This window comes from Burkholderia sp. PU8-34 (genome assembly GCF_053427725.1).
The window spans coordinates 111,861-227,203 of the sequence record NZ_JBSAXC010000005.1 but is presented as its reverse complement, the minus strand read 5'-3'; the positions used below and the strand labels follow the sequence as shown (position 1 = coordinate 227,203).

Annotated in this window: 98 protein-coding genes and 3 pseudogenes (2 of these 101 cut by a window edge); 30 read left to right on the top strand and 71 right to left on the bottom strand. The window is 64.2% G+C overall.

Annotated elements, in window-relative coordinates; genetic code table 11:
- From rpoH to cydX, 5 genes are all read left to right on the top strand, one after another.
- Positions 1-105, top strand: partial view of an RNA polymerase sigma factor RpoH gene (gene rpoH, locus ACV22Z_RS15045; RefSeq protein ID WP_448077089.1) — the 3' end only. It extends 831 nt beyond the left edge of the window; 105 of the gene's 936 nt are visible here — the last part of the coding sequence; its start codon lies off the left edge, out of view; it ends in the stop codon at positions 103-105.
- A gap of 300 nt (positions 106-405) precedes the next feature.
- Positions 406-678, top strand: coding sequence for a cytochrome oxidase putative small subunit CydP (cydP, locus tag ACV22Z_RS15040; RefSeq protein ID WP_448077088.1), 273 nt, complete (start codon positions 406-408; stop codon positions 676-678).
- A complete protein-coding gene (locus ACV22Z_RS15035) occupies positions 668-2,245 on the top strand; it encodes a cytochrome ubiquinol oxidase subunit I (RefSeq protein ID WP_448077087.1) in 1,578 nt (525 codons plus the stop codon). The genes cydP and ACV22Z_RS15035 overlap by 11 nt, the downstream gene beginning before the upstream one ends.
- Positions 2,246-2,282: 37 nt before the next feature.
- Positions 2,283-3,419 (top strand): cytochrome d ubiquinol oxidase subunit II, encoded by a 1,137-nt coding sequence (gene cydB / locus ACV22Z_RS15030; protein WP_448077086.1) that lies wholly within the window; start codon positions 2,283-2,285, stop codon positions 3,417-3,419.
- Positions 3,420-3,473: 54 nt separating this feature from the next.
- Positions 3,474-3,590, top strand: a complete 117-nt coding sequence (gene cydX / locus ACV22Z_RS15025) for a cytochrome bd-I oxidase subunit CydX (RefSeq protein ID WP_448077085.1) — start codon at positions 3,474-3,476, stop codon at positions 3,588-3,590.
- Between the two features lie 153 nt (positions 3,591-3,743).
- Here the strand turns inward: cydX and nagE are convergent, their stop codons facing one another.
- From nagE to nagA, 4 genes are all read right to left on the bottom strand, one after another.
- A complete protein-coding gene (gene nagE / locus ACV22Z_RS15020; protein ID WP_448077084.1) occupies positions 3,744-5,525 on the bottom strand; it encodes an N-acetylglucosamine-specific PTS transporter subunit IIBC in 1,782 nt (593 codons plus the stop codon).
- 108 nt (positions 5,526-5,633) lie between these two features.
- On the bottom strand, positions 5,634-8,231 hold the full coding sequence (gene ptsP / locus ACV22Z_RS15015) for a phosphoenolpyruvate--protein phosphotransferase (RefSeq protein WP_448077083.1): 2,598 nt from the start codon (positions 8,229-8,231) through the stop codon (positions 5,634-5,636).
- 16 nt (positions 8,232-8,247) lie between these two features.
- Positions 8,248-9,273, bottom strand: coding sequence for an SIS domain-containing protein (locus ACV22Z_RS15010; RefSeq protein WP_448077290.1), 1,026 nt, complete (start codon positions 9,271-9,273; stop codon positions 8,248-8,250).
- Positions 9,266-10,369, bottom strand: a complete 1,104-nt coding sequence (gene nagA / locus ACV22Z_RS15005) for an N-acetylglucosamine-6-phosphate deacetylase (protein ID WP_448077082.1) — start codon at positions 10,367-10,369, stop codon at positions 9,266-9,268. The genes ACV22Z_RS15010 and nagA overlap by 8 nt, the downstream gene beginning before the upstream one ends.
- Before the next feature lie 743 nt (positions 10,370-11,112).
- Between nagA and ACV22Z_RS15000 the strand changes: the two genes are divergently transcribed.
- Genes ACV22Z_RS15000 through ACV22Z_RS14990 form a run of 3 tightly spaced genes read left to right on the top strand, consistent with a single transcriptional unit; the run spans position 11,113 to position 13,672 of the window.
- Complete coding sequence (locus ACV22Z_RS15000; protein ID WP_448077081.1) at positions 11,113-11,319, top strand: hypothetical protein; 207 nt, start codon at positions 11,113-11,115, stop codon at positions 11,317-11,319.
- A complete protein-coding gene (gene hpnI / locus ACV22Z_RS14995) occupies positions 11,316-12,584 on the top strand; it encodes a bacteriohopanetetrol glucosamine biosynthesis glycosyltransferase HpnI (RefSeq protein WP_448077080.1) in 1,269 nt (422 codons plus the stop codon). Before ACV22Z_RS15000 ends, hpnI begins: the two co-directional genes overlap by 4 nt.
- Positions 12,584-13,672: a lysylphosphatidylglycerol synthase domain-containing protein gene (locus ACV22Z_RS14990; RefSeq protein ID WP_448077079.1), complete on the top strand. Its 1,089-nt coding sequence runs from the start codon at positions 12,584-12,586 to the stop codon at positions 13,670-13,672. Before hpnI ends, ACV22Z_RS14990 begins: the two co-directional genes overlap by 1 nt.
- A gap of 234 nt (positions 13,673-13,906) precedes the next feature.
- On the opposite strand, the gene ACV22Z_RS14985 is transcribed toward ACV22Z_RS14990, so the two are convergent.
- From ACV22Z_RS14985 to ACV22Z_RS14960, 6 genes are all read right to left on the bottom strand, one after another.
- On the bottom strand, positions 13,907-17,155 hold the full coding sequence (locus ACV22Z_RS14985; RefSeq protein ID WP_448077078.1) for an error-prone DNA polymerase: 3,249 nt from the start codon (positions 17,153-17,155) through the stop codon (positions 13,907-13,909).
- 6 nt (positions 17,156-17,161) lie between these two features.
- Positions 17,162-18,658: a Y-family DNA polymerase gene (locus ACV22Z_RS14980; RefSeq protein ID WP_448077077.1), complete on the bottom strand. Its 1,497-nt coding sequence runs from the start codon at positions 18,656-18,658 to the stop codon at positions 17,162-17,164.
- On the bottom strand, positions 18,591-19,298 hold the full coding sequence (imuA, locus tag ACV22Z_RS14975; RefSeq protein ID WP_448077076.1) for a translesion DNA synthesis-associated protein ImuA: 708 nt from the start codon (positions 19,296-19,298) through the stop codon (positions 18,591-18,593). Before imuA ends, ACV22Z_RS14980 begins: the two co-directional genes overlap by 68 nt.
- Positions 19,299-19,603: 305 nt before the next feature.
- A complete protein-coding gene (locus tag ACV22Z_RS14970) occupies positions 19,604-20,398 on the bottom strand; it encodes an ABC transporter ATP-binding protein (protein ID WP_448077075.1) in 795 nt (264 codons plus the stop codon).
- 1 nt (position 20,399) lies between these two features.
- Positions 20,400-21,296: an ABC transporter permease gene (locus ACV22Z_RS14965; RefSeq protein ID WP_448077074.1), complete on the bottom strand. Its 897-nt coding sequence runs from the start codon at positions 21,294-21,296 to the stop codon at positions 20,400-20,402.
- Between the two features lie 136 nt (positions 21,297-21,432).
- Complete coding sequence (locus tag ACV22Z_RS14960) at positions 21,433-22,398, bottom strand: ABC transporter substrate-binding protein (protein WP_448077073.1); 966 nt, start codon at positions 22,396-22,398, stop codon at positions 21,433-21,435.
- Between the two features lie 278 nt (positions 22,399-22,676).
- On the opposite strand from ACV22Z_RS14960, the gene ACV22Z_RS14955 reads away from it, so the two are divergent.
- A complete protein-coding gene (locus ACV22Z_RS14955) occupies positions 22,677-22,979 on the top strand; it encodes a VF_A0006 family four-cysteine protein (protein WP_448077072.1) in 303 nt (100 codons plus the stop codon).
- Between the two features lie 126 nt (positions 22,980-23,105).
- Here ACV22Z_RS14955 and ACV22Z_RS14950 read toward each other — a convergent pair whose 3' ends face one another.
- The gene (locus ACV22Z_RS14950) at positions 23,106-23,921 is read right to left on the bottom strand and encodes a MetQ/NlpA family ABC transporter substrate-binding protein (RefSeq protein ID WP_448077071.1); all 816 of its coding nucleotides are present in this window, start codon (positions 23,919-23,921) and stop codon (positions 23,106-23,108) included.
- 287 nt (positions 23,922-24,208) lie between these two features.
- On the opposite strand from ACV22Z_RS14950, the gene ACV22Z_RS14945 reads away from it, so the two are divergent.
- Positions 24,209-24,499 carry a YciI family protein gene (locus tag ACV22Z_RS14945; RefSeq protein WP_448077070.1) on the top strand — a complete coding sequence of 97 codons (291 nt, stop codon included), beginning with the start codon at positions 24,209-24,211 and terminating at the stop codon, positions 24,497-24,499.
- Positions 24,500-24,764: 265 nt separating this feature from the next.
- Here ACV22Z_RS14945 and ACV22Z_RS14940 read toward each other — a convergent pair whose 3' ends face one another.
- From ACV22Z_RS14940 to ACV22Z_RS14920, 5 genes are read right to left on the bottom strand one after another with little or no spacing between them, the layout of a single operon-like run.
- Positions 24,765-25,382: an SCO family protein gene (locus tag ACV22Z_RS14940; protein ID WP_448077069.1), complete on the bottom strand. Its 618-nt coding sequence runs from the start codon at positions 25,380-25,382 to the stop codon at positions 24,765-24,767.
- A gap of 30 nt (positions 25,383-25,412) precedes the next feature.
- Positions 25,413-26,315, bottom strand: a complete 903-nt coding sequence (gene cyoE, locus ACV22Z_RS14935) for a heme o synthase (protein ID WP_448077068.1) — start codon at positions 26,313-26,315, stop codon at positions 25,413-25,415.
- Between the two features lie 8 nt (positions 26,316-26,323).
- Positions 26,324-27,436, bottom strand: a complete 1,113-nt coding sequence (locus tag ACV22Z_RS14930; RefSeq protein ID WP_448077067.1) for a COX15/CtaA family protein — start codon at positions 27,434-27,436, stop codon at positions 26,324-26,326.
- 22 nt (positions 27,437-27,458) lie between these two features.
- Positions 27,459-28,085, bottom strand: coding sequence for an SCO family protein (locus ACV22Z_RS14925; RefSeq protein WP_448077066.1), 627 nt, complete (start codon positions 28,083-28,085; stop codon positions 27,459-27,461).
- A gap of 60 nt (positions 28,086-28,145) precedes the next feature.
- Complete coding sequence (locus ACV22Z_RS14920; protein WP_448077065.1) at positions 28,146-28,856, bottom strand: SURF1 family protein; 711 nt, start codon at positions 28,854-28,856, stop codon at positions 28,146-28,148.
- A gap of 84 nt (positions 28,857-28,940) precedes the next feature.
- Here ACV22Z_RS14920 and ACV22Z_RS14915 point away from each other — a divergent pair, with 84 nt between their 5' ends.
- Positions 28,941-29,150: a twin transmembrane helix small protein gene (locus ACV22Z_RS14915; protein WP_448077064.1), complete on the top strand. Its 210-nt coding sequence runs from the start codon at positions 28,941-28,943 to the stop codon at positions 29,148-29,150.
- A 192-nt stretch (positions 29,151-29,342) separates the two neighbouring features.
- Here the strand turns inward: ACV22Z_RS14915 and ACV22Z_RS14910 are convergent, their stop codons facing one another.
- The 8 genes from ACV22Z_RS14910 to ACV22Z_RS14875 all read right to left on the bottom strand — a co-directional run bounded on the left by ACV22Z_RS14910 (position 29,343) and on the right by ACV22Z_RS14875 (position 36,387).
- Entirely contained in the window at positions 29,343-30,200 is an 858-nt protein-coding gene (locus tag ACV22Z_RS14910; RefSeq protein WP_448077063.1) for a cytochrome c oxidase subunit 3, read from the bottom strand.
- A gap of 150 nt (positions 30,201-30,350) precedes the next feature.
- Positions 30,351-30,551, bottom strand: coding sequence for a DUF2970 domain-containing protein (locus ACV22Z_RS14905; RefSeq protein WP_371141675.1), 201 nt, complete (start codon positions 30,549-30,551; stop codon positions 30,351-30,353).
- A 16-nt stretch (positions 30,552-30,567) separates the two neighbouring features.
- A complete protein-coding gene (locus ACV22Z_RS14900) occupies positions 30,568-31,170 on the bottom strand; it encodes a cytochrome c oxidase assembly protein (RefSeq protein WP_448077062.1) in 603 nt (200 codons plus the stop codon).
- A gap of 23 nt (positions 31,171-31,193) precedes the next feature.
- Positions 31,194-31,334: a cytochrome oxidase small assembly protein gene (locus ACV22Z_RS14895; protein WP_448077061.1), complete on the bottom strand. Its 141-nt coding sequence runs from the start codon at positions 31,332-31,334 to the stop codon at positions 31,194-31,196.
- Between the two features lie 74 nt (positions 31,335-31,408).
- Complete coding sequence (gene ctaD, locus ACV22Z_RS14890) at positions 31,409-33,016, bottom strand: cytochrome c oxidase subunit I (protein ID WP_448077060.1); 1,608 nt, start codon at positions 33,014-33,016, stop codon at positions 31,409-31,411.
- 43 nt (positions 33,017-33,059) lie between these two features.
- A complete protein-coding gene (gene coxB, locus ACV22Z_RS14885; RefSeq protein WP_448077059.1) occupies positions 33,060-34,652 on the bottom strand; it encodes a cytochrome c oxidase subunit II in 1,593 nt (530 codons plus the stop codon).
- 49 nt (positions 34,653-34,701) lie between these two features.
- Positions 34,702-35,226: a DUF2244 domain-containing protein gene (locus ACV22Z_RS14880; protein ID WP_448077058.1), complete on the bottom strand. Its 525-nt coding sequence runs from the start codon at positions 35,224-35,226 to the stop codon at positions 34,702-34,704.
- Between the two features lie 195 nt (positions 35,227-35,421).
- Entirely contained in the window at positions 35,422-36,387 is a 966-nt protein-coding gene (locus tag ACV22Z_RS14875) for a methyltransferase domain-containing protein (RefSeq protein ID WP_448077057.1), read from the bottom strand.
- A gap of 81 nt (positions 36,388-36,468) precedes the next feature.
- Between ACV22Z_RS14875 and ACV22Z_RS14870 the strand changes: the two genes are divergently transcribed.
- Both ACV22Z_RS14870 and trmL read left to right on the top strand, forming a co-directional pair.
- Positions 36,469-37,251, top strand: coding sequence for a ComF family protein (locus ACV22Z_RS14870; RefSeq protein ID WP_448077056.1), 783 nt, complete (start codon positions 36,469-36,471; stop codon positions 37,249-37,251).
- Between the two features lie 140 nt (positions 37,252-37,391).
- Positions 37,392-37,862: a tRNA (uridine(34)/cytosine(34)/5-carboxymethylaminomethyluridine(34)-2'-O)-methyltransferase TrmL gene (trmL, locus tag ACV22Z_RS14865; protein ID WP_448077055.1), complete on the top strand. Its 471-nt coding sequence runs from the start codon at positions 37,392-37,394 to the stop codon at positions 37,860-37,862.
- A gap of 29 nt (positions 37,863-37,891) precedes the next feature.
- Here trmL and ACV22Z_RS14860 read toward each other — a convergent pair whose 3' ends face one another.
- From ACV22Z_RS14860 to ACV22Z_RS14840, 5 genes are all read right to left on the bottom strand, one after another.
- Complete coding sequence (locus ACV22Z_RS14860; protein WP_448077054.1) at positions 37,892-38,416, bottom strand: O-acetyl-ADP-ribose deacetylase; 525 nt, start codon at positions 38,414-38,416, stop codon at positions 37,892-37,894.
- Positions 38,417-38,499: 83 nt separating this feature from the next.
- Complete coding sequence (locus ACV22Z_RS14855) at positions 38,500-39,498, bottom strand: NAD(P)H-dependent glycerol-3-phosphate dehydrogenase (protein WP_448077053.1); 999 nt, start codon at positions 39,496-39,498, stop codon at positions 38,500-38,502.
- Positions 39,499-39,524: 26 nt separating this feature from the next.
- A complete protein-coding gene (gene secB, locus ACV22Z_RS14850) occupies positions 39,525-40,007 on the bottom strand; it encodes a protein-export chaperone SecB (RefSeq protein WP_448077052.1) in 483 nt (160 codons plus the stop codon).
- A gap of 100 nt (positions 40,008-40,107) precedes the next feature.
- The gene (gene grxC, locus ACV22Z_RS14845) at positions 40,108-40,368 is read right to left on the bottom strand and encodes a glutaredoxin 3 (protein ID WP_448077051.1); all 261 of its coding nucleotides are present in this window, start codon (positions 40,366-40,368) and stop codon (positions 40,108-40,110) included.
- On the bottom strand, positions 40,365-40,787 hold the full coding sequence (locus ACV22Z_RS14840) for a rhodanese-like domain-containing protein (RefSeq protein ID WP_448077050.1): 423 nt from the start codon (positions 40,785-40,787) through the stop codon (positions 40,365-40,367). The genes grxC and ACV22Z_RS14840 overlap by 4 nt, the downstream gene beginning before the upstream one ends.
- A gap of 118 nt (positions 40,788-40,905) precedes the next feature.
- Between ACV22Z_RS14840 and gpmA the strand changes: the two genes are divergently transcribed.
- The 3 genes from gpmA to ACV22Z_RS14825 all read left to right on the top strand — a co-directional run bounded on the left by gpmA (position 40,906) and on the right by ACV22Z_RS14825 (position 44,257).
- Positions 40,906-41,652, top strand: a complete 747-nt coding sequence (gene gpmA, locus ACV22Z_RS14835) for a 2,3-diphosphoglycerate-dependent phosphoglycerate mutase (protein WP_448077049.1) — start codon at positions 40,906-40,908, stop codon at positions 41,650-41,652.
- A gap of 174 nt (positions 41,653-41,826) precedes the next feature.
- A complete protein-coding gene (locus ACV22Z_RS14830) occupies positions 41,827-43,374 on the top strand; it encodes a S41 family peptidase (RefSeq protein ID WP_448077048.1) in 1,548 nt (515 codons plus the stop codon).
- Between the two features lie 130 nt (positions 43,375-43,504).
- Positions 43,505-44,257, top strand: coding sequence for a HesA/MoeB/ThiF family protein (locus tag ACV22Z_RS14825; RefSeq protein ID WP_448077047.1), 753 nt, complete (start codon positions 43,505-43,507; stop codon positions 44,255-44,257).
- Positions 44,258-44,327: 70 nt separating this feature from the next.
- On the opposite strand, the gene ptsP (ACV22Z_RS14820) is transcribed toward ACV22Z_RS14825, so the two are convergent.
- The 7 genes from ptsP (ACV22Z_RS14820) to ACV22Z_RS14790 form a co-directional block, all read right to left on the bottom strand.
- A complete protein-coding gene (ptsP, locus tag ACV22Z_RS14820; RefSeq protein ID WP_448077046.1) occupies positions 44,328-46,097 on the bottom strand; it encodes a phosphoenolpyruvate--protein phosphotransferase in 1,770 nt (589 codons plus the stop codon).
- A 202-nt stretch (positions 46,098-46,299) separates the two neighbouring features.
- Positions 46,300-46,569: an HPr family phosphocarrier protein gene (locus ACV22Z_RS14815; protein ID WP_448077045.1), complete on the bottom strand. Its 270-nt coding sequence runs from the start codon at positions 46,567-46,569 to the stop codon at positions 46,300-46,302.
- 71 nt (positions 46,570-46,640) lie between these two features.
- Complete coding sequence (locus ACV22Z_RS14810) at positions 46,641-47,111, bottom strand: PTS sugar transporter subunit IIA (protein WP_448077044.1); 471 nt, start codon at positions 47,109-47,111, stop codon at positions 46,641-46,643.
- 284 nt (positions 47,112-47,395) lie between these two features.
- Positions 47,396-48,352: a glutathione synthase gene (gene gshB / locus ACV22Z_RS14805; protein WP_448077043.1), complete on the bottom strand. Its 957-nt coding sequence runs from the start codon at positions 48,350-48,352 to the stop codon at positions 47,396-47,398.
- Positions 48,353-48,389: 37 nt separating this feature from the next.
- Positions 48,390-49,679 (bottom strand): glutamate--cysteine ligase, encoded by a 1,290-nt coding sequence (gene gshA, locus ACV22Z_RS14800; protein ID WP_448077042.1) that lies wholly within the window; start codon positions 49,677-49,679, stop codon positions 48,390-48,392.
- 242 nt (positions 49,680-49,921) lie between these two features.
- Positions 49,922-51,442 carry an ammonium transporter gene (locus ACV22Z_RS14795; protein WP_448077041.1) on the bottom strand — a complete coding sequence of 507 codons (1,521 nt, stop codon included), beginning with the start codon at positions 51,440-51,442 and terminating at the stop codon, positions 49,922-49,924.
- Between the two features lie 30 nt (positions 51,443-51,472).
- Positions 51,473-51,811 (bottom strand): P-II family nitrogen regulator, encoded by a 339-nt coding sequence (locus ACV22Z_RS14790; protein ID WP_006398175.1) that lies wholly within the window; start codon positions 51,809-51,811, stop codon positions 51,473-51,475.
- 352 nt (positions 51,812-52,163) lie between these two features.
- Here ACV22Z_RS14790 and ACV22Z_RS14785 point away from each other — a divergent pair, with 352 nt between their 5' ends.
- From ACV22Z_RS14785 to ACV22Z_RS14760, 6 genes and pseudogenes are all read left to right on the top strand, one after another.
- A complete protein-coding gene (locus ACV22Z_RS14785; protein ID WP_448077040.1) occupies positions 52,164-52,409 on the top strand; it encodes an accessory factor UbiK family protein in 246 nt (81 codons plus the stop codon).
- 242 nt (positions 52,410-52,651) lie between these two features.
- Positions 52,652-53,731, top strand: a pseudogene (locus tag ACV22Z_RS14780) (YifB family Mg chelatase-like AAA ATPase); the annotation flags it as partial.
- 88 nt (positions 53,732-53,819) lie between these two features.
- Positions 53,820-56,156, top strand: a complete 2,337-nt coding sequence (locus tag ACV22Z_RS14775) for a hypothetical protein (protein ID WP_448077039.1) — start codon at positions 53,820-53,822, stop codon at positions 56,154-56,156.
- Complete coding sequence (locus ACV22Z_RS14770) at positions 56,149-58,254, top strand: hypothetical protein (RefSeq protein ID WP_448077038.1); 2,106 nt, start codon at positions 56,149-56,151, stop codon at positions 58,252-58,254. The genes ACV22Z_RS14775 and ACV22Z_RS14770 overlap by 8 nt, the downstream gene beginning before the upstream one ends.
- A gap of 35 nt (positions 58,255-58,289) precedes the next feature.
- Positions 58,290-58,850 (top strand): hypothetical protein, encoded by a 561-nt coding sequence (locus ACV22Z_RS14765; protein WP_448077037.1) that lies wholly within the window; start codon positions 58,290-58,292, stop codon positions 58,848-58,850.
- A 253-nt stretch (positions 58,851-59,103) separates the two neighbouring features.
- On the top strand, positions 59,104-60,330 hold the full coding sequence (locus ACV22Z_RS14760; protein ID WP_448077036.1) for a tyrosine-type recombinase/integrase: 1,227 nt from the start codon (positions 59,104-59,106) through the stop codon (positions 60,328-60,330).
- 84 nt (positions 60,331-60,414) lie between these two features.
- Here the strand turns inward: ACV22Z_RS14760 and ACV22Z_RS14755 are convergent, their stop codons facing one another.
- The 12 genes and pseudogenes from ACV22Z_RS14755 to ACV22Z_RS14700 form a co-directional block, all read right to left on the bottom strand.
- Positions 60,415-62,730 (bottom strand): hypothetical protein, encoded by a 2,316-nt coding sequence (locus ACV22Z_RS14755; RefSeq protein WP_448077035.1) that lies wholly within the window; start codon positions 62,728-62,730, stop codon positions 60,415-60,417.
- 5 nt (positions 62,731-62,735) lie between these two features.
- Positions 62,736-64,028, bottom strand: a complete 1,293-nt coding sequence (locus ACV22Z_RS14750; protein ID WP_448077034.1) for a hypothetical protein — start codon at positions 64,026-64,028, stop codon at positions 62,736-62,738.
- A 269-nt stretch (positions 64,029-64,297) separates the two neighbouring features.
- The gene (locus tag ACV22Z_RS14745; protein WP_448077033.1) at positions 64,298-64,828 is read right to left on the bottom strand and encodes a hypothetical protein; all 531 of its coding nucleotides are present in this window, start codon (positions 64,826-64,828) and stop codon (positions 64,298-64,300) included.
- A 187-nt stretch (positions 64,829-65,015) separates the two neighbouring features.
- Positions 65,016-68,135: a type I restriction endonuclease subunit R gene (locus tag ACV22Z_RS14740; protein ID WP_448077032.1), complete on the bottom strand. Its 3,120-nt coding sequence runs from the start codon at positions 68,133-68,135 to the stop codon at positions 65,016-65,018.
- Positions 68,136-68,190: 55 nt separating this feature from the next.
- Positions 68,191-69,123 (bottom strand): DUF5655 domain-containing protein, encoded by a 933-nt coding sequence (locus ACV22Z_RS14735; RefSeq protein WP_448077031.1) that lies wholly within the window; start codon positions 69,121-69,123, stop codon positions 68,191-68,193.
- Complete coding sequence (locus ACV22Z_RS14730) at positions 69,120-70,484, bottom strand: restriction endonuclease subunit S (RefSeq protein WP_448077030.1); 1,365 nt, start codon at positions 70,482-70,484, stop codon at positions 69,120-69,122. Before ACV22Z_RS14730 ends, ACV22Z_RS14735 begins: the two co-directional genes overlap by 4 nt.
- Entirely contained in the window at positions 70,481-72,319 is a 1,839-nt protein-coding gene (locus ACV22Z_RS14725; RefSeq protein ID WP_448077029.1) for a type I restriction-modification system subunit M, read from the bottom strand. Before ACV22Z_RS14725 ends, ACV22Z_RS14730 begins: the two co-directional genes overlap by 4 nt.
- A 625-nt stretch (positions 72,320-72,944) precedes the next feature.
- Positions 72,945-75,071: an AAA family ATPase gene (locus ACV22Z_RS14720; protein WP_448077028.1), complete on the bottom strand. Its 2,127-nt coding sequence runs from the start codon at positions 75,069-75,071 to the stop codon at positions 72,945-72,947.
- A complete protein-coding gene (locus ACV22Z_RS14715; RefSeq protein WP_448077027.1) occupies positions 75,068-75,790 on the bottom strand; it encodes a hypothetical protein in 723 nt (240 codons plus the stop codon). The genes ACV22Z_RS14720 and ACV22Z_RS14715 overlap by 4 nt, the downstream gene beginning before the upstream one ends.
- Positions 75,787-77,769 (bottom strand): SIR2 family protein, encoded by a 1,983-nt coding sequence (locus tag ACV22Z_RS14710; RefSeq protein WP_448077026.1) that lies wholly within the window; start codon positions 77,767-77,769, stop codon positions 75,787-75,789. Before ACV22Z_RS14710 ends, ACV22Z_RS14715 begins: the two co-directional genes overlap by 4 nt.
- 101 nt (positions 77,770-77,870) lie before the next feature.
- Positions 77,871-81,137: an NERD domain-containing protein gene (locus ACV22Z_RS14705; protein ID WP_448077025.1), complete on the bottom strand. Its 3,267-nt coding sequence runs from the start codon at positions 81,135-81,137 to the stop codon at positions 77,871-77,873.
- 178 nt (positions 81,138-81,315) lie between these two features.
- Positions 81,316-81,528 (bottom strand): annotated as a pseudogene (locus ACV22Z_RS14700) (type I restriction enzyme endonuclease domain-containing protein); the annotation flags it as partial.
- A 140-nt stretch (positions 81,529-81,668) separates the two neighbouring features.
- On the opposite strand from ACV22Z_RS14700, the gene ACV22Z_RS14695 reads away from it, so the two are divergent.
- Positions 81,669-81,932 carry a hypothetical protein gene (locus ACV22Z_RS14695; RefSeq protein WP_448077024.1) on the top strand — a complete coding sequence of 88 codons (264 nt, stop codon included), beginning with the start codon at positions 81,669-81,671 and terminating at the stop codon, positions 81,930-81,932.
- A gap of 422 nt (positions 81,933-82,354) precedes the next feature.
- On the opposite strand, the gene ACV22Z_RS14690 is transcribed toward ACV22Z_RS14695, so the two are convergent.
- The 4 genes from ACV22Z_RS14690 to ACV22Z_RS14675 all read right to left on the bottom strand — a co-directional run bounded on the left by ACV22Z_RS14690 (position 82,355) and on the right by ACV22Z_RS14675 (position 85,443).
- Positions 82,355-82,909: an RNA 2'-phosphotransferase gene (locus ACV22Z_RS14690; protein WP_448077023.1), complete on the bottom strand. Its 555-nt coding sequence runs from the start codon at positions 82,907-82,909 to the stop codon at positions 82,355-82,357.
- 539 nt (positions 82,910-83,448) lie between these two features.
- Entirely contained in the window at positions 83,449-83,682 is a 234-nt protein-coding gene (locus ACV22Z_RS14685) for a BPSL0761 family protein (RefSeq protein WP_448077289.1), read from the bottom strand.
- Positions 83,683-84,365: 683 nt separating this feature from the next.
- The gene (locus ACV22Z_RS14680) at positions 84,366-84,854 is read right to left on the bottom strand and encodes an HAD domain-containing protein (protein ID WP_448077288.1); all 489 of its coding nucleotides are present in this window, start codon (positions 84,852-84,854) and stop codon (positions 84,366-84,368) included.
- Positions 84,855-84,858: 4 nt separating this feature from the next.
- A complete protein-coding gene (locus ACV22Z_RS14675; RefSeq protein WP_448077297.1) occupies positions 84,859-85,443 on the bottom strand; it encodes a hypothetical protein in 585 nt (194 codons plus the stop codon).
- Positions 85,444-85,639: 196 nt separating this feature from the next.
- On the opposite strand from ACV22Z_RS14675, the gene ACV22Z_RS14670 reads away from it, so the two are divergent.
- Entirely contained in the window at positions 85,640-86,176 is a 537-nt protein-coding gene (locus ACV22Z_RS14670; RefSeq protein ID WP_448077022.1) for a helix-turn-helix domain-containing protein, read from the top strand.
- 453 nt (positions 86,177-86,629) lie between these two features.
- Positions 86,630-87,229, top strand: a pseudogene (locus tag ACV22Z_RS14665) (ATP-binding protein); the annotation flags it as partial.
- A 322-nt stretch (positions 87,230-87,551) separates the two neighbouring features.
- Here ACV22Z_RS14665 and ACV22Z_RS14660 read toward each other — a convergent pair.
- Positions 87,552-88,124, bottom strand: coding sequence for a hypothetical protein (locus ACV22Z_RS14660; RefSeq protein ID WP_448077021.1), 573 nt, complete (start codon positions 88,122-88,124; stop codon positions 87,552-87,554).
- Positions 88,125-88,287: 163 nt separating this feature from the next.
- On the opposite strand from ACV22Z_RS14660, the gene ACV22Z_RS14655 reads away from it, so the two are divergent.
- Positions 88,288-88,824, top strand: a complete 537-nt coding sequence (locus ACV22Z_RS14655) for a TlpA disulfide reductase family protein (RefSeq protein ID WP_448077020.1) — start codon at positions 88,288-88,290, stop codon at positions 88,822-88,824.
- 114 nt (positions 88,825-88,938) lie between these two features.
- Here ACV22Z_RS14655 and ACV22Z_RS14650 read toward each other — a convergent pair whose 3' ends face one another.
- The 9 genes from ACV22Z_RS14650 to ACV22Z_RS14610 all read right to left on the bottom strand — a co-directional run bounded on the left by ACV22Z_RS14650 (position 88,939) and on the right by ACV22Z_RS14610 (position 102,290).
- Positions 88,939-90,291 carry a sigma-54-dependent transcriptional regulator gene (locus ACV22Z_RS14650; protein WP_448077287.1) on the bottom strand — a complete coding sequence of 451 codons (1,353 nt, stop codon included), beginning with the start codon at positions 90,289-90,291 and terminating at the stop codon, positions 88,939-88,941.
- Between the two features lie 112 nt (positions 90,292-90,403).
- Positions 90,404-92,548 (bottom strand): sensor histidine kinase, encoded by a 2,145-nt coding sequence (locus ACV22Z_RS14645; protein WP_448077019.1) that lies wholly within the window; start codon positions 92,546-92,548, stop codon positions 90,404-90,406.
- A 4-nt stretch (positions 92,549-92,552) separates the two neighbouring features.
- A complete protein-coding gene (locus ACV22Z_RS14640; protein WP_448077018.1) occupies positions 92,553-93,842 on the bottom strand; it encodes a dicarboxylate/amino acid:cation symporter in 1,290 nt (429 codons plus the stop codon).
- 359 nt (positions 93,843-94,201) lie between these two features.
- Entirely contained in the window at positions 94,202-95,929 is a 1,728-nt protein-coding gene (locus ACV22Z_RS14635) for a cation acetate symporter (RefSeq protein ID WP_448077017.1), read from the bottom strand.
- A gap of 11 nt (positions 95,930-95,940) precedes the next feature.
- On the bottom strand, positions 95,941-96,246 hold the full coding sequence (locus tag ACV22Z_RS14630; RefSeq protein ID WP_448077016.1) for a DUF485 domain-containing protein: 306 nt from the start codon (positions 96,244-96,246) through the stop codon (positions 95,941-95,943).
- A 283-nt stretch (positions 96,247-96,529) separates the two neighbouring features.
- A complete protein-coding gene (locus ACV22Z_RS14625) occupies positions 96,530-97,738 on the bottom strand; it encodes a CaiB/BaiF CoA transferase family protein (RefSeq protein WP_448077015.1) in 1,209 nt (402 codons plus the stop codon).
- Positions 97,739-97,760: 22 nt separating this feature from the next.
- On the bottom strand, positions 97,761-98,915 hold the full coding sequence (locus tag ACV22Z_RS14620) for an acyl-CoA dehydrogenase family protein (protein WP_448077014.1): 1,155 nt from the start codon (positions 98,913-98,915) through the stop codon (positions 97,761-97,763).
- Positions 98,916-98,924: 9 nt separating this feature from the next.
- Positions 98,925-100,133 (bottom strand): acyl-CoA dehydrogenase family protein, encoded by a 1,209-nt coding sequence (locus tag ACV22Z_RS14615; RefSeq protein WP_448077013.1) that lies wholly within the window; start codon positions 100,131-100,133, stop codon positions 98,925-98,927.
- Between the two features lie 30 nt (positions 100,134-100,163).
- Positions 100,164-102,290, bottom strand: coding sequence for a 3-hydroxyacyl-CoA dehydrogenase NAD-binding domain-containing protein (locus ACV22Z_RS14610; RefSeq protein ID WP_448077012.1), 2,127 nt, complete (start codon positions 102,288-102,290; stop codon positions 100,164-100,166).
- A gap of 176 nt (positions 102,291-102,466) precedes the next feature.
- On the opposite strand from ACV22Z_RS14610, the gene ACV22Z_RS14605 reads away from it, so the two are divergent.
- Together ACV22Z_RS14605 and ggt are read left to right on the top strand one after the other, a co-directional pair.
- Positions 102,467-103,429 carry a LysR family transcriptional regulator gene (locus ACV22Z_RS14605; protein WP_448077011.1) on the top strand — a complete coding sequence of 321 codons (963 nt, stop codon included), beginning with the start codon at positions 102,467-102,469 and terminating at the stop codon, positions 103,427-103,429.
- 203 nt (positions 103,430-103,632) lie between these two features.
- Complete coding sequence (ggt, locus tag ACV22Z_RS14600) at positions 103,633-105,513, top strand: gamma-glutamyltransferase (protein ID WP_448077010.1); 1,881 nt, start codon at positions 103,633-103,635, stop codon at positions 105,511-105,513.
- An 18-nt stretch (positions 105,514-105,531) separates the two neighbouring features.
- Here ggt and ACV22Z_RS14595 read toward each other — a convergent pair whose 3' ends face one another.
- From ACV22Z_RS14595 to tauA, 3 genes are all read right to left on the bottom strand, one after another.
- Positions 105,532-106,524 carry an ABC transporter permease subunit gene (locus tag ACV22Z_RS14595; RefSeq protein WP_448077009.1) on the bottom strand — a complete coding sequence of 331 codons (993 nt, stop codon included), beginning with the start codon at positions 106,522-106,524 and terminating at the stop codon, positions 105,532-105,534.
- A gap of 70 nt (positions 106,525-106,594) precedes the next feature.
- Positions 106,595-107,392: a taurine ABC transporter ATP-binding protein gene (locus ACV22Z_RS14590; protein WP_448077008.1), complete on the bottom strand. Its 798-nt coding sequence runs from the start codon at positions 107,390-107,392 to the stop codon at positions 106,595-106,597.
- Positions 107,393-107,421: 29 nt separating this feature from the next.
- Positions 107,422-108,447 (bottom strand): taurine ABC transporter substrate-binding protein, encoded by a 1,026-nt coding sequence (tauA, locus tag ACV22Z_RS14585; RefSeq protein WP_448077007.1) that lies wholly within the window; start codon positions 108,445-108,447, stop codon positions 107,422-107,424.
- Between the two features lie 558 nt (positions 108,448-109,005).
- On the opposite strand from tauA, the gene ACV22Z_RS14580 reads away from it, so the two are divergent.
- Positions 109,006-109,626 (top strand): hypothetical protein, encoded by a 621-nt coding sequence (locus tag ACV22Z_RS14580; RefSeq protein WP_448077006.1) that lies wholly within the window; start codon positions 109,006-109,008, stop codon positions 109,624-109,626.
- A gap of 59 nt (positions 109,627-109,685) precedes the next feature.
- Here the strand turns inward: ACV22Z_RS14580 and lipA are convergent, their stop codons facing one another.
- The 3 genes from lipA to ACV22Z_RS14565 all read right to left on the bottom strand — a co-directional run bounded on the left by lipA (position 109,686) and on the right by ACV22Z_RS14565 (position 111,836).
- Positions 109,686-110,678: a lipoyl synthase gene (lipA, locus tag ACV22Z_RS14575; RefSeq protein WP_448077005.1), complete on the bottom strand. Its 993-nt coding sequence runs from the start codon at positions 110,676-110,678 to the stop codon at positions 109,686-109,688.
- Positions 110,671-111,429 carry a lipoyl(octanoyl) transferase LipB gene (lipB, locus tag ACV22Z_RS14570; protein WP_448077004.1) on the bottom strand — a complete coding sequence of 253 codons (759 nt, stop codon included), beginning with the start codon at positions 111,427-111,429 and terminating at the stop codon, positions 110,671-110,673. The genes lipA and lipB overlap by 8 nt, the downstream gene beginning before the upstream one ends.
- Positions 111,430-111,509: 80 nt before the next feature.
- Positions 111,510-111,836, bottom strand: a complete 327-nt coding sequence (locus tag ACV22Z_RS14565; protein ID WP_448077003.1) for a DUF2917 domain-containing protein — start codon at positions 111,834-111,836, stop codon at positions 111,510-111,512.
- A gap of 102 nt (positions 111,837-111,938) precedes the next feature.
- Here ACV22Z_RS14565 and ACV22Z_RS14560 point away from each other — a divergent pair, with 102 nt between their 5' ends.
- Entirely contained in the window at positions 111,939-112,883 is a 945-nt protein-coding gene (locus ACV22Z_RS14560) for a transcriptional regulator GcvA (protein ID WP_448077002.1), read from the top strand.
- 31 nt (positions 112,884-112,914) lie between these two features.
- On the opposite strand, the gene ACV22Z_RS14555 is transcribed toward ACV22Z_RS14560, so the two are convergent.
- The 3 genes in view from ACV22Z_RS14555 to ACV22Z_RS14545 are tightly spaced (at most 49 nt apart) and all read right to left on the bottom strand, a layout consistent with a single transcriptional unit that may run on beyond the window.
- The gene (locus ACV22Z_RS14555; RefSeq protein WP_010090550.1) at positions 112,915-113,223 is read right to left on the bottom strand and encodes an HP0495 family protein; all 309 of its coding nucleotides are present in this window, start codon (positions 113,221-113,223) and stop codon (positions 112,915-112,917) included.
- Positions 113,223-114,149: a D-amino acid aminotransferase gene (locus ACV22Z_RS14550; RefSeq protein ID WP_448077001.1), complete on the bottom strand. Its 927-nt coding sequence runs from the start codon at positions 114,147-114,149 to the stop codon at positions 113,223-113,225. The genes ACV22Z_RS14555 and ACV22Z_RS14550 overlap by 1 nt, the downstream gene beginning before the upstream one ends.
- Positions 114,150-114,198: 49 nt before the next feature.
- Positions 114,199-115,343, bottom strand: partial view of a D-alanyl-D-alanine carboxypeptidase family protein gene (locus tag ACV22Z_RS14545; protein ID WP_448077000.1) — the 3' portion only. It continues 172 nt past the right edge of the window; only the last 1,145 of its 1,317 coding nucleotides appear in the window; its start codon lies beyond the right edge, outside the window; the stop codon is at positions 114,199-114,201.

Below are 115,343 nucleotides of genomic sequence, written 5' to 3'. Positions count from 1 at the left end.
CTACACGACCTCGCCGCGGAGTTCGGCGTATCGGCGGAACGCATCCGCCAGATCGAAGCGAGCGCAATGAAGAAAATGCGCACGGCACTGGCCGAATACGCGTAAATCAGCCGATTTAGAGTATCGCCCCCAAAACCGCTGCCCAACCGGCAGCGGTTTTTTTTCGTCGATTAATTGACTTGTTTCATCGGGTATTCGACGTTCAATGACCGTTCCCGGCAATTATTGATCCAGCTCAAATTCCGATGCAACGTTCGCGACGGAGTGCCGCAGCGCAGCACTCGGCACGGAAAAGCCGGCATTTTAAAATTGGCATGTCCGGCGCAACAGGATTAAAACCGCTTAACGGCCGTCATAAATCCAACGTAAAGTCGCCCCCAACCCGCGTTAAATCGAATCAGGATTATGGCCTTGACCTCGATCAATAAAGCGGCCGCACGCCCGGCCAGTGCGCACGGCTGGCGCGGCCGCATCGCCGCATGGGCACGCGGCCCGACACTCGCCCGCGACATCGCCATCGTGCTGGTCATCAAGCTGATCCTGCTGATGGCGCTCAAATACGCATTCTTCAATCATCCGCAGGCCGAGCACATGTCGCTGCCGCCTGCCGCCGTCGCCGAGAAGCTGCTCTCGGTCCCGGCGCCCGCTTCTACCCAGGGAGACCAACATGATAAGTAGCGAAGTCGTCGATCTGTCACGGCTGCAGTTCGGCATTACAGCGCTCTACCACTTCCTGTTCGTGCCGCTGACGCTCGGGCTGTCGTGGCTGCTCGTGATCATGGAAGCCGTGTACGTGATGACCGGCAAGCAGGTCTACAAGGACATGACCCAGTTCTGGGGCAAGCTGTTCGGCATCAACTTTGCGATGGGCGTGACGACCGGCATTACGCTCGAATTCCAGTTCGGCACGAACTGGTCGTACTACTCGCACTACGTCGGCGACATCTTCGGCGTGCCGCTCGCCGTCGAAGGGCTGATGGCGTTCTTCCTCGAATCGACGTTCGTCGGCCTGTTCTTCTTCGGCTGGAACCGCCTGTCGAAGGTCAAGCACCTGATGGTCACGTTCCTCGTCGCGCTCGGCTCGAACCTGTCCGCACTGTGGATCCTCGTCGCGAACGGCTGGATGAACAACCCGGTCGGCGCCGAGTTCAACTACCAGACGATGCGCATGGAGATGACGAGCCTGTTCGACGTGCTGTTCAACCCGGTCGCGCAGGTGAAGTTCGTGCACACCGTGTCGGCCGGCTACGTGTCGGCTGCGATGTTCGTGCTCGGCGTGTCGTCGTGGTACCTGCTGAAGAAGCGCGACACCGACTTCGCGCTGCGCTCGTTCGCGGTCGCGGCCGGTTTCGGCCTCGCGGCAACGCTCTGCGTGATCGTGCTCGGCGACGAATCGGGCTATACGACCGGCGAAGTGCAGAAGATGAAGCTCGCGGCAATCGAATCCGAATGGGAAACGCAGGCGGCGCCCGCGTCGTTCACGCTGATCGGCCTGCCGAACCAGAAGGAGCAGCGTACCGACTATGCAATCAAGATTCCGTATGCGCTCGGCCTGATCGCGACGCGCTCGATCGACGAGCCGGTGATCGGCCTGCGCGAGCTCGCGAAGCACAGCGAGGAGCACATCCAGAGCGGCATGATCGCGTACGGCGCGCTGCAGAAGATCAAGGAAGGCGACACGAGCGACGCGACGCGCGCGCTGTTCGACCAGCACAAGCAGTATCTCGGCTACGGGCTGATGCTCAAGCAGTTCACGCCGAACGTGACCGACGCAACGCCCGAGCAGATCAAGGAAGCCGCGAAGAAGACCATCCCGCCTGTGGCGCCGGTGTTTTTCTCGTTCCGGATCATGGTGTTCCTCGGTTTCCTGTTCGTCGCGACCTTCGTCGCCGCGTTCTGGTTCTGCGCGCGTCGCGAACTGCTGCAGGACAACCGCCGCTGGTTCCTCCGCTACGCGGTGTGGGCGATCCCGCTGCCGTGGATCGCCATCGAATTCGGCTGGGTCGTCGCCGAACTCGGCCGCCAGCCGTGGACGATCGCCGGCGTGCTGCCGACGCACCTGTCCGCGTCGAGCCTGACGCCGACCGACCTGTACCTGAGCCTCGCCGGTTTCATCGTGTTCTACACGGCGCTCTTCATCCTCGAGATCACGCTGATGTTCAAGTACGCCCGCCTCGGCCCGTCGTCGCTGCACACCGGCCGCTATCACCACGAGCTGGTCGCCGCCGAGCGCGCGTCCGCATGACGGCACACGCGTACCCGACACCGAACAAGGAATCGTTATGGACTATGGAACTCTCAAGCTGATCTGGTGGCTGCTCGTCGGCGTGCTGCTGATCGGCTTCGCCGTCACCGACGGCTTCGACATGGGCGCGACCGCGCTGCTGCCGTTCCTCGGCAAGACCGACGACGAGCGCCGCATCATCGTCAACACCGTCGGCGCGACCTGGGAAGGCAACCAGGTGTGGCTGATCACCGCCGGCGGCGCGATGTTCGCCGCGTGGCCGCTCGTCTACGCGGCGTCGTTCTCCGGCTTCTACTTCGCGATGCTGCTCGTGCTGTTCGCGCTGTTCTTCCGGCCGGTCGGCTTCGACTACCGCAGCAAGCGGCTAGATCCGCGCTGGCGCGCGGGCTGGGACTGGGGCCTCTTCATCGGCGGCTTCGTGCCGGCGCTCGTGTTCGGCGTCGCGTTCGGCAACCTGCTGCAGGGCGTGCCGTTCCAGTTCGACACTGACCTGCGCGTCACCTATCACGGCAGCTTCTGGGCACTGCTGAACCCGTTCGCGCTGCTGTGCGGCCTCGTCAGCCTGACGATGCTCGTCGCGCACGGCGCCGCGTTCATCAAGATGAAGACGGACGGCGTGATCGCGCGCCGCGCGTCGGTCGCACTGCGCGTGTCGGCGTTCCTCGCCGTCGTGCTGTTCGTGCTCGCCGGCGTGCTGATCGCGTCGTACATCGGCGGCTTCCACATCACGCGCGCCGCGCCGACCGACACGGTCGCGAACCCGCTGCTGAAGGACGTCGCCGCCGGCTCGGGCCTGTGGCTCGCGAACTACGGCGAATATCCGTGGATGATCGCGGCGCCTGTCGTCGGCATCGCGGGCGGCGTGCTCGCGCTGCTGCTCGCCGGCTCGCGCCTCGAGAAGACCGCGTTCTTCTGCACGGGCCTGATGATCGTCGGCGTGATCCTGACCGCGGGCTTCTCGATGTTCCCGTTCATCATGCCGTCGTCGCTCGACCCGCGCAGCAGCCTGACCGTGTGGGATTCGACGTCGAGTCACAAGACGCTGCAGGTGATGCTGTTCGCCGTGATCGTGTTCATGCCGATCATCCTGCTCTATACGAGCTGGGTGTACCGCGTGATGCGCGGCAAGGTCACGCGCGAGGCGCTCGAAGAGAACACGCACTCGATGTACTGAACCCGGCCGGGGCGCACACACGCCCTCGCCCCCCGTTTCGCAAGGAGTCGGATCATGTGGTATTTCAGCTGGATTCTCGGTATCGGCGTCGCGCTCGCGTTCGGCATCATCAACGTGATGTGGCTCGAGGCGCGGCAGCGCAAGCAGGAAGCGCCGGTGCGCGCGAACTGACACTGCCCGCTGCGGGCGCCGCCAGACGGCCCGCGCAGTGCGAACCCATGAAAGCAACACGGCGCCCGAGGGCGCCGTGTTGCTTTGTCGGGCGCGGCAGCGATCGGCGATCGCTGCCCGTTCGTGGCGTGCTGCCGCGCGAACTCAGGCCGCTCAGGCCGGTTGAGCAGCCGTGCCGCCACCCGTCGCCGGCAGGCGCGCATTGAGCTGTTGCGCGTAGCGCGCGGCCGCGCTGCCGCAGACGATGTGGAACGTGTCGGCGCCGACCCACGCGATATCGAGCGACTCGAGACGCTGGCGATCGACCGCCGACGGATCGAGCACGACGACGCGCAGGCGCGTGGTCGCCACCGCGTCGAGCGACGCAACGTTCGTCGCGCCGCCGAACACCGCGAGCCAGCGTGCCGGATCCGGATCGAGCGGGCCGGCCGCACCGGCCGTCGCGCCCGCGCCCGTGGCCGCCGGTGCGGCAGCGGCAGCCGGTGCGGTCGCGGCGGCAGCCGCGCCGCTGCCGATCGCCGTGCGCATTTCGTCGGCGATGATGTCCGCCTCCGGCCCGATGATCACCTGAACGCTGTTGCCGCCGCGCTTGAGCACACCGCGCGCGCCGGCCGCCTTCAGGTCCGCTTCCGACACCTTGCCCGGATCGACGACGGTCAGGCGCAGGCGCGTCGTGCAGGCGTCGACGACCGTCAGGTTGCCGGCACCGCCGAGCGCGGCGATGTAGCGCTGCGCGCGCGGCGCGGAGGCCGCTGCAGCCGCCGCGCCCGGCGCGATATAGCCGCCCGCCTCAAACGACTCGGCTGCCGCTTCGGCCGTCGCCGGCTCGCGACCCGGCGTCGCCATGTCGAACTTGCGGATGAAGAAGCGGAACAGCCCGTAGTACGCAACGCCGTACGCGATGCCGAGCGGAATCGCGACCCAGCCCTTCGTCGACAGCCCGTAGTTCAGCACGTAGTCGATCGCGCCCGCCGAAAACGTGAAGCCGAGCTTCACGTCGAGCAGCTGGCAGATCGCCAGCGACAGCCCCGTCAGCACCGCGTGGATCACGTACAGCACCGGCGCGAGGAACATGAAGCTGAATTCGATCGGCTCGGTCACGCCGGTCAGGAACGACGTGAGCGCCATCGAGAACAGCAGGCCGCCGACCACCGCGCGGCGCTCCTTCGGCGCCTCGTGCAGCATTGCGAGGCACGCGGCCGGCAGGCCGAACATCATGATCGGGAAAAAGCCGGCCATGAAGGTGCCCGCGGTCGGGTCGCCCGCGAAGAAGCGGTGCAGGTCGCCATGCACGATGTCGCCGCCGGCGGCCGGCGCGAAGTTGCCGAACACGAACCACGCGAGCGAGTTGATGATGTGGTGCAGGCCCGTGACGAGCAGCAGCCGGTTCAGGAAGCCGAACACGAACGCACCGATCGCGCCCGCGGTCGTCAGCCACTGGCCGGCCGCGTCGATCGCGTGCTGCACCGGCTGCCACACGTAGCCGAACACGATGCCGAGCACGACGCACGCGAGCCCCGTGATGATCGGCACGAAGCGCTTGCCGCCGAAGAACGCGAGGTAGTCGGGCAGCTTGATGTCCTTGTAGCGGTTGTACAGCAGCCCCGCGACCACGCCCGCGATGATCCCGGACAGCACGCCCATGTTCAGCTTCGGATCGATGTCCTTCATGATCGCGGTTTCGATCAGATAGCCGATCGCACCCGCGAGCGCCGCGACGCCGTTGTTGTCCTTCGCGAAACCGACCGCCACGCCGATCGCGAACAAGAGCGGCAGGTTGTCGAAGATCGCGCCGCCCGCGTCGGCGATCATCTTGATGTTGAACACGTCCGGCTGGCCGAGACGCAGCAGGATTCCGGCGACCGGCAGCACCGCGATGGGCAGCATGAGCGCGCGGCCCAGGCTTTGTATCTTCAGAAACGGATTCCCGTCCATTCAGTCCTCCAATCCTTGTCTCTACGTTGAACTTCTTCGTTGACCTGATTGCTTGCGCATCGAATCTGCCTTCATGCCGAAACGGCACGCGAGTGCTGCCGACGACGCTCAGTCGAGCGGCCAGACCTCGCGGCTTGCTGCCCTTACCGCCTGCGCCGAATCGAGCGCGAGCAGGTCCTGCGCGCGCTGGCGGCACACCTGGTAATCGAGTCGGCGCACGCGCGCCTTGATGCCCGGCACCGACACCGGATCGACCGACAGCTCGGTCACGCCGAGGCCGACGAGGATCGGCACCGCGAGCGGATCGCCGCCGAGCGCGCCGCACACGCCGACCCACTTGCCGTGCCGTTCGGCACCGCGCACCGCGATGTCGATCAGGCGCAGCACGGCCGGATGCAGGCCGTCGGCCTGCGCGGCCAGATCGGCCTGGCACCGGTCCATCGCGAGCGTGTACTGGGTCAGGTCGTTGGTGCCGATCGACAGGAAATCCGCGTGCTGCGCGAGCTGATCGGCGAGCAGCGCCGCCGACGGCACCTCGATCATCACGCCGACCTCGATTGGCTCGGTGCGGCCCATCGCGCGCGCGAATTCGTCGAGGCGCTTCCTCAGCCGCACGAGCTCGCCCGCATCGGTGACCATCGGCAGCAGGATGCGCACCGCGCCGAACGGTTTCACCGCGAGCAGGCCCTGCAGCTGGTCGTCGAGCAGGTCGGGACGCACCTGCGCGAGACGGATCCCGCGCAGGCCGAGCGCCGGGTTCGGCTCGGGCGGCAGCGTCAGGTAGTCGACCTCCTTGTCCGCGCCGACGTCGAGCGTGCGAATGATCGCGGTGCGGCCCTGCAGCGCGTCGACGATCGACTGGTAGCTGTCGCGATGCTCGGCCGTCGTCGGTGCCGTCTGGCGATGGATGAACATCAGCTCGGTGCGCAGCAGGCCCACCGCGTCCGCGCCGTTGTCGACCGCGGTGTTCGCGTCGTCGAGCGTCGCGATGTTCGCGGCGACCTCGATCGCGCGGCCGTCGGACGTTGCCGCGGCTTCGCCCGCGGTGCGGCGGTTCGCCTCGCGCACGCCGGCGAGACGCTGGCGCTCGTGGCGCGCGCGCTCGACGTCGAGCGCGGTCGGCGCGTGCTCGAGGCGGCCCCCGCTCGCGTCGACGACGACCTGCGTGCCGTCCGGAATCGCGTACAGCGCATCGCCGACCGCGACGAGCGCCGGAATGCCGAGCTGGCGCGCGATGATCGCCGCGTGCGACGTCGCGCCGCCGCGCGCCATCACGAGTGCCGTCACGCGTTCACGGTCGAGCGACGCGAGATCCGACGGCGTGAATTCCTCGGCAGCGAGCACAGCCTCGTCGGGCAGCGTGCGCGCCGCGCTCGTTGCATGACCGAGCGTGCGCAGCACGCGCTTCTCGATGTCGCGCAAGTCTGCCGCGCGCTCGGCGAGCAGCGCGTCGTCGAGCTTCGACAGCGTGTCGATCTGCGCGCGGATCGTCGCGCGCCATGCGAAGCCCGCGCTCTTGCCGAGACTGATCAGGTCGCGCGCCGCGTCGATCAGCGTCGGATCCTCGAGCAGCACGCGGTGCACCGCGAAGATCCCCGCTTCACCGACCGCGCCGCGCGCCGATGCGTTGCGCACCGTGGCGTCCAGTTCCGCATCGACCGTCTTGAGCGCCTGGTCGAGCATCCGGCTTTCCGCCGCGGGCGTGCCGCTCGCCTGCTCGGGCGGCGTAATGTCCGTGTCGTCGAGACGCACGAGCGTGCCGACCGCAATGCCGGGCGCCGCGCACACGCCTGCCAGCATATTCGGCTCGAGCGGTGCGCCGTCGAGCGACATGCCGGCGCCGCGCGCAACGGCCTGCGGCGCGGGCGAGATCGTGCGCGCCGGCTTTTCGTCGACCTCGCCGTGCGCTTCGCGCAGCAGCTCGTGCTCGACCGCGTCGACGGCCAGCTGCGCGTGTGCGCCGCGGCCGACCAGTTCGACCGTCGCCCCAACGCCCGCGCCGAGACCGAGCAGCCCGACGACGCTCGCGATCGACGCGTGGCGGCCGTCGAAATGCACGTCGACGCTGGCGTCGAAGCCCCGCGCCGCTTCGCGCGCCCGCGCGGCCGGCCGCGCATGCAGGCCGCCCGGCTGCGTCAGCTGAATCGCGCGGCGCACTTCGGTCATTGCGGCGGCGCCGGTCGCAGCCGCCTGCACGGCCGCCCCGCCCTTGCCGCGCAGCGTGAGGAGCGGCGTCTCGCCTGCGCTCGCGTAGCCCTGCGCGCGATCGATCACCTCGAACGCATCGGAGTTCGCGATCGCGATCACCGACACGAGCGAATGCGCGCTACGTGCGACCGCATCCTGGTCGAACTCGATCAGCAAGTCGCCCGCGTCGACGCGCGCACCGGTGTCGACCCGCGCGGTGAACCCCTGCCCGTTCAGCTCGACGGTATCGATGCCGATGTGCAGCAGCACTTCCACGCCCTGCGGCGTGGTGATCGTCACCGCGTGACCGGTGCGCGCGAGATGCGACACGACACCCGCGCACGGCGCGACGAGCTTGCCGACGAGCGGGTCGATGCCGATGCCGTCGCCGAACATCGCGCCGGAGAACACCGGATCGGGCACGTCGGCCAGCGGAACGATCGGCCCCGTCAGCGGGGCCAGCAGAACGATCTGATCGTGGGTGGGGCTCTTCAACTGGGACTCCTCGGCGCGTCTCATCGGCGTTCTCGGCTCATCAATGCGTTTCGGTGACTTTGTTCAGGTGGCGCGGCGTGTCGGGATTGCGGCCGCGCGCGACGGCGAGATCCGCCGCCATCACGTAGAACGAAAGAATGGCGGCGATCGGGTCGAGCGCCGAATGGGCGGTTTGCGCGAGCGGCAGCACCGTGCCCGATATGTCGGGCGTGCCGGGCGTGCCGGCAGGCGCGGCGAGCAGCACCGCGGCGCCGCGCGCGCGCATGTCGCTCGCGAGCTGCAGCAGGCCGGCCTGCTCGGGCCCCGGCGGCGCGAACACGAGCAGCGGGTAGTCGCGGTCGATCAGCTCCATCGGGCCGTGACGGACTTCGGCGCTCGAGAACGCCTCGGCCTGGATGCCGGATGTTTCCTTCAGCTTCAGCGCGGCTTCCTGCGCGATCGCGAGGCCGAGGCCGCGGCCGATCACGATCATCCGCTCGACATCGGCGAGCGCCGCGACGGCGGGCGACCAGTCGAGCGCACCCGCCTGCGCGAGCACGTCGGGCAGCCCGCGCAGCGCGCTCACGAGCTCGGCGTCGCGCTGCCAGAATGCGACGATCTGCGCGGACAGCGACAGCATCGCGATGTAACTCTTCGTTGCCGCGACCGACAGCTCGGGGCCGGCCAGGAGCGGCAGCTGGTGCTCGCACGCGTCGGCGAGCGGCGACGGCAGCACGTTGACGGCTGCGACGGTGCGCGCGCCGGCTTCGCGCAGCGCGGCCATCGTGTTGACGAGATCGGGGCTCTTGCCGGACTGCGAGAACGCGATCGCGAGCTGGTCCTGCACCTTCAGCGGCGCCTGTTGCAGCGTCGCGACCGACATCGGCAGCGACGCGACCGGCACGCCGAGGCGGCTCATCGTCAGGCTTGCGAAATAACTGGCGGCGTGGTCCGAGCTGCCGCGCGCGACCGTCAGCGCGACGGCCGGCGGATGATCCATCAGCTGGCCGGCGAGCGCTTCGACGCGCGAGGTGTCGGCGAGCTGCGCGGCGACGACCCGGGCGGCTTCGCGCGCTTCGTTAAGCATATTCGACAATCGATTCTCCTTCGACGTAGGTCGCGGTGAGGTTCAGGTCGCGATCGAACACGACGAGGTCGGCCCATGCGCCGCACGCGACGCGGCCACGATCTGCGATGCCGAGGTAGTCGGCCGCGTAGCGCGACATCCGGTTCGATACGTCGGCGATCGGCAGGCCAAGCGACACGAGGTTGCGCAGCGCCTGATCCATCGTCAGCGTGCTGCCGGCGAGCGTGCCGTCGGCGAGACGCACGCCGCCGAGGCACTTCGTCACGTGCTGGCTGCCGAGCCGGTATTCGCCGTCGGGCATGCCGGTCGCCGACGTGCTGTCGGTCACGACGTACAGGCGCGGGATCGCGCGCAGCGCCGCGCGAATCGCGCCCGGATGCACGTGCAGCAGGTCGGGGATGATCTCCGCGTATTCCGCATGCGCGAGCGCCGCGCCCACAAGGCCCGGGTTGCGGTGATGCAGCGGCGACATCGCGTTGAACAGGTGCGTGAACCCGCACGCGCCGTGCTTCAGCGCGGCGACCGCGTCGTCGTAGGTCGCGAGCGAGTGGCCAAGCTGCACGCGCACGCCGCGCGCGGCCATCTCGCCGATGATCTCGATGTGGCCGGCGATTTCCGGCGCGAGCGTGACGACGCGGATCGGCGCGATCGACAGGTACTTCAACACTTCGTCGAGCACCGCCGACACGGCCGCGTCCGGCTGCGCGCCGAGCTTGCCGGGGTTGATGTACGGGCCTTCGAGGTGCACGCCGAGCACACGCGCGCCGCCCGGCGTGCGGGTGCGCGCGACGCTGCCGAGGTTGCCGACGACCTTCATCAGCTCGTCGCGCGGCGCAGTCATCGTCGTCGCGAGCAGGCTCGTCGTGCCGTACTGCGCGTGCGTGCGGGCGATCGTCTCGATCGCGTCGCCGCCTTCCATCACGTCGGCTCCGCCGCCGCCATGCACGTGCAGGTCGATGAAGCCGGGCAGGATGTACGGCGCATCGTTCTTCGCGGGATCGGCAGGGGCGCCGGTAAGCTCGGTGATGCGGCCGTTCTCGCAATCGAGCGAGCCGTGGATCCAGCCGTCGGGGGTGAGGATGTTGCCAGTCAGCATGACGTTCTCTTGATGATCTGGTGACGCGGCCATCCGCGTCGTGATTTGCCAATCTGCCGGTTGCGCCGGTTGCCGCACGCAGCGGCAGTCTCGCGCGTCAGCGTTTCAGTACGGCGACGAAGTCGTAGTAGGCGTCGCGGGGATCAGGCACCAGTTCGGACCAACCGATTTCCATGAGCCCCCGGGGAGTCGAGCGACGGACGCGGGCCATCGAATGTGGAGGCATTATATAACCACAATAGTACCAGTCAACGAACTGGTATTAGCCTCGCGAGAATCGCTGGAAGCCTTGTCCGGCAAGCGTTTTAGTTGCCACAAAGCCTTTGTTTACAATGCACTCCCGGATAGGGATTTACCCGGATCGGTATGCAAAGGGCCAGTTCCAGCGCGCCGGCCGCCGGGTTGCCGCGCCTGGAAATGAGACCGGAATAGAACCAATCGGCAAAGTGGTATGGTTCGCTCGCGTCAGCGAATGCGCACGGAATGAAATGAATTGAAATCGAGACGACGCCGCGCACGGCACTTTCCGAAGATCGCTTTATTGTTCGTCAGCACATCATCGCTACAATCGTCTCGTCCGTTCCGGATTCGGCCCTGCGCCTCTGAGCGGCCTCGGGCGGCAAACGGTATCGATTTCGTCCGACGGCCAGCGGCGCATGCGGGTCGTCCGCAGGTCGTCCTTTACGCGCGGCTCGACCGGCACCGGTTCGACCGCGCGTGTCCGTGACACACGCTGGACACGCATGTCAGACGAAAATCGCCCGTTCGTGCCGGTTCCCATGATGAAGGAGTGCATGTTCGACAACGCCGCATTCATCGGCCTCAAGCCGTGCGCCGCGGGCATCGCGGGTGATCCCGTCAGGCTCGCCGCCGGAACCCGCGGCACCTCCGCCCCCGGTCTGCCGGACCGGGCGACGCTCACGATCTCACCGATGAACGAGGCACGATGAACGGATCGCCCGCGCGATTGCAAGGCGGCGGCGGCGTTCGCGCGATCGGCGCGGCGCTGGTGGCGGGGACGCTCGCGTTTGCGGCGGCCGAGTTCATGAGGAAAACGTTCGGCGCCGGCGTTCCGCTTGCGCCGCTCGCGGATCTGTTTGAGCTCGCCGCGCTGCTCGGCATCGTCTACACGCTGATCGCCGCATGCCTCGTCGGCCGCTTTTTCACGCGCAAGCCCGTCGTGCCCGGCCGCTTTCCCGCCATCACGATCGTCAAGCCGCTGCATGGCGACGAATGGCATCTCGAAGCGCATCTCGCGAGCTTCTTCGAGCACGACTATCCAGGCCCGGTCCAGTACCTGTTCGGCGTGCACGACGCGAAGGACGTCGCGTTGAACGCGGTCGACGCGCTGCGGACGCGCTATCCGGACGCGCACGTGACGATCGTCGCGGACGCGCGCCTGTATGGCCCGAACCGGAAGATCGGCAACCTCGTCAACATGCTCGAACAGGCGGAGCACGACGTGCTGTGCTTTGCGGACAGCGACGTGCAGATCGGCCCCGACACGTTGCGCCAGCTCGTCGGCGCGCTGCAGCAGCCGGGCGTCGGCCTCGTCACCTGCGTGTACCGCGGGATGTGCGCACCGGGATTCTGGCCGCGCGCGGCCGCGGCATCGACGAACTACCTGTTCCTGCCGGGCGTCGTCACGGGCCTCGCGGCCGGCCTCGCACGCCCCTGCTTCGGGCAGACGATCGCGATCACGCGCGCGACGCTCGACGAGGTCGGCGGTCTCGCGCAGTTCGCGCATCATCTGGCCGAGGATCATGCGCTCGGCGAGGCGGTTCGCGCCACTGGCGCGAGCGTCGCGATTCCCCCGACGCTCGTCGGGCACGCATGCGTCGAGACGACGTTCCGCGAGCTGTTCATTCATGAGCTGCGCTGGAGCCGGACGATCCGGGCAGCCGACCGGCTCGGGCACCTCGGCTCCGCGCTGATGCATCCGGTACCGTTCGCGCTGCTCGCGGCGATCGTGTCCGGCGGCACGCCGCACACATGGGCGCTCGCCGGTACGGCGCTGGCGGCGCGCTTCGCGCTCAAGTGGCGGACCGACCGGGCGATCGGGCAGCCGTTCGCTGACTGGGCCGTGCTGCCGGTGTCCGATCTCGTTCAGTTCGCGGTGTTCGTCGCGAGCTTCTTCTCGTCGCACGTGATCTGGCGCGGCACGCGCTTTCGCGTCGACCGGCATGGACGGCTGTCCAAGGCTGGCGAGTCGTGATGCGCCGGGAAATCAGTCGCGGCACGGACGCCGACGATGCGCGCGCGCGACGCGGCGGCACGTGGGCCCGGCATTCGGGGCGGGCGGCGGCACTCGTCGGGCTGGCGCTCGCCGGATGGCTGATCTGGCGCGCGCATCCGCTGGACGTCCTGCACCGGTTGCAGACCGCGGGCGCCGGGCTGGCGCTCGCGGCACTGGCCCACATCGTTCCGATGCTCGCGAACGCGTGGGACTGGCGGATGCTGATGCGCGGCAGGCGGCGGCCGTCCTTCGCGGCCATGCTGAAGCTCGTGTGGATCCGCGAATCGATCAACGGGTTGCTGCCGGTCGCCCGGATCGGCGGGGAGATCGCGTCGTTCGGGCTGCTCCGGCGCATGGGCGTGCGGCCGGCGGCGGCGGTGGCGAGCCTCGTCGTCGACATGCAGCTCACGCTGATCAGCCAGCTGGTATTCGCGCTCGCCGCGATCGGCTACGTGCTGTGGAACGTGCCGTCCGGCGTCGCGCACGCGGCCGCGCATCTCGCGCTCGGCGTGGCGGCGCTGGTACCGGTGCTGCTGCTGTTCGCGCTGGTCCAGCACGTCCGGCCCTTCGAGCGCACGATGCGCGCGATCAACCACGTGACGAGCGGCAAGGTCTATGCGCTCGTCGGCGAATCGGCGCGCATCGACCAGACGATCCGGCTGCTCTGGCGCAAGACGGATGTCGTCATGTCCTATCTCACGATCTGGCAAACGCTGCAGTTCGCGGGATACGCGCTCGAGATCTGGATCGCGCTCCACTTTCTCGGCGCGAATCCGACCGTCTTGCAGGCGCTCGTGATCGAGGCGCTGATCCAGCTCGTCAGCAGCGTTGCGTTCCTGATGCCGGGTGGCCTCGGCGTACAGGAAGGCGGATTCGTGCTGATCGGCGGCCTGATCGGGTTCGATCCGCCGACCTGTCTCGCGCTGGCAGCCTCGCGACGCGTGCGCGATCTGCTGTTCTACGTTCCGGGGCTGCTGGCCTGGCAGTTTGCCGCCGCCTCCGGAGATCGTCGCGGTTCCGCGAACCAGGCGTCGCCGCAAGCCTGCGGGCCGGACGAACCGCGCTAGAAGGGTCTGTTTACATACGGGACACGCATGCGAATGCGCGAAATCGCTCGTCCTCCAAGGGGACTTCCTGCGGCGCGTAGGGCAAGGAGCGAGGAGCACCGTTTGGCAGCGCCAAACAAGCGACGAGCGACGCCGCCATACGGGCGATTTCGGGCACTCCCCTGGAATGAAATTTAAGTTTGGGGTTGCGACGAGAACGGGCCTGGCCCGACGGCACGCGCGCCCGGACGCGCGTCAATGGAACTCGCGGCTCGACGTGCGCAGCCCGCCGAGCAACGGCGTCAGATCCTCGAAATGCTGCGCGACGAGGTGCCTCACGTCGCTCTCGACCTGCCAGACGCCCGACGCCGCGAGCAGCCGCGAATCGAGCGTCTCGCGGCGCTGCCGCGCGAGCAGTTCGGGCCGGACGATCACGTTCACGCAGCCCGTTTCGTCCTCGAGCGTCATGAACATCACGCCTTTCGCGGTGCCCGGCATCTGCCGCGCGATCACGAGCCCGCACGCGCGCGCGAGCCGGCCGTTGCGGCGCTCGCGCAGCTCGGCCGCGGACGACAGCCGCTGCGCGCGCAGCACCGGCCGCAGCAGCGCGACGGGGTGACGGTTCAGCGTGAGGCCTGTCGTGCTGTAGTCGGCGAGGATGTCGTCGGCTTCCGACGGCGCGCCTAGCGCCGGCCGTTCGGGTTCGTCGATCGGCGCAGCGGCGAGCAGGTCGCGCTCCGGCGCCGCGGCGACGGCCTGCCACAGCGCATCGCGGCGATGGCCGGCGAGCGTCGCGAGCGCGTTCGCGGCGGCGAGCGCTTCGAGGTCGCGGCGTTCGAGCTGCGCGCGGCGCGCGAGCGCGTCGACGTTCTCGAACGGCCCCGCCGCGCGCGCCGCTTCGATTCGCCGCGCGGCCGCCTCGCCGAGACCGAGCACGAGCGACAGGCCGAGCCGCACCGCGGGCCGGCCGTGCGGCGGCACCTCGCCGGGCAGCGCTTCGAGTGCGGCCTCCCAGCCGCTTTGCGTCGCGTCGATCGGCAGCACCGTCACGCCGTGGCGCTTCGCGTCCTGCACGAGCTGCGCGGGCGCGTAGAAGCCCATCGGCTGGCTGTTCAGCAGCGCGGCGAGAAAAATCGCGGGTTCGTGGCATTTGAGCCAGCTGCTCGCGTAGACGAGATGCGCGAAGCTCGCCGCGTGGCTTTCCGGAAAGCCGTATTCGCCGAAGCCCTTGATCTGCTCGAAGATCTGCTCGGCGAATTCCGGCGGATAGTCGCGTTCGCGCATGCCGTCGACGATCTTGCGGTGATATTTCTCGAGATTGCCCTTGCGCTTCCACGCGGCCATCGCGCGGCGCAGCTCGTCGGCCTCGCCGGGCGTGAAGCCCGCCGCGATGATCGCGATCTGCATCACCTGCTCCTGGAAGATCGGCACGCCGCAGGTGCGCGCGAGCGCGGGCTTGAGATCATCTTTCGGATAGACGATGGGTTCGATCCCCTGCCGCCGCTTCAGGTACGGATGCACCGCGCCGCCCTGGATCGGCCCCGGCCGCACGATCGCGACCTCGATCACGAGGTCGTAATACTCGCGCGGCTTCAGGCGCGGCAGCATCGACATCTGCGCGCGCGATTCGATCTGGAACACGCCGACCGTGTCGGCGCGGCAGATCATGTCGTAGGTGTCGCTGTCGTCCTGCGGGATGTCGTCCATGCCGAACGGCCTGTTGTCCGGCTTGCCATCGGGCTCATCGGGCTTGCCACCGGGCTTGCCGTCCCGCTTCGGCGGCCCGCGCCACGCGGTGACCATGTCGAACGCGCGATGCAGCGCCGACAGCATCCCGAGCGCGAGCACGTCGACCTTCATCAGCCCGAGCGCTTCGAGATCGTCCTTGTCCCACTGGATCACGCGCCGCCCGTCCATCGCCGCGTTCTCGACCGGCACGAGCCGCGTGAGCTTGCCGCGGCTGATCACGAAACCGCCCGAGTGTTGCGACAGATGGCGCGGAAAGCCGAGCAGCCGCGCGGCGAGTTCGGCCCACGCGCGAATCAGCGGCGTGTCGGGGTCGAGATCGACCGATGCGAACTGGTTCAGCAGATCGCGGCTGCCGTCGAACCAGCGATGCCCTTTCGCGACGCGCTCGATCAGCATCGGATCGACGCCGAGCGCCTTGCCGGTCTCGCGCAATGCGCCGCGCGGGCGGTAGGTCGATACGGCCGCGGCGAGCGCCGCGCGGTCGTGCCCGTATTTCCTGTACAGGTACTGGATGACTTCCTCGCGCCGCTGGTGCTCGAAGTCGACGTCGATATCGGGCGGCTCGCCGCGCTCGCGGCTGATGAAGCGCTCGAACAGCATCGTGCTGCGCTCGGGGTCCACTTCGGTGACACCGAGGCAGTAGCAGACGACCGAATTCGCGGCCGAGCCTCGCCCCTGGCACAGGATGTCCTGGCTGCGCGCGTAGGTGACGACGTCGTAGACCGTCAGGAAGAACGGCTCGTATTCCAGCTCCTCGATCAGCTCGAGTTCGTGCCGGATCAGTTTCTGCACCTTCTCCGGCACACCGTGCGGATAGCGCCGGTGCGCGCCCGTCCAGGTCTCCTGCTGCAGATAGCTGGCCGGCGTATGCCCGTCCGGCACGAGTTCGAGCGGATATTCGTAATGCAGCTCGCCGAGCGAAAAGTCGCACGCATCGAGAATCGCGCAGGTCTGCGCGATCTCGTCCGGCGAAAACAGCGTCGCGATCCGCTGCCGCCCGCGCAGATGCTGCTCCGCGTTCGGCGCGAGCGCGTACCCGCATTCGGCGATCGACATCCGGTGCCGGATCGCCGTCATCGCATCCTGCAGCGGCTTGCATGAACGCGCGTGCATCGTCACATCGCCGAGCGCGACGACGCGCATCCCGCGACGCGCACCGGCCGCGCGGATGTCCTCGCGCTGCGCGCCATCGAACGCGCGCTGCAACTGAACGAGCCCGAGCCGCGCACGCTCGCCGAACGTCGCGCGGAACCACGCGACCTGCGCATCGAGCACGTCCGCACGCACCGGATACACGGGCACGAGGATGGCGAAGCAGTCGGGCACGCCGCGCAGATGCGCGAATTCCGCGGGCGGCATCGACAGCATCTGGGGCGTCAACCGGTAAGTGCCCTTCGGCGCCGCCATCCGCCGCCACGAAATGAGCTCGGACAGGTTGCCGTAGCCTTCGCGGTTCTGCGCGAGCAGCACGAGGCCGAACGCGCCGGGGCCCGGGTCGTGTCCGGGCGCGACGTCGTCCGGCGTCACGTCGAAGTACGAGCCGATGATCAGCGGCAGCTTTGCCGCCTGGGCCGCGACATGCATCCGCGGCGCGCCCGCGAGCGAGCATTCGTCGGTGATCGCGATGCCTCGGTAGCCGAGTTCCGCCGCACGCTCGACGAGTTCCTCGGCATGCGACGCGCCATGCAGGAACGAGAAGTTCGACCGGCAGAACAACTCCGCGTAGTCGGGCAGGAACCTGAATTCCGCATTCATCGCCGCTCACCCGAACAGGCCGTGCAGGAACCAGCGCGGGCCGGTGGCGTTGCGGCTGCCCGGACGCTCCTGAAAGATCCAGTAGCACGCGCCGGCGTCGTCCTGCGCGACGAAGTAGTCGCGCGCGACATGCTGGCCGTCGAACCACCCCGCCTCGATCCGCTCTGCCGACGACATCATCCTGAGCGGCGTGTGAAACACCGGCCGGTTCTCGCGCATCAGCAGCGGCTGCGGCTCGGCCAGCAGCCACGCGGGACGCGGCGGCGCAGTGGCCACACCAGCGGCCGAACCGGCGGCCGCCCTGCCCACCTGAGCATCGAGCGGCACCCAGCGGTTCGCCGCCTCCGGCCGATAGTCGGCAACGGGCGCCGCGCGCAGCACGTTGTCCGCGCCGAGCCGCGCGACCAGCAGCTCATAAAGCCGCGCGCGCGCCTCCCGCGTGCCGCCCGGCTCGGGAAACAGGTCGTCGGCGGGCGGTGCGACCGACTCGACGCGCGTGGCCGTCAGGCGCACCCCGATCACCGCGGCGGGCAAATCGACGCGTGCCAGCCGCTCGCCGAGCAGCCGCATGAAGTGCGCTTCGTCGCGCGCCGGCTCGGCGAACGCGAGCTCGAGCGACGTCGGCGGCACCGCCTGGCGGCCGCGCTCGTGCTCGAGGCCGAACGTCATCGCGGCAAGCGACAGCTGCCGCGCGGCCAGCCAGCCGCACAGCTGCACGACGAGCCGCCGCGCGACGAACAGCACGGCCTCCGCGTATTCGACGCGCTCCGGCAATTCGAGCCGCGTATCGAACACGGGCGGCACGGGCATCCACGCGAGCGGCTCCACCGCATCGCCGTATGCGCGGTCGAGCGCGGCCAGCAGCGCGGGGCCGCAGCGGCGCTGCAGCCCCGCACGCGGCAGGCGGCGCAGATCGGCCAGCGTGCGGCAGCCGAGCCCGTCGAACCAGCCCGCGTACGGGCGCGCGTCCGGCAGCAGTTCGCACGGCAGCGCATCGAGCGCGCGCACGAGCGACGCCTGGCGCGCGACGCGCCGGCGCGTGCGCGCACGGGCCGGCGCGCGCGCGAGCAACCACGCGCCGCGCCCGGTCGGCGCGGCGGCAAGACGCGCCGCGTAGCCGAGCGCCGCGAGCGTCGCACGCACCTGGCGGCACAGCGACGGCAAGCCGCCGAACAGGCGCAGGCTCGGACCGACGTCGACGACGAGCGTCGCTTCGTCGTCGAGCGCGACGCACGGCGAAAAACGCAGCAGCGCAAGCGCGACCGCGCGCAGCGCGTCGGCTTCGCGCGCCGGGTCGCGTTCGACGAGCTGCGTGTCGGGCGCGAGCGTCAGCACACCGCCGCGCTTCATGCCCGCGCGCACGCCCTGCCTGCGCGCGGCCGCGTCGGCGATCAGCACGACACCCTGCTCGAGCACCGCGCAGCCGGCGGCGCCGTCAGCCGGCGGCGGCGCGCACACGTCGAGCGGCAGACGCGGCAGATGAATGCCGAGCAAGACGCGCATAGCGGCTCTCCACGATGGGCGACGGCAGATCGAGCACGAGCAGCTCGCTGCGCGCCGGGCCACGGCGCTTGACGATCTCGACCGCCACACCGCCCGGCGCCGGGTGCAGCGCGAGGCGCAGTACCGCGGGCGACGGCTGCCGCGCGGCCGACAGCGGACGCAGCATCACGAACAGCGTGTCGCCCGCGCGCGCGGCGGCGAGATGCAGGCGCCGCAGCGCGTCGGGCCGTGCGTCCTGCCAGAGCAGCAACGCGCCGCAGCAGCCCGTCTTGAGCGCCTGCTCGGCCGCCCACAGCGCGTCCGCGCGGCTGCCGGCGCGCAGCCACAGCAGCGCGTCGGCCGGCACGCCGAGACTCGCGAGCGCGCTCGCGTGCGGCGCCTGCGGCGGCGCGACGAGCGCGAGCGGCCGCTTGCCGCCGACGGTGCGCGCAAGCGCGGGCGCGAGCAGCCGCATTTCGCCGCAGCCCGGCTGCGCGGCCAGCAGTTCGACGAGCCCGCCGACCGGCCAGCCGCCGCCCGGCAGCTCGGCCGACAGCGTCGCGAAACCGGTATCGATCGTGCGCGGCCCGCCGCGCGCCAGCTGCGAGCCGCGCCAGAGCGTCGGATGCAGGGATTCAGGGGAAATAGAGGATGCGAGCATGACGCCACCCACAACTGTATGGATATACAGTATATGGCAATGCGCTCACGCCGCACAGCGCCGGGGCGAAACCGGCTTTCCGTCAGAACAAATACGTCGAGAAAATCGGGGCGCCCGTCATCGCGCGACGCCCCCGGTCAAACTCGACGCGGCACAGTCGTATCGCCAGGCGCGCCGCGTGAACGCCGCGATATCCGTCCGGCCCGATGCGTCCATCATGCGCCACACCGAGCCGGCCGAACCCGCCGGACGAATCGGCCCGACCGGCCGATGCAACGCGTCGCATCGCGCCGGTCCGGCCCGCTTCAGCCGAGCAGCAACGCGTCGTCGTCGAGCTGCTCGTGCCGCACCTTCTCGAACATCTGCAGCAGGTCCGGCACGTCGAGCCCGCGGCGCGCGTCGCCCGACACGTCGAGCACGACCTGCCCCTGGTGCAGCATCACCGTGCGGTCGCCGTAGTCGAGCGCCTGCCGCATGCTGTGCGTGACCATCATCGTCGTCAGCCGGCTCTCGGCAACGATGCGCGCGGTCAGCTCGAGCACGAACGCGGCCGTCTTCGGGTCGAGTGCGGCCGTGTGCTCGTCGAGCAGCAGGATCCGCGACGGCCGCAGCGACGCCATCAGCAGGCTCACCGCCTGCCGCTGCCCGCCGGACAGCAGCCCGATCCGGTCGGTCAGCCGGTTCTCGAGGCCGAGGTTCAAGAGCCGCAGCTTGTCGCGGAACAGCTCGCGCGACGGACGGTCGAGCGCGGCCCGGAAGCCGCGCCGCACGCCGCGCGCCGTCGCGAGCGCCATGTTCTCCTCGATCGTCAGCGCCTCGCAGGTGCCCGCCATCGGGTCCTGGAACACGCGCGCGACGAGATGCGCGCGGTCCCACGCCGGCTGGCGCGTGACGTCGGCGCCGTCGATCGTGATACGGCCCGCATCGACCGCCTGGTCGCCGCTGATCGCATTGAGGAAGGTGGACTTGCCCGCGCCGTTCGAGCCGATCACCGCGACGAACTGGCCGTCGGGGATGTCGAGCGACAGGCCGCGCAGCGCGCGCGTCTCGATCGGCGTGCCGGGGTTGAACGTGAGCTTCAGGTCTTGTGCGGACAACATGTCATGCTCCTCCGTTCTTGCGCGCGAACAGCTTCTTGCGCGTTGCCGGCAGCACCAGTGCGATCGTGACGAGCGCGGCCGTCACGAGGTTCAGGTCCTGCGCCTTCAGGCCGATGAATTCGCTGTTCAGCGCGAGCGCGATGAAGAAGCGGTAGACGATCGCGCCGAGCACGACGGCGAGCGTCGTCAGCACGAGCCGGCGCGCGGGCAGCAGCGTCTCGCCGATGATCACCGCAGCGAGCCCGATCACGATCGTGCCGATCCCCATCGAGATGTCGGCGCCGCCCTGCGTCTGCGCGAACAGGGCCCCCGCGAGCGCGACGAGCGCGTTCGACAGCGCCATCCCGGCGAGCGTCGCGCGGCCGGTCGCGACGCCCTGCGCGCGCGCCATCCGCGGGTTCGCGCCGGTCGCGCGCATCGCGAGGCCGAGCTGCGACGAGAAGAACCAGTCGAGGCCGAGCTTCGCGATCACGACGACGACGGCGAGCAGCGCCGGGCGCAGCACGTAGTCGGGCAGCCAGTCGGGCTGCAGCACGGTGAAGAGTGTCGGCTCGGTGATGAGCGGCACGTTCGGCCGGCCCATGATCCGCAGGTTCACCGAATAGAGCGCGATCATCATCAGGATGCTGGCGAGCAGGTCCATGATCTTCAGGCGCACGTTGAGCCAGCCCGTGACGAAGCCGGCCGCCGCGCCCGCGACGATCGCGAGGCCGGTCGCGGCGAACGGATCGAAGCCCGCCGAGATCAGCGTCGCGGCCACCGCGCCGCCGAGCGGGAAGCTGCCGTCGACGGTCAGGTCGGGAAAGTTGAGGATGCGAAACGAGATCAGCACCCCGAGCGCGACGAGGCTGAAGATCAGGCCGATCTCCAGTGCGCCCAGTAACGAGAACAAAGACATGGTGGGGAATCCTGTTGCTTCCCGGCCGGACGGATGCGGCCGGGCAAAGCGAACGAGCGGCCCCGTAAGGGCCGCCCGTTCGACGGTTTCGTTCAGGCCCGGATCGGGGCCTTCAAGCGCGGCGGCGGGCCGCCGCTTACTTGATGACCGTCTTCGCGTCCTTGACGAGATCCTGCGACAGCGTCACGCCCTGCTTCGCGGCCGCCCCCGTGTTCACGAACAGCTCGAGGTTGCTGCTGGTTTCCGACGCGATCGCGCCCGGCTTCTCGCCCTTCAGGATGCGCGCGACGACCTTGCCGGTCTGGCGGCCGAGGTCGCCGTAGTTGATGCCGAGCGCCGCGATGCCGCCGCGCTTCACGCTGTCGGTGTCGCCCGCGACGAGCGGGATCTTCGCTTCGTTCGCGACCTTCACGAGCGCTTCGTATGCGGATACGACGTTGTTGTCGGTGTTCGTGTAGATCACGTCGACCTTGCCGATCAGGCTCTTCGCGGCCGGGCCGATGTCGACGGTGCGCGGCGCGGCTGCTTCCTTGAGCGTCATCCCCTGCTTCGCGAGGATCTCCTTCAGCTCCTTCACGACGACGACCGAATTCGCCTCGCCCGGGTTGTAGACCATGCCGACCGTCTTCGCATTCGGCGCCACGCGCTTGATCAGCGCGACCTGGCGGTCGAGCGGCAGCTTGTCGGACACACCCGTCACGTTGGTGCCCGTCGGGCCCCAGCCCTTCACGAGCTGCGCGGCGACCGGATCGGTCACGCCCGAGTAGACGACCGGCACGCTCTTCGTCGACGCGACGACCGCCTGCGCGGCCGGCGTCGCGATCGCGACGATCACGTCGGGCTGGTCGCCGACGAACTTGCGCGCGATCTGCGCGGCCGTGCCCGTGTTGCCCTGCGCACTCTGGTATTCCCACTTGAGCTTGTCGTCGCCGTAGCCTTCGGCCTTCAGCTCGGCGCGCACGCCGTCGCGGATCGCGTCGAGCGCCGGGTGATCGACGATCGACAGCACCTTGACGGTCTGCGCATGCGCGGCGCCGGCGAGTGCCAGCGCGGCGACGCCGGCCGTGATCGAACGGATCGCAAATTTCTTCAGTTGCTGCATGGGTGAGTCTCCCCCGTATTGTCGGTTCTGGATGATGGGTCTCGCGCACCGGGCCGGCCGTGCGGCCGGCGGCGAATCGCACGAGGATACCATTTCATCAGACTTCAGCCTGACTCGGAAATTACAGGGGCCGCATCATATGCACGGCCCGCGCCGGCCCCGCGAATACGGCCGAATGCCCGGCGGGCGGGCGCGTCCGTTCGTGACCGGGTAACGCACCGGTCGCACGCGCCGCTTTACGTTATGCTGTCTAGCTGACCCGATTGACCGGAGGCGATATGTCGTGGTGTGCCCGTTCGATCGCGATCGCCTTGCTGGCGATGCCGGCCGCCGCATACGCGCTGACCGACAGCAATGCCGCATACGATCAATGCGTGCTGCAGTCGCTGCGCGACAGCTGGAGCAGCGTCGCGGCACGCATCATCCAGCAGTCCTGCGACGCGCTGTACCGAAACGGGGCATTGCTGCTGCCGCGCGAGCGCGCGTATCACGAATGCGTGGTGCAATCGCTGCCGGGCGTGCGCGACAACTTCGCGATCCAGCAGATCATGTCGATCTGCTCTAGGCGCCGCGAGATGTGATGGATGCGGCGCCCGCGGATGTGACGGATGAGCCGCCCGTGGATGTGAAGGATGAGTCGCCCGTGGGCGACGCGCATGAAAAAAGGGCCTGCATGTGCAGGCCCTTTTTCAGACGGCGGGATGCGCTCAGAACGACGCGACCATCGAGCCCTTGAACTGCTTCTTGATGAATTCCTTCACTTCCGGCGACTGGTACGCCTTGACCAGCTTCTTCACCCACGGCTGGTCCTTGTCCTTCGCGCGCACGGCGATCAGGTTTGCGTACGGGCTCGTCAGCGCTTCGAGCGCGAGCGCGTCCTTGGTCGGCTGCAGGTTCGCGGCGAGCGCGTAGTTCGTATTGATCACGGCCGCGTCGACGTCGGACAGCACGCGCGGCAGTTGCGCGGCGTCGAGCTCGGAGATCTTCAGCTTCTTCGGGTTGTCGGCGATGTCGAGCACGGTCGCGTTGTTGCCGCCCGTGCCGGCGCCCGCCTTAAGCTTGATCAGGCCTTGCGTCTGCAGCAGCAGCAGCGCGCGGTTCTCGTTCGACGGATCGTTCGGCACCGCGAGCTTCGCGCCTTGCGGCAGGTCCTTCAGCGCCTTGATCTTCTTCGAGTAGACGCCCATCGGCGAGATGTAGGTCAGGCCCGCGCTGACGAGCTTGTAGCCGCGCTGCTTCACCTGGCTGTCGAGGTAGGGCTGGTGCTGGAAGCTGTTCGCGTCGAGGTCGCCCGCGTCGAGCGCCGCATTCGGCTGCACGTAGTCGTTGAACTCGATCACCTTCACGTTCAGGCCTTCCTTCTCCTTCGCGACCTTCTGCACGACCTGCCAGACTTCCGCGTCCGGGCCGGACACCGTGCCGACCTTGATCACCTTGTCCTCGGCGTGTGCGCCAGCCGACATCGTCAGCGCGGCACCGGTTGCCAGCACGGAAAACACCTTCAGGAGACTGCGACGGTTCATCTGTTTCTCGCTTTCTTGCTAACTGAAAAAGGGGCGCGATACGGGTATGTCCCGGCTCGCAGGAAAGGGGCAAATGGTGTCACAGGATCGGCGGGAAGTGAAATACATCCCGCTTATATGGGTATGCGACAAGTGCGCAGGCTGCGGTGCCGGACGCCGTCGTCGGCGGCTCGGGCGTTGCACCGCCCTCCCCCGGATCCGATGCGGCGGCGCGACAGCGCCGACAGGCTGTGCTACAAGAACGCCTTGCCGGCGCATCGCGCGCCGGCGACTTACCGAGGCCAGTCATGTACGTCATCGACATTCACTACACCGCGTCGCTCGAGCGCATCGACGATGCGCTCGAGCGCCATCGCGTGTATCTGCAACCGCTGCTGGACAAGGGAATCTTCATCGCGACGGGGCCGAAGGTGCCGCGCGACGGCGGCGTGATCCTCGCGGCCCGCATCGATCGCGACGCGCTGGAAGCAATCCTGCAGACCGACCCGTTCGTCACGGAAGGCCTCGCGACCTACGGCGTGACCGAGTTCCGGATGACGCGCGCAGCACCGGGCCTCAACCTGCCCGCGCTGCCGTAACGCTCGCTCGCGGCCCGCGTGCGCAGGCGTGCGCGCGGACCGCACGCGGCACAGGCCGGGAGGCAGCGGAAAAACGACGCGGGAAAGGAAAGAAAGGGAAGCGCGCACAGTAACGCATGCTGCGCATGATGCGCGCTGCGCCGCCGCACGCGGCCGCCGGCGTGGCGCCAGGCGGCCGGCGCCGTTCAGCCGTTCAGCCGTTCAGCCGTTCAGCCGTTCAGCCGTTCAGCCGTTCAGCCGTTCAGCCAATCAGCCAATCAGCCAATCAGCCGATCAGCAGTTTCAGGTCATGCACCCACGGGCCGGGGCCCTGGCCGTCACGCACGAACAGACGCAGCTTGCCGTTCGTATCGAACACATAGCTCGCGGCGGTGTGATCCATCGTGTAGCTGCCGGGCGCCTTGCCCGGCACTTTCGCGTAATAGACGCGGAAATCCTTCGTCACCTTCTTGAGCGCCGCGTCGTCCGCCGGGCGCAGGCCGATGAACGACGGGTCGAACGCCGGCACGTACTGGCCGAGCAGCGCGGGCGTGTCGCGTTCCGGATCGACGGTCACGAACAGCACCTGCACGCGCTTCGCGGCATCCGGCCCGAGCTGCTTGAGCGCCTCGGACAGCTCGGCCATCGTCGTCGGGCAGACGTCCGGGCAGTGCGTGTAGCCGAAGAACATCACGACTGCCTTGCCCTTGAAATCGGCGAGCGTGCGCACCTTGCCGGCCGTGTCGGGCAACGCGAAATCGCTGCCGAACTGCGTATTGCCGGTGATGTCGAGATTCTGGAATTTCGGCGCGTCGTCGCACGCCGCGAGCAGCGACACGAGCGCCACCGCGCACGCGAAGAGCCAGCCTTGGCGCGCGCGGCGCCCGAACCATGAGTGGAGCATTGCGTTCAAACCTGCGATCAAACCGTGCGATTACACGCCGAGCAGCGGGCGCGCGTAGTGATCGACGAGCAGCGCCGCGAACAGCAGCGACAGATAGACGATCGAGTAACGGAAGGCCTTGCGGGCGAGGTCGTCGGAGTAGTCGCGGTAGATCTTCCACGCGTACGCGAGGAACACCGCGCCGAGCAGCACGGCGCTCGTCAGGTAGACGGCCCCGCTCATTCCCGAGATGAACGGCATCATCGTGACCGCGAACAGGATCACCGTGTAGAGCAGGATGTGCAGCCGCGTGAACTTCTCGCCGTGCGTGACGGGCAGCATCGGCAGGCCCGCGTTCTCGTAGTCCTTGCGGCGATACAGCGCGAGCACCCAGAAATGCGGCGGCGTCCACACGAAGATGATCAGCACGAGGATCCACGCGTCGCCGGGCAGCGCGCCCGTCACCGCGGCCCAGCCGAGCGCCGGCGGCATCGCGCCGGACGCGCCGCCGATCACGATGTTCTGCGGCGTCATCGGCTTGAGCAGCAGCGTGTAGATCACCGCGTAGCCGACGAACGTCGCGATCGTCAGCCACATCGTCAGCGGGTTGGTGAACGTGTAGAGCGTCCATGCGCCGACGCTGCCGAGCACGGCCGAGAACAGCAGGATCTGCGCGGTCGTGATCTCGCCGCGCGCGGAAGGACGCCATGCGGTGCGGCGCATCATCGCGTCGATCTTCTGCTCGACGAGACAGTTGATCGCGAACGCCGCGCCCGCCAGCAGCCAGATGCCGACCGTGCCGCCGACCAGCACCTTCCACGGCACCATGCCCGGCGTCGCGAGGAACATGCCGATCACCGCGCAGAACACCGCGAGCTGCGTGACACGCGGCTTCGTCAGCGCCATGTACTGGGAAAACCGGCTACCGGGCGATTGGGAAAGGGTGCTTTGCATGGGGGCGGTCACGCCGGGGCGGCGTCGCGCGCAGGCAGCGCGACACGGCCGGGGCGGCTTGAAAGGATGCGAAAGTTTAACATGACGACGAGCAGCAGCAGGATCGCGGCGCCGCCGTTGTGGGCCACCGCGACCGGCAGCGGCCACTGCAGCACGATGTTGGTCAGGCCCGTCACGAACTGCAGCACGACGACCAGCAGCACGCCGTTCGCGGGCCGCCGCAGCGACGCGAAACGGCGCATCTTCAGCGCGAACGCGACGAGGTACGCGACGACGACGAACGCGAACGTGCGGTGCGTCCAGTGGATCGCGACGAGCGCGTCCTGCGTGATCGCGTCGCCGTCGCCCGTCATGCCGAGCGCGCGCCACAGGTGGAAGCCGTGCCGGAAATCCATCGGCGGAACCCACTGGCCGTTGCAGGTCGGGAAGTCGGTGCACGCGAGCACCGCATAGTTGGTGCTCACCCAGCCGCCGAGCGCGATCTGTGCGACGAGCAGCACGAGCGCCGCGAGCGCGGCCGCGCGATAGCGCCCGGCCTCGGGATCATGCGACGGCAGCGGCGTCTGCCGCGCGGCCAGCCAGCCGAGCGTGCCGAGCAGCAGCAGGCCGAGCAGCAGGTGGGTCGTGACGATCACCGGCTGCAGTTTCATCGTGACCGTCCACGCGCCGAACGCGCCCTGCACGACGATCAGCAGCAGCAGGCTCGTCGGCCACCAGGGCGACACGTGCAGCGGACGGCGGCGCAAACGCGCGGCCCACGCGATCACCGTCTGCGCGATGATCAGCACGCCGATCGCCATCGCGAAATAGCGGTGGATCATCTCGATCCACGCCTTCGTCATGCTGACCGGGCCGGTCGGCATCGCCTGATGCGCGGCCGTGATCGCCGCATGCGCGATGAACGGCGACGACGTGCCGTAGCAGCCCGGCCAGTCCGGGCAGCCGAGACCCGAATCGGTCAGCCGCGTGAAGCCGCCGAACATCACGAGATCGAGGGTCAGGAAGGTGGTGATCCACACCAGCTTGCGGAACTTGTTGTCGTCCGCCTTCACCCACACGTACGACAGCGGCAGCAGCGCGATACAGAAGCCGATCAGGCCGAGTTGCAGTAGATACGACATCGGATTGCCTCGTTCTCTCGCCTTAGCCGATGCTCGACCACTTCAGCAGCTTCGTGACGTCCGTCTTGATCTTGCTGGGGTTCGGGTCCTTCGGGAAACGCATCATCAGGTTGCCGTTCGGGTCGACCAGGTAGATATGGTCGGTATCCTGCGTGCCGGCATCGGCCGGCAGCCACCCGGCGACCGCAGCCGGATCGGCGACGAGCCGGCGCGTGTCCGGGTAGGCATCCAGCACCTTCTGCGGCATCGCGCCCGCATCGCTGCGCAGCCACACCATCGTGATCCGGTGCCGCTCGCCGGCCTGCGTGACGCGCACCTGGCGCATGAAATAGAGCTTCTTCGCGCACGCTTCGTCGCACGCGCTGCGGTCGGTCATCACGAACAGCCACACGCCGCGCAGCGACGACAGCGGCACCGTCTTGCCGGTTTCGTCGGTGACCTGCAGATCCGCCGGGATCGGCCGCTGCGGCTCGATCAGCGTGCCGTAGTTCGTCGAGCCGCCCTTCGGCTTGATCACGTAATAGGTGAAGTACGACGCGAGCATCGGCGCCGCGCAGATGAGCCCCAGCAGCACGAGCATCCAGCGGCCGCGCTTGCGGGCCGCCGGCGAAATCGGCGCGGCGGCCGGACCCTGACGGGAAGATTGCATGGACAAATCAGACCTCTCGAAACGAACCCGCGGCGTCGCCGCCGCGTCCGGGCATCGCGCTCACGCGCCGGCCGACTTCTTCGCCGCGCGCCGCGCCGCGTACAAGCCGAAACCGAGCGCGGCCGCCGCCATGCCCCACCACTGAAACATGTAACCGTAATTGCGCTCGACGCCGGTCGTCGGCGCCGGCCAGTCGCGCACCAGCTTGTCGCCGTCGTCGCTCGTCTGCTGGATCACGAACGGCTGCAGCGGCAGGCCGGTTTCCTTCGCATACGCGGCGACGTCCAGGTTCTGGCGGATCTTCTGGTGCGCCGCCGAGCCGCCTTCGCCGAGCTCGTACGCGCGCGACGCGTCGGCGCGCGCAATCCCTTCGATCTCGATGTCGCCCGCGGGCGTCGCGAACGGCTCGATCGTCGTGCGATCGGCGATGTTGCGCGGCAGCCAGCCCCGATTCACGAGCACGTAGCCGCCGCCCGTGAGTTTAAACGGCATCACGACGTAAAAACCCGGCTGGTCGTTATACGGCCGATTGTCGAGGAACACCGCCAGCTCGGGCAGGAAGCGGCCCGTCGCACGCACGCGATGGAACTCGATCGACGCGAGCGGGATCGGCTGCGCGCCGACCTCGACGGGCGCCGCATGCTCGAAGCGCACGACGTTCGCCTGCAGCGCCTCCTTCTGGTGCGCGCGGTCGCGCTGCCAGAAACCGAGACGGATCGTCACCGCGACGACCAGGAGGATCAGCAGCGCGGGCAGCCAGCGGATCTTCATCGGGCCGCCCCACGGGCGCATTCGCAAATGCGAAATGCGATAATTATCCTCTTCCTTTCGAATTGCCGTCGTCCGGTACGCTTCATGCACATCCTCGTTCCCATCGCCTTCGTCCTGATCATCGCCAGCCTGGCTTCGGCGCTGTACTTCATGATGCACGACCGCGGCCACACGACGCGCATGGCCTGGTCGCTTGCCACCCGTGTCGGGCTGTCGATCTCGCTGTTCCTGTTCATCCTGTTCGCGAACTGGATGGGCTGGATCCATTCGACCGGCCTTCCGATCGGGCGCTGACGCATTCGCCGCATTCACCGATGCGGCCGATGCAGCCGATGTGACATTTCGCCGCATGGCTGCACCACCAAGCAAAAGCGCCGCCTGACTGAGTCGCGGCGGCGCCTGGATGGTTGCCGGACGATGCGTTCACGCCGCCCGGCATCCATCAAATCAAACGGCCCGCGCATCGCTGCGCGGGCCGTTTTTCATTTACAGCCAGTAGACGACGACGTACAGGCCGAGCCAGACGACGTCGACGAAGTGCCAGTACCACGCGGCGCCTTCGAATGCGAAGTGGTGTTCCGGCTTGAAGTGGCCGCGGATCATCCGCGCCAGCACCACCGCGAGCATCGTGCCGCCGAGGAACACGTGGAAGCCGTGGAAGCCCGTCAGCAGGAAGAACGTCGAGCCGTAGATGCCCGAGCCGAGCGTCAGGTTCAGTTCGTTGTACGCGTGGTAGTACTCGAAGCCCTGCATGAACAGGAAGCACACACCGAGCACGAGCGTCGCGGCAAGCCAGGCGATCGCCTTGTTGCGGTGGTCGTCACGCAGCGCGTGGTGCGACACCGTCAGCGTCGCGCCCGACGCCAGCAGGAACGCGGTGTTCAGCGTCGGGACCGGCCACGGGCCCATCGTCTTGAAGTGGCCGGCGAGCAAAGCCGGGCCTTCGTTCGGCCACACAGCGGAGAAGTCCGGCCAGATCAGCTTGTAGTCGAGGCTGCCGAGCTGGTGCAGCGCGATTTCACGCGCATAGAACAGCGCGCCGAAGAATGCGCCGAAGAACATCACTTCGGAGAAGATGAACCAGCTCATGCTCCAGCGGTACGAGCGGTCGACGTTCTTGCCGTACATCCCGCCTTCGGATTCGGCGATCGAGTCGCCGAACCAGTGGTACAGCGTGTAGAGGAGCCACAGCAGGCCAAGCAGAGCGGTATACGGCGCCCAGTCGTGACCGTTGATCCACAGCGCCACCGATCCGAGCATGACCAGCAGGCCGCTGGCCGCGCTGATCGGATGCTGCGACGGATGCGGCACGAAATAGTACGGGGTCTGGTTTTGACCGCTCATGCTTGATTCTCCACTTCAGTCCAATTTATGTACCGGAAACTGCTCCGGTCTTATTTCTCGCACGGCGCGACGGCCGCCGCTCTTTCCTTCGCAAAACGCCCCGGGGCGTTCCGCGTTGCATTCTTTCGTTGCCCGTGGACTCAGCCAGCCTCAGCCCACCACGGCGCGCACGATCAGGATCAGCACGCCGATGAACACGCCGGCCGCGAGCAACGCGACGATCAGCACGTGCAGCGGATTCAGCTGCGTTGCATCCGCTTCCAGGTCGCGCCGCTTGCGCACGCCGAAAAACGACCACAACACCGCCTTCAGTGCCTGGCCGAACGAGCCGCCCCGCTTCACCCCCGTCATCGCCCCGCCTCCGTCGTCATGCGCCCGGCTTCGTCGCGCCGGACTGCTTCGCCGTGCCGGCGCTCGTCTGCGCCGGCGTATTCAGTTCGAAGAACGTGTACGACAGCGTGATCGTCTTCACGTCCTTCGGCAGCTTCGGATCGATCACGAACACCACCGGCATCTTGCGCGACTCGTTCGCGGCCAGCGTCTGCTGCGTGAAGCAAAAGCACTCGATCTTCTTGAAGAACTCCGTCGCCTGCTTCGGCGCGTAGCTCGGGATCGCCTGTGCGACGACCGGACGGCTCTGGCCGTTCGTCACGTCGTATACGATCGTCGTCAATTCGCCCGGATGCACGTCGAGACTGTTGTGCTCCGGCTTGAAACCCAGCGGGCCGCGCGCGTTCGCATCGAACTCGACCGACACGGTGCGGCTGGTGTCGACCTGCGTGTTCTTCGCCTCACGCTCGCTGACGTCGCGCTGCACGAGGTTGTTGATGCCGGTGATCTGGCAGATCGCGCGATACATCGGCACGAGCGCGAAGCCGAAGCCGAACATCAGTCCCGCTACGACAAAGAGCTTCACCAGCATCGAACGGTTGAACGCGCGATCCGCGTTCTCCGCTTCCGGCTTCGACATACGACAACTTCCTCGCTACTGCGTCAGTGAGTGGACAGCCACCACTGCTTGATCACGACACCCACAAAAAAAACGGCGGCGATCGCAAGCAGAATCAGGCCGAGCCGCTTGTTGCCCGTGCGGATCTGCTCGGGCGTGCGTCTTTGTTGTGGATTCCGGTTCATCTGAAACCTGCTGTGGAACGCTCCGCCTCGCCTGCCTGCGGCGGCAGGCGAAGCGGAACATCCGGTGAAACGAATTACTCGACGTGCGGCGGTTGCTCGAACGTGTGGAAGGGAGCCGGGCTCGGCACCGTCCACTCGAGGCCCGTCGCGCCATCCCACGGCTTGTCGGCGGCCTTCTCCAGCTCGCCACCGCCACGGTACGCCGGCAGCACGACCGCGAACAGGAAGTACACCTGCGCGAGGCCGAAGCCGAATGCGCCGATCGTCGCAATCTGGTTGAAGTCCGTGAACTGCGCCGGGTAGTCCGCATAGCGGCGCGGCATGCCGGCGAGACCGACAAAGTGCATCGGGAAGAACGTCAGGTTGAAGAAGATCATCGACGACCAGAAGTGGATCTTGCCGCGCGTCTCGTTGTACATCCAGCCCGTCCACTTGGGCGACCAGTAGTACCAGCCCGCGAACAGCGCGAACAGGGAACCGGCCACCAGCACGTAGTGGAAGTGCGCCACCACGAAGTAGGTGCCGTGGTACTGGATGTCGAGCGGCGCCATCGCCAGCATCAGGCCCGTCAGGCCGCCGAACGTGAACACGAACAGGAAGCCGATCGCGAACAGCATCGGGGTTTCGAACGTCATCGAGCCGCGCCACATCGTCGCGAGCCAGTTGAACACCTTCACGCCCGTCGGCACCGCGATCAGCATCGTCGCGTACATGAAGAACAGCTGGCCGGTGACCGGCATGCCGGTCGCGAACATGTGGTGCGCCCAGACCATGAACGACAGGATCGCGATCGAGGCCGTCGCGTACACCATCGAGCTGTAGCCGAACAGCGTCTTGCGCGCGAACGCCGGGATCACCTGCGACACGATCCCGAACGCCGGCAGAATCATGATGTACACCTCGGGGTGGCCGAAGAACCAGAAGATATGCTGGTACATCACCGGGTCGCCGCCGCCTGCCGCGTTGAAGAACGACGTGCCGAAGTGGCGGTCGAACAGCACCATCGTGATCGCGCCTGCCAGAACCGGCATCACGGCGATCAGCAGGTACGCGGTGATCAGCCACGTCCACGCGAACATCGGCATCTTCATCAGCGTCATGCCCGGTGCGCGCATGTTCAGGATCGTCACGACGATGTTGATGCCGCCCATGATCGACGATGCACCCATCAAGTGGACCGCGAAGATCGCGAAGTCCATGCCCGGGCCCATCTGCGTCGACAGCGGTGCATACAGTGTCCAGCCCGCGGCCGTCGCGCCGCCCGGCGCGAAGAACGAGCCGACCAGCAGGACAGCTGCGACCGGCAGCAGCCAGAAGCTGAAGTTGTTCATCCGCGCGAACGCCATGTCGGACGCGCCGATCTGCAGCGGAATCATCCAGTTCGCGAAGCCGACGAACGCCGGCATGATCGCGCCGAACACCATGATCAGGCCGTGCATCGTCGTGAGTTCGTTGAAGAACTCCGGACGCATGATCTGCAGGCCCGGCTCGAACAGCTCGACCCGGATGCCGAGCGCCATCACGCCGCCCGACAGGAACATGATGAACGAGAACAACAGGTACAGCGTACCGATATCCTTGTGGTTGGTGGCGTACAGCCAGCGCCGCCAGCCGTGCGGGGTTTCGTGCGCGTGGTCGTCGTGCGCGTGGCCCGCGGCTACGTCGTGCCCGATGCTAGACATGAGAATCTCCTAATGCGAATACGTCGACAAACACAGCGACACGTCAGGCCGCCGGGCCGATCTCGACACGCCGGGCTTCCTTCGCGTCCGCCCCGCCCGTGATCGTTTCCGGCTTCTTCATAATGATGCGGTCTTCCGCCACGCCTGCCGCCTTCAGCGCATCGCGCACGGCTTGCGCGCGGTGCTTGGCCAGTTCGGCGTTCGCGTCGGCCGAGCCCGTCTTGTCGGTGAAGCCCGACAGCGCGAGCTTCGCGTCCGGATGTGCCTTCGCATAGTCGGCCGCTGCGGCAATCGCCGCTTTCGCGTCGGCCGGCAGCGTGTCCTTGCCCGTCTCGAAATAGATCGTCGACAGCGCGGCCGATGCCGCCGCAGCCGCCGGCTGCTCGGCTGCGCCCGACGCGGCCTGCGCCGGTGCCGAAGCCGCTTCCGCCGGCGCTGCGCCCGCGGCGTCTTCCGGCAGCTTGCCGTTACGCGCGTCGGCCACCTGTTTCGGCTGCAGCAGATCGTTCTTGTGGTTGCCCCACGAATTGCGCTCGTACGTGATGACCGATGCGATGTCGAGATCCGACAGCGTCGCCCACGACGGCATCGCGCCCTTGCCGTGCAGCACGCGCTCGACGTGCGCGGAAATCGGACCGTTCACGATCGGGCTGCCGTCCATCGCCGGGAAAGCGCCGAGGCCCTTGCCGTTCACCTGGTGGCAGGCCGCGCAGTTCGCCTTGTAGACGTCCTCGCCGTGCGTGACGAGTTCGGCCATCGTGTAAATCCGGTGCGGGTCGACGACGGCGCCGGCCAGCTTGGCCTTCTGCGCGGTGACCCACTTCGCGTAGTCGTCATCCGACAGCACTTCGACGACGACCGGCATGTACGCGTGCTCCTTGCCGCACAGCTCGGTACAGAAACCGCGGTAGGTGCCGACCTTCTCCGCCTTGAACCACGTATCGCGCACGAAGCCCGGGATCGCATCCTGCTTCACGCCGAATGCAGGCACGTACCACGAGTGGACGACGTCGTTCGCGGTCGTGATGATGCGGACCTTCTTGTTGACCGGCACGACGAGCGGGTTGTCGACTTCCTGCAGGTAGGTATCGGTGATCTGCTGCTTGCCCATCACCTCGTCACGCGGCGTCGACAGCGTCGACAGGAAGCTGATGCCTTCGCCCGGGCCCTTCACGTAGTCGTAGCCCCACTTCCACTGGTAGCCGGTGACCTTGACCGTGAGATCGGCGTTCGTCGTGTCCTTCATCGCGACGACGGCCTTCGTCGCCGGCAGCGCCATCAGCACGACGATGATGAACGGCACGATCGTCCAGATGATTTCGACGGTCGTGCTTTCATGGAAATTGGCGGCCTTGTGGCCTTTGGATTTGCGGTGCGCGAAGATCGAATAGAACATCACGCCGAACACGCCGACGAAGATCACCGTACACAGGATCAGCATCATCGTGTGGAGATCGTAGAGCTCCTCGGCGATCTTCGTGACAGGCGGCTGAAAGTTGATCTCGTTGACGCGGGGGCCGCCCGGGCTATCACCGACCGCCAGAGCGGCACCGGCAAAGAGCAATCCGCTGCATGCCAGCACGCCCGTGAGGGCTCGCTTGATTGTTTTCATAGCATCCTTACCCAAAATTTCCATTCAAACCCTCCCCCGTCGCAAGCCACCTGAGCCGCACCGGCCGCCGCATTCAGCCGCAGCGGCGGAGCGACATGCGCAGCTCGTCGGCAAACTGCGCGCGCCGGTACTGCGCGAGATGCTGCCCGATCACGACGGTCTGCCCGCGCGACACCAGCCGAATCGGATCGCGTGGCGTCGCGCCCGGCTCGACCCGCACCCAGCGCGGGTTGAATTCGATCTGCGTGAGCCGTTCCGCATCCATCCGCTCGATCACGAGCCGGTGCGGAAACAGCCTGATGCGTTCGTAGTCGACTGCGTGGCGCGCATAGACCGCAAACGCGATTCCCACTGCCAGCAACTCGATTCCGGTGAAAGGCATGACGAGCCACGCCCCCCACCACATCAGCATTGCCGCGATCGCCAGCGAAACGCTCGCCAGCGACGCGTAAAACAGTACGAACTGGCGCGGCGATACCGAACAGTTGCGCTTCATGAGCCAGTCCTCGAGGACCGGTTCAACGTCCGCTGCTTCCGTCGAAACCCTCGCTGCCTCCATCGCCGCCTCGCGCGAATGGCATGCGATGCATGCCTGCATCGGTCTCGTCGCCCCGTATTGCGGGGACCCCAGGGCGACAAGCTGACGCATTATAGGCGGGTTCAATGGCATCCACAAGCAAGCGCCTATCGCCGCGCAAGCCAAGCGCGACAAGCTTCCCGGCCATTTCAGGGGTGATTTTGACCCCGCTTTGCATCGCTAATTTCAGACATAACAAAACCCCTCTTTACCGCTTTACCGATTCTTCGGACGTCCCTTTCCGATGTCTTCGATACGCACGATGCCGTGCCCTTCCGCGGTCGTGCGGGGCACCGCCTTCCACGCGTGCCCGTAGATCACCTCGAACGTCAGGGCAATCGTGCCGTCCGCGCGCCGGCGCGCGTCGAGCGCGTCGCCGAGCGCCTGCCGGAAGCGCCGCGCCGCGTGCTGAGGGGCCGCGCGCTCGAACGGATACGCGCCCCAGCGGCGCACGTCGGCCAGCAGCGAGTCGGGAGATTTGTAGGTGACGGTCAGCACTTCCTGGTCCATCACGGGGATGTCGAAGCCGCTCTCGACGAGCATGTCGCCGAGGTCGTGCATGTCGACGAAATCGATGATGCGGGGCGCCGCGGGCGCGATGCCGAGCGCGGCCTCGGCGTCGGCGCAGGCCGCGCGCAGCTCGCGCAGCGTATCGGGGCCGAGCGTGCTGAACATCAGCAGGCCGTTGACGCGCAGCACCCGCTGCCACTCGGGCAGCACCGTGTCGGGACGCGAATGCCAGTGCAGCGCGAGGTTCGACCAGAGCAGGTCGAACGCGCCCGCCGCGAACGGCAGCGCCGAGAAATCCGCCTGCGCGACACGCGGGCCGCGCTGGCCGAGCGCCTTGCCGAGCGACGCGGGCAGCCAGCGGCGCCAGCTCGTCTGCTCGACCTCGCGCTGCCCCGCCCGCGCGAGCATCGCGCCGGACAGGTCGACGCCGAACACCGGCGCCTCAGGGAAGCGCGCGCGCAACGCCGGCAGGTCGTCGCCCGCGCCGCAGCCCGCGTCGAGCACCGCCGCGGGGTTCACCTTGATGTATTCGAGACGCTCGCACATCCGCTGCGCGATCTCGCGCGGCAGGAACGCGACCGCGTCGAATGCGGCGGCGCGGCGGTCGAAGATCCGCCGCAGGCGCCGGGCGTCATAGGCCGGACGGCTGGATGAGGTCGATGCTGGGGACATGTCTGGCACACTGGCGAAGAGCCCGAAGTATACTCGCTCGCCCCGGAAGCTTCATTGAGACGGGGTGGCAGGAGCGTTGCGATGCCTCTCCGTCCGTTTCCGCCACGGCTGCGCGTCGTTATGTCGCAGGCCCGCACGCTGGCCGCGCGCTTCGCGGCGGCCGCGCTGCCGAACCGCTGCGCGCTGTGCGGCAATTTGTCACGCAACGTGATCTGCGCCGCATGCGACGACGCGTACTGGAACGAAGCGCGCATGCGCTGCACGGTCTGCGCGGTGCCGCTCGCGCCGGGGCATGCCGGCCGTGCGGCCGGTTACCGGCGCAATTACCGGTGCGACGCCTGCCGCGCGACACCGCCGCCGTTCGATGCGACACTCGCGCTCGCCGATTACCGCGCGCCGCTCGACGGGCTCGCGCGCGGGCTGAAGTTTCATGCGCGGCTCGCGCTCGGCGCCGAGTTCGCGCTCCGGCTCGCGCGGCTGACCGCCGATGCGCGCGCGGCCGACGGCCGCTTCGACGTGATCGCGCCGGTGCCGCTCGCGCGCAGGCGGCTCGCTGCGCGCGGCTACAACCAGGCGTGGGCCATTGCGCGGCCGCTCGCCCGGCAGCTCGGCGTGCGCGCCGACGCGGCGCTGCTCGTGCGCATCGCGGAAACCGCGCCGCAATCGCGGCTCGACCGGCGCGCGCGGCGCGACAACGTCGCAGCGGCGTTCGCGGTCGTGGGGCGCGTCGCGGGCCGCCACGTCGCACTCGTCGACGACGTGATGACGTCGGGCGCGACGCTGGCCGCCGCGGCGCAGGCGCTGAAGGCGGCGGGCGCCGCGCGCGTGACGAATCTGGTTGCGCTGCGTACCGCCAGGGATTAACCAGGGCCTGTTCACGCCAATAACAGGCCCTGGATGGAGAAGCGGACCGCCTGCCGGCGGCCGCGACAGTCAGAACCCGGCCGGCCGCGAGGCCGGCCTACCGAGTGCGGCCCGCCGAGCGCGGCCGCCGGAACCGAACCATGTTCAACGTCGTCCTCGTCGCCCCCGAAATTCCGCCGAACACCGGCAACGTGATTCGCCTGTGCGCGAATACCGGTGCACGGCTGCACCTGATCGAGCCGCTCGGCTTTCCGCTCGACGACGCGAAGATGCGCCGCGCGGGCCTCGACTATCACGAATATGCGGACATGCGCGTGCATGCGGACTGGGACGCGTTCGTCGCGGCCGAAACACCCGACGCCGCGCGGATGTTCGCGTTCACGACGCGCGGCTCGGGCCGCTTCCACGACCATGCGTTCCTGCCGGGCGACTGGTTCGTGTTCGGCTCGGAGACGCGCGGCCTGCCCGCGCCGCTGCTCGAACGCTTCCCGAACGAACAGCGCGTGCGCCTGCCGATGCGGCCCGGCAACCGCAGCCTGAACCTGTCGAACACGGTCGCGGTGGTCGTGTTCGAGGCGTGGCGGCAGGCCGGCTTCGAAGGCGGCGCCTGACATCTGCGCGGCCAAATGCGGTGAGCGCGCTAGACGCGCTCGAGGCGCGCCTGGTACAGCGCGAGCATGTCCGGCGCAAAGCACGCGAATATCACGCGCGCAAGATTCGGCGCCTGCGGCAGCATCTCGATGACCGTGCCGACCGCGATGTCGACCGCCTGCTCCGCCGGATAACGATAGATTCCGCAGCTGATTGCCGGGAATGCGATCGACGTGCAGGCGACTTCTTCGCCGAGTTCGATCGCGCGCCGGTAGCACGACGCGAGCATCTCGGCTTCCCGCTGCCCGCCGCCGTGCCACACCGGGCCGACCGCATGAATCACGTATTTCGCCGGCAGCCCGTGGCCGCGCGTGAGCTTTGCGTCGCCGGTTTCGCAACCGCCAAGCGTGCGGCATTCGGCGACGAGGCCCGGGCCGGCCGCGCGGTGGATGGCGCCGTCGACACCGCCTCCGCCCAGCAGTGAGCCGTTCGCCGCGTTGACGATCGCATCGACCGCGAGCGTCGTGATGTCGACGACCTGCGCGTCGAGCGTGGTGGAACCGAACTGGGGCATGACGACCTCCCCGTACGAAGAAGACGATTCAAGCGTAGCCCGCTTTGCGCGGCGGCGCGACCACGCCGCACGACTTCCGCGCGCTACTCCGCGCGCGCGTCCCGGCGCAGCAGGCCGCTGACCGCATCACGCGGCGCGACGCCGTCGAACAGCACGCCGCACACGGCTTCGGTGATCGGCATCTCGAGCGACTGCGCGCGCGCGATCGCGAGCACCGCCTGCGCACAGCGCACGCCTTCGGCGACATGGCCGAGCGCGCCGAGGATATCGTTCAGCGAGCGGCCGGCCGCCAGTTGCAGGCCGACCGTGCGGTTGCGCGACAGGTCGCCCGTCGCGGTGAGGATCAGGTCGCCGAGGCCTGTGAGGCCCGTGAAGGTTTCCGCGCGGCCGCCGAGCGCGACGCCGAGCCGCGACATTTCCGCGAGGCCGCGCGTGATCAGCGCGGCGCGTGCGTTGAGGCCGAGGCCGAGGCCGTCGGCGATGCCGGTCGCGATCGCGAGCACGTTCTTCACCGCGCCGCCGACCTCGACGCCGACGATGTCGTCGCCCGTATAGATGCGCATCGCGCCGTGATGGAACGCCGCGAGCGTGCGCTCGCGGCACGCGGCCGACGCGCTGGCGATCGTCAGCGCGACCGGCAGCCCCTGGCCGACCTCGCGCGCGAAGCTCGGGCCCGACAGCACGCCGTTGCTGAGCTGTTCCGGCAGCTCGGCTGCAATCACCTGATGCGGCAACAGATGGGTATCGGCCTCGAAGCCCTTGCAGACCCAGATCACGTGCGCGGGCACGCAGCCGGCGTCACGCATCGCGCCGCACAGCGCGCGCAGCCCGGCAACGGGCGCGCCGATCACGCACAGCGCGTCGTCCGCGGCGCCGTGCGCGAGCGCCGCGGCGAGATCCGCGTCGTAGCGCAATGCGTCGGGCAGCGCGATGCCGTCGAGATAGCGGGAATTTTCGTGCCGGGCCTGCAGCCCGGCAATGAGCGCAGCGTCGCGCGCCCAGAGAAGCGTATCGTGCCGCGCGGCCAGATGGCCCGCGAGCGCGGTGCCCCAGGCACCGGCGCCGAGAACGGCTACTTTCATACCCAGCACCGGTCCTTGGTCATGCGTCAGTTCAGCGTCGAACCGTTCGGCGCGCCTGCCGCACCTGCGTGCTGCTGCTGGAGCTGCGCGAGACGCTGCTCGTAGAGCGCCTGGAAGTTGATCTCGGCGAGGTGGATCGGCGGGAAGCCCGCGCGCGTGATCGCGTCGGCGATGTTCGAGCGCAGGTACGGGAACAGGATCGTCGGGCACGCGATGCCGACGAGCGGGTCGAGCTGCTCGTCAGGAATGTTGCGAATGTCAAAAATGCCGGCCTGCTTCGCTTCGATCAGGAACGCGACCTTGTCCTTCACCTTGGCCGTCACGGTGCCCGACACGACGACTTCGAACACGCTTTCCGCGAGACGCTCGGCCTTGACGTCGACCTCGACTTCAACCGACGGCATGTCCTGCTCGAGGAAGATCGCCGGCGAATTCGGCTGCTCGAGCGACATATCCTTCAGGTAGACGCGCTGGATATTGAAGAACGGTTGGTTTTCGACGTCGGACATGGTGTTTCCCTAAAAGTGGTGACGGAGCGGCCGGCCGTTGCCGGCTGCTCCGGTTGATCCTGCGCGCCTGGCTGCGCAGCCGGCGGCCATTCTGCCCTAATCAGGCGGCTTGCAGAAGCGGCACGAGGCCGCCTGCGCGGTCGAGCTTCGACAGATCGTCGTAGCCGCCGACGTGCGTGTCGCCGATGTAGATCTGCGGCACCGTGCGGCGGCCCGTGCGCGACATCATTTCGTCGCGGCGCGACGGATCCTTGTCGATCAGCACCTTCTCGATCTGCTCGACGCCGCGCAGCTTCAGGAGCCGCTCGGCCTGGATGCAATACGGGCACACCTGGGTGCTGTACATGACCACTTTATTCACTTCGCCACTCCTTGTTTGACGACCGGCATCCCGGCCTGCTGCCAGGCGGCGACGCCGCCCTCGAGCACGTGCACCTCGGCATAGCCCGCCGCCTCGACCGCGCGCGCCGCCTTCTGCGACTGCTGGCCGTTCTGGCACACGAGCAGCACCGGGGTGCTCTTGTTCTTCGCGACCTGCGCGATCTTCGCGCCGATTTCGCCCGCCTCGACCTGGCGCGCCGACGGCAGGTGGCCGGCAGCGAACTCGGACGCGGGCCGCAGGTCGATCACGACCGCGTTGCGACGATTGATGAGCTGCGTCGCCTCGGCAGCCGACAGGCCGCCGCGGCCGCGCCGCAGCGCCGGCCAGGCCAGCAGGCCGCCAGATACCAGCAGGATCGCGATGAGGGCCAGGTTCGTGTAATCGGTAAAGAACGTCACGGAATTCCGCCGGAAAAAGAGAAATCGGAAAAGGACAATCCCGCCATTATAAAATAACCGACTTGCGCGGGCGTGACGCCCGGCGCACCGCTTCCTTCACTACCGACCGCAAGCATCCATGCACAAGCTCGTTCTCATCCGCCACGGCGAATCGACGTGGAACAAGGAAAACCGCTTCACCGGCTGGGTCGACGTCGACCTGACCGAACAGGGCGCCAATGAGGCCTACCGGGCCGGCGAACTGCTCAAGGAGGCCGGCTACACGTTCGACATCGCGTACACGTCCGTGCTCAAGCGCGCGATCCGCACGCTGTGGCACGTGCAGGACCGGATGGACCTGATGTACCTGCCCGTCGTGCACTCGTGGCGCCTCAACGAGCGCCACTACGGCGCGCTGTCCGGCCTGAACAAGGCGGAAACGGCCGCGAAGTTCGGCGACGACCAGGTTCTCGTATGGCGCCGCAGCTACGACACGCCGCCGCCCGCGCTCGAGGCGACCGACGAACGCGCGCCGTACGGCGACGCGCGCTACGCGAAGGTGCCGCGCGAGCAGCTGCCGCTGACCGAATGCCTGAAGGACACGGTCGCGCGCGTGCTGCCGCTGTGGAACGAGTCGATCGCCCCGGCGATCAAGGCCGGCAAGGATGTGCTGATCGCCGCGCACGGCAACTCGCTGCGCGCGCTGATCAAGTACCTCGACGGCATCTCGGACAGCGACATCGTCGGCCTGAACATCCCGAACGGCGTGCCGCTCGTCTATGAACTCGACGAGAACCTGAAGCCGATCAAGCACTACTATCTCGGCGACCAGGAAGCGATCGCGAAGGCGCAGGCCGCCGTCGCGAAGCAGGGCAAGGCGGGCTGATCCCGCCCCGCCGGGCCGGCCCTGCGCCGGCCCGGCGGGCCCTCGCGAGAACCTCCTCGCCCGGGTGCTGTCGAACCGGTTTCGCCCCGTTCCACTGGCAAGTCGGACGAACAGTTATACTTGTCCGCTACATCCCCGCTACCGCCACGCGCTTCCCGACCGCACCAGATCTCTATGCGTATGAAATTGAAGAACATCGGCCTGATTGCCGCGGGCCTTGCCACTGGCGTGTTCGCCACGCTGCAAATTTCCGCTTCGGCCGAGCAGACCGTCACGGCGCCGCTTCCGCTCGACCAGCTCCGCCTGTTTGCGGAAGTGTTCGGCCAGATCAAGCGCGAGTACGTCGAGCCGGTCGACGACAAGAAGCTGCTGACGGCGGCGATCAAGGGCATGGTGTCGAGCCTCGACCCGCATTCGTCGTTCCTCGACAAGACCGACTACGACGAGCTGCAGGAGCAGACGAAGGGCCGCTTCGCGGGTCTCGGCATCGAGATCTCGCAGGAAGACGGCCTCGTCAAGGTGATCTCGCCGATTGAAGATACACCCGCGTTCCGCGCCGGCATCCGTCCGGGCGACCTGATCACCCGCATCAACGACAAGCCGGTGCGCGGCATGACGCTCGACAAGGCCGTCAAGCAGATGCGCGGCGAGCCGGGCACCAAGGTCACGCTGACGATCTTCCGCAAGAGCGACGACCGCACGTTCCCGGTCACGGTCACGCGCGCGATCATCAGGGTCCAGAGCGTGAAGATGAAGCTGCTCGACCCGGGCTACGCGTACATCCGCATCACGAGCTTCCAGGAACGCACGACGCCGGATCTCGCCGCGAAGCTGCAGGACATCGCGCGCCAGCAGCCGAACCTGAAGGGCCTGATCGTCGACCTGCGCAACAACGGTGGCGGCCTGCTGCAGAGCGCGGTCGGCGTCGCGGGTGCATTCCTGCCGCCGGATTCCGTCGTCGTGTCGACCAACGGCCAGATCCCCGATTCGAAGCAGGTCTACCGCGACACCTACGACAACTACCGCCTGCCGTCGTTCGACGGCGATCCGCTGAAGGGCCTGCCGCCGGTCTTCAAGACCGTGCCGATCGTCGTGCTGACGAACGCGTATTCGGCGTCCGCGTCGGAAATCGTCGCGGGTGCGCTGCAGGATTCGAAGCGCGCGCTGATCATGGGCAAGACGACGTTCGGCAAGGGTTCGGTGCAGACGGTCCGCCCGATGACGGCCGACACCGCGTTGCGCCTGACGACCGCGTACTACTACACGCCGAGCGGCCGTTCGATCCAGAACAAGGGCATCGCGCCGGACGTTCCGGTCGACCAGTACGCGGACGGCGATCCGGACGACGTGCTCGTGACGCGCGAAGTCGACTACACGAACCACCTCGCGAACACGCAGGATCCGAACGAGAAGAAGGAACAGGAAGAGCGCGAGCAGCGCCGGATGGACCAGCTGCGCATCCTGGAAGAGCAGAACGACAAGAAGACGCCCGAGCAGCGCCAGAAGGATCGCGACCGCAAGCCGGTCGAGTTCGGCAGCGCGGACGACTTCATGATGCAGCAGGCGCTCGCGAAGCTCGAGGGCAAGCCGGTGCAGCAGTCGAAGTCGCTGCTCGCGGAAAGCACGCAGGCTCCGGCCGGCAAGTCGACGACGGCCTCGAAGGCCGCGCCGGCGGCAAAACCGGCCGCGACGAAACCGGCGCCCGCTTCGGCGCCGCAGTAAGCGCCGGCCAGCCTCCGACGGGCCATCGCGGGAAGACCGCGATGGCCCGTTTTTCATGCGCGCCTAGAATAAGTACGCGTACGCAAAGTCCGCACCGTCCCCAGCACCGCGTCTCGCCCGCAGCCTACTCATGAACGACGATCAACTCCTCCGCTATTCCCGCCACATCCTCGTCGACGAAATCGGCATCGAGGCGCAGCAGCGCTTTCTCGACGCGCATGCGATCGTCGTCGGCGCGGGCGGTCTCGGCTCGCCAGCGGCGATGTATCTCGCGGCCTCCGGCGTCGGCACGATCACGCTCGTCGACGCGGACACGGTCGATCTCACGAACCTGCAGCGGCAGATCCTGCACGTGACGGCATCGGTCGGGCGCAAGAAAGTGGAATCGGGGCGCGACACGCTCGCGCAGCTGAACCCGGACGTGACCGTGCACGCGGTCGCCGAGCGCGTCGACGACACGTGGCTCACCGCGCACGTGCCGCATGCGAGCGTCGTGCTCGACTGCACCGACAACTTCGCGACCCGCCACGCGATCAACCGCGCATGTGTCGCGCATCGCGTGCCGCTCGTGTCGGGCGCGGCGCTGCGCTTCGACGGCCAGATCAGCACGTTCGACTTCCGCGACTCGGCGGCGCCCTGCTACGCGTGCGTGTTTCCGGAAGACCAGCCGTTCGAGGAAGTCGCGTGCGCGACGATGGGCGTGTTCGCGCCGACGGTCGGGATCATCGGCGCGATGCAGGCCGCCGAGGCGCTGCGCGTGATCGGCGGCATCGGCGCGACGCTGAGCGGCCGGCTGATGATGCTCGATGCGCTGCGGATGGAATGGACGACGATGAAGATCGCGCGCCAGGGCGACTGCCCGGTGTGCGGCGGCCGGCACTGACGCCGGACCGCGCCGCACATGCCGCGCAGGCATGTGCGTCAGAAGCGAACTCAAGCAGGCTCAAGCAGGCTCAAGCGGCCGCGTCCGCGCGCGGCTCGGCCACCGCCAGGCGCTTCAGCGCCGACTGCACTTCCTCGGGCTCGAACGCCGCGAGCACGTCGGCCGTCGGCTTTTCGAGCGCCTTCAGGTGCGCGCGCAGGATCTCCTGCTTGACGACGAGCAGCTGGCTCGGGTGCATCGAGAACTCGGTGAGCCCCATCCCGAGCAGCAGGCGCGTGAGCGCCGGGTCGCCCGCCATCTCCCCGCATACCGATACCGGCACGCCTGCACGCTTCGCCTCGCGCAGCGTATACGAGATCAGGTGCAGCACCGCCGGATGCAGCGGATCGTACAGATGCGCGACCGCGTTGTCCGCGCGGTCGATCGCGAGCGTGTACTGGATCAGGTCGTTGGTGCCGATCGACAGGAAATCGACGCGCTTCAGGAACAGCGGCAGCGCGATCGCCGCGGCCGGGATCTCGATCATCGCGCCAATGCGCACGTTCGGATCGTACGCGAGGCCCGCATCGTCGAGCTGGCGCTTCGCCTCGCGGATCAGGTCGAGCGTCTGGTCGATCTCCTGCGCGTGCGCGAGCATCGGGATCAGGATCTTCACCTGCCCGAACGCGGACGCGCGCAGGATCGCGCGCAACTGCGTGAGGAACATCTGCGGCTCGGACAGGCTCCAGCGGATCGCGCGCAAGCCGAGCGCCGGGTTCGGCGCAGTTTCGTAGCCTTCGTCGAGCGCCTCGAGCGGCTTGTCGGCACCGACGTCGATCGTGCGGATCGTCACCGGCATCCCCTTCATCCATTCGACCGCGCGCTTGTACGCGGCGAACTGCTCTTCCTCCTCCGGCATCGCCTTCTGGTGCATGAACAGGAATTCGGAGCGGAACAGGCCGACGCCGACCGCGCCCGCCTCGACGGCCGCCTTCGCGTCGTCGGGCAGCTCGATGTTCGCGTACAGGTCGATCTTGGTGCCGCACAACGTTTGCGTCGGCGAGAACTTCAGACGCTGCAGCTTGCGTTGCTCCAACGCCTTCTCGGACTGCCGGTACGAGTATTCCTCGAGGACGATCGGCGCCGGATCGACGATCACGATGCCCTGGTCGCCGTCGACGATGATCAGGTCGTCCTGCCGGATCAGCGCGCTCGCGTGCTGCACGCCGACCGCGGCCGGAATGCCGAGGCTGCGTGCCACGATCGCCGTATGCGACGTGCGCCCGCCGAGATCGGTGACGAATGCCTGGAACGACTGGGTCTTGAACTGCATCATGTCGGCCGGCGCGATGTCGTGCGCGACGACGATCATCTCGTCGGTGCCCTTCGCGGCGCCGTTGAGCGCCTGCGAGGCGGACGGCGCGCCCGCGAGCGCCTTCAGCACGCGCTCGACCACCTGCTCGATGTCGGCCTTGCGTTCGCGCAGGTATTCGTCCTCGATGTCGTCGAAATGGCGCGTGAGCAGGTCGAGCTGTTCGGTCAGCGCCCACTCGACGTTGTAGCGCCGCGTGCGGATCAGGTCGATCGTTTCCTGCACGAGCATCGCGTCGCTCAGGATCATCGCGTGCACGTCGATGAACGCGCCCACTTCGCTCGGGGTGTCCTCGGTCAGGTCGGCGCGCAGCGCTTCGAGCTCGCGATGCACGGCCGCGAGCGCCGTGCGGAAGCGCTCGACCTCGGCGTCGATCTGGGTCGCCTCGACGAGGTAATGGGCGACGTCGAGCGCCGCCGGCGCGATCAGATACGCTCGTCCGATCGCGATACCTCGTGAGACGGGAATGCCATGCAGCGTGAAGGACACGCGCACCTCCTCTGTACATGTAAAGCCGCGGCACACCGCTGCGATGCGCTTATGACCCCGGATACCGATTATAAATTCCACACCTCGCGCCTGACTGCATGCAGCGCAGCATTGCGTGCATTGCATCAATCCTGCCGACAAAAAAAATGCCGCGGTATCCGCGGCATTCTCACTGGAAACGGCAACGATCCTGTGCCGTCGGTCACTGACCCTCGCCGAACTTGTCGGCAATCAGCTTCAGCAGCGCGTCCATCGCTTCCTGCTCGTCCGGCCCCTCGGTCTCGATCGAGACCGTGCTGCCGATGCCCGCCGCGAGCATCATCACGCCCATGATGCTCTTCGCATTGATCTTGCGCCCGTTGCGCGACATCCAGACTTCGGACTGGAAATTGCCGGCCAGTTGCGTGAGCTTGGCCGATGCGCGCGCATGCAGCCCCAATTTATTGACGATGGTGGTTTCTTGTTGAAGCATGGTTCTCGTTCGGTCGAGGTTGCCGGCGGCACCCGTCGGCGGATGGATCTGAAACGGGGAATGAAATGCGGTCAGGGCGACTCGGTGCGCGGCCGCGGCTCCGGCGGAATCGGCGCGCATTGGCCGCAGCCGACTTCGGAAGGCGGCGGCGGCGTGCCCGCCGCGACCTCATGGACGCCCTTCGCGCCGCCGGACAGCGCCTTGTCGACGAGCTTGTCGAGCGGCAGCTGGCGGTAGCAGACCGCGCGCACCAGCATCGGCAGGTTGACGCCGGCGAGCACGCGCACGTTCGCGATCTTCGCGAGCTGGCCGGCGATGTTCGCGGGCGTTGCGCCGTACATGTCGGTCAGCACGATCGCGCCGTTGTCTTCCTTGAGCCGCGCGAGCTCGGCGTGCGCGAACGCCATCACCTGGGCCGGATCGTTGTCCGCATGCACGTCGATGCAACCGATGCGCGCGGGCACGCCGCCGTAGATGTGCGCGATGCAATCCCGCAGCGCGGTGGCGAGCGGGGCGTGCGCGATGATCAGAATCCCTGCCATGTCAGCCTCCGCCGAGCCGCCCCAAGGGCGTAGCAGGGAATTCGCAGAGCACCGCTCTGCGCCTGCGTAGCCGGCTGGCCGCCCCCTCGGGGGGCAGCGAGCAAAGCGAGCGTGGGGGTCGTTTCATTTTCAGCCTTGCAACAAATTCAGCCCGGCTGCCGGGCCAGCGGCACCTCGACGCCGGTGCCTGGCAAGCGGGCATTGTAGCAGGCCGGTCACCTCTTTCCGGCAGCGGGGGACCTGCGCGGCCGCCGCCGGTGTTGCGCGTGCAACACGCGGCTTGCTTACGACGCCGCGCGCTCCAGCGCGTCGATGAACATCGCGGCGACGTCGAAGCCCGTCTGCTCCATGATCTCGCGGAAGCACGTCGGACTCGTGACGTTCACCTCGGTCAGCCAGTCGCCGATCGCGTCGAGGCCGACCAGCAGCAGCCCGCGTGCGGCCAGCACCGGCCCGAGCGTGTCGGCGATCTCGCGATCGCGCGCGGAGAGCGGTTGCGCGACGCCAACGCCGCCTGCCGCGAGATTGCCGCGCACCTCGCTTCCCTGCGGAATCCGCGCGAGCGAATACGGCACGGGCTCGCCGGCGATCAGCAGGATGCGCTTGTCTCCCGCCTTGATCTCGGGGATGAATTTCTGGATCATCAGCGAACGCGTGCCGTCGTGCCCGAGCATCTCGATGATCGAGCCGAGGTTCATCCCGTCCGCCTTCACGCGAAACACGCCCATGCCGCCCATGCCGTCGAGCGGTTTCACGATCACGTCGCCGTGCTCGGCATGGAACGCGCGCAGCCGCGCGGCATCGCGCGTAACGAGCGTCGGTGCGACGAACTGCGGGAATTCGCCGATCGCGAGCTTCTCGGAATGATCGCGGATCGCCTGCGGCTTGTTGAACACGCGTGCGCCGGCGCGCTCGGCCACTTCCAGCATCCACGTGGCCGTCACGTACTCCATGTCGAACGGCGGATCCTTGCGCATCAGCACCGCGTCGAACGACGTCAGCAGGCGCGACTCGTGCGCGGCCGCCTCGTACCACGGATGGCGGTGCAGGTCGGCGGTGTCGCCGACGATCGTCACGCGCCGCACGTCCGCCTCGACGCCCGAACCCGTCCACGCGAGCTGATGCGGCTCGCACGCGTAGATCGCATGCCCGCGCCGCGCGGCCTCCGCCATCATCGCGTAGGTCGAATCCTTGTAGATCTTGAAGCGCTCGAGCGGGTCGGCGATAAAGAGAATGTCCATGCGGGTCCTGTCGTTGCGGTGCCGGCGCAGCGCGCCGTTACACCTGAATGGCTTCCGGATCGGTCTTTTCCAGTTCGATCGACGACGCGATCAGCGACAGCCGCGCGACGACGCCGTACATGTAGAACCGGTTCGGCGGCGCAGCGCCCGGCTTGGCGCCCGCGTCCGGCAGCGCGGTGTGCTCGAAGCCGAGCGGCACGTAGTGCATGCCCGGCGCGTTCAGGTTCTGGTCGCGCTCGCGGCCGGCGTGCGTGCGGTAGAAACCGCCGACCACATAGCGGTCGATCATGTAGACGACCGGCTCGGCCACTTCGTCGCCGACCCGTTCGAACGTGTACACGCCTTCCTGAACGATCACGTCGCGCACCGCGAGCCCGGCCTTCGACTCGGCCATCTGCGCGCGCTCGGCCTTCGACATGCGGCCGATCTCGGCCGCGTCGTGCACCGTCATCACGCCGCGCCCGGCGGTGCCGGCGTCGGCCTTCACGACGACGTACGGCTTCTCGCTGATGCCATATTCGCGGTACTTGCGCGCGATCTTCTTCAGCACGCCGTCGATCGCGTCGGCGAGCGCCTGCTCGCCTTCATGGCCCTGCCAGTCGACGCCTTCGACGTGCGAGAAATACGGATTCACCATCCACGGATCGACGCCGACCATCTTCGCGAACTTCTTCGCGACGTCGTCGTAGCAAGAGAAGTGCGTCGACTTGCGGCGCACGGCCCAGCCCGCGTGCAGCGGCGGCAGCAGGTATTGCTCGTGCAGGTTTTCCAGCACGGGCGGGATGCCGGCCGACAGGTCGTTGTTCAGCAGGATCGAGCACGGATCGAAATTCTTCAGGCCGAGACGGCGCGGCGTGCGCTCGAGCGGCTCGAGCACGATCGTCTGGCCGCCGGCGAGCGTGATCGGCGTGATGTCGGTGATGCTCGGATCGAGCGAGCCGAAGCGCACGTTGAGGCCGGCCTGGCGCATGATCGTCGCGAGGCGCGCGACGTTTTCCAGATAGAACGCGTTGCGGGTCGGCAGCTCGGGGATCACGAGCAGGTTCTTCGCGTCCGGGCAGATCTTCTCGATCGCGGCCATCGCCGCCTGCACGGCGAGCGGCAGCACTTCGGACGGCAGATTGTTGAACGCGCCGGGAAACAGGTTGGCGTCGACGGGCGCGAGCTTGAAGCCCGCGTTACGCAGGTCGACCGAGCAGTAGAACGGCGGCGTGTGTTCCTGCCATTCGAGCCTGAACCAGCGTTCGATCGCAGGCGTGGCGTCGAGGATCTTCTGCTCGAGCTCGAGCAGCGGGCCGTTTAACGCCGTAACGAGGTGGGGAACCATGAATCACTCGCGAGCGGGAGAATGAAGATTGTAGAGCAATTGCATCGCCCATTTGGGGATTGTTCCCGGGATCACAAGGATTTGGAGGAAGTTTCTGGCTATTGACCCGATTGCGGACAGGGTTATCCGCTACAGGGCCGCGCCGCAGGAGAAAAAAAACCCGCCGGGAAGGCGGGCCGAAGTCGCTGCGCTCATTCGTCGCGGGGGCGGCATCGGTGCCGCCCGCCGTGCTTCGTTCAGTCTTATTCGACGTGCTCGCCGTGGAGGATCACGTCGAGGCCCTCGCGCTCTTCCTCTTCCGTCACGCGCAGGCCGATCGTCATGTCGATCAGCTTCAGCAGGACGAAGCTCAGGATACCGCTGTAGACCAGCGTGATCAGCACGCCCTTCGCCTGCAGCAGCAGGCTGCCGTCCGCACCGCCGATGTCCTTGACCGCGAACACGCCGGTCAGCAGCGCGCCGAGAATCCCGCCCACGCCGTGCACGCCGAACGCGTCGAGCGAGTCGTCGTAGCCGAGCTTCGACTTGAGCCACGTCGCCGACCAGAAGCAGACGACACCGGCCGCGATGCCGATCACGAGGGCGCCCGTCACGCCGACGAAGCCCGATGCCGGCGTGATCGCGACGAGACCCGCGACGGCGCCTGACACGATGCCGAGCACCGACGGCTTGCCCTTCGCGACCCATTCCGCAAACATCCAGCCGAGCGCCGCGCAGGCCGTCGCGACTTGCGTCGTCAGCATCGCGAAACCGGCACGGCCGTCAGCAGCGACCGCCGAACCGGCGTTGAAGCCGAACCAGCCGACCCACAGCATCGAGCCGCCGATCATCGTCAGCACCAGGTTGTGCGGCGCCATCGATTCGCGGCCGTAGCCGACGCGCTTGCCGAGCACGAGGCACGACATCAGGCCCGCAATACCGGCGTTGATGTGCACCACCGTGCCGCCCGCGAAGTCGAGCACGCCGTCGGCCGACAGCCAGCCGGTCGGCTCCCACACCATGTGCGCGATCGGCACGTAGACGATCAGCGACCAGAGCGCCATGAACACGAGCATCGCCGAGAACTTCATCCGGTCGGCGAACGCGCCGCAGATCAGCGCCGGCGTGATGATCGCGAACGTCATCTGGTAGACGAAGTACACCGTCTCGGGGATCGTCGGCGCGAGGTGGCTGACGGTCAGCGTCGTCGCCTTGTCACCGTGGATGTAGTTCATCCCGTGCAGGAACACGCGCGACAGGCCGCCGATGAAGCCGTTGCCCGGCGTGAACGCGAGGCTGTAGCCGACCACCGTCCACAGCACCGTGATCAGCGCGGTGATCGCGAAGCTCTGCATCACCGTCGCGAGCACGTTCTTCTTGCGGACCATGCCCGCGTAGAACAGCGCGAGGCCCGGCACCGTCATGAACAGCACGAGCGCGGTGGAGGTCAGCATCCACGCGGTGTCGCCCGAGCTGATCTTCGACGAATCGACCGAGAACGGCGCGGTCGGGGCGGCAGGCGCGGCCGGGGCCGACGCGGCGGCGGCGGCCGATGCCTCGGGGGCGCCCGAAGCCGGCGCCGAAGCGGCGGCAGAAGCGGCAGCCTCGGACGCAGCCGGCGCCGAAGCGGCCGGCGCAGCGGCAGCGGCCGATGCGTCGGCAGGCGCCGAGGCGGCAGGCGCGGACGCAGCCGCGGCCGACGCCGCGTCGTCCGCGAGCGCGGAGCCAACGCCGGCCGCGATCAGCGAGCCAGCCATCAGCAGGGACATCAGAAGTTTGCGCATCTTGGTATTCCTCTTGTCTCGTCTTGTCTGTTACAGCGCGTCCGCGCCCGTCTCCCCGGTGCGGATCCGGATCACCTGCTCGATCGGCGTGACGAAGATCTTGCCGTCGCCGATCTTGCCGGTGCGCGCGGCCCGCTCGATCGCTTCCACTGCCTGGTCGACGAGATCGTCGGACACGGCCGCCTCGATCTTCATCTTCGGCAGGAAATCGACCACGTATTCGGCGCCCCGGTACAGCTCGGTGTGCCCCTTCTGGCGCCCGAACCCTTTCACCTCCGTCACCGTGATGCCCGAGACGCCGAGCGCCGAGAGCGCCTCGCGCGTCTCATCGAGCTTGAACGGCTTGATGATTGCGGTAATGAGTTTCATGAAGTCCTCTCGCTGGGTTGTCCCGTCGAATTGGTTGGATGTGTGCCGGACTCTTCAGAGCAACTCGCATGCCATGTCGGCCCGAGCCCCGTCTCGAACCGTGTTGCGGGGAGCGCATCCCGCGAGAAACCGCACCGGAGCCCGGCCGAACGGCCAACGTGGGGCGGGTTTGCTGGCGCCGGGCGAGGATCGTTGCTAGAGTGCACGCACGTCCCGGAATGCCGGGGCTTTCACCCATGCGGGCGCCATGCCCGGAAATCGCGCGCGGGACGCACCATTTCCGGTCATGCGTGCATCATGGGCACGTATGCAACTGAAGATGCACATTTTTTGTGCAATGAAGGGGAATCACATGAAGCAACCCAGCGACGTTTTCAACGACCTGCAGTCGCGCGTCAGCGACCTGCTGAAAAACTCGCCGGCCAAGGACGTCGAGCGCAACGTGAAGGCCATGCTGTCGCAAGGCTTCTCGAAGCTCGACCTCGTCACCCGCGAGGAATTCGACACGCAGGCGCAGGTGCTCGCCCGTACGCGCGTGCGCCTCGAGGAACTGGAGAAGCGCGTCGCGGAACTCGAGCAGAAGCTCGCCGCTTCGTAAGCCCGAAGCACCAGCCTGATGCTCGAGGCCTGATGGTCGAGGCCTGATGGGCGTCAAGGTTTGATTCGCGGGCTGAATGGGCCACACCCGGCCCGTTCTCGCCCGCCCCGAGGTAACAGCGCAGCAGCAGTCACCCCGTCGTTCTTTTATCCGCGCCACGCCGGCAAGCGCGCACCGATCACTCCCTTTTTCCGTGGCGGGCGGCCCCACAGGCCGCCCGCCCGCTCAACAGGAGCCTCGCCATGTCGCTTGCCGTGGTGCGCAGCCGCGCACCGGCGGCCGGCCGCGCGCCGGACGTCACCGTCGAAGTCCATCTTGCCAACGGGTTGCCGTCGTTCTCGATCGTCGGCCTGCCCGATCTCGAAGTCCGCGAAAGCCGCGAGCGCGTGCGCGCCGCGCTGCAAAATTGCGGATTCGAGTTTCCCGTCCGCCGGATCACCGTGAATCTCGCGCCCGCCGACCTGCCGAAGGAGTCCGGCCGGTTCGACCTGCCGATCGCGCTCGGCATCCTCGCCGCGAACGGCCAGATCCCGGCCGATGCACTGGCCGGCCGCGAATTCGCGGGCGAGCTGTCGCTGACCGGCGCGCTGCGGCCGATGCGCGGCGCGTTCGCGATGGCGTGCGGCGCCGCGCGGGACTGGCGGGCGGGTGAAACGGGTTCTGGTTCTGGTTCTGGTTCTGGTTCTGGTTCCGGCTCCGGCTCCGGCTCCAGCTCCAGCTCCAGCTCCAGCTCCAGCTCCAGCTCCGGATCAGGTGGGGGTTCAGGCTCGGTGTCCGGTTCCGCAACAGCGTCGCACGCACCCGAGCTGTATCTGCCGCTCGACAGCGCCGCCGAGGCCGCGCTCGTGCCGGGCGTCACCGTATTCGGCGCGCCCGACCTGCCCGCGCTGTGCGCGCACCTCGCCGGTACGCCGGACGGGCGGCTCGTACCGATCGCGGCGCCCTGTCTCGACGGATTGCCGGCGCCATCCGCGCCCGATCTCGCCGACGTGGTCGGCCAGCGCGGTGCCCGGCGCGCGCTCGAAGTCGCGGCCGCCGGTGGACATCACATGCTGATGGTCGGGCCGCCGGGCGCCGGCAAGTCGATGCTGGCCGCACGCCTGCCGGGGCTCCTGCCGCCGCTGACCGACGACGAGGCGTTGACGTCGGCCGCGCTCCTTTCCGCGAGCCGCATCGGCTTCTCGCCCGCGCAGTGGCGCCGCCGGCCGTTCCGCTCGCCGCATCATTCGTCGAGCGCCGCCGCGCTGGTCGGCGGCCGGAATCCGCCGCAGCCGGGCGAGATCACGCTGGCGCACCTCGGCGTGCTGTTCCTCGACGAACTCTTTGGTTAGCTTTGTTCGCTTTCTTGTCAGATACCTCCGCATGTCCTATGGTTAAGCAATTGGCAAGTTATCCACAGGGGAAATTGTCGTGACAATCGTCAAGGATATCGTTGCTTACAAGGACTATCCGTTCGACAACTTGTCGCTGGCGTGGCGGCGCCTGTTGGGCGATGCGTTCTGGGAACTAGGGTCCTACGCTAACTACCATCAGGCGATTTTTGTGACATTGGAATGTCTGCTACAAATAACGGGAGAGAAGTTGCCGCCTAGGCCAAGCGTGGTCGTTGCTGAGCAAAAACTTCTCGCACTGCTTGGAGCTGTCAATTCCCCGACATTTGTGTGTGACAGGACCCAAGGTACGGTCAGTCTTTGGTCCCGGGTAATCGTCGCCGTTATAAACCAGTTGCGAGCGTCCGGTGAACAAGAGCCGCTAGCCATTACAGTCAGCGAATATGTCGAGCAGCCCGAAATCCGGGTGTTAAGGGACGAATTTGAGCGCAAAAGCCTCGACGAAGAGGCGGTATGGCTCTGGAAAGGATGGCCGGTCGAAAACGGAGCGAGTTCTACTCGGTATTTGCCCCTGTTTTCGATTTACAAACGCTTCGGGCGCGAGTTCACAGAACAGTTGCATTCAACATGCGCCGATTTCTTTAAGGGCAGCAGATATGGCGTTGTTCCTGGCATCGCCCAACTCTCGGAGTTCATAGCGTCACGACCTGACTTGTCACTCTCAGAACTGCAAAAACCGCACGCGGGCGAAAAGTTCTGGCACGAATTTTGGGCTTTCTACCAAGCCGAGCGCACAGCGAGCGTGGACGTTATGTTGGATGATTGGCGAAACCATATTCGAAAATTTTTCCAAAATTACTTAATTGATTCGGGCCTATTCCCGCCAACAATCAGCCGATTTCCAGGCCCCGAACCCGACTCCACGAATCGTCCTGGAACCCGAAGGCTCCACGAACGGCGCAAAAAAGACTTCGACGACAACAACTCGAAACGTACAAGTCTTCTGTTTGGGTTACCAACCGCGCAACACGGGGACGAGCTATGGTCCTTCCTTAGCATCGAATGCCCTCGGCGCGTTGAACTGATAAAGCGGTGGGCGACAGCAGCAGCAACTGAACGATTCGCGCGGCATCTACGGAGAAAAAAGTGGGCTCGCTCTGGAGAATCCGACCATCAAGCATCTACAAAAATGAGCTGGAAAAAGCTTACGCATCAAGATAACCCAAGGAAATACATTAACGCGGCTTACTGGTACGAAAAAGCTGGACACATAGTATCAGGCGAAAAGAAACCAGATAGCGGCAAGAAAACGACACCTTCAACTTGGTATCCCAAACCCATTTCCCGAACGGTGCGCGAGTTGGGCATGCCCACTATCGGCACGCTGCTTCCATTTGCCACGCTACTTGTACTACAACACCCGAATATTACGACCTCATTCCTCGAAAACCTTGAACCGTGGGACGACAACGGGCAGCTCGTTAACTTGAACCACCAGAACGGTGTCTGGTACCTGATAGGACCAAAATATCGAAAAGGGGAGCGGGTAGGCGAGGTACGCGTCAAGCTAACCAAGGAGACGTTAAAACTTGTCGTTAGCGTAATCTCTATCACGAGACCGTTGCGGAAATGGCTTAGAGACCAAGGGTCACCAATCGCAAAGAGGCTAATGCTCGAGTGCGGCAGAGGCTTTTCTACCCCGGTCGTAGCGAGCTTCTCTTCACATACTGGGCCACAATACCTTTACAGCCTCTTTCTGGATGAGTTCCTTGCATGTCGCGAAGAGTTCACAAAAGAAGAGGTGCTAGACCTCCTCAAACGATTCTCACTTGGAACGCTGCGGAGAACTGTCGGAGTGAAGATTTTCGTAGAAACTCGTAACCCATACATTACCTCCGACGCCTTGGGCCATGACACATACTCGCCTGAATCGTTCGCATGCTACGTCCCGCCTCAAATCGCAGCTTTGGCCGAAGAGCTAGTGATTCGCGATTTCCATACCGTTACCGTCGCACATGCAACAGTCGGCAGTAAATATCAACTTGCAGCGACCGGCTTCACGTCGGCGGAAGCTCTTCGCGAATTCCTAGAGCAACATGCGTTTCCAAAACTCGACAGTCTCTCGAATCTCATACGCGCTCAAAATCAGCGAATCGTCAAGGCCGCACGACACAAATCAGAGATAGTTTTTTGCGCAAATCTCGAAACGCTTATCCCAATCACAAGTGCCGCTGCGGCGCTGAGTAGTAAGTCTATACCCCTTTCAGTTGAAGGCGAGCACATCGCATCCTTTGCGAATGCTATCGTGGAAATGCTGGATGCGCGAATTGGACTTGAACCATCGATTGACGAACTTGTTAAACAAGCCAAATCACAAGCTAACATCGACTTGGTTCGGGAGGCACTCTGTGAGTAATTCAAGCGCGACATCACTCGCGTCAGAGACATTAGCCAGGAAACTCGACGAATACCGGCATCCATATTGGCTCAAATCTGAGTTCGGCGCATCACAGTTGTTTGGGGATTTTGGGAAGGCCGGAACAATCACCCTTGATTTTGATAGGGAAATATCGCCCGGCTTTCATCTTATGCACGAAGCCCATCGCGATTTTCTCGAGGATATCTACCTCTGGCTTGGCCTTCAGACTCATCGGGACTCCAATAATCGAAATTCACGAGGCGGGTCGGAGAAATCAGACAAACTCGCAATTCAGCATACACTCACCATCATTGATTATTTACTTTTACGCTCGAATGAACTGAAGTTGCACGAATTCGGCCTTTCCGCATTATCCAAAAGGCAACTCCGGCAATTTCTTTATACAATATCCGAGGACAGCGAAACATACAATTCAGTATATATGTGGAGAGCATCGCTCGATAAATTCATAGAATCATCCTCCGAGCATCTCCGAGAATCTGAGTACATGGCTTCGCTAAAAGCATTTCCTGAGATTGCACAAATCGATGACGCCCAAAGAGAGACCGTCGGGTCTTTTACTGATGAGCAAATAATTCGAACGCGCGCCTTTCTTCACACGCATGGCATGTGTCATCGTAGCTCCACTGTCGAGTATGCGTGGATACCTGATATCAATGCTCTAAGAACTCTGCTTTACTCAGGTACACTCCGAGGCGCCGACGGTCACAATAGGTGGCCTGTGCCACGAGAGCTATGCTGGTGTCCACACGAGCGGTATGTCCGCGAGTGCGAGAATGCATCCATTGGCGCGGACGAAGTGGACGCAATACCTTCCGAGAAAAACTTCGAAATCTATAGGCGACACTTGCTCACACTAGAGCAACTGGCAAAATGTGGACGCGGCCCTTCTGTGACATCGGTTCGCGAAGTTGCCAAGTTGAACTATCGCGACGTGCTAACTTTGAAGCCGCCCGGACGGACCTTCACGCTTCCGCCAGATTATGTAATGAGCTGCATAGGAAAAGGTATCGACTTCTTCTTCGAAAATGGGGAACACATTCTCGAAAGCTATTTCAATGTTATCAAGGCAGCCAAAGATAGTAACACTTCAGTCCGCAAGTTTACGCACGCTCACGACATACAGCAATTCTGTCGTCCGGAGACAATTGCTCTTGGAGTGCGTCAGTTCAGTCTAAAAGGTGAGATAGGCAGAAAAAGTCATCGAAAGAACAATAAGCTGCCTGAACCGCGCGCCTCAAAGGAGGAATATTTTTCCCGATTTCGGGCATGCGAAGGATTAGTGGAGTTGGTTCAAGCTCTTTTTGGTGCAATCGCTTTTGTCATTGGCACCTTAATGGCCGCCCGGGATGCAGAACTCGAGACCCTACGAGTAGACAACTGTCTCAGCGAAACTCGTCGCTGGCTCAACTTACTCACACGCAAATCCGGCACTCCTTTCATCCAACGCCCCGACAGTCGGCCACTTCCCAAAGTATGCCAGATAATGGTGACGTGCCTCCAGCAATTTAACTCGAGGTGCAAATCGGCCGGCATAGCGACCAGTGAGCTTCTGTTCTCAATGCCCGGACGGGGTAGCAAGAGCTCAGACGGACACAGCGTTCTTGACCTATTTGTTGACTTTATCGACTCGCCAAAGTTGCCGGATGGTTCGCGTTACTACGTTCGACAGCATATGCTGCGACGATTTTTTGCGATTGTGTTCTTTTGTTCAGCCGGTTTGGAAGGCCTTGAGTCTCTGCGATGGATGATGCGCCATCTTGACATGGAGCATCTCTACTATTACATCACCGCATCTATTCCTGGCGGGATACTCCGGTCAATCAAATCCGCAGCGGCGGCAAAAATGGTACGCGCGGGGAGCGTGGAATACATAGACCTCGCAAAATATCTGCGAGTTCGATTTGGGACCTCCCGTTTCGATGTTTTGAGTGAATACGAACTTGCCAGCCACATTGAATCGCTGCAACGCGACGGAACTGTGAGAATCGAACCCATTTTTCTGGACGAACACGGGCGACGCGACTTTCGAATTGGCGTACAAATCTGGGACAGTGAAGTCGAGTTTGCTTAGAAGTGAAATCTGCCCGTACCTCTCTGGAGAGAAACATGGCAACATTGAAGCACAGCCGCGATGTGGAAAATTATGCTCGCGCACTATTCATCTTCCTAGTAGCGGTGCAGAATGAACCAGAATTGTATTTGAATAATTCCCAGCTTGCAGATGGGCTTAAATCACAAGGTTCACTCGCCGCCCTACGAATTGATGACTATGACATTCATCCATGTGCTTTAAATACGTTAAAAAAGAGCGCACAACTCGTCATACCTGGAGGATTCAGCGAACTTGATGCACTCAGGAAGTCTGTCTCTGAGCGGCTTCAGCACGCATCGCATGCCGCGAATCACAATAGGCGGGAGACACGCGCCTACTACAAGCAACGCTTAGGCGATGCTTTGCGGGAGAATGCCCAACTTAAAGAGGATTTGTGGCACATCTCCCGGGCCTTCTATAAGGCAATGCTGAACGCCAGGACCTATGTCACCGAATATGGTGACAAGGCACTGCAAGCCCGATGCGCAGATGATGAGGCGGAACTTCGCGCCATGGCTTCATTGGCAACGAATAAAGTCGTCTCTGTATCGGAGGGGAAGGATAATGGGCACTAACCAGCTCTATTGCTTCTCATCGGAATCCTTTGAAGCTTTCGTTCATACAAAGCCAAATGGTTCACCAGAGACCGCGCCTGCGGGAAATATTCCGTTTATGTTTTGGCCTAACGGTCACTGGTGCACGGAAGTGAATCTTTTCCTCCAAGAGTTGTACGAGAGAGGGTTGTCTCATTCTGGTCAAAAGGGGGGAACTCTTGGGACATACGCCGCATACTTGTCGCCCTTAATCCGCAGAGCTTTCGAGTCAGGCATGACGGATTTTTCGAAACTCAAGAATAGCCACTTTAGAAGCTTCGTTTCCGGCCTGAACGCAGAAAAAGTTTGGAAAGGTGGCACAAGGACTTCGAAGCGAAATATCGTTACCCAGCATAAAACAGTGTGCGTATGGCTTGAATTTCTCGAATTTGTCGGAGCATACTATGGAAGACCGAATTTCGTCGGGAAGCAAGGTCAGATACACGCATACAAACGCGTCTTCAAAAAGAAGGTCGGTCGCGAACGTTACGTTACCGGCGAAAAATGGTGGTATCCCGGATGCCCGACCCGGAAAGGTGTCACGCATAAACGTCTCCCAATCAACGATTCCCAGTTGGGCGCATTGAAGACGGCAGCAGACGTACAGACCAAAAATCCATTCGTACGTAAGCGTAGGCTAACAATGTTCGTCTTGTTCGATGCCGTAGGGCTTCGGCGTCGCGAGGAGGCGTTGCTTGATGTTCGGGACGTCGAGCGTGCATTAAAGGAACTTGATGACGCGGACGAAAGAATTGACCACGATTTCATGCCTTTAATAAAATTCAAAACCGTGAAAGGGAATGGCGAGCGCGAATGCCCCATAAATCGGGTTCACCTTCGATATCTTGAATCTTATATGAAGAAATTTCGCAACCCGCTCGTCGCAAAAAAGAACCCGACAGAACTTGTGTCCGGTCCGTTCTTCGTAAGTGAAAAAACCGGAAAGCGACTTAACGACAACACGTTCACCTACGAATTTCACGTTATTCGGCTACTAGCGGGCATAAAAGGCAAAGCCTCTCCTCACATGATGAGGCACCGCTTCATAACGAAGCTTTTTGTTAGACTCATTTTGGCTCATAACCTTGATACAACCGACGAACTTAGGCGGCTGCTTCTCAGCACTGATGCCATAAAGGAACACGTTCGGGAGATTACTGGACACCTTAGCGTCGACTCGCTAGAAATTTACATACACCTCGCTGTCGATGAGGTTACCGAATTCCGCAAGACATTGGCGCGTTTGACGAAAATCAGCGGCCTTGACGCGCTCGCCGACGCCCGTCAGCGCTTTGTATCCCAGCTTACCAGCGACCGTGATTTGCGAAAGGCGGCCGCCGAACTCGCATCGACAGTAGATGAACTTCTCAGAGATGTTGGCTCGACTGGTGACTTCAAAGATGCTGATGCATGGTCTGATTTCTTGGCTACTACCATGGCTCGGCAAGACGTTGCCTCGTAACGTGCTCACGCTTTGCTCTGCGCCTCTACCCGCAGCAGGGCCTGCCCGAGCGTTCCAGGCGCAGCGTTATGCAACGCTTCCTAGTTAGTTGCTCCGGGCGATGCTACTCCCCGGCATCTCTTCAGCGAGAACGCGAAGCCAACCAGGAAGCTTCTGCGCCTCCATTAGCACCTCCTCCATATGCTCTTTGACGAGAGTAACGCGTCCCAAAGTCAGCGCTAGCATGAACTCGGGCAACGCCTCCCCAGCGGCGGCGTCGTGCAATTGCATCAATCGTAATATCAAGCGTTGCATGTCGCTGCTCATGTCAGGGCTGGACGAAAAGTTCAGCTCCGATTTGTATGCCGACCGAAGTAGTGCCGCCTGAATCGCGGGGTCGTTGAATCTGGTGAAATTCGCGGGCGCAATCAGTGTTTGCTGGAAGAGCCCGCTTATTAAGCTAGTCTCGCTTTCCTTGCTACCACCGGTGCGGCATGACTCCAGGAACACTGCAACGGTCAAGAGCACTCCTGCAGCCAAGTCGTCTCCTGCGAGAGGCAGCGTGGTCTTCCATAGGAGAAAGCCAGGAGACACCGCAAGCGAATTTCCTCTGAAAGAAGGCATGAACGTGAGCGCGCCCTGCAGGCCATTCCCTTCCCTGAACTGGCGAAGTCGCTCTGTCAGTCGGGCTGGAATCTCAATTTCCTCCTCGATACAAGTCTCTACGAGGCGGCCGAGAAGCTGCGACTCTCCGTACCAGTCGATGTCCTGGTCCACCTTGCCTATCGGCAACGCGATAGCATGCTTGAAGTGGTAAGCACTGTCGTCTGCATTCAACTGCAAGTCATTGCGCAACTCCTGCAGACGTGCCTGACTGTCGGGAAGCACTACAAGAGCGAGATAAAGGCGTGGCCCTTTCGGTTGAATTGCACGAAGGGCAGCGCTAATTTGCTTAAAGACGAAACCGTTTCCCAAAATGGGAGCCGAAACGACGACGCCAGCACGACGCAGGAAATTTTTTAAGCTGTCATCGGGCCTATCTAACTGTCTGCTATCCAAAATCCGAATTTCGGCTGTTGGGGATTTTTCTCCGAGAAGCGTACAAATGCGCTCGGCCATGCGCCTCGCTTCGCCCTCTCCGGGGCGTCCACTTTCCAGAACGTCAACAGGATAGACAACGGCCATGTCACCGGCGACAGCATAGTTCGTAAGCCAGCTTCTCAATATGCAGTCACCCTCCGAATTGTCGGTACAGTATTTATCCACCAGTTGGGCGATGGAGAAAGACAGCGACCAAAATGACTTCCCATCGGGTCGACGCCGGGCCGATAGGGTCAATTTCTCGCTCGAAATCTGAGCCAACGTCGACTTGCGACCATCCTCGAGCGCCTTGTGCGCTAAACGCACCGGTTTCGGCCGAAAGTTCTGATTGAGAAAGCGCTCACCAATGATGCGAACCGATTCGCAGCCCGGGGGCACCTCAGATACATCTGTTTCGAACTGCGAGCGTAATCCTTCGAGTGAGGACGGGCCCGTCAGAAGACGGGGCAAAACAAACAGATACTTGCGCGCACGCTCAATTAGCGCCCCTTCGTTCAACGGATTTTTCGCTTCAAGGCCAAGGACGGTGTAGCACTCTACGTGTCGGGAACCGAGTTTCGCCGACAGCTGGCGTTCCAATCCTCCGGAGGTTGACGCTGAAATGATTACGAAAGCAGGTCCGGATTCAAGGCTGTCATCTGCCAGACCGTCGTATGACCGAAAGCTCTCAATGATGTATCGACGCTTCGGGTCATCTTCCCTCCGCATGGATACCAGCGCTTGTGCAAGTGGCCAAATGACCATCGAATCGACAAGGATGCGCACCTTCGTTTCTGCGAGGCCATCACAGTATTTTCGAAACGAATCTAGTAGTCGCAGCGCAAGGAGTTCAATCGACGCAGTGCAGCTGAGGAGGCTTTCGGCACGGATGAAGTGCGACGAATGTCGATTGGAAAGCTTTGAGAAATAAAAACCCTGCGGCGCCGCCGCCACGACACTTCCAGTTCGCAGCTCAGTCGTGATAAAGCTTCTGATAACAGGTTTCAAGATATCTGCCGTGCCGTCGACAGGTACCCGGTCCGTCTTCGCCACGTGACTGATGTAGCCGCTACCTGTGTAAGAAAATAGCCAAAATCTACACAGCTTGGTAATAATGTCGATTGCATCGACGGTTCCATCTCCGGCTTCTAGCGCCTCCCTTAGTATTTTCGCTGACTTCACGCTCGCGAGAATGATGAATTCAGGGGCTACTACGTGGTTAGAAGACCAGTCCTTGAACGCCTCCTTAATTTCGTTCCAACTGGGCGTATCCGAGCCCACGAACAACAGAAGTGCGTCTTTCGTGAACGCCGTCGGGCCAGAAAATGGAATGAATAGCATATTGGTCACACTGGAAGCAGTATGGAATACGCGGTTCCCTCTACGGCTCCAATATCTTCGTGTGACCAGCGCCGCAAAAAGAAAACCATCCGCTCATCCTGCAAGAAAACATGAGTGCCGTCTTCCAGCTTCACGTAGTCTGCTGAGACATCATATTTCTTCAATTGCGTCTCAATATCGGTAATTGCTGATTGCGTGCCGAAGAGAAATCCGAGCCGCCCTGTTCTCAGTCTCAGAAACCCATTTCGCTTGCGTAAGAGGCTAGCAACGCTAAAGAGCCCTATGCCCCGTAGTGAATTTCCTGATGTGGTCCGCCACTTCTTAAAGCATTCGATGACCGCCTCTTCTTCATCATGCAGCGTGATATCGGTCAACCGGTCGACGGACCGTTTGCTTCCAGGGCGACTTGCTAGCCAGCGCCGAGCCAGGCCGGGCCCTGAGTCAACCATCGAGAGTTCCATGAAGCTCAACTTGCGAACAACAGCCGGATGCGAGCTTGGTGTTTCATCTCGCCTGACCCGTTGATGGGTCGTCAAGTTATGCAGAAGGTAGCTCTGGATGTGAGTGTTCCCACCGGCAAACATGTGCAGGTTGTCGTCATCGATGTCTCGCAATCGAAAGGTAACTGCACGAATGCCCTTGTCGTACTCAACTCCACGATGGTCGGCGCGTGCCCACCAATCTGAGTTCTCTACCAGCTCACGAACAAGATGCGCGAGCGGCTCTGATACCTCTCGCAGATATTTAGCGTTCCAAGTCTCAGCGAGTTGAGCGAGGATGTCCTGTATGACGACCCGGACGTCCCCCTCTGGCTTAACCCGCCATTTTCCCTGGAGTTGCTCATAGAACGGGCGAATGAATTCACGCTTACTACCTTGCACGCAGACGAGGTTTGCCCGCGTCTCCAGCGTGTCATGAGTATGGTGGAACTCAAAGTTATCCATCGCGTCGAGAAAAGCGGCATACCCCTTGGCTTCCCGGCGCTTGAGCAGGTTCCGACTGGCATCATATAGCTTTCCAGCGAGGACCCATGCTGCGACCACATGTGGCAGGCCAAGTTGCTTTTGAAGGCTCGTCTCGAAGGTTTCGGCCTTACCCTCGAGACCTGAAAAGACTGCAACGGCCGGAGTACGAGTTGTACGAGCCCAAGTAACGACAAATTGGAGTAGGGCAGCCTCCGCGCAAAATGAAGTCACGCCTGAACCGCCGGCGGAAATGTCCAGGTCACCCTCCAGTTGGCTATTAAGAGAGAGTATTGCTCGCTCAATGCTCCCAATGTCCGGGTCAGGCATTTTCATCGTGATTTCCTGTGCAACTCATCAGTCGCGGACGACGCGCAAGGCGAAGTCGGGAGATTGTAGCTGTGCAAATATTAACGCCATCGGCTGAGTATCGACATATCAGTTCGGAATTTTATGCCGACATCCGAGTGCCCACGTCTACCTGGTCGCAATGGTTCGAGGCCCGCTCTCGCGCTCCTGCCGAGCTTCGACGTCCCGGTCAAGCGTGAGTCGAGGCCGACGTCGAGCATGTCGCACACGCATCTGCTTTCTGCAGCGTCTGGACGTCACTCCGCCTGTGAGAAACAGGTAGTCAATCTGGCTGCGTTGCCGCTCTGCCGGTTGGCATAGGGGCGTCGGCCATCCTGCGCATGGCAAAATTGTTCGATGAGAGCAGCTTCGACGGCGTCCGCAGAATGTGGCGGGCAGGTCCGCCAGCGCACCAGCAGTTGCTCCCAGTCGGGGAGATGCCAGAGCAGGCGTCCTCCTCGGTGACCAACGTTCGCGCCATACGCGAAGCGCACCAACTCCCCCAATCGCTGCCGCAGGCCCTTCTCGCCAGCCGCCTTGCCGACGTAGACCAGCGTTGCACCCGGCACCCATGCGTCGCTCACCGTCTGCTCCGGGTAGCTCGGGTCAAGCCCCTTGAACCGCCCGGCGCTGCTAGTGAGCAGGAAGCGCGGAACGCCTGTCGCCGCGCGGATGACTACGTAGACACCGGCAGCGGTCGGCACGTCGCGGCAGCCGCTCTCAGCAAGCCCTCTCACCGAACTGCCGGGAGCAAACGAGTGCAGCTCGATGCCGTCCACCGTATCCATGCCTCGACCTCTTGCAGTTTCCGCCAATCGTGCCGCCGCCCCAAGCATACCGGACCCGGAGCGCCTTGCGACTCCCTGTAATCCCGTGTCGCTGGCTCCGGAAAGCATCTTCCCGACAGTGTCGACTGGCCCATCGCAGATTGACAGCCGACTTCGCCGTTCGCTTACCCGCGCGTTAGAGTGTCAATTAGCTTCGCGCAGGCGTTCCGTCTGCACTTCCTGACTTGGCGCGCAACGCTTCGTACAGCTTCGCTGGTCCGAGCAAAATCTCCTTAAGCCCGTCGCGCACACGTTCCGAATCGAGCGCTTGCTTGCTCATCGTGGTGTGAGCATCGAACGCGTCGATGATGGCATGTAGCAGCGCGTCTTTCAGGTCGGGGGAGTTGGCGAACCGCTCCTTGCTATTGCTCGCGGCCTGCTGAACGAGCAGTGCGTTTTCGAGTAACTTACCTTTTAGGACGCCGTTCACGTACACGAGCTGGTCGTCGTCAGTTAGCTCGCCGTCAAAAAGTCCGTTGACCTTCTCGATGATTTCATCGAGGAACGCCTTCTCCTTGTCCTGGACCGCACCGCTGCCCACCGCGTCCATTGGCGGCAGCTTGGGCGTCTCACCATGATTCAGGCTTAAATGCTGGCGGCCGGCGTTTCTCAGGCTGTGGTGGGTCAGCATAACCTTCGACAGGTCGACGATATTGCGCTCGCGACCGAATTCCAGCAGTGGGATGAGCCGCTTGTAGAACAGAAAGCGCTTTTCAATATCGGTATTGCCGTAGTCGAAAATCTGCGAAAGGAACGCGTAGAGGCGCACGAATGCCCCCATATCGTTCTTGAACAGCGCCAATGCGTCGAGTGTGTCCTTGGCAGCCTGGGCCGCCTTCTCGTCATGCTGCCCTTCGGCGGCGGCCCGGTCCTGCTGCGCCGCCTTGTAGCGCTTAAGGAGGCGGTCGGCTACCGGCGCGATGGCGGCCTGCAATTGCCCCTGGGTGCCTTTCGGGTCTAGTTCGACCTTGGCGACGCGGTCGACCTCGAAGTCGTCGTAGTACCCAGCGGCGTCGAGCTTGGCGCGCAGGTCATAGACGTGATGTGGGTCGGTGGTCTCTTCCAGTTCGGCTGTCTCGTAATACGTCTTGAACGCCTTCAGAACTTCGCCGGCATCGTTGACGAAATCCAGGATGTAGGTGGTGTCCTTGCCCGGATGGGCACGATTGAGACGCGACAGGGTCTGCACGGCCTGGATGCCCCCGAGCATCTTGTCGACATACATGCCGCACAGCAAGGGCTGGTCAAAGCCCGTCTGGAACTTGTTTGCAACGAGGAGCAGGCGATACTCGGGTTCGGCAAACGCGTCGCGGATGTCGCGCCCTTTAAGACCGGGGTTCAATTCCTTGCTGGCCTCGGTCACGGGCGCCGGATAGCTCTCAGGGTCGTCGATTTCGCCGGAGAAAGCCACGAGCACGCCCAACGGATAGTTCCGCTGGTCGATGTAGGCGCGAATGGCCTTCTGCCAACGCACCGCCTCCTTGCGGCTCGCGACGACCACCATCGCCTTCGCCGTCCCATCGAGCAGCGGTTGCACGTTCTCTCGGTAGTGTTCGACGACGATTTGCACCTTCTGCGCGATGTTGTACGGATGCAGCCGGACCCACTGCATGATGCCTTTCATCGCGGCGCTTCGCTCGACCTCCTTCTCATCGTATTCCACGCCGTCGTGAGCGAGCTTGAACGCGAGATTGTAGGTCGTGTAGTTTTTCAGGACATCGAGAATGAAGCCTTCCTCGATGGCCTGGCGCATCGAATACACGTGAAACGGCTGCGGCAGGCCGTCCGGACCCGGCCGGCCGAACAGCTCCAGGGTCTTCTGCTTGGGCGTGGCTGTAAACGCGACATAGGTCAGCCCTTTGGCACCAGTCCGGCCTTCCATCTGGACAGCCAGTAGCGCTTCGGTGTCGATTTCACCGCCATCTTGAAGGTCGGCCCATTCCTCGGCGGACAGCAATTGCTTGAGCTTGGCAGCCGACTCACCGGTCTGCGAACTGTGGGCTTCGTCGGCGATGACCACGAAGCGCTTGCCTTCGGTCGCTGCCAGCTCCTGCACCGCCTGCAGAGCGAACGGGAACGTCTGGATGGTGCAGACGATGATTTTCTTGCCGTCCTTTAGCGCCTGACCGAGCTGGCCGCTCTTGCTGCCGTGCTCGTTGGTAATGGTGGCGACGACGCCCGCCGTGCGCTCGAAGTCGAAAATCGCTTCCTGCAGCTGCGCGTCAAGCACGGTGCGGTCAGACACGACGAGGACGCTATCGAACAACTTGCGGTGTTCGGCGTCGTGTAGGTCCGCGAGGAAGTGAGCGGCCCACGCAATCGAATTGGTCTTGCCTGACCCTGCCGAGTGCTGAATCAGATACCGCTGGCCAGGGCCCTGCGCCAGGACGTCAGCCACCAGCTTGCGGGTCGCGTCGAGCTGGTGGTAGCGCGGGAAAATGACGGTTTTGGGCCGCTTCTTTTCGTCGCGCTTGCCAATCAGATAGCGGTGTAGGATGTCGAGCCAGCTGTCGCGTGCCCATACTTCTTCCCACAAGTAGGCGGTGGCGAAGCCGTCCGGATTCGGCGCATTGCCGGCCGCACCGTGGTTGCCCCGGTTGAACGGCAGGAAGCGGGTTGCTGGACCGGCAAGTCGGGTGGCCATCATGACCTCGGTCTGGCTCACCGCGAAGTGCACCAGGGCGCCACCAGGAAAGCCGAGCAGGGGCTCCGCCTGCCCGCCCTTCGGCTGCGGATGGCGGTCAAAGCGGTACTGGTCGACTGCGTCCTGCACGCTTTGCGTGAAGTCCGATTTCAGCTCGGCGGTCGCGACCGGAATGCCGTTGACGAATAGGACCAAGTCCAGCGCGTCTTGCGGGTCGTTCGGGGAATGCCGTACCTGACGCACGACACGCAGCCGGTTGGCGGCGTAGTGCTGCTGGATGACAGGGTTGATGGTCAGTGCCGGCTTGAACTGCACCAAGCAGAGGGGTTCCTTGAGCCCCAACATCTCCACGCCACGGCGCAACACGTCCAAGGTGCCGCGCTCATTCAGGCTCTTGCGTACCCGTTCAGCAAGACGCTCATTGAGTGCCGGGCCGTGGGTCTTCGTCAGGCGCTGCCAGGTGTCGGGCTGCGTCGTTTCAATCCACGTCAGCAGGTCGGGCAGAAAGAGCCCATACGTGCGGTCATAGTCCGAGGCATCATCTTCAGCATAGAGCCAGCCATTGGTCGCCAAGGACTGACAGATTTCGGCCTCGAAGTGATGTTCCTGGTGCAAGTTGCTCATCGTTGACCCGTATGCATTTAATGTTCTTCTTTGAAGGGCAGGCCAGGTACGCCGCCTAGCTCTCGGTGTAACTGCGGTCTATCAATGGTTTGGCGCGCTCCAGGTCCGCTAGAGTTTGCAGACTCAGTTCCAGGTCACCGGTGCCCCAATGGTTGATTTGACTGACATCGCGGCTGAACCCATTTTCCAGGGTCACAGTTGTTGGGTCGAGCTTGAGCATCACGACAATGCGCTGTTGTTGCACCACAATGCACGCGAAGTTCTTAAGGCGCCGGAAGGCAACATAGACCCTCAGATGCTTTTCCTGCACGTCGTCACCCAAGGAATTCAGGTAATTTGCCGTCTGTGCATACAGTTCACGAATCTCCGAAGAGGCCACTTCGAGCTGCTCTTCTGGCGACTTATCTTTGCCAGTCGGCTTGGGCTTCGACGATTCAGCGACAGCCGAAATCGCTTCAGAATTGACGGTGGAAGCCTCCGGAACACTCTGCGAGTTCACCAGCTCCAACAACAGCAGGTCGTCGCCGAATAGCTTGTAGCGAATCAGCTCGATATTGCGCGGAATCTGCTGGACAGCGTGCTGGTCGTAGCGCGTGAAATCGGCCGCGATGCACAGCAGACGCGTGCCGGCCCACTCGATTTGGTTCGCTTCGTCCTTACCCAGCTTTTCCATCACCAGCCAGCGGAACTCCGCCTGGTGGTCAAGCAACCAATCCAGGTAGAACAGCCCCTGATTGATGACGTTTTCGTTGCTCTGACGCTTGTACTCGATGATGACGGGGCACCCGTTCTCGTCGAGGCCCAGCGAATCGATTCGGCCCTTGTGGGTCTTGCCGGTCGCGTACTCGCTGGCTAGGAAGCGAACACCGAGGAAGGTCGGCATGTTCGTTTCGATGAGACCTTGCAACTGCTTCTCCAACTTCGCGGCATGGCTTGATAGCTCACTTGCGGTACCGTGGGATAGGCGAAACAACTGGATGTCGCTCATGCGGCGAGTTCCTCAGGCACGGCATTGCGCACGTCGATTTTGCCAGTGACGGCGGCGGCAATCAGGGCGCTGCGGCGCTCCCTGAGCAGGTCGATGGCTCGTTCGGCTTCGGTGTTGAGCGAGTCGAGGCGAACTATCTCCGTATCGAGCCAGCTAACAATGTTGGCCTGTTCGTCAATTGGAGGAATTGTAAGTTTGAACTTTGCTATGAGGCCGGCGCTGAGATTCATTTGACTGGTCTCGTTTCCGGCATCACGGACATAGTCGTACGCGGCCATGAAAAAATAGCGCGCGAAGCTGGGAAGGATGCGAGGCCCAAATGACATCGCTGCGCATGCTTGATTGTAGGCAGCCTCAATCTCAAGCAACGCGACTCGGCCGCGAGTGGCCCCCTGACCGTACATCGCCATCAGTAATGTGCCGGGCTTAGCGAGCCTCGCAGATGAATTGGCGAGACCATCCTCCGAGATGTATTCCTCAGCCTGAGTAATTGGAGTCCAGTTAATTTCACCGGTCTTGAGCCAAGGAATCGAACCGTTCCAGTACAGAGGTTCGCCTCTGTCGGGAGTCGCACCAGTCTCAATCGAGCAAAGGTAGCCAAGTGCGCCGACCTCCCAATGCTCGGGCACTTCTCCCAACCACACCACACTGGAATCCTTCATTGGCATGTCTGGATTCAGGCCACGCGTCACTGCGTGCGAGATGGTCGCTTTGCGCTTTTCTGCCAGTAGCTCGAGAAGCTTTCCCTGCTCGGCAATCAGTGCGTCAATCTTGCCGATTTCGCCATCAAGGAAACTGACAATAGATTTTTGCTCAATCAGAGGTGGCCATACTACTTGATATCTCGCTATCGCCTCCTGCGAGATGCCAAGAAAGGTTGCTCCGGTCCCATTGGTTTTGATGTGCTCTTGAAAGAGCTTTGTCTGCATGAAGTAGAAAGCGAACTTGGGAATGTATGTCGGCTCTCCGTCATTTTCGAGCGGGCGGAACAATAACAGATGACTGTTAAGGCACGCGTCTCCTGGAAGGCTTTCGACAAAGGCGAGCTTGCCCATTGCAGCGCCATCCTTCATTAGCAGGATGTCCCCGGTCACAAGCTGGATGTTGCTGTCAGTATCGTAACGTTGCCGTGAAACACGCGGGCACTCGTCCCAGAGAATCCGGTAGTCCAAGAAATGCGCACTGCTGACTACGTATGGCCCTTCGGTCTGGTATTCCTCGGCTTTGAGACCCTGCCATCCAAGCCTCCCCTTGAGCGAAGAGAGCGCGCCTAGCTTGCTAGGGCCCATCCAGTGCACCGGCACTTCCCCTAGCCATTCCAGTCCGGTGTGTTTGTATGTTGAATACCTCGGCAAGCTCATTCCGCCAACTCCTCAAGCATCTTCATGATGTTGGTCGACACCGCCTTCAGTTCCTCATCAATCGTGTGCAGGTCGCGCGGCGGCTCGAACACGTAGAAGTGCCGGTTGAATGGAATCTCATAGCCCACCTTGCTCTTCTCTTCGTCAATCCAGGCGCCCGGCGCGTTCGGCAGCACTTCCCGCTTGAAATAAGTGTCAATATCCTCGGAGAGCGGCACGTTCTCGGAATCGCGAAGCGCGCTATCTGCTTGCGGCTTGCCCTTCTGCTTACCCTTGGTACCCAGCACCACCTGTCCGTCCTTATCGCGCAACGGGCGCTCGACGGTAATCGTCGTGTAGCCGAAGCCCTCGTTCCTGAAGACTCGCGAAATCGGCACCGACTTAGTTTTGCCACCAGGTGGCACCTCTGGTGCGCTGCCACCCGCAGGCACCACCCAGCGTGATACTTCTTTGCCGTCAGCGTCAGATACCGTCAACAGCTCCGCCTCAACGAACTCCCCGAAGAGCTTAGTGACAGTTGCGATTTGCTCGTCGGACATCTCCTTTCGCTTGCTCCCAAGCGACTTCCGCATCTTCTGCCAGAAGCTGCTTGCGTCAATGAGCTGCACGAACCCGCGCCGATGAGCGGGTTTCTTGTTCGACAGAATCCACACGTAGGTGGCAATGCCAGTGTTGTAGAACATGTCGGTCGGCAAGCCGACAATAGCTTCCACTAGGTCGTTCTCGAGGACATAGCGACGAATCTCGCTTTCGCCGGAACCCGCTCCGCCTGTGAACAGTGGTGACCCATTGAGCACAATACCGAAACGGCTGCCGCCATCGGCCGCCGGGCGCATTTTCGAGAGCAGGTGCATCAGAAACAGCATTGACCCATCGGACACGCGCGGCAGGCCAGGGCCGAAGCGGCCATCGAAGCCTTTTTGCTCATGCTCGGTCCGAACTGCCTTCTCGACTTTTTTCCACTCGACGCCGAACGGAGGATTGGAGAGCATGTAGTCGAATTTGCGCCCGCTGTGACCGTCGTCGGAGAGGGTGTTACCCGCGACGATGTTCGCAACGTCCTGGCCCTTGATGAGCATGTCGGCCTTGCAGATGGCATACGACTCGTCGTTCAATTCCTGCCCGAACATGGTCAGACGCGCGGCCAGATTGTGCTCCAGCAGGTATTCGCCCGCCACCGACAACATGCCGCCCGTGCCGGCCGTCGGGTCATAAATGGTCCGAACCACGGCGTTGCCTGCCGTGAGCACGTCGCTGTCCTCGATGAACAGCAGGTTCACCATCAGCCGGATGACCTCGCGCGGCGTGAAGTGCTCCCCAGCGGTTTCATTCGAGATTTCGGCAAACTTGCGAATCAGTTCCTCGAAGACGAGCCCCATCTGGGCGTTGTCTACGGCGCCCGGGTGCAGGTCGATATTCGCAAACTTCTCGGTCACCAGATAGAGCAGATTGGCCTTGGCGAGACGTTCGACCTGCGTGTAAAAGTCGAAGCGTTCGAAGATGTCACGCGCAGCGGGCGAGAAGGCCTGAATGTATGCATACAGGTTCTGCCGGATATGGTCCTGGTCGCCGAGGAGCTTGACGAGGTCGAGCGGGGACGTGTTGTAGAACGACTGACCGGCTTTTCGCGTAAGGAATGGGTCTGGATTTAACCCCGCCTTCGTCTTCGCGTCAAATTCCGCGAGCACTGATGCCTTGGTTGATTCCAGTACGCAATCGAGACGACGCAGCACCGTAAACGGTAGGATGACCCGGCCGTACTCGGACTGCTTGTAATCCCCCCGCAAGAGGTCGGCTACGGACCAGATAAAAGAAGAGAGCGCTTGGTGGTTCATTTTTTCGATTCTGGTAGGCATTTGGGTCCCCGCCGGCAGGCGAGATTTGCCAATTGTCGCGACAAATTGTTTGGAATTCTACCGCCTGCCTGTGGTACCGAAGAACCCGTCCGAGGACTTCCCAGCCATTCGCCGCCCTATCCGATTGGGTGGAGGTCCAGCCTCCCCCGGACGTGGTCGCGTAAATTTCGCCTGAGACAGGCATTGAGGTACCTACAGCGGCCGCAGCAAACGACCAACAGAACAGCACAGCACGACGGCCTGCAATGCAACACCCCCAGTCCAGTGACTCGGTCCGAGCAGCGGGTCACCCTGTAACCGTTGCCTCGTTTGTATTACGGCTGCCCGAAGGCCATTGGGGACATCAACCACTTCACGCCTCTCCGTGCAGGTAGGCAGAGCCCGCTCCTCGCTGATTGCCCCTCAATTGGCCGCGTAAAATTGGAAAACGGATTTCATACGGCCAATCTCTCCGAATCAAGTCGTTAGGTCCACTTCGTCGGGCTCGAGCACGAACAACACAGAGCGGTCAGGAACTGGTCGACTTCCAGCAGTGGTCCCGCCACCTTCGTAGGCGTGAGCAGATGTCAGTTGCCACGCTCACCGAAAAGCATCTCAGACACAGCTAGGCAGGACGACCTTGCAGTTGAGCGTTTAGCCAACCGGCCAATTCCTTCGACGTTGCCTGCTGGACGGCGGGCTTTACGTCATAGACTTGCATCTCGGGACCGAAAGTTGGCGTCCACTCGAGCATTTCGATTACCTTCATCGTACGCCCCTCAGGTGGCAAGAGGTAATCGAGAAGCCGGTTGGTTAGGTCTTCGTGATGGCTCGTCACAATTATTTGACGCCGATATTCCTCCGCTTCACAGTATGCGAGCTGTCTCAATATTCCCGCAGCTGGTATCAGCTGCCCCATATCAAGCGCAGTGGTAAAGTCGTCAAAAGCAACTATGGGATGCGTAATTCGCTCTCGCAACGCGTAGCACAGGCAAACGGTCCAACATACTGCAAGTTGCGTCTTCTGGCCTGTCGAGAGACCTGCATACTCAGGGCCGCGTGCCGAGACAAAGCGGTAGGTTGGTACCTTTGCCGATTTCGATACGACTTGCAATTGAATTGGCAAGAAGTCAGAAGGAAAGTGGAAGCGAGCCAATAGGCGGTTCAATGAATTCAGTAGCTCCCGCAACTGCGCTTCATCGATAGCAGACGTTAGGCTAAAGACGCTGTCCTTCCCGATTGCTCGTTTGAGTGTACGCTCGGCCTCAGCAATCAGCTTTTCAGCCTCAATCCGTTTTTCCTTGGTACCTGGCACCAAGCTTTGGCGCTCAATCTCCCGCTCCAGATTAGCCCAGGACCGTGCTGCCGTAGCGAGTTCAGTAAGCGCAGTGGTCACTAGGTCGAGCGACGACCGGGTTTGACGGTGCTCTGTCATCCGCTTCTCAGCTCGCTCCCGAAGCTCACCCACAGTTGCAGCCGTAGAGGCCCACTCCTCATCCTTTACGGGAAAAATACAGGCTCGAAGGGATTGCCGTTCGCGAAGCTCGCTAAGCGTAGCTTCGGTACGCGCAATGTCGCTGAGCATCTCAAGCTCCAACTGTCGAAGCTTTTCGGCGATAAACCGCGCCTGTTCAGCGAATTGAGGTGCTGAACTCAGGAGGTCTTTGAGCCATGACTCAAGTTGTACTCCATCACTGCGCATCGACTCGGGAAGTCTTCTCAGTGACTCGAGCCAACCATTCGCTTGACTTCCTAGCTGCTCTAATGAAGGAGCGAGCGCGCTTGAGCCGACGTCGAGCTGATTTCGTTGCTCGCGTATAGCAGCGAGCCGTCGATGCTTTTCGGCCAAATCTTCCGATATCTCCTGTGTCGTAGAAATCTCATCGTCCGCCTTCGCTACAAAGAGTTCAGGCCAGTTGATTTCACTGTCCCGCGCCAAGTGTCCCAGTGCTCTATACAAGGCATCCACAGGCGCATGACCCTGCAGGTCATCAGGCTTCGACAATTCAATCTTTGTTCGAAGCGCTTCGCATGCTTGTCCAATCGAATCCAAGACACTGTCAGTCCCACTATCCGCAACCGGCTCCGTTCCAGCCACGTCAGCCAGCTTATCGAGCAGGTTTCGTAGTTGACTCTGCCAGTAGTTGGCAAGATTACCGCTCTGAATGAGCAAGCTCTGTGAATCCCTTACCAAGTCAATCCAGGGGTAGTCAAGCGCATCTTCCAATGGAAACCTGCCCTTTGCTCCTTCGAAGCGTTGGGCGACTGTTCTTCTCTCCCGGTCAACGTCAAACTTTTGCACGAAGATTGCCGACTTCGCCGTCGTCAACTCGACCTGCGCCTCCTCCAAAGCAATACGAATGCTTTCCCATGCAGTCGCGGTCGGAGCGACGATGGACAAAATGTCTTGAGAGTTTTCGGGAGACGCTAACCCTTCCGGAAAGAAGAACTGGGCGCGTTCGAGCAAATCGGCATACGCTCGCCTCGCGGGCAAGCTCGCAAGGTCAAGTTGCAGCGGCCTCGGGCCGACCAGCTCGATTCGCCCACTGCTCGCTTTCGTGGTTTTCAAATCCGCCGCGCTGTCGATGAGACTCGTGCGTCCGTTCAGAAGCAAGTCGATTGCAAGCAGTAGGCTCGTCTTCCCCGACCCGTTTTTCCCTGTAACCAGGATGAGGTCCGCGTCGAGGTCTATCACGTGTTCCCCCGCAAATCCTCGAAAGTTTTGCAGCCTCAGTGACTGTATCGGCCTCAATTGATTTCTCCCCCTTCCGAGCGTGCGATGTCGGAAAACAGAAGTTCCGATGCACGCGCGAGGATATCCTCGGTAAGCCAACGCGCGACGCCGCGCTTGGCTATCGACTGGCCGACAGGTTGCCCAGCGACGGCAACACCACCCTCTTCATATGCGGCAAGCACCCTCTTCGCGAGCAGATACATCGGGGAATGTTCCTTCGCTTCGGAGACAGTCCGTACCCGAACGGCTTGTAGATATTGCTGCTCCGTTAGCGAGCGCAGCGCGTATTGGCTCACATCGCTTCCCGATGAATCAGTGATAAAGGAAGTAAATCGACCTGCATCGGGAAATCCCGCAGCTGTGTATCGTTCCGGTTCGTATGGGTAGATAGCAAACGTCCCGCGCAGCCAATCTTGGTCGCCTGCCAAGCGGTGCCAGTGTGGAAAAGTTCTTGAGTCACAGCGGATAACCAATGTAACCGGCGCAGTAATACCGGCAGAGGACAGGCTGTCTACAAGGTCGCAGATTTCATCGCGCAGCATCGACGCTTCATTTGAATCCTCGACTGCGTCCGGCTCTATCGTCTGCGACGTAGCATCGACGACGTTCATCACCGGTGATATAAACAATCGGTTCCACGCTAGCCATCGATGCTCACGAAGGTAGACACGACCGGCATCTGCATCCCTAACTTCGTCAGATAATGCAAAGGCCATACTTGATTGAGTGGTGGTCATGAGGCAGCTCGACGCTGAAGAAGTGGATTGGTGCGGATGCTTGGGTCTAGCCGCCGTCGAAACTTACTTGGAAATCGAACAACCTGTTGAAGGCGCTGAGAAACCTCCGGGAGTGACGCTTCTGCCATCGACGCAGGGAACAGGGTCCGCCAATCAATCCTGACAATCACGATTGGCTTGCGCAAAGCTCCATCTATTACGTAGGCGCGACGGTCAGCCAACCTTCTGGCCCTACCCGACATGCCGACAATTAGCTCCACCCGTTGCATCGGTCCGGCGCGTCCGGGAATCGTCATGGACGCCCCGTCTTCAACCTGAAGCCGCCCGGAAACGTACAAAGCTGCATCCATACCATCATCACCTACCGCCGCAGGCAGCCGTATCTCAATCGGGCCACGAGGTAATAAAGATAGCCGGCCCCACCAGTCGGGTTCCGCGTTTGACGCCGCTACGGCATTAACATTCCTACTTCGAAGGAGTGCGAACAACAGCGCCAACTCTGCAGCAAGACTGGGATGGTCACTGATTGCGCAGTAATAGTCCGGATGCACGCCCGAATCTCGGATGTGACTTATGCACCGACTGAGCGCCGGCCGAGGTGGTGCCGTCGTATTTAAGAATTCACCAGTCTCAACCAGCCAGTGACCAGCAGCGGACGCGTCACGCAGTTGTTGCGTCATACAGACATCCATTTCGGCCGCCAACGCAAGGAGCAATTTGTCTGCGTGCGGAATGGTCGCGGTAAACGCCGAATTTTCACTCACCGCCGCGTCCCGCAGCTTCCCGCAGAGCACGTGTGCGAATACCATTTGGAACACATCAGCCCATAGTCGGTCCGCTGGCAGACACTCTGGTGCATTCAGAGGGGATTCTGGAGAGGTTGCCGACGCGTCTCTTTCGTATGGGCCGACAACCAGCGCGTCGCCGTCGGTCGCAACTCCTGTCCACCATGCAGCAAAACCATGTACTAACTGTAGTTGCTGAAAGCTTGGATAGTGCTCGTATGTGGTCACGACGGGCGCGTTCTCGGCGTCGTAAATCGGCTGAGGCTCTCGTACATTTAATTCCGAGAACTCTTCGAGCACCTGTTGCAAGGTGTGCACTACCTGAGGCTCGTCGCTTCCAAAGCCAATCGTTACGAGCGAAGCTGTACGAACCTTTGTCCGAAAGAAGTCTGCAGCCCATTTTCGCTTCCGCCAGTCTTGTAGCTGTGAGGCCGTCAACAAGATGTCTTTGGCATGTGCGGGATTCTCCCTCAACTGTCCGGCGCAGCCGTTTATTTTGTAGACGCGAAGCACGTAGGCTGTGTCTTCTCCTGGTCGCCGTTCGGGGCTTATTGCCGCGTACTCGGCAAACGTGTCTAAGTCGAAGACCGCGCGTGTCAATTTTTTCCCCGAAGCGCTAACGTCCCGCCACGTCTTTTCGTATGCGCGCTCCAAGTTGCAATCGTAATTGGTCGTCACAACCTCTGTGATGAGCCCTTCTCGTGCTAGAAATGCGAGATAGAAATGTGCGGGCCTCGGGTCGAGGTTTGTGAATTCCCTTATCTGTAGCGCTCCGACGAGCTTTTCGTAGGCATCCTGATTCGCCCCCCCGTGCTCCCAAAGAAACGCCTCGCATGCCTTTGTAAGCGCACTTTGCTCCTTCGCGAGCCTCAAATCACAAAGGAAACAATTCGAGGACGTTGAAACACCGAAATCACGAAACGCATGCCGGTAAGTGACTTCGTGAGAGAAACAATCATTGCAACGCGCACACACCCGCAGCTTAGCGGGACTCTTCCTGAACCTCGTCAAGCGGGCACTAAGCGTCGGTCTAATCGCCCTGTCAATCAGCTCCCAAATTTTATGGCCGTCCCATGACTGCCCATCTTTTGTTGACTGGACGGAGATACCCGCACCAATCAGAGGTAGACAGCGACGATGAAGAATTCGGTCCACGAGGTAGCCAAACGAATTTTCAGCCTTTGATTTCATCATTGACCTTATGCACGCACTTATGGACACGCTCTGCTCCCCCTCGAGCAACCGTAACATTACCTCAAACTTCATCAATATCGTTCACCATGCGTGCTGTACGACTAGAGCGCGACCCAATTCGAGGATTCAAGCGCCTTTGCGGCAGCGATTGCATGCCTGCCCAACGTCACATCTTCCACCCACGTTCTGACGACTTCAAGGTCCGTTTTGCGTCCTACTAGTCCCAATACATCCAGCGCGAAGGTTCGATGCTTCGTCATAAGGTCATGCCATTGCGCGAGCCTTGCAAATTCCGTCGCGGGTTGATATTCCTTCGCCAATACGGCCCGCGATAGCCGACGCACTCCATTTGCACAAACCGGCAGAAACGAAATCTTCCGCTCTTTGTCGAAAGAGCTAAAGCTCCGCTCGACGTGCATCACGATATCGAACGCTTCGGCCACACCGCAATTTGCCAGTTGCTCCCATAGCCGCGCCTCCTGCTGATTCTTCGACGGTGATGATTGCGAGGCGAGACAATAGAGAAGCTCGGCAGCAACGGGCCATGCCGACTTCTTGGGAGAGGTATCCTCCAAGTTTGCGAGGCTTAAGCCCATGCCGGCGAGTGCACCTATTGACAGGAGATATGTCTCAACGGCTGATTGTGCCCACGTACCGCTCAAGTCAGGTACTCGCGCAAATCTTTGAAAACATGCAGCGGCTTCGGGAACCGGACTCCGTGCGAGCTCGCGAATAACCATCGACGTTGTCAGGTCGCTGTAGGTAGCATATGCAGCTCTTGTCAGCAACTCCCTGCGCTGAGCTTCCGTGAGCAGTTCGTGATACGCCTCAACGTATAGGTCGTCACAAGGATGGTCGAAGGTGCATACATACATATGCATGGCACGCTCGGAGGCCAATTGGGAGCGCGGCATCTCGAGCGCAGCTATGAACTCTTGGTGAACAGACTCGACCGATAGGTCAGTTTCTGGGCCACCAACTCCTTGAAACGCGTCGAACACCAGTGAGTTTGTTAGCGGGTCGTCATCTGTGAGCCACGAATCTAGTAACGCACGGAGCTCGTCCTGTCCATCGTTGTCGAGGAGAGGGCCGGTCCTGCGTACGAGCTCGACAACCTCCAGTCGTAAGCGGCCAACGCCAGCATCCCAAAGGTGCCGGATAATATCGACGAAGTCATGTGGAATGCAGTCAACTACCGGCTCCAACCGATTCATCATCCCAACGATGATGAGCAGTTGCCCAGGCCGAAGCTCATTGTGCGCGGACAGTTGACTCCATAAAACCTCATTGAGCGCCGGTGACTCGCTGTTTCGACACAGCGACATAAAACCCTGCTGTATCTCGTGCATCGCACTGAAAACGAAGCTGCCAGGCGGACTGTAGACAGCGTTATACCCTCGTCGGCGAAATGCGATGTTGACGTTTGAATTTTCTGCGCGCAGACGCTCCGCTTCATTCCATATGCGTCTATCGATACGGGAGAAAGCGTCCAAGACGTCGGGCAAGAGGCCGTGGCATAGCGCATGAGGAACGACCGCCAAGTAGTTTCCGTACGTCCGGCTTTCGACACCGTCCGATAGGCATATGCTTACATGATGATGCCCGTCTTCGCCGGTGCTGAACTCAAGAACCAGCTTCTCGTAATCTTCAACGGCGGTGTCAAGCGCATCACGTACTCGGTCAAGAACGAGAGACTTCGCTCTCGCGCCGCACTTGCTATCGATACATGCAATCAGCAGTTCAATGGGTGACGAACCCAACAGCGTGTCCAAACCGGAAGCACTCCCGCAACCACCGACCGCAAACTCAAGCAGTGGTTCGTAGATTGGTCTGCGCAACGCTTCGGCCAGCTGCTGCACATCACGACACTGCTCAAGCAAAAACACGGTGCAGAAGTAGTCTGCAATCAGGTCGTGCCGAAAAAAAACTCTCCCTGACCGAACAACGACCAGCCCACATTTCCTCGCCGCACGCCATACCTGTTCTGCCTCACCCGCAGAATCGAGTACTGCAGTAAGTTCGCGCACCAGCTCGTGCTCCGAAATGGTCGACGCAAACCGCTCCCTTATTGTCCCGGCTATTTTGGCCAGCGCACGATGCCCCACGCCTGCATAGGTTTCCAGCCGCTGCCGGGTAAATGCGCTGTAAAGTGAGAACCGTCCATCCAGTCCACTTTCCTCTATCATGACGCCAGCGAGAATCTCGGCGTCGTGAGCACTCGCGATGACCTCCAACGCTACGAGTTCTTCAGGCTTGGCCGCGCGGCTGAGGTGCGCTTCAAGCACTGCTCGGAGGTGAGACCGCGTAGCCTCGGGCATACACGCCACATCGTTTGGGAGCCATGGAACGGGAACTTCTCGCTGGCTCACGACCACCAATTGCAGGCCGTAGCGTCGATGTAAGGCGAATAGGGCGCGCAGGAGATGTGCCTGAAGTTTTGGTTGACATTCGTTCAACCCATCGACGAACACCACAGCCGGGTTGGCGGTGCGTCTAGAATTTCGGAGCACATCCTTCACTGAGAACGTCGATGCGAGCGCAACCGAACGCTCTAAGAGCGGACGCAAGTCTCCCTCAAATATCCGTGCTTCAATCGCTATCGGCAACATTCCAGCCGATGCGGTCAGCGTCGACAGTTCTTCCAAAACCCGAGATTTGCCAGAGCCGGAGTCGCCTACGATAAGCAGGTTGCGGCCTTCCTGAAGTCGCTCGACGCATTCGCACAGCGACCGGTTCCGTCCCTCCACGACTAACGATACGGCGACGAAAGGTTTGCTGGCTGCTGCAATGGTAGCTTGCCACTGGGAGGCGTAGTCGGCGGCAAACCGCTCCGCCTCGGTCTGTTCGACGGCATCGAGCCGTCGCACCAAGCCAGCTCTGGAAGCAAATTCGCGCCACGTATCTAGCGATAACGGCCCGGCGAGCGAGTCATGTATTTGGGAGCACAACTGGCGATAGCCGCCAACGTGGCACTTAAAATTGCTGTTTGGAATATCGCAGCCCGGCAGAGGCTCGAAGAAAAGGCATAGATTCGCCCCAACGGCCTGTTTTGCATGTGCCGAGTCGAGCGTCATCTCCTTTGTGAGCTCGTCTATAACTGCGTAGCGAGCATCAATTGCTTGCTGGAAGGGATTCTTTGACGCAATCACCCTGCGTCCACCGTCCGGAAGCATGGACTTCCAATGTCCGTTAACGCCACCTTCCACCGGAAGCCCGTAACCCTTCAGTTCGACCACCGTCGCGCCGCGTGCGGTCACTACAACGAAGTCAATCTGCGTTCGCGAGGGGCCGCAATAGAAATTTCCGAGCACCAGACATTGTTCACCGAGAGCTTCGAGGTCTGCGCGCAGACGGCGCAAGAACTTCAACTCCGTTCGGTCCTCTATCTCATGCCCAAGAAAGAGTTCAACACATGACCGACTCCGCCCTGCAACCGCTTCTCTATCCACGATTCTGTCCACTCCTCTTGAGCACCCGACCTTATGCGCATCTTCACGTCTTCAAAGCTTGCGTTTCAGCTCGAATCCTTGTCCCAGTGGTTCTCGGCTAGGCTCCAACCCAAGCTGACGAAAGCGATTCCGCCTGCGACAGCACGGTATCAGTTGCCTCCTCCTGCCGGTCTGGTGGGTGCTTATAGCGTTTGAGCAGCGTCTTGACCATCACGCGCAGCCTGGCATGCACGGCCTCCCGCTTCGCCCAGTCGACCGTGACTGAACCGCGCAGCTTCACGAGCAACTCTACCGCGATTTTCTCCCAGGTTTCGTCCGCTGCGTCAAAGGTCGGTTACGCAAACTAAAGTTGTTAGTCGCTCGGCCGTTATAGGAATATTGCCCCGACGATTCGGGGATAATTATTGTAATCAACCTTTCAATTTAAAAACCGACACACAGGCGTAAGATATGAGAAAGGACCCCAAAAAAACCCAGGGGGAGCTGGAACCCACTCAGAAGGTCAAGGTCGGGTCGTTCGTCAGGGTAATTGCAACTGGCCCAGGGACGGGAAGGAATGTAGAAATTGTGAAAGTTGCGAAAGTTGACGAAGACTACATCTATGTTGAAGGACTTGAGTCCCCGTTCTTACGGAGTACTGGAATTTGCCAAACGCATTTCCTCCCCGGCATGCTTGTAATGCTAGAGGGCGTTGTTCCCGGTGCTGAAGAGTAGTTTGTTACGCAGCCCCCTAACTGGTGACGGCTTAGGACCCGGCGCACGACTGGCTTGCTTCATTGGCCGCGCAAATGTAGCGTTAGAAATTTATTAGACGCGTGGAGCGAGCACCTGTCGAAGGCGCTTGGGCTCAGCTACGATGCCGAGTCACGTCCGTAACTCAACAACGTAGAAGCCACGGCCACAATAATCATGGTGAGCGAGGTTTCGTGGTACGTGTCGGCCAGGTCCACGGACAGCGCCTCGCGTGCTGGAAGACCTCTGATACGGCGCAACTTCCGGCGTAACCATGCTCGACGGGCTGCTCGAGAAAATTCGCGCTCCGCGTGTTGCGGCGTGTCTCCAACGCCGGCAAATTCACGCCAGTCAATAGGCTATCCGGATTATCGTGTGGAATCGGAGTGGGGGTGTTTTAATGCTTAGCCTGGAAATTTAATGTACTTCGCCGGCACCTCGGGCACCAACCAAACGCCGTTGCCGGACACGCGGAACTGGTAGCCGTCACGCAGCAGCGGATACGTTTCAATGACCAAGATGACTGGCTTGCCGCGACGCGTAGCTACGCGAGTCGCCGTCTCGCGGTCTGGCGACAGGTGTACGTCATGTCGATTCATCGGCGTCAATCCCTGCTTGCGAATGTCAGCCATGGACTTGCCAACCGTGCCGTGATACAGCACCGGCGGCGGCGCCTTGACCGGCAGCTGCAGGTCAACGTCAACAGAATGACCTTGCGCGGCGCGAATGCGCGTAGCGTCATCGTTCAGCACAAAACGCTTTTTATCGTTCTCTGCAACTACTTGCTTCAACTCGTCCAGTGTGAGCGCCATGCCAGCAGCAGCTGCCTTGGTCAACAGTTCGGAAACGTCGGCCCAGCCCTGGGCGTCCAGAGTGACGCCGATGGAGTCCGGCCGGTGTCTGAGCACATAGCTAAAAAATTTGCTTGCACGGGTTGCATTAAAGTAGCTGCTACTCATTACTGGACTCCAACTGAAAACCTGCTATTTTTAAAGCGATTCCACACGCTAATCCGGATAGCCAGTCAATATAGCCCGATAGCTCGTAACCGGCGGGACGACAGTTGAGCCAAGCCGTGTAGCCCCAAGTGAAAACTTCCGTTGCCATAGCTCGCCTCCGCAACAGTGCCGTTCTGCTCATCGTACAGCGTGCCGGCACGTGGTAGTTAATCGCGGACGACAACCGTATCACCAACGTCACCGAGAAGGCCTTCACGCAGTTCCACCTCATAGTCGGCAAGTGCTCCGTCCTTTACACGTCGTATATCGACAGTTGCAATCACACGTTTCCCACTTTCTCTGCCACCTGGCCATATTTCTATCGCAATCCTTAGCATTGCATGTTCCACGTACCGAAAGGTTGAACTCGGCACGAGCCTATTTGCGTCGATGAATCAGCATATCGGACACTAGTTTGCACTCGGCGCTGGAGGCCGCCATTTTTCTAAAGCAGCGATACGGAGCACAGCATCGATGACGCCGTTTGCGTCCTCCTCGCTTCACGTATCATATGTGCGAAGCGGTCGAAGACAAGAATCACCACCTCCAGGGTCACCCCATACATCTGGAAGACAAAGCGCAGACAGCGAGATGTGGTGCGCATCCGGATAGCGCTTCAGCAATGACCTAGCGTATCTCCGTAGCGACTCCTCGTCGCGCTGTTTTACACCGTAGGCCAGTTGAATCAGCAGATTACGGGTACGCAGAATTGCCTCGCTTCTTTCATCTGGAATTGTTATCAGGTATCCTATCTACGTAATTCAATGAAGCTCGATGTTCCTCATTGACCCACTTATAGCCTTATCTCCGCACCCGGCTCCCGGGAGCAAGCTCTTCCGTTACATCTGTCCAGGCCTGACCTTTGCCAATCACCTCAGCTACTCGGTGCCAGACGTATTCCGCGTCTGAGGTCCACCCACTCGGACCAACGAGCACGTAACGCCGACCGCTAGCGGTTCGTGCGGTTCGACCCTCAGCGTCAAACTCGAGCATCTCTGTACTGACTCTGCCATCAAGATTCGCCCTGTCGCGCCCGACAAGATGGCAGGCCCCCCCTTCAAATCGACGAATCGACCAGTGGCTGAGATACACGGTCTCGGGGCCCTCGCCCCTGGAATGTACATAAATAGGCAAGGCGTTCCTCGACCTAAAATTTCGTGGGTAACCGTCGTCCTTTTTCGCGACGTCGCTCGTACAGCTCGTCTCGCAGCGCCCGTTTGAACCGCAGTCCTAGTTCGAAGGGGGACATTGTCCTCAACGCAACGTAGACGCGCGGAGTTATCGCATCCCGATGCCATCGGAGGCTCTGGTCGATTGCAGCGGTGAGTTCCTGCAGTACAGCCCTTCGCAATCTGCCGGCCATGCTCGTTTGCCAAATCCTACTTCGCACGCAACCTCCAATTCTTGGTCGTTGTTGCTACGAAAATTCACGCTTCAGCCTATGCCTTAATAAATCGACAACTGCCTGGTCTCCTAGCCCATATTCCGATTGACAATGAACCAGTCGTTCCAAATGGCCGTCAAATCCATCTCTTCTATCATCGATAGCAAGCCAATGTCGGAGCTGGTGACGTCGAACATAGTCAAGCACTTGTGCACCTCGCTTCAACATCGGCCACAGTCGCTCATCGAAGTCGCAACCTTGATACGTCGCTTCTGTCACCCGGTCACGCAATGACTCGCACGGCAATCGTTTACGCACGTAGTCGACACCGAACTTGTACGCCCAATCGCTAGACAAAACGACCTCAACGGTAGGAAATGGCTCCAGCAGTTTATCGAGCACGGGGGCGTATTCGAACAATTCGATTCGCCCAGGTGCACTGCTCGCAACGCCGTGTCGCGTCATATAAGAGTCTGCCCGATGCAGAACTCCGTCGATATCGAGGAAGAGCACCTGGCGCATGGCTTCAGGTACGCGCTCTCGTGCTTGCATGGAGCGTGTGACGCTCCTTCGCTCCGCCCATGCGTACTCTAAGGGCGGTAGCCATGTGTGTGGCGGGAAACATGCGAAACATCTCGGAATTCGTGGGCCGAGTGACAGCTGTCGGCCCAAACGCACCGAGGAGCTTCGCGAGTTCCGTGCAGGCGGAGTCGATATCGCCCGTCACTTCATCAAATTCGACGACACGGTCGTGATGCGCATCAGGGAAGGAGACGGAGCTATTTGTCATCGCTACCCACTCAACGTCGCGCAACTCTAGATAGTCGCTCACGAACTCGTACGGCGACTCCGCGAGCGTATTAATCGAGTCCTGCATGATGTGCCCAAGCTCTCCGAGATGCGGTCTAGCGTCACCGATTCTTCGCCCCATCATGCGTCGCGTGGCAAGAATCCCCACTGCGCCGTTGAATCCTGTCAGGCATTTCGTGAGCTTTTCAATGCGCGCACGCCGAGACTGACCGTCCTCCGTGTCTATAGGAGCGTGCCCGCTATCCGGCTCATCGAAAAACGGCGGGACAAGCCAATCCAAGCACAGAAACACAAGAACCATCACTCTCACCCAAGGGTTACTGCAACGAAGAAGTCCGCGTCCATGCGGTATGACCGAGCCAGTCCCCCAGCTGGGAGGAGGGTGCCCGTTGCCCGCATTGTAGACATTTAGCTTGCAAAGCTCAATGTCTACATCATTTGCCTTTACAACCCATCCGTCTACTACATATGTCTTGGCAAAGCCAAGTGCCGTAGACATGTCTCTTGTAAAGCCCAATGATTCGAATTTTTCAATGTCAGGGCTTTGCATGAGCGGACTTGCGAAAACGTTCGCCGAACAAGTGCGCCTCCTTCGCGAGGCTGAAAAGCTAAGCCAGGAAGGGCTCGGTGACCGTATTGGTCTCGACCGCACCGTCATCAGCAGGATTGAGAGGACTCGTCCAAACTTAACTATCGCCAGAGCGGCATTGATTGCCGCAGCCTTGGGCGTTAGCGTGTCCCGTTTGCTAAGAAGCGAAGATGCGAACGCGACGACTTCGGCACCATCGAAACAAGAGACCGCCGAAGAGTTGCTGCAACGGATTCCAAAGAATCTGAAGGCGCACCGGGAGCAATCAAATATGACTCAGCGCCAACTCGCCGAGCGGTTGGGAGCCGACCGCAATTGGGTAAGCGCGGTCGAGTCAGGCAGAGAGAACCTGACTCTGAACACCATCGAAAAATTCGCGAACGCACTAAACAAGACGCCCATCGAACTGCTCGCAAATCCAGCCGAGAGTACGGACAAATCCTAGAAGCTCAACAAATGAAAAAGCTGGAAACACATACGAGTTCAAAGCTCGCCAGATAATCCCCGTGTGCCAACTTGGCTGCCCACATAACACACGGATGTCGACAACCGCCCTTGGGCGGTACCCAAGTTGCACGCACTCGCGTCTGACGCCCGACCACAAAAAATGGCGGTCCAATCTCTAAGTCGAGCAAGTGTCGCCGCTTCGAGGCTTACTGCAGCCCCCGGAGTGCCAGACACCAGGGGGTCCTGCTGAGAACCGCTGTCAGCGGTCATCGGACAGCAAGTCGCGCCGATTTTATGGTCGATACGGTGGACGTAGGGGTCTATGCTTCGTGCCCCGGCCGAGCCGCGAAAGCATTTCGAAATGATTGTAACTTTGCGAGCTCGGGTGGTATTTGAAAGCTAAATGATAAAGAATAGAAGGATTGACAACCAGAACCTTGTAAAAAGCTAACTGCCGGAATTCGACCGGCACGTGCTGGAGATGCTGCGCGAGCCGCTGGAGGCCGGCCGCATCACGATCTCGCGTGCGGCGCTGCAGGCCGACTTCCCGGCCGCTTGCCAGCTGATCGCCGCAATGAACCCGTGCCCGTGCGGCTGGCACGGCGATCCGTCCGGCCGCTGCCGCTGCTCGCCGGACGTCGCCGCGCGCTATCTGCGCAAGCTGTCGGGGCCGCTGCTCGACCGCATCGACATCCAGATCGACCTGCCCGCGCTGACGCCGGCCGAATTGTCGGCGCGCGCGTCGACGCCCGGCGAACCGAGCGCGGCCGTCGCCGCGCGCGTCGCTTTGGCGCGGGCCCGGCAGCTCGACCGCCAGGGCAAGACGAATCACATGCTGACCGGGCGCGAGACCGACGACCTGTGCCGGCCGACCGACGAAGGCGAACGCCTGTTGCGCGAGGCCGGCGAGCGGTTCGGCTGGTCGGCGCGCGCGTATTACCGCGTGCTGAAAGTCGCCAGGACGATCGCCGATCTCGCCGGCGATCCGCTGCCGACCGCCGCACAGATCGCCGAGGCGATCCGCTACCGGCGGGCGCTGACGACCCTCTGAGGACAAAATCCACCTGTCAAGACTTGACTTATGCACAATTCCGCGAATCCGGGCCCGGGCCCCGTCGCAACAGGCCACATGCAAGACGAAATTCGCATGCCATTGTTTTTATTGACTTTTCCCAAGCAGCAGTTGCTCGGCAAATTTGCCCGGAACCCCATCCGGCGCGGGCGCCGGGCAGATTGCCGCCACTTTTCAACAAAGTTATCCACATGCGCTGTGGATAGCCGAAAAACTCTCGCAAAATCCGGCGATTAGCGCCAAATGCTGCGAAGGAACTTTCAGTTCTCCACGCGCTCTGAGGCGCCCTCGCCTGCGCGATTCAGTCGAGCTTCAGCGAGCCGAAGAATTGATCGAGTTGCTCCTGCGCGATCGGCGCGTCGGAGATCACGACCGCCTGGTACGCATGCCGGCCGCGCGCGACGAACCGCGCGACGATCGTCTTGCGCGCGCGATCCTGCCCCGCCGCCGTGCCGGCCACGCGCAGCTCGACCCCGTTAATCGCGCCGCCGGCCGCGAGCGGCACCGGCACCGCGGCCGTCTGCGGCGCGCCGTCCAGATTTCGGGACAGGCCGTCGCGCAGGTAGTCGAGCGCCGCGCGGCGGGTCTCGTCGCGGTCGTCCGGCAGCATCACCGTGCCGACCGCGAACACCGCGCCATCCAGATGCGCCGCCTGCATCCGCATCTTCATCGGCGTGCCGCCGATCGTCACCGCGTGCTCGTCGACGGTCGGCTTCGCGGGCAGGTCGATCGTGTAGCCGGCGTCGTTGTGCAGCGTGCGCCAGTCATACGGCGGCGAGCATGCGGCGAGCACGGCGCTCGCGCACACGAGTGCGGCGAAGTGCCGCAGCGGACGAAAAAGGGGACGCAGCGGATCGGCAAATACCTTCGGCATGGTGCGGAGCAGAGCAGGCAAAATGCGCATTATGCGTCGAACGGGAACCTCGGGATGTGTGACGGCCACCGGTACGCGCACCGCATTCGCGCTAAAATAACCGCCGAATTTCGACGTCCGTGGCCATGTCCGGCGTCACCGACCGACTTCGAGAGCACCGCAGATGAACTCCACGCCTTCCTCCTCAAGCCGCCGCGCGGGCCCGATCCGCTATGTGGCGGCCGTCGTCGTCGTGGCCGCGATCGCCGTGGCCGGCTTCTTCGCGTTCAACGGCAAGTCCAGCGTGCCGGATGCGACCTTCACGCTGCTGTCGGGCCAGAAGGTGTCGACCACCGGCGACCTGAAGGGCAAGGTCTACCTGATCAACTTCTGGGCGACGAGCTGCGCGACCTGCATGCAGGAAATGCCGCAGATGGTCGATACGTACAACCGTTTCAAGGGACAGGGCCTGGAATTCGTCGCGGTCGCGATGAATTACGACCCGCCGATGTACGTCGCGAACTACGCGCAGACGCGCCAGCTGCCGTTCAAGGTCGCGCTCGACGACGGTAGCGCCGCGAAGCAGTTCGGCAACGTGCAATTGACGCCGACGACCTTCGTCGTCGACAAGGACGGCAAGATCCTGAAGCGCTACGTCGGCGCACCGCAGTTCGCGGAACTCGACGCGCTGCTCAAGAAGGCGCTCGACAACGCCGCCTGAGCGCCCGCCCGGACGATTCCGCACCGAAGGGCGCGCGACGCGCCCCTCAACGCAAAACGGACCGCATGACCGGACACCGCCGGTTCATCGGTCCGTTTCTGTTTGGCGGTCTCTTTATCGGTCTGTCTCGCCTTTGGCCGACAGCCCGTACCGCTTCATCTTCTCGTAGAGTGTCGCCTTGCCGACGTGCAGCCGGTCGGCGGTCGCCGCAACCGCGCCGCCCGTCTGGTTCAGCGCCTCGGCGATCACCGCGCGCTCGAACTGCTCGATCCGCTCCTTCAGCGTCTGCTCGTTCGCGTCGTCTTCCGCCGCCGCTGCGTCCTGCGGCATGTCGGCGACGCCGAGCACGAACCGGTCGGCCGCATTGCGCAGCTCGCGCACGTTGCCGGGCCAGTCGCGCTGCAGCAGGCTTGCGCGCTGCCGGTCGGTGAGCACCGGCGCCGGGCGGTCGTAGCGCACGGCCGCATCGAGCATGAAGTGCTCGAACAGCGGCACGATGTCCTCGCGGCGCTCGGCGAGCGGCGGCAGCGCGATCGTCACGACGTTGAGCCGGTACAGCAGGTCGCGCCGGAACGTGCCGGCCGCGACCAGCTCGCTCATGTCGCCCTTTGCTGCCGCGACGATCCGGCAGTTCACGCGAATCGGCTGGTTCGAGCCGAGCCGCTCGAGCACGCCGTCCTGCAGCACGCGCAGCAGCTTCACCTGCAGCGCGAGCGGCATGCTTTCGATTTCGTCGAGGAACAGCGTGCCGCCGGACGCGTATTCGAGCTTGCCGACCCGGCGCTTCGCGGCGCCCGTGAATGCGCCCGGCTCGTAGCCGAACATCTCCGATTCGAACATCGGCTCGGGCAGCGCGCCGCAGTTCACTGCGATGAACGGCTTGTCGCGGCGCGGCGACAGCTCGTGCAGGCTGCGCGCGATCAGCTCCTTGCCGGCGCCCGTGTCGCCGTTGATGAGGACCGACGCATCGGTCGGCGCGATGTTCGCGATCAGCCGCCGCACCTGCTCGATGGCCGGACTGCGGCCGATGATGCGCGGCGCGACGACGTTCTGCTCGGCGAGCTCGCGGCGCAGCGCGTGGTTCTCGAGTACGAGCGCACGCCGCTCGAGCGCACGCCGCACCGTCTCGATCAGCCGCTCGGCCGCGAACGGCTTCTCGATGAAGTCGTACGCGCCGTCGCGCATCGCCTGCACCGCCATCGAGATGTCGCCGTGGCCGGTGACGAGAATCACAGGCACGTCCGGCACGCGTTCGCGGCATTGCGCGAGCAGGTCGAGCCCGCTCGCGCCGGGCAGGCGGATGTCGCTGACGATCACGCCGGCGGTGTCGGCGACGACCGCCTTCTCGGCGGCCTCGGCCGACTCGAAGCCGGTCACGTCGAAGCCCGCCAGCTGGAGGCTCTGCACGCTCGCGCGGCGCACGAGCGCGTCGTCTTCGATATAGATCACTTGCAGCCGGTTGGCCATCGTACTCACTTGCTCCTGATGGGCGTCGCGGCCCTCGGACCGCGCGGCGGCAGCGCGTGCGCGGGTCGGTTCACCCCGGTTTTCCACTGGCCGCCGTCGCGGCGGTACGCGCTCAGCGCGCGCCCGTCTGCTCGGACACGGAGTCCGGATGATGCGTGCGGGCGCGCCGCAACGTCAAGACGAACAGCGCGCCGCCGCCCGGCGCATTGCGCGCAGTCAGCGAGCCGCCCGCATCGCTCGCGATCGACGACGAGATCGCGAGCCCGAGGCCGAGCCCGCGCCCCATTTCCTTCGTCGTGAAGAACGGCTCGAACAGGCGCGGCAGCAGGTCGGGCGGGATGCCAGGACCGTTGTCGCGCACCTGGATCGCGAGCGTCGCCGCCGACACGTCGATCGCGACCTCGATGCGCGGGGCGGCGGTGCCCGCCACCGCATCCAGCGCGTTGCCGAGCAGGTTGATCAGCACCTGTTCGAGACGCAGGTCCTCGCAGCGCGCGACGAGTTCCGGATGGTCGTTCGCGAGATCGAGCGGCGTATCCGAAGCGGACGTCCGCGCGTCGGCAGCGGGCGACAGGGTCGCTTCCCGCGCGGTCGCATCGCGCAACGTCAGCACGAGCGCGACGCCGCGCAGCCGTTCGTCGAGCAGCGCCAGCACGCTGCGCAGCGCGCGCACGACGAGCGCCTGCTCGTTGCGCGGCCGCGCGCGGCCGACGAACAGCTTCAGCTGGTTGGTGATCTTGCCCATCCGCTCGGTGAGCGCGGCGATCGCCTCGAGGTTCTCGCGCGCCGCGCCCTGCTCGCCGCGGTCGAGCAGCACGCGCGTGTTGTCGGAGAAGCTGCGCAGCGCGGCGAGCGGCTGGTTCAGCTCGTGCGTGATGCCCGCCGCCATCTGGCCGAGCGCGGCGAGCTTGCTCGCCTGGATCAGCTCGTCGTGCGCGGCGCGCAGCTCCTGTTCCGCGCGGATCCGGTCGCCGACTTCCTTCTGCAGTTGCTCGTTCGCCTCGGACAGGTCGGCCGTGCGCTCCTCGACGCGCCGGTTCAGCTCCGCGTACGCCTGCTGCAGCAGCGCGCGGCCGCGGATCATCTCGCGCACGCGCGCGCGGCGCATCCGCCAGTAGAACGCGAGCAGCGCGACCGACACGAAGCCGAAGCCGGTGACGATCGTCGCGTTGCGCGCGTCGGCGTCGACGGGCGCGATCGGCGCGAGCGTGACGAGCGTCCAGTCGGGCTCGCCGATGCGGCGCTGCGTCGCGAGATAGCGCGGCGCGCGGCGGCCGTGGCCAATGCGCACGATCTGCGCGTCGGCGCCGAGCACCTGCTCGACGCGCAGCGGCAGCGGCGTGACCGGCTGCTGCGCGTACTGGCGGGTTTCATAGATCGACGCGGCAACCGTGCCCGTCAGCGGCCGCAGCGTGTGGTACTTCCATGCGGGCACCGACGACAGGAACACGACGCCGTGATCGTCCGTGACGACGAGCGGCTCGGATGCGTCGGCGCCCTGGAACCACTCGAGATTGAGCTTCACGACGACGACGCCGACGATCCGGCCTTCGCGCCACACGGGCTGCGAGATGTAGTAGCCGGGATCGCGCGAGATCGTGCCGATCCCGAAGAAGCGGCCGACCTGGCCGTGCATCGCATCGATGAAATACGGCCGGAAACGGTATCCGATCCCGACGAAGCTGTCGGGAGCGCGCCAGTTGCTCGCGGCGACGCACAGGCCGTCCGCGCCGATCAGGTAGGTGACGGTCGCGTGCGCGTGCTCGTTGAGGTCTTCGAGGTAGCGGTTTGCGCGCGCCGCGTAGTCGGCGCGCTTCGGCTCGGCGAGCAGGTCCTGCACGAGCGGGTGGCTGCCGAGCAGGTACGGCAGCGATTCGTAGCGGTCGAGCGTGCTCTTGAGCGCGCTGGTGGTGCGATCGACGCGCACCGCGGCATTGCGCTGCAGCTCGTCGATCCCGCGCCGCCAGGTGACGGTCCACGTCAGCGCGCAGGCCGCGGCGAGCGCGGCGGCGAGCGCGACGAGGATCAGCAGGCGGCGCTTCACGGTGACGGCTTCCTGACGGTGCGGATCGTCTATTGTGTCATAGGCGTCCGCCGCTGCCCTGCCGCCGCCGCCGCCGCCGCTGCCGCCGCCACCGCCACCGCCACCGTCGCAGTCGCAGTCGCAGTCGCGGTCGCGGTCGCAGTCGCAGTCGCGGCCAGGGCCGCTGAAACGAGGCGCGCGGCCCGCGAGCGGCGCCGCCGCCTGCTCTTTCATGACGTCAGACGCCGGCCGTCTCGGTGGTGGTGACTTCGCCGACGCCGCTCAACGCCTGGCGCAGCTTCGCGCGGTCGAGTTCCTTCTCCCATGCGGACACGACGACCGTCGCGACGCCGTTACCGACGATGTTGGTCAGCGCGCGGCACTCGCTCATGAAGCGATCGATGCCGAGGATCAGCACCATGCCCGACAGCGGGATGGTCGGCACGACGGCGAGCGTCGCTGCGAGCGTGATGAAGCCCGCGCCGGTGACGCCGCTCGCGCCCTTCGACGTCAGCATCGCCACCGCGAGCAGCGTGAGCTGCTGCATCCACGTCAGTTCGATGTTGGTCGCCTGCGCGATGAACAGCACGGCCATCGTCATGTAGATGTTCGTGCCGTCGAGGTTGAACGAGTAGCCGGTCGGCACGACGAGGCCGACGACCGAGCGCGAGCAGCCGGCCTTCTCGAGCTTCTCCATCAGCTGCGGCAGCGCGGCTTCCGACGAGCTCGTGCCGAGCACGATCAGCAGTTCTTCCTTGATGTAGCCGACGAAGCGGATGATCGAGAAGCCGGTGATGCGCGCGATCGTGCCGAGCACGACGAGCACGAACACGACCGAGGTCAGGTAGAACGTGCCGATCAGCTTGAGCAGCGGCACCAGCGAGCCGACGCCGTACTTGCCGATCGTGAACGCCATCGCGCCGAACGCGCCGATCGGCGCGAGCTTCGTGACGATGTGCACGATGCCGAACAGCACGCGCGTGATCCCGTCGATGAAGTCGGTGACGACCTTGCCGCGCTCGCCGAGATGCGCGAGCACGCTGCCGAACAGCAGCGCGATCAGCAGGATCTGCAGGATCTCGCCTTGCGCGAACGCGTCGACCATCGTGTTCGGGATGATGTGCATCAGGAAGTCGACCGTCGACTGGCCGTGCGCCTTCGCCGCGTACGACGCGACTTCCTTGCCGTTCAGCGTCGCCGGATCGATGTTGAAGCCCACGCCCGGACGCAGGATGTGCGTGGCCGCGAGGCCCAGCATCAGCGCGAAGGTCGACACGATCTCGAAGTACAGCAGCGCCTTGCCGCCGACCCGCCCGACCTTCTTCATGTCCTCCATGCCGGCGATGCCGGTCACGACCGTACAGAAGATGATCGGCCCGATCACCATCTTGATCAGCTTGATGAAGCCGTCGCCGAGCGGCTTCATCTCGGTGGCGAGCGACGGATAGTAGTGGCCGAGGATCACGCCGACGATGATGGCGAAGATCACCTGCACATAGAGCACTTTGTAGATGGGTTTCTTCTTCACGATGATTCCTGATGAAGGGTAGATGAGCCGGTAGAAACGGCGTCACGCGCGCGGGCGAATGCCAGGGGAAGTGGAAGTCACTCGCCCGCGCGGCTGCCGTGCCGCAACAAGCGATGCCTCAGGACATCCGGAGGGGAAGGAAGGCGTCGGTCATCGGTTGTCTCCTTGCTGTAGTAGTTGAGGCCGGAGGTCGGCCGTGCTTCCTATATCGCAAGGTCGATGCCAGGTCTCGCACACCCTTCAAGCCATTGTTTTTATTCTGTTTTTCACAATGCGGCAGGCAAGGCAATCCGGGATTCCGGAAATCCGGAATGCATCCGTCCGGCGATCCGGACGAATGCATTGTTTCATCAGATGAATCAATGCTGTACGGCCTGGCCGGCCAGCACGCCGGTCTGCGCGTAGAACTCCTGCCGCGCGAACGCGTCGCGCTCGCGGCGCGCGCGCTCGCCGCGATCCGCCAGCGAACCGACGACGATCCCGATGAACGCGAGCGGCACCGACACGAGCGCCGGGTTGTCGAGGAACACCGGCGCGTGCGCGTGGTGCAGCACGTCGACCCACACCGATTTCGACAGCAGCGTGAGCACGACCGCCGACGCGAGGCCGAGGCCGCCGCCCAGCACCGCGCCGCGCGTCGTCATCCCGCGCCAGAAGATCGACATCGCGAGCACCGGGAAATTCGCGCTCGCCGCGACCGCCGCGACAAGGCCGACCATGAACGCGACGTTGATGTGCTCGAACAGGATCGACAGGCCGATCGCGACCGCCGACAGCGCGATCGTCGCCGCGCGCGAGATGCGCATCTCGACGCGCTCGTCGGGCTTGCCGCGCGCCCACATCTGCGCGTACAGGTCGTGCGAGATCGTCGTCGCGCCGGCCAGCGTGAGGCCCGCGACCACCGCGAGGATCGTCGCGAACGTGACGGCCGCGATGAAGCCGTAGAACCAGTTGCCGCCGACCGCCTGCGCGAGCTTCACCGCGACCATGTTCGAGCCCCCGAGCAGGTCGTGCGTCAGGTTGAACGTGCCGTTCGCGCCGAGCCGGAAGAATTCCGGATGCTGTGCAAGCAGCACGATCGCCGAGAAGCCGATTACGAACGTCAGCAGATAGAAGTACCCGATGAAACCCGTCGCGTAGAAGACCGACTTGCGCGCCTCTTTCGCATTGGGCACCGTGAAGAAGCGCATCAGGATGTGCGGGAAGCCGGCCGTGCCGAACATCAGCGCGATGCCGAGCGACAGCGCGTTGGCCGGATCGCGGATCAGCTTGCCGGGCCCCATGATGCCGAGCGCGCCCGGATGCACGGCCACCGCGCGGCGGAACATCTCGTCGACGTTGAAGCCGAACTCGCCGAGCGCGAGCAACGCGAGCAGCGTGGCGCCGCACATCAGCAGCACGGCCTTGATCACCTGCACCCAGGTGGTCGCGGTCATCCCGCCGAAGAACACGTAGACGACCATCAGCACGCCGACGATCAGCTCGGCGGTGCCGTACGACAGCCCGAACAGCAGCTGGATCAGCTTGCCCGCGCCGACCATCTGCACGACGAGGTACAGCACGACGATCGTCAGCGAGTTCGCGGACGTCAGGAGCCGGATCGGCCGCTGCGCGAAGCGGTACGCGACGACGTCGACGAACGTGAACTTGCCGAGATTGCGCAGCGGCTCGGCGATCAGGAACATCACGAACGGCCAGCCGACCAGAAAGCCGATCGAGTAGATGAGGCCGTCGAAGCCGAACATGAACACCATCCCGGAGAGGCCGAGGAACGACGCGGCCGACATGTAGTCGCCCGCGATCGCGAGGCCGTTCTGCAGGCCGGTGATGCCGCCGCCGGCCGTGTAGAAATCGCGCGTCGAGCGCGTGCGGCGCGCGGCCCAGCGCGTGAGCGCGAGCGTCGCGAACACGAACGCGAAGAACATGCCGATCGCGACGGGGTTCAGTTCGACCTTGTCGGGCATCGGCCCGGCGGCAACGGACACCGCATGCGCGGCGGTCGGCACGGCGGCGCAGAGCGCGCCGAACGCGAGAAGCGGTGCGAGACGCGGGACGAAACGCGAGACGAGAAGCTGGAAACGACGCATCGGGGCCTCCGTCACGAACGCTCGAGGATCGCATCGACCGCGCGGTCGAACGAACGGTTCGCGCGCAGTACGTAGCACGCGGTCAGGCCGATCGCGACCAGGATGATCGCGATGCCGGCGACGATCCCGACGGTCGTCGTCGCGCCGCGGTAGAGCGGCGCCGCGAGCACGTGCGGCGCGAGCGCGACGAGCAGGATGAAGCCGTAGTACGTCGCGATCATCAGCGCCGTCAGCACGAAGCTGAAGCGGCGCCGCGTGCGCACGAGCTGCTGGTAGTCACGGCGCGCCGTGACCGATTCGATGACGGAAATCTCCATGATGTCTCCTGTCGACCAGAGTTGGCGCTTTAGCGCTTACTCTGGTCCCATGCTTCGCGGTCGACCAGAGTTGGCGCTTTAGCGCTTACTCTGGTCCCATGCTTCGCGGTCGACCAGAGTTGGCGCTTTAGCGCTTACTCCGGTCCCATGCTTCGCGGTCTACCGGAGTTGACGCTTTGGCGCCTGCTCCGGCCCCATGCCATGCGCCTCGTCTCGCGAGGGTTGTCGTGTAATCGGTCGGCGCGCGATCCAGCCCGCCCGCGCCGCGGCGGCAAGAATCGATTCAGACCACGCGGTCCGCGCGCAACCTCGCGACGTCGTCCGGCGACAGCCCAAGCCAGCCGCCGAGCACGTCCTCCGTGTCCGCGCCAAGCACGGGCGGCGCGCCCCGCACCGGCAGCCGCACGCCGTCGAAGCGGTACGGCGGCGCAAGCACGTCGACGCCGCCCGCGACCGGATGCGGCTGCCGCGTGACGAGGCCCGCGCTGCGCGCACGCTCGGACGTCAGCGCTTCATGCAGGCCGAGCACTTCGCCGCACGGAATGCCGGCGCCGGAAAGCGCCGCGAGCAACGTCGCGCGCGATCGCTTCGCAAGCTCGCCGCGAATTTCCGGCAGCAGTTCCGCGCGGTTCTCCGAACGGCCGAGGTTCGTCTGGTAACGCAAGTCCGCTGCCAGGTCGGGCCGCCCGATCACGTCGCAGAAGCGCGCGAACTGCGTGTTGTTGCCGACCGTGATCACGAGCGGGCCGTCGGACGCGTCGAACACGCCGTACGGCACGATCGACGGATGCGCGTTGCCGTAGCGCGGCGGATCCTTTTCCATCAGCAGCGCGTCGAGCCCGTAGTACGCGGTGATCATCAGCCCGCAGTCGAACAGCGCCATCTCGATGCGCCGCCCGCGCCCGGTCGCGTGCCGTTCGTACAGCGCGGCGAGAATCGCCTGCGCCGAGTACATCCCGGTAAACAGGTCGACCGCCGCGACGCCGAACTTCAGCGGCGGCTGGTCGGCCTCACCGTTCAGCGCCATCAGCCCCGCCTCGCCCTGCACGACGAGGTCGTAGCCCGGGCGCGCCGCTTCGGGCCCCGAACGGTCGTAGCCGGAGATCGCGCAGTGCACGAGACGCGGGTTCAGCTTGGCGAGCGCGTCGTAGCCGAGGCCGAGCTTTTCCGCGCCGCCGAGCTTGAAGTTGTGGATCAGCACGTCGGCCTGCGCGGCCAGCTCGCGCACGAGGCGCTGCCCCGCTTCGGTCTGCAGATCGATACAGATCGAACGCTTGCTGCGGTTCACACTGTTGAAGTAAGTCGTCTCGGTGTCGCCGATCCGCAGCCCCCAGTCGCGCGTATCGTCGCCGCGCGCCGGATGCTCGACCTTGATCACCTCCGCACCGAAATCGGCGAGCACCATTGCGCACCACGGCCCGGCCAGCACGCGCGAGCAATCGAGCACCTTGACGCCGGCGAGCGGCAGCGCGCGTTGCGTATCGTTGTCCATCGTCGTCTCCTCCGTCTTCGATTTATGGCTTCGACAACGCGATGTAACGCGCGAGGTGATGGTCCTCGTCGCCGAGCTGGTGATCGATCATCACGAGGCGCTTCGCGTAATGCGACAGCGGCAGCTCCCACGTCATGCCGATCCCGCCATGAAGCTGGATGCTCTCCTCCGCGACGAGCGTGCCGATCCGGCCAATGCTGTACTTGGCCGCGGCGAGCGCACGTTCGCGCACGACGCGCGGCGCATCGAGCTGCGCGGCCGCGTTGATCACCGCCGAGCGCGCCTGCTCGACTTCGAGCAGCAGGTCGGCCATCCGGTGCTGCAGCGCCTGGAAGCTGCCGATCGGCATGCCGAACTGCTTGCGCGTGCGCAGGTAGTCGAGCGTCTGCTCCTTCGCGACGTCCATTGCGCCGAGCGCCTCCGCCGACAGCGCGAGCAGGCCGAAGCCGAGCACGCGTTCGAGCAGCGCCGCACCTGCTTCGCTGAACGTGTCGCCTCCCACGTCCGGAACGCCGAGCGCGGCGTCGGCCGGCAGCGCGACGCGGTCGAAGCGCACTTCGGCCGCGCGGCCGCCGTCGATCTTCCGGTAATCGCGCAGCGACACGCCCTCGGCATTCGCGGGCACGACGAACAGGCCGATGCCGTCTTCATCGTCGTCGTTGCCGGCCGTGCGCGCGCTGACGACGAAGAACGCCGCCTGCGCGGCCTGGTCGACGACGCCCTTCGCGCCCGTCAGCACCCAGCCGTCGCCATGCCGTTCCGCGCGCGTGCGCACCGTCGTGAGTTCATAGTGCGAGCCCGGTTCGTCGTGCGCGAAGGCGGCGCTCACGCGGCCGTCGATCAGCGCGGCGAGCCTGTCGCGATGTGCGTCGCCGCCGGCGAGCGCGAGGGCACGGCCGCCGAGCAGCGCGCCGAGGAACGGCTCGACGACGAGCCCGCGCCCGAGACACTCGAACACGACCGCGATGTCGAAGCCTGCGCCGCCGAAGCCGCCGGCGGCCTCCGGAAACAGCGCGCCGATCGCGCCGAGTTCCGCGAAGCGCTCCCACATCGTCCGGTCGAAACCTTCCGCCGATTGCGCGATGCGGTCGCGCACCGGGAATGCGTATTGCTCGCCGATGAAGCGGTTCAACATGTCCGCCAGCATCCGGCGGTCTTCGCTATGTCTGAAGTCCATTGCCGCTCCTTACAGCCCGAGCATCATCTTCGCGATGATGTTCTTCTGGATCTCGTTCGAGCCGCCGAAGATCGACAGCTTGCGGTTGTTGAAGTACTGCAGCGCAGCGCTCGCGGCCTCTTCCGGCCCGACCGGCTCGCCGTCGTAATCGGCGTCGAGCGCCTCCTCGACGAACGGCTGCGCGTACGGCCCCATCGCGCGCCGCATCAGCGACGTGATTTCCTGGCGGATCTGCGTGCCGCGGATCTTCAGCATCGAGCTTTCCGCGCCCGGCACGCCGCCGCCCGCGACCGCAGCCAGCACACGCAGGTTGGTGGTCTTCATGTTCTCGAGCTCGATCTCGACGCGCGCGATGCGCGCCGCGAAGTACGGATCGTCGGCGAGCGGCCGGCCGTTCTTCTTCACCTTCGCGGCCACGGCACGGAGCCGGTCGAGCGCGGCCGTCGAGAAGCCGACGCCCGCGATGTTGGTGCGCTCGTAGGTCAGCAGGTACTTCGCGTAGGTCCAGCCGCGGTTCTCCTCGCCGACGAGGTTCTCGGCCGGCACGCGCACGTCGGTGAAGAACACTTCGTTGACCTCGTGCTCGCCGTCGAGCGTGACGATCGGGCGGACCTCGACGCCCGGCGTGTTCATGTCGACCAGCAGGAAGCTGATGCCCTCCTGCTTGCGCACGTCGGTCGCGGTGCGCACGAGGCAGAAGATCATGTTCGCGTAGTGGCCGAGCGTGGTCCATGTCTTCTGGCCGTTCACGATGTAGTGGGCGCCCTGCGCGTCGACACCCCGCACCGCGCTCGTCTTCACCGACGCGAGGTCGGAACCCGCGCCCGGTTCCGAGTAGCCCTGGCACCACCAGTCGGCGCCGTCGAGGATGCGCGGCAGCCAGTGACGCTTCTGCGCTTCGTTGCCGTACTTGATCAGCACCGGGCCGAGCATGTTCACGCCGAACGGCACGATGCGCGGCGCGCCCGCGAGTGCACACTCGTTGTCGAACAGGAACTTCTGCGCGACGCTCCAGCCGGGGCCGCCGTAGTCGCGCGGCCAATGGCTCGCGAGCCAGCCGCGTGCGTTCAGGATCGCATGCCATTCGCGCATGTCGTCGCGCGTCAGGTGCAGGCCGCCCTTCACCTTGCGCGCAATGCGCTCGGGCAGTTGCTCTTGCAGGAAGCGCTGCACGTCGGTGCGGAACGCTTCCTCTTCGGGAGTGAAATTGAGATCCATTTGGTATCCGTAACGAATTCGATTCGACGATCAGTCGAGGTGATTCAGGCTCGCGAAGTCCGCGCCGCGCTCGACGAGTTCGACGATGAGCGGCGACGGCTTCCAGAACAGCGGATCCTCCTTCGCGAACGCGCGGATGTCGGCCAGCACGTTCGCGAGGCCGACCGTGTCCGCGTAGTGCATCGGGCCGCCGCGATAGCGCGGGAAGCCGTAGCCGTGCAGGAACACCGCGTCGACGTCGAGCGGACGCAGCGCGATCTTCTCGTGCACGACGTTCGCGCCTTCGTTGATCATCGCGGCGAGATAGCGGTGCAGGATTTCGTCGTCCGTGAACGTGCGCGGCGTAATGCACTGCTTCGCGCGCTCCTCGGCGACGATCGCGTCGACGTCCGGATCCGGCGTGCCGGTGCGCGCGCCGTCCGGATACAGGTAGTAGCCGCGCCCCGTCTTCTGGCCGAACCAGCCGCGCTCGCACAGCCGGTCGGAAATCCCGACGTAGCGGGTGCGCGGATCGCGCGTCGCCGCGCGGCGCTTGCGGGTCGCCCAGCCGATGTCGCCGCCCGCGAGGTCGACGACCTGGAACGGCCCCATCGGGAAGCCGAACGCGCGCACCGCACGGTCGATCTGGTATGGCGACGCGCCGTCTTCCATCAGGTAATCGGCCGCGGTGCGATAGACGGCCAGGATGCGGTTGCCGATGAAGCCGTCGCACACGCCCGCGCGCACCGGCGTCTTCTTCAGCTTCTTCGCAAGCTCGAATGCGGTCGCGACGACGTCGGCGCTCACGCGCGCCGGCACGACGATCTCGAGCAGCTTCATGATGTTGGCCGGCGAGAAGAAATGCAGGCCGATCACGTCGGACGGCCGGTCGATGCTCGCGGCGATCGTATCGATGTCGAGATACGACGTATTGGTCGCGAGCACCGCGCCCGGCTTGCACGCACGCGCGAGTTCGGCGAACACTGCCTGCTTGACGGCCATGTCCTCGAACACGGCCTCGATCACGACGTCGGCCTGCGCGAGCGCGTCGTACGACGTGCTGCCCTTGAAGCGCGCCAGGCGCGCCGCGTGCGCGGCGGGCGTCATCCGGCCTTTCGCGACGAGGCCGTCGTACACCTTCTCGACGTGCGCTCGGCCGCGCGCGAGCGACGCTTCATCGCGCTCGATCATCGTCACCGGCAGCCCCGCGTCGAGGGCGGCTACCGCGATGCCCGCGCCCATCGTGCCGCCGCCGACCACGCCGATCCGCTCGACCGGCCGCGCGTGCGCGCCGCGCGCCTCGGGCACCTTCGCCGCTTCGCGCTCCGCGAAGAACGCATGCACGAGCCCCGCGCGCTGCGGGCTGTCGATGCATTGCAGGAACAGGCTGCGTTCGAGCTTCATCCCCGCGTCGAACGACTGCGTGAGCGCGGCCTCGACCGCGTCGACGATCTTCGCCGGCGAGAAGAGGCCACGCGACTTCTTCGCGATGTCGGCGCGCGCCGCGTCGATCGCGCCCTGTGCGGCCGCGCGGTCCGCAAGCCCTTGCGCGTCGCGGGTGCGCCGCGCGCTCGCGCCGATCGACAGCAGTTCCTGCGCGTAGGCGAGCCCTTCGGCGAGCGTGTCGTCGCTGTGCGCGAGACGGTCGATGAGGCCGAGCGCAAGCGCCTCGTCCGCGCTCGCGTGGCGGCCTGACAGCATCAGGTCGAGCGCGGCCTTCGCGCCGATCAGCCGCGGCGCGCGCTGCGTGCCGCCCGCGCCGGGCAACAGGCCGAGCGTCACTTCGGGCAGCCCGAGCTTCGCGCCGGGCACCGCGAGCCGGTAATGCGCGGCGAGCGCGACCTCGAGCCCGCCGCCGAGCGTCGCGCCATGCAGCGCGGCCACGACCGGCTTCGCGCTCGATTCGATCCGCTCGCACACGTCCGGCAGCGACGGCGGCACCGGCGGCTTGCCGAACTCGCGGATGTCGGCGCCCGCGATGAAGTTGCGCCCGGCGCCGACGAGCAGCACCGCGTGGATCGCAGGGTCGCGCTGCGCGGCGTCGATCGCATCGGCGAGGCCGCGCCGCACGTCGGCGGACAGTGCATTGACGGGCGGATGATCGATCGTGACGACGAGCACCTTGTCGCGTCGTTCGCGCGTGACCGTGCCGGTTTCGGAAGAGGTGGGTGAGTTCATCGGGTCTCCGGTCCCACGCAAAGCGGGAAAAGTCTCCGGCCAGGTGCCGGGTATGACTCGATTCTCGATTGATCCAGATTCATTGACAATTCCGACAGCTTTTTACAAGCTGTCAAAACCCATTTGACACTGGATATTGTCAGACCGTTAAAGCGGCCTGGCGGGAGACACCGGCGATGGACCTGAACGCGCTGACGCTGCTGGTCGAGATCCTCGACGCGGGCAATCTCAGCAAGGCCGCGCAGCGGCTGAAAATGAGCCGGGCGAACGTCAGCTATCGGCTGAACCAGCTCGAGCGCTCGATCGGCCAGCAGCTCGTGCGGCGCACGACGCGCCGCATCGAGCCGACCGAGATCGGCCTGAAGCTGTACGAGCACGGCCGGCGCATCCGCAACGAGCTGCTCGCCGCGCAGGAATCGGTGACGACGCTCGGCCAGGACCTGCAGGGCCGCGTGCGGCTGTCGGTGCCGAGCGGCTACGGGCAGCTCGTGATGTCGGAATGGCTGATCGCATTCAAGCGCCTCTATCCGGGCATCGTGCTCGACGTCGTGTTCGAGAACCGCGTCGAGGACCTGCTGCGCGACGAAGTCGACATCGCGATCCGCGTGATGTCCGAGCCGCCGCAGAGCCTCGTTGCGCGCGACATGGGCGCGGTGCGCTACGTCGCGTGCGCGTCCCCGGCGTTCGCCGCCGCGCACGGGATGCCGGCCGGGCTCGACGCGCTGCGCGACGCACCCGTGATCACCGCGACCGTGATCAACCGGCAGTTGCGGATCGCCGCGTATCTGGGCGACGAGCGCCACGAGGTGCTGCTCGAGCCGACGGTGATCTCCGAGAACTTCCTGTTCCTGCGGCAGGCGATCCTCGCCGGGCTCGGCGTCGGCATCGTGCCGGACTACGTCGTGCACGACGACGTGCGGCGCGGCGCAGTCGTCACGTCGCTCGACGCGTACCGTCTGTCGATCTTCGGCACGCACATGTACATGCTGTACATGCCGAACCGGCACCACACGCGCGCGACGGCGACGTTCATAGAGTTCATCCTCGAACAGGCCGGGAAGACCGGCCGGGGCGGGCCGGACGCGCTGCGTCAGGGTTTCCGGTCGGATGACAATCCGCTTGCGGCGCGGCGACAATAGCGCGCCGGAGCGACTGGCGCGAAACGGCCGCGTGACACGGAATGCCCAGCGGCCGCGGCCGGCTGCGTGACGCCGGTCGCGCGTCGCCGCCAGCCGGTGGCCGGACGCCTGTCGTTGGCTAACCGTCACTGGATGCGCGTCGCCGGATGCCCGTCGCCGGAAGCCCGTCGCTTCCTTCCCAATTCACTGCTGCCGAGGGTTCAATGTCCGACCGGATTCGTCCGCGCCCGCGTTCGTGGGCGATGCTCGCCGCCGCCGCACTCGTCGCGCTCGTCACGCTAAGTGCCGCCTGTACGTCCCCTGCTCCGTCCGCGGGCCCGGCAGCCGCCGCGCCGGCCGCCGCTTCCGGCACGCTTGCGCCGGCCGTGCATACGCCCGAACTGTCGTCGGGCTGGACCGACAAGCCGGGCTGGACCGCGCAGCGCTACATGATCGCCGCCGCGAACCCGCTCGCGGCGCAGGCCGGCTACGAGATGCTGAAGGCGGGCGGCACCGCGATCGACGCGGCGATCGCGACACAGATGGTGCTCGCGCTCGTCGAGCCGCAATCGTCGGGCCTCGGCGGCGGCGCGTTCATGCTGTATTTCGACGGCAAGACGACGCAGGCATACGACGGCCGCGAAACCGCGCCGGCCGCCGCGACCGACCGCCTCTTCTACGGCCCGACCGGCCAGCCGATGGGCTTTTACGAAGGCGTCGTCGGCGGGCGCTCGGTCGGCACGCCAGGCGTGCTGCGGATGCTCGACATGGCCCACCGCGCACACGGCAAGCTGCCGTGGCGGCGGCTGTTCCAGCCGGCGATCCGGCTGGCCGAGCACGGCTTCACGATCAGCCCGCGGCTCGCGACGCTGATCGCGAACGACGACTACCTGATGAAGGATCCCGACGCGCGCGCGTACTTCTACAACAAGAACGGCACGCCGAAGGCGGCCGGCACGATCCTGAAGAACCCGCCGCTCGCGGTCGTGCTGCGCCAGGTCGCGGACCACGGCGCGAATGCGTTCTACTCGGGCGCGATCGCCCGCGACATCGTCGCGAAGGTGCGCAAGCATCCGACCAACCCGGGCCTGCTGTCGCTGCAGGATCTCGCGCGCTACAAGGCGAAGGTGCGCGAGCCGCTGTGCACCGACTACCGGCGCTCGGTCGTCTGCGGGATGCCGCCGCCTTCGTCGGGCGGCCTCGCGATCGCGCAGATGCTCGGCATCCTCGACGCGATGCCCGACTGGCAGCAGATCGGCGCGCAAAAGCCCGTGCGCAACGACGTCGGCTTCGAGCCGACGCCGTTCGCCGCGCACGTGTTCAGCGAGGCCGGGCGTCTCGCGTTTGCGGACCGCGCGCGCTACGTCGCCGATCCGGACTTCGCACCGCTGCCGGGCGGCAACTGGGCGAGCCTCACCGACAAAAGCTACCTCGCGCAGCGCGCGCACCTGATCGGCGACGGCAGCATGGGCACCGCGCAGGCCGGCATGCCGCTAGGTGCGACGGCCGTGATGGCCGACGACCGCAGCCCCGAGCTGCCGTCGACGTCCGACATCGCGATCATCGACCGCTACGGCCAGGCGCTGTCGATGACGACGAGCGTCGAGGATGCGTTCGGCTCGCGGCTGATGGTGCGCGGCTTCCTGCTGAACAACCAGCTCACCGATTTCTCGTTCGTGTCGAGCGAGAACGGCCGGCCGGTCGCGAACCGCGTGCAGCCCGGCAAGCGGCCGCGCTCGTCGATGGCGCCGGAGCTCGTGTTCGACAAGCAGACGAAGCAGGTCACGATGATCGTCGGCTCCGCAGGCGGGCCGGCGATCATCAACCACGTCGCGAAGGCGCTGATCGGCGTGCTCGACTGGGGGATGACGATGCAGCAGGCGATCGCGCTGCCGAACTTCGGGTCGATGAACGGGCCGACGCAGCTCGAGCGCGGCCGCGTGTCGGACACGCTCGTCGACGCGTTGAAAAGCCGCGGACACGACGTGCAGGTCGTCGAGATGAACTCCGGGCTGCAGGGGCTCCAGCGGCTGAACGTCGAAGGCCGGACGGTCTGGTTCGGCGGCACGGACCCGCGGCGCGAAGGGATTGCGATGGGGGATTGAACGGACGGCCGCTCCGGCTCACCCGCGCCCCTTCCACGGCACGATCCGCCGCTCGACCCACCGCATCCCGAGGTCGAACAGCCACGCGATCGCGCCGATGATCAGGATCCCCATCACGACGAGGTCCGTGCGCAGGAAGCTCGACGCGTTGAGTACCATCTGCCCGAGCCCGGCCGTCGCGGCGACCATCTCGGCCGCGACGAGCGTCGTCCAGCCGAAGCCGATCGCGATCCGCAGCCCGGTGAGGATCTCCGGCAGCGCGGCCGGCAGCACGACGTGCCGCACGATCTGCGCGAAGCTGCCGCCGAGCGAATACGCGGCGTTGATCTGCTCGACCGTCGCCGCGCGCACGCCGGCACGCGCCGCCATTGCGATCGGCGCGAAGCATGCGAGGAAGATCACGACGAGCTTCGCCGTCTCGTCGATGCCGAACCAGATCACGACGAGCGGCAGGTACGCGAGCGGCGGCAGCGGCCGGTAGAACTCCAGCAGCGGATCGAGCACGCCGCGCGCGACGCGGCTCACGCCCATCAGGATGCCGGCCGGCACGCCGATCGCGGTCGCGAGCAGGAACGCGCCGAACACGCGCGCGGCACTCCACAGCAAGTGCTCGGACAGCGGCAGGCCGCCCTGGATGCGGCCGTGCCACGCGTCGACGAAGGCCGCCCACACGGCTTCCGGCGCGGGCAGGAACAGCGGCGGCAGCCACTGCCGATGCGTCGCGACCCACCACAGCACGACCAGCGCCGCGACCGTCGCCGCGCTCAGCCCCGCCGTCTTCCCCTGCCCCGGCAGGCGGTAGCGGCGCGATGGATGCGATGGATGCGATGGATGCGATGGGTGCGATGGCTGCGATGGCTGCGATGGCTGCGATGGCTGCGATGGCTGCGATGGCTGCGATGGCTGCGCGGTGCGCGCGGGGCGCGCTGCCGCCTGACGCCGCGTCGTGCGATCGTCCTGCTCGAAACCCGCGGCCGCGCGCTCGACCGCCCATGAATCCTGCGTGCTCATGTTGTCCTGCCTGTGCAAATGCCGATCCGACCGCGTCCGACGGACGCGCCCTGCCGCGCCAGCTCGCGCGTCACGCGGCTTCCCCGACTGCTTCGTCGCGATGCAGATACGCGATCAGCCGTTCGCGCCACGCGATGAAATCGGGCGACGACTTCACCGCGCGCGCATCGCGCGATTCGACGTAGCGGCGCGCGAACGGCAAGTCGAAGGTTTCCGCGATCCGGCCGGGGCCCGGCGTCATTACGACGAGACGCGTCGCGAGGAACAGCGCCTCCTCGACGTCGTGCGTGATGAAGAACACCGTCTTGCCCGTGCGCGCCCATACGTCGAGCACGAGCGCCTGCATCGTGCCCCGCGTCATCGCGTCGAGCGCGCCCATCGGCTCATCCATCAGCAGCACGCGCGGGTCGCTCGCGAGCGCGCGCGCGATGCCGACCCGCTGCTGCATCCCGCCCGACAGCTCGTACGTGCGCGCCTGCGCGTGGCGCTCGAGCCCGACGAGCGCGAGCATCTCGCGCGCGCGTTGCGTGCGCTCTGCCTTCGGCACGCGCGCGAAACGCAGCCCGAGCGCGACGTTGTCGAGCACGTCGAGCCACGGCAGCAGCGCGTACTTCTGGAACACGACGCCGCGATCGGCGCCGGGGCCCGTGACCGGCACGCCGTCGACCCGCACGTCGCCGGTCGTCGGCGCGACGAAGCCTGCCATGCAGTTCAGCAGCGTCGTCTTGCCGCAACCGGACGCGCCGAGCGCGACGACGAATTCACCCGATTCGAGCGTCAGGTCGACCTGCGCGAGGGCCTGCGTCGTCGGACGCCCGCGCGCGCCCGGATAGGCAACCGATACCTGACGGACTTCCAGCGTGCTCATGATCGATGCTCCGTGCTGCGTCGCCGCGCTCAGCGCGCGGCCTTCTGCACGAATTGCGGATCGACGCCGACGGAATAGTCGGCGAGCACCGTCTGGATCGTGCCCTGCGATTTGAGGAACGCGGCCGTCGCCGCGAGCGACTTCGCGGCGCCCGATTGCGCGCCGCCGCCGAGCCACGTCGGCGATGCCTGCTCGCTCACAGTCGGAAATGCGTAGAGTGCGAGGCTCGCGGGCACGTCCTGCGCGTTCGCGCCCGATACCTTCGCGACGGCCTCGACCTGCGGCGTGCCGACCTTCCATGCGGCCGCGTGCGCGCGGTAATCGGCGTCGGCGGCCGCGAGTACCTTGACGAAGCGCGTGACGAACTCGGGGTTGTCGCGCGCGAACTTGCGGCTCACGACAAAGCCGTCGAAGGTCGCCTTGCCGCTTTGCTTCGCGACCTGCCCCGACGTCGTCAGCACCGTGCCCGACTGCTTGACCTTCGCGAGCACGGGATCCCAGATGTAGGTCGCGTCGATGTCGCCGCGCGTCCATGCGGCTGCGACTTCGGGCGGACGCAGATTGACGATCTTCACGTCGTTCGGATTGACGCCGGCCGCCTGCAGCGCGACGAGCGTATGGAAGTGCGACGTCGACACGAACGGCACGCCGATCTTCCTGCCCTTCAGCCCCGCGATGCTCGTCACGCCCGAGCCGTTGCGCGCGACGAGCGCCTCGGCGTCGTTGATGTTGTCGAGCACCCAGAACAGCGAGATGTCGAGCCCCTGCGACAGCCCGGCCGCGATCGGGCTCGAACCCGCTTCGCCGAGCTGCACCGAGCCCGATGCGAGCGCGCGGATCACGTCCGCGCCGCTGTCGAGCTTGCGGAACGTGACCTTGTAGCCGGTTGCCTTCTCGACTTCACCGCTCGCCTGCGCATAGCGCCATGGCACGACCATGTCCTGGTACGCGATCACGACTTCGCGCGATTCGGCGTGCGCCGCGCCGAGCGCGGCAAAGGCGGTCAGCGCGGTCAGCGTGGCGACGGCGCGGCGGATGAGGCTGAAACGGGACATGCGGCTCTCCTTCGGAATGCGGGCGTTGCTGCGGGAGAGCCGACTATAGGAGGTTTGCGCGCGGCGGGAGCGAACTTATCCTGCGAAGCAATCGACGCCGTTTCAGCTTTGCTTTCCACGCCGGATTGGATCGCGCGTCCGGTCGGGTGGCGATTGTCGTGCGCAAGCCGCCTCTGGCGGAACGGCACGTGTCGACGATGAATCGGTCCGTCCGGCCGCCTGGACACACGCCCGGTGCGGGTCCGGCCCCCCTTCCGCCAGCACGCAGCCTGGTCGGGCGACGCCACGATTCAAATTCGCAACGTTCGCCCGGGCCGCATCGCCCCGGACGCTCCACCGAGCGCCGGGACCGGCATTGTCACTGGCCGGGCCCGATATATGCAGCGCCATGGACGCTCGCGCCGTCATCGCGTTCGTCCGCCCGAGGACGAACGCCGCAATGCCCCGGAATGCGGCGGTCCTGCGCCCAGCCTGACTGTCGCGGCGCTCGTCCGAGGTTCGATCGGCACCCGGGCAAACCCATCAGCCTGCAGAAGAACGAAACCGGAGAGGTGTGCCGTGATAAGTCCTCGTTCGACCTGTCTGCGCACCAAGATCGAACGTGCGTTGGGTCGGCTGATCGCAGCGGCGTTTGCCATCACGCTTGTGGCTTCGCCACTTCGCGCAGGCGCGCAGGCTGGCCAGCCGTCCTTCAGCCGTGTCTCCGCAACCGCGTACGGCACGGTTCTCGATTCGTGCGGCGTGACTCAGACAGCCGTCACCATCTCGACCTCTGGTAGGACAGACCTCAAAAATGCCCCCCATGCTGCAGCGTCGGTCGTCGTCTATCGCTTTGATCGTTGCAAACGCTCGCCCGTCTTCGCTTACGGCGCTTCACGGCGATGCGACCTTTCAATCGGGGCGGCTGACGGCAGCCGATGGCCGGAATCCGTGACGGTCTCGGGACAGATACCGCTGAGCGTATTCACTTCGAGCGGCAATAGCCGGGACACCGCGACGTTCGAGCTGACCTTGCATCTGGTCAACGCGCCGCCGCCGTACAGCGACGAGAATCATGGCGACGCTGCGGGTAACGGCCTGTATGACTACAGTGTCGACACAACCGGCGCAATGACGCTGCCTGCTTTGGGGCTGCGGTCATTTCCGTTGCCGAACGGCCAAATGAAGTTTGAAAGATGAAAAAAAGCCCGCATCGCTGCGGGCTATTCTTGGCTCGTCCGACGACGAAGCGGCGACGTTCAGACCACGCCAGCCCCATGCGCCTGCAGATCGGCGTGATAGCTCGAGCGCACCATCGCGCCGACGGCCGCGTGCGTGAAGCCCATCTTGTACGCCTCTTCCTCGTACATCTTGAACGTATCCGGATGCACGTACGCACGCACCGGCAGGTGGTGCTCCGACGGCTGCAGGTACTGGCCGATCGTCAGCATGTCGACGTCGTGCGCGCGCAGGTCGCGCATCACCTGCAGGATTTCCTCTTCGGTCTCGCCGAGGCCGACCATCAGGCCCGACTTCGTCGCGACGTCCGGATGCAGCGCCTTGAAGTCCTTCAGCAGCTTCAGCGAGTGCGCATAGTCCGAACCGGGGCGCGATTCCTTGTACAGGCGCGGCACCGTCTCGAGGTTGTGGTTCATCACGTCGGGCGGCGCGGCGTTCAGGATCGAGATCGCGCGGTCGAGACGGCCGCGGAAATCCGGCGTCAGGATCTCGATGCGCGTTTCCGGCGACTGCGCGCGCGTTTCGCGGATGCACTCGACGAAGTGGGCGGCGCCGCCGTCGCGCAGGTCGTCGCGGTCGACGCTCGTGATCACGACGTACTTGAGCTTCAGCGCGGCGATCGTGCGCGCGAGGTTCTTCGGCTCATCGGCGTCGAGCGGATCGGGACGGCCGTGGCCGACGTCGCAGAACGGGCAGCGGCGCGTGCACTTGTCGCCCATGATCATGAACGTCGCGGTGCCCTTGCCGAAGCATTCGCCGATGTTCGGGCAGCTCGCTTCCTCGCACACGGTGTGCAGGTTGTGCTCGCGCAGGATCGTCTTGATCTCGTTGAAGCGCGAGCTGCCGGTGGCCGCCTTCACGCGGATCCACTCGGGCTTCTTCAGCTTCTCGATCGGAACGACCTTGATCGGGATGCGCGCCGTCTTCGCCTGCGCTTTCTGCTTGGCGGTCGGATCGTAGGCAGGAGTCGCGGCCGGTTCGGCCGGTGCGGGGGAAGCGGTAACGTCAGTCATTCGAATGTTCCAGTGCCTGCGGCTTGTCGGCGGCCGCGGATTCGCCATCGAGGTTGGCAATCAGACGGCCCACCAGCGTGCGGGCGACGTCGTTCCAGTCGGCGGCAACCTCGAGGCTCGCCATGTCGACGGTTTCCAGTCCGGCATAGCCGCACGGGTTGATCGCGAGAAACGGGCGCAGATCCATCTTCACGTTCAGGCTCAGGCCGTGATAGCTGCAGCCATTGCGGATCTTGAGCCCGAGGGCCGCGATCTTCGCGCCTTCGTGCACGCCGGATGCCACGTAGATCCCCGGCGCGCCCGCCTTGCGGACCGAAGCGAGATTATACGCCGCGAGGGTTTCGATCACGGCCTCCTCGATCTTCGTCACGAGCGTGCGCACCATCAGCTTGCGCCGCCGCAAGTCGAGCAGCAGGTAAACGACGATCTGGCCGGGGCCGTGGTAGGTGATCTGCCCGCCGCGGTCGACCTTGACGAGCGGCACGCCGCTGTCGGCCACCAGCAGGTGAGCCGGGTCGCCCGCCTGGCCGAGCGTGTAGACGGGCGGATGCTCGACCACCCAGATCTCGTCGCCGGTGTCGGCCGTGCGCGTGTCGGTGAACGCGCGCATCGCGTCGAAGCTCGCGTCGTACGGCTCGACGCCGCGCCAGCGGACCGTTGCGACCGGCCGGGCCGGCTGGACCGGAAGGGGGGCGGGCGAATCGGGAACGGCGGCAGGCGTGGACACAATGAAAACCGGCGAGACGGACATGGGCGGTAGTTTACCGAAAACCCATGGGTCTCGCCGAGCTTGGAAAGGGACGGATCATCGGTCCACCCCGCGCAAAGTGCTCAGACGGTGCGCCAGCCGTCGTGGAGCAACGCCGCGACGCGCTCGCGCAGGCGCGACAGGCTCGTCAGCGCGACTTCCTTCGGCGGCCGCGCGACCGAGAACGCGACGCACGCGCTCTGCCCGCCTTCCGCGCTCAGCCACAGCCGCTCGCCGCGGCGCAGCTTCAGCGTCTCGCCGTCCACGAGGAAATAGTCGTCGACGTCGTTGCTGCGCGTCGCCCAGACCGGCCCGCACTGCACCGTCAGCCGCGTGCTGCGCTGCACCTTCATCGGGACGGTTTCGCCAGGGGGAATTTCGAACGTGACGCTTGAAGAAATTTCTTGCATGATCCGCTCCGCCAAAAAATGCTTCGATGGCTACAATCGTAGTCATCTCCGGGCGTCCGACCAAACGACCAATTTTCACGTCGATGTGAGGAAAATTAGCAAATGGACCTGCGCCAGCTCCCGCCGCTGAACGCGATTCGCGCGTTCGAAGCCGCCGCCCGCCACGAGAATTTCTCGCGCGCCGCCGATGAACTGTTCGTCACGCACGGCGCGGTCAGCCATCAGGTGCGCGCGCTCGAGGAGGAGCTCGGCGTGCAGCTGTTCACGCGCCGCGGCAAGCGGCTCTGCCTGACCGACGCCGGCAACCGCTATGCGCAGCAGGTCCGCACCGCGCTGATGATGCTCGCCGACGCAACGCGCGATGTCCGCGCGAGCGACCGCGACCGGCGGCTCGTGATCTCGATGCTGTCGTCGTTCGCGGCGCGTTTCGTGACGCCGCGCATCGGCTCGTTCATCGAACGGCATCCGGAAATCGACGTCGAGCTGCAGTCGACGAACGTCCTCACCGATTTCGCGCGCGACGACGTCGACATCGCGGTCCGCTTCGGTTTCGGCACCTATCCGGGGCTCTACGTGGAGCCGCTGCTCAACGAGGTGTTCTTCCCGGCGTGCGCGCCGACGCTGAACGGCGGCGTGCTGCCGAGGACGCCCGCGGACCTCGTCCGCTACAACCTGCTGCGCTCGGACGACGAGCTGTGGCGGCCGTGGTTCGACGCTGCGGGCCTCGACACGCTGACCGAGCCGAAGCGCGGGATCCTGTACCAGGATTCGTCGAACCTGCTGCAGGCCGCGATCGACGGCCAGGGCATCGCGCTCGTGCGGCGCTCGCTCGCGGTGCACGACCTGCTGCAGGGGCGCCTGGTGCGCCTGTTCGACATCGACGGGCCGAGCCCGTGGAATTATTTCTTCGTGTGTCCGCCGCCGCTGCTGAGCACGCCGCGCGTGCAGGCGTTCAGGACGTGGATCCTGCAGGAAGTCGCCGAATTCAAGCTGCTGTGCGACGAACTGGACGCGCGTCGCGCGGCGGAGAACTCCGCCGCCGCGTGAGCGCAAATGGAAGAAATGGAAGGGGGTGGGATCAGAGCACGACCTTGACCATCGGATGGCCGGTCAGCGCACGGTAGATGTTGTCGAGCTGCTCCTGGCTCGTCGCGCGCACGGTGATCGTGAGGCCCGTGTAGTTGCCGCCGCTCGATGCGCGCTCCTCGATCTTCTCGAGGTCGATTTCGTTGTCATGGACGCTCACGACCTTGAAGATCGTGTCCTTGAACTCCGGGTGCGCCTTACCCATGATCTTGATCGGGAAATCGCACGGGAACTCCAGCAGCGATTCCTTCCGGGTATCGATCGCGCCGGTCAGCTCGACGGTTTTGGACGGTTCGCTCATCACTTTCTCCGGGTTAGGTCAAACTGTTCAAACTCGCGCGCTTTCGCGCGCTGGTACGCGTCGTACAACGCCGCGAATACCGGGCCGGGCTTGCCGCCCTGCACCGGCAGGTCGTCGAGCGACGTGACGGGCAGCACCTCCTTCGTCGCCGACGTGATCATGATCTCGTCGGCCGCGCGCAGCTCCGTTTCGCTGATTTCGCGCGCAACGAACGGGATCCCGCATTCGTCGGCCAGCTCCTCGAGCAGCGCGTAGCGGATCCCTTCGAGGATCTTGTTGCTGCGCGGCGGCGCGAACAGCTCGCCGTTCTTCACGATCCACACATTCGACGACGAGCCTTCGGTCAGGCAGCCGTCGCGCAGTTGCAGCGTCTCGAACGCATCGTGTTCGACCGCATGCTGCGCCATCAGCACGTTGCCGAGCAGCGAGATCGACTTGATGTCGCAATGCAGCCAGCGCCGGTCCTCGGCGGTCACGCAGCGCACGCCGCTCGCGCGCTCGTCCGCGGACGGCACGCGCAGCGGGCTCACCATCATGAACACTGTCGGCACCGCGCCGGCCGGGAACGCGTGGCCGCGCTTCGCGACACCCCGCGTCACCTGAATATAGACAATCGCGTCGCCGGCGCCGAGCCCTTCGGCATTCGCGTCGACGATCTGCTCGATCAGCGCGCGCCAGCCCGCGTCGTCGTGCGGACTGGCGATGCCGATCTTCTTCAGGCTGCGTTCGAGCCGCGCGAGATGCTGCGCGATCCGGAACGGCACGTGCGCGCCGTCGTGCGCGTAGACGGGCACGACTTCATACACGCCATCGCCGAAGATGAAGCCGCGGTCGAGCACCGGCACGCGCGCTTGCGCAAGCGGCACCATTTCCGCCTGCGACGAGACGCTCAGGTAGACGATCGGTTCGAATTCGGCTTGGCTCATGGCTATACCAGATGGGGATGAAGTCGTCGAAACAAAGGCCGCGACCCGCTTACTTCTTCTTGCTGAACATCAGCAGGATCGAATCCCAGATACGGCCGAAGATACCCGCTTCCGGCACCGCCTGCAGCGCGACGACCGGGAACTGCGACATCGTCTTGCCGTCCGCGACGAGCTTCACGGTGCCGACCTGCTGGCCTTGCGCGAGCGGCGCGATCAGCGGCGCGTTCACTTCGACTTCCGGCTTCACCTTGTCGCCGAGGCCGCGCGGCACGGTCACCCACTGGTCGGCCTGCACGCCGATCTGCACGGTGTTCTCCTTGCCCTTGTAGATGCGCGGCGTCGACATCGCCTGGCCGCCCTTGAACAGGCGCACCGCGTCGAACGCGCTGTAGCCGTAGTTCAGCATCTTCATGCTGTCCTGCACGCGGTCGCTTTCCTTCGTCTCGCCCATCATCACCGACACGAGACGGCGCGGCGCGTCCGCGGTGCCCGGCATCGCACGCTTCGCCGACGAGATCAGGCAGAAGCCCGCCGCCTGCGTGTGGCCCGTCTTCAGGCCGTCGACGCTCGGGTCGAGCCACAGCAGACGGTTGCGGTTCGGCTGCTTGATGTTGTTGTACTTGAATTCCTTCTCCGAGAAGATGCTGTAGTACTGCGGATAATCGCGGATCAGGTGCGCGGACAGCGTCGCGAGATCGCCGGCCGTCGTGTAGTGGTTCGGGTCGGGCATGCCGTTCACGTCGGCGAAGTGCGTGCCCTTCATGCCGAGGCGCTGCACCTCGGCGTTCATCATGTTGACGAACTGCCCTTCGCTGCCGCCAACCAGCTCGGCCAGCGCGATCGCCGCGTCGTTGCCCGACTGGATGATCATCCCGTAGACGAGGTCGTGCACCGACACCGGCTTCTCGGCCTCGATGAACATCCGCGACTCGTCGCGGCCGACGCGGCGCACCGCGACGCTCGGCGTGACGATCTGATCCATCGAGATCTTCTTCTTGTCGAGCGCCTCGAACACGAGGTAGGCCGTCATCAGCTTCGTCAGCGACGCCGGCTCGACTCGCTCGTCCGCATTGCCCGACGCGAGCACGGTGTTGCTCGTCGCGTCGACGAGCACCCACGAGCGCGCATTGACGCCCGGCGGCGGCACCGCGCCCGGCATGAAGGTCGCGGGCGCGCCGGTGAACTGCTCGGCGG

Bases quoted from the DNA above. Each gene is read 5' to 3' on its own strand.
- cydP (WP_448077088.1), top strand. From the start codon at position 406: ATGGCCTTGACCTCGATCAATAAAGCGGCCGCACGCCCGGCCAGTGCG.
- ACV22Z_RS15035 (WP_448077087.1), top strand. From the start codon at position 668: ATGATAAGTAGCGAAGTCGTCGATCTGTCACGGCTGCAGTTCGGCATT.
- cydB (WP_448077086.1), top strand. From the start codon at position 2,283: ATGGACTATGGAACTCTCAAGCTGATCTGGTGGCTGCTCGTCGGCGTG.
- cydX (WP_448077085.1), top strand. From the start codon at position 3,474: ATGTGGTATTTCAGCTGGATTCTCGGTATCGGCGTCGCGCTCGCGTTC.
- nagE (WP_448077084.1), bottom strand. From the start codon at position 5,525: ATGGACGGGAATCCGTTTCTGAAGATACAAAGCCTGGGCCGCGCGCTC.
- ptsP (WP_448077083.1), bottom strand. From the start codon at position 8,231: ATGAGACGCGCCGAGGAGTCCCAGTTGAAGAGCCCCACCCACGATCAG.
- ACV22Z_RS15010 (WP_448077290.1), bottom strand. From the start codon at position 9,273: ATGCTTAACGAAGCGCGCGAAGCCGCCCGGGTCGTCGCCGCGCAGCTC.
- nagA (WP_448077082.1), bottom strand. From the start codon at position 10,369: ATGCTGACTGGCAACATCCTCACCCCCGACGGCTGGATCCACGGCTCG.
- ACV22Z_RS15000 (WP_448077081.1), top strand. From the start codon at position 11,113: ATGTCAGACGAAAATCGCCCGTTCGTGCCGGTTCCCATGATGAAGGAG.
- hpnI (WP_448077080.1), top strand. From the start codon at position 11,316: ATGAACGGATCGCCCGCGCGATTGCAAGGCGGCGGCGGCGTTCGCGCG.
- ACV22Z_RS14990 (WP_448077079.1), top strand. From the start codon at position 12,584: ATGCGCCGGGAAATCAGTCGCGGCACGGACGCCGACGATGCGCGCGCG.
- ACV22Z_RS14985 (WP_448077078.1), bottom strand. From the start codon at position 17,155: ATGAATGCGGAATTCAGGTTCCTGCCCGACTACGCGGAGTTGTTCTGC.
- ACV22Z_RS14980 (WP_448077077.1), bottom strand. From the start codon at position 18,658: ATGCGCGTCTTGCTCGGCATTCATCTGCCGCGTCTGCCGCTCGACGTG.
- imuA (WP_448077076.1), bottom strand. From the start codon at position 19,298: ATGCTCGCATCCTCTATTTCCCCTGAATCCCTGCATCCGACGCTCTGG.
- ACV22Z_RS14970 (WP_448077075.1), bottom strand. From the start codon at position 20,398: ATGTTGTCCGCACAAGACCTGAAGCTCACGTTCAACCCCGGCACGCCG.
- ACV22Z_RS14965 (WP_448077074.1), bottom strand. From the start codon at position 21,296: ATGTCTTTGTTCTCGTTACTGGGCGCACTGGAGATCGGCCTGATCTTC.
- ACV22Z_RS14960 (WP_448077073.1), bottom strand. From the start codon at position 22,398: ATGCAGCAACTGAAGAAATTTGCGATCCGTTCGATCACGGCCGGCGTC.
- ACV22Z_RS14955 (WP_448077072.1), top strand. From the start codon at position 22,677: ATGTCGTGGTGTGCCCGTTCGATCGCGATCGCCTTGCTGGCGATGCCG.
- ACV22Z_RS14950 (WP_448077071.1), bottom strand. From the start codon at position 23,921: ATGAACCGTCGCAGTCTCCTGAAGGTGTTTTCCGTGCTGGCAACCGGT.
- ACV22Z_RS14945 (WP_448077070.1), top strand. From the start codon at position 24,209: ATGTACGTCATCGACATTCACTACACCGCGTCGCTCGAGCGCATCGAC.
- ACV22Z_RS14940 (WP_448077069.1), bottom strand. From the start codon at position 25,382: ATGCTCCACTCATGGTTCGGGCGCCGCGCGCGCCAAGGCTGGCTCTTC.
- cyoE (WP_448077068.1), bottom strand. From the start codon at position 26,315: ATGCAAAGCACCCTTTCCCAATCGCCCGGTAGCCGGTTTTCCCAGTAC.
- ACV22Z_RS14930 (WP_448077067.1), bottom strand. From the start codon at position 27,436: ATGTCGTATCTACTGCAACTCGGCCTGATCGGCTTCTGTATCGCGCTG.
- ACV22Z_RS14925 (WP_448077066.1), bottom strand. From the start codon at position 28,085: ATGCAATCTTCCCGTCAGGGTCCGGCCGCCGCGCCGATTTCGCCGGCG.
- ACV22Z_RS14920 (WP_448077065.1), bottom strand. From the start codon at position 28,856: ATGAAGATCCGCTGGCTGCCCGCGCTGCTGATCCTCCTGGTCGTCGCG.
- ACV22Z_RS14915 (WP_448077064.1), top strand. From the start codon at position 28,941: ATGCACATCCTCGTTCCCATCGCCTTCGTCCTGATCATCGCCAGCCTG.
- ACV22Z_RS14910 (WP_448077063.1), bottom strand. From the start codon at position 30,200: ATGAGCGGTCAAAACCAGACCCCGTACTATTTCGTGCCGCATCCGTCG.
- ACV22Z_RS14905 (WP_371141675.1), bottom strand. From the start codon at position 30,551: ATGACGGGGGTGAAGCGGGGCGGCTCGTTCGGCCAGGCACTGAAGGCG.
- ACV22Z_RS14900 (WP_448077062.1), bottom strand. From the start codon at position 31,170: ATGTCGAAGCCGGAAGCGGAGAACGCGGATCGCGCGTTCAACCGTTCG.
- ACV22Z_RS14895 (WP_448077061.1), bottom strand. From the start codon at position 31,334: ATGAACCGGAATCCACAACAAAGACGCACGCCCGAGCAGATCCGCACG.
- ctaD (WP_448077060.1), bottom strand. From the start codon at position 33,016: ATGTCTAGCATCGGGCACGACGTAGCCGCGGGCCACGCGCACGACGAC.
- coxB (WP_448077059.1), bottom strand. From the start codon at position 34,652: ATGGAAATTTTGGGTAAGGATGCTATGAAAACAATCAAGCGAGCCCTC.
- ACV22Z_RS14880 (WP_448077058.1), bottom strand. From the start codon at position 35,226: ATGCAGGCATGCATCGCATGCCATTCGCGCGAGGCGGCGATGGAGGCA.
- ACV22Z_RS14875 (WP_448077057.1), bottom strand. From the start codon at position 36,387: ATGTCCCCAGCATCGACCTCATCCAGCCGTCCGGCCTATGACGCCCGG.
- ACV22Z_RS14870 (WP_448077056.1), top strand. From the start codon at position 36,469: ATGCCTCTCCGTCCGTTTCCGCCACGGCTGCGCGTCGTTATGTCGCAG.
- trmL (WP_448077055.1), top strand. From the start codon at position 37,392: ATGTTCAACGTCGTCCTCGTCGCCCCCGAAATTCCGCCGAACACCGGC.
- ACV22Z_RS14860 (WP_448077054.1), bottom strand. From the start codon at position 38,416: ATGCCCCAGTTCGGTTCCACCACGCTCGACGCGCAGGTCGTCGACATC.
- ACV22Z_RS14855 (WP_448077053.1), bottom strand. From the start codon at position 39,498: ATGAAAGTAGCCGTTCTCGGCGCCGGTGCCTGGGGCACCGCGCTCGCG.
- secB (WP_448077052.1), bottom strand. From the start codon at position 40,007: ATGTCCGACGTCGAAAACCAACCGTTCTTCAATATCCAGCGCGTCTAC.
- gpmA (WP_448077049.1), top strand. From the start codon at position 40,906: ATGCACAAGCTCGTTCTCATCCGCCACGGCGAATCGACGTGGAACAAG.
- ACV22Z_RS14830 (WP_448077048.1), top strand. From the start codon at position 41,827: ATGCGTATGAAATTGAAGAACATCGGCCTGATTGCCGCGGGCCTTGCC.
- ACV22Z_RS14825 (WP_448077047.1), top strand. From the start codon at position 43,505: ATGAACGACGATCAACTCCTCCGCTATTCCCGCCACATCCTCGTCGAC.
- ACV22Z_RS14815 (WP_448077045.1), bottom strand. From the start codon at position 46,569: ATGCTTCAACAAGAAACCACCATCGTCAATAAATTGGGGCTGCATGCG.
- ACV22Z_RS14810 (WP_448077044.1), bottom strand. From the start codon at position 47,111: ATGGCAGGGATTCTGATCATCGCGCACGCCCCGCTCGCCACCGCGCTG.
- gshB (WP_448077043.1), bottom strand. From the start codon at position 48,352: ATGGACATTCTCTTTATCGCCGACCCGCTCGAGCGCTTCAAGATCTAC.
- gshA (WP_448077042.1), bottom strand. From the start codon at position 49,679: ATGGTTCCCCACCTCGTTACGGCGTTAAACGGCCCGCTGCTCGAGCTC.
- ACV22Z_RS14795 (WP_448077041.1), bottom strand. From the start codon at position 51,442: ATGCGCAAACTTCTGATGTCCCTGCTGATGGCTGGCTCGCTGATCGCG.
- ACV22Z_RS14790 (WP_006398175.1), bottom strand. From the start codon at position 51,811: ATGAAACTCATTACCGCAATCATCAAGCCGTTCAAGCTCGATGAGACG.
- ACV22Z_RS14785 (WP_448077040.1), top strand. From the start codon at position 52,164: ATGAAGCAACCCAGCGACGTTTTCAACGACCTGCAGTCGCGCGTCAGC.
- ACV22Z_RS14765 (WP_448077037.1), top strand. From the start codon at position 58,290: ATGGCAACATTGAAGCACAGCCGCGATGTGGAAAATTATGCTCGCGCA.
- ACV22Z_RS14760 (WP_448077036.1), top strand. From the start codon at position 59,104: ATGACGGATTTTTCGAAACTCAAGAATAGCCACTTTAGAAGCTTCGTT.
- ACV22Z_RS14755 (WP_448077035.1), bottom strand. From the start codon at position 62,730: ATGCTATTCATTCCATTTTCTGGCCCGACGGCGTTCACGAAAGACGCA.
- ACV22Z_RS14750 (WP_448077034.1), bottom strand. From the start codon at position 64,028: ATGAAAATGCCTGACCCGGACATTGGGAGCATTGAGCGAGCAATACTC.
- ACV22Z_RS14745 (WP_448077033.1), bottom strand. From the start codon at position 64,828: ATGGATACGGTGGACGGCATCGAGCTGCACTCGTTTGCTCCCGGCAGT.
- ACV22Z_RS14740 (WP_448077032.1), bottom strand. From the start codon at position 68,135: ATGAGCAACTTGCACCAGGAACATCACTTCGAGGCCGAAATCTGTCAG.
- ACV22Z_RS14735 (WP_448077031.1), bottom strand. From the start codon at position 69,123: ATGAGCGACATCCAGTTGTTTCGCCTATCCCACGGTACCGCAAGTGAG.
- ACV22Z_RS14730 (WP_448077030.1), bottom strand. From the start codon at position 70,484: ATGAGCTTGCCGAGGTATTCAACATACAAACACACCGGACTGGAATGG.
- ACV22Z_RS14725 (WP_448077029.1), bottom strand. From the start codon at position 72,319: ATGAACCACCAAGCGCTCTCTTCTTTTATCTGGTCCGTAGCCGACCTC.
- ACV22Z_RS14715 (WP_448077027.1), bottom strand. From the start codon at position 75,790: ATGACCACCACTCAATCAAGTATGGCCTTTGCATTATCTGACGAAGTT.
- ACV22Z_RS14710 (WP_448077026.1), bottom strand. From the start codon at position 77,769: ATGATGAAATCAAAGGCTGAAAATTCGTTTGGCTACCTCGTGGACCGA.
- ACV22Z_RS14695 (WP_448077024.1), top strand. From the start codon at position 81,669: ATGAGAAAGGACCCCAAAAAAACCCAGGGGGAGCTGGAACCCACTCAG.
- ACV22Z_RS14690 (WP_448077023.1), bottom strand. From the start codon at position 82,909: ATGAGTAGCAGCTACTTTAATGCAACCCGTGCAAGCAAATTTTTTAGC.
- ACV22Z_RS14680 (WP_448077288.1), bottom strand. From the start codon at position 84,854: ATGCGCCAGGTGCTCTTCCTCGATATCGACGGAGTTCTGCATCGGGCA.
- ACV22Z_RS14675 (WP_448077297.1), bottom strand. From the start codon at position 85,443: ATGGTTCTTGTGTTTCTGTGCTTGGATTGGCTTGTCCCGCCGTTTTTC.
- ACV22Z_RS14670 (WP_448077022.1), top strand. From the start codon at position 85,640: ATGTCTCTTGTAAAGCCCAATGATTCGAATTTTTCAATGTCAGGGCTT.
- ACV22Z_RS14660 (WP_448077021.1), bottom strand. From the start codon at position 88,124: ATGCCGAAGGTATTTGCCGATCCGCTGCGTCCCCTTTTTCGTCCGCTG.
- ACV22Z_RS14655 (WP_448077020.1), top strand. From the start codon at position 88,288: ATGAACTCCACGCCTTCCTCCTCAAGCCGCCGCGCGGGCCCGATCCGC.
- ACV22Z_RS14650 (WP_448077287.1), bottom strand. From the start codon at position 90,291: ATGGCCAACCGGCTGCAAGTGATCTATATCGAAGACGACGCGCTCGTG.
- ACV22Z_RS14645 (WP_448077019.1), bottom strand. From the start codon at position 92,548: ATGAAAGAGCAGGCGGCGGCGCCGCTCGCGGGCCGCGCGCCTCGTTTC.
- ACV22Z_RS14635 (WP_448077017.1), bottom strand. From the start codon at position 95,929: ATGCGTCGTTTCCAGCTTCTCGTCTCGCGTTTCGTCCCGCGTCTCGCA.
- ACV22Z_RS14630 (WP_448077016.1), bottom strand. From the start codon at position 96,246: ATGGAGATTTCCGTCATCGAATCGGTCACGGCGCGCCGTGACTACCAG.
- ACV22Z_RS14625 (WP_448077015.1), bottom strand. From the start codon at position 97,738: ATGGACAACGATACGCAACGCGCGCTGCCGCTCGCCGGCGTCAAGGTG.
- ACV22Z_RS14620 (WP_448077014.1), bottom strand. From the start codon at position 98,915: ATGGACTTCAGACATAGCGAAGACCGCCGGATGCTGGCGGACATGTTG.
- ACV22Z_RS14615 (WP_448077013.1), bottom strand. From the start codon at position 100,133: ATGGATCTCAATTTCACTCCCGAAGAGGAAGCGTTCCGCACCGACGTG.
- ACV22Z_RS14610 (WP_448077012.1), bottom strand. From the start codon at position 102,290: ATGAACTCACCCACCTCTTCCGAAACCGGCACGGTCACGCGCGAACGA.
- ACV22Z_RS14605 (WP_448077011.1), top strand. From the start codon at position 102,467: ATGGACCTGAACGCGCTGACGCTGCTGGTCGAGATCCTCGACGCGGGC.
- ggt (WP_448077010.1), top strand. From the start codon at position 103,633: ATGTCCGACCGGATTCGTCCGCGCCCGCGTTCGTGGGCGATGCTCGCC.
- ACV22Z_RS14595 (WP_448077009.1), bottom strand. From the start codon at position 106,524: ATGAGCACGCAGGATTCATGGGCGGTCGAGCGCGCGGCCGCGGGTTTC.
- ACV22Z_RS14590 (WP_448077008.1), bottom strand. From the start codon at position 107,392: ATGAGCACGCTGGAAGTCCGTCAGGTATCGGTTGCCTATCCGGGCGCG.
- tauA (WP_448077007.1), bottom strand. From the start codon at position 108,447: ATGTCCCGTTTCAGCCTCATCCGCCGCGCCGTCGCCACGCTGACCGCG.
- lipA (WP_448077005.1), bottom strand. From the start codon at position 110,678: ATGACTGACGTTACCGCTTCCCCCGCACCGGCCGAACCGGCCGCGACT.
- lipB (WP_448077004.1), bottom strand. From the start codon at position 111,429: ATGTCCGTCTCGCCGGTTTTCATTGTGTCCACGCCTGCCGCCGTTCCC.
- ACV22Z_RS14565 (WP_448077003.1), bottom strand. From the start codon at position 111,836: ATGCAAGAAATTTCTTCAAGCGTCACGTTCGAAATTCCCCCTGGCGAA.
- ACV22Z_RS14560 (WP_448077002.1), top strand. From the start codon at position 111,939: ATGGACCTGCGCCAGCTCCCGCCGCTGAACGCGATTCGCGCGTTCGAA.
- ACV22Z_RS14555 (WP_010090550.1), bottom strand. From the start codon at position 113,223: ATGAGCGAACCGTCCAAAACCGTCGAGCTGACCGGCGCGATCGATACC.
- ACV22Z_RS14550 (WP_448077001.1), bottom strand. From the start codon at position 114,149: ATGAGCCAAGCCGAATTCGAACCGATCGTCTACCTGAGCGTCTCGTCG.